The organism is Nocardiopsis flavescens (assembly GCF_900141985.1).
Taxonomy (GTDB): domain Bacteria; phylum Actinomycetota; class Actinomycetes; order Streptosporangiales; family Streptosporangiaceae; genus Nocardiopsis; species Nocardiopsis flavescens.
On sequence record NZ_FQZK01000021.1, the window covers coordinates 1 to 95,988 of the forward strand.

80 protein-coding genes are annotated in these 95,988 nt (G+C 74.9%); 50 read left to right on the top strand and 30 right to left on the bottom strand.

All coding sequences use genetic code 11. The features are described 5' to 3' along the window. Both BUE45_RS24930 and BUE45_RS24935 read right to left on the bottom strand, forming a co-directional pair. On the bottom strand, nt 1-1,524 hold a 1,524-nt coding region (locus BUE45_RS24930), incomplete at its 3' end, for an FtsX-like permease family protein (protein WP_143173470.1). A 4-nt stretch (nt 1,525-1,528) separates the two neighbouring features. Beyond that, entirely contained in the window at nt 1,529-2,296 is a 768-nt protein-coding gene (locus tag BUE45_RS24935) for an ABC transporter ATP-binding protein (RefSeq protein ID WP_073382448.1), read from the bottom strand. A 360-nt stretch (nt 2,297-2,656) separates the two neighbouring features. Here BUE45_RS24935 and BUE45_RS24940 point away from each other — a divergent pair, with 360 nt between their 5' ends. The 5 genes from BUE45_RS24940 (at nt 2,657) to BUE45_RS24960 (ending at nt 7,166) form a co-directional block, all read left to right on the top strand. Then, nucleotides 2,657-3,937: a sensor histidine kinase gene (locus BUE45_RS24940; RefSeq protein ID WP_073382451.1), complete on the top strand. Its 1,281-nt coding sequence runs from the start codon at nt 2,657-2,659 to the stop codon at nt 3,935-3,937. Next, nucleotides 3,934-4,593, top strand: coding sequence for a response regulator (locus BUE45_RS24945; RefSeq protein ID WP_073382453.1), 660 nt, complete (start codon nt 3,934-3,936; stop codon nt 4,591-4,593). Before BUE45_RS24940 ends, BUE45_RS24945 begins: the two co-directional genes overlap by 4 nt. Before the next feature lie 206 nt (nt 4,594-4,799). Continuing rightward, the gene (locus BUE45_RS24950; protein WP_073382456.1) at nt 4,800-5,504 is read left to right on the top strand and encodes a beta-ketoacyl-ACP reductase; all 705 of its coding nucleotides are present in this window, start codon (nt 4,800-4,802) and stop codon (nt 5,502-5,504) included. Between the two features lie 59 nt (nt 5,505-5,563). Then, nucleotides 5,564-6,328, top strand: a complete 765-nt coding sequence (fabI, locus tag BUE45_RS24955) for an enoyl-ACP reductase FabI (protein ID WP_073382459.1) — start codon at nt 5,564-5,566, stop codon at nt 6,326-6,328. Between the two features lie 76 nt (nt 6,329-6,404). Continuing rightward, nucleotides 6,405-7,166: an SDR family NAD(P)-dependent oxidoreductase gene (locus BUE45_RS24960; protein WP_073382461.1), complete on the top strand. Its 762-nt coding sequence runs from the start codon at nt 6,405-6,407 to the stop codon at nt 7,164-7,166. Between the two features lie 9 nt (nt 7,167-7,175). Here the strand turns inward: BUE45_RS24960 and BUE45_RS24965 are convergent, their stop codons facing one another. Next, entirely contained in the window at nt 7,176-8,528 is a 1,353-nt protein-coding gene (locus tag BUE45_RS24965) for a serine hydrolase domain-containing protein (RefSeq protein WP_073382464.1), read from the bottom strand. Nucleotides 8,529-8,590: 62 nt separating this feature from the next. On the opposite strand from BUE45_RS24965, the gene BUE45_RS24970 reads away from it, so the two are divergent. Continuing rightward, entirely contained in the window at nt 8,591-9,214 is a 624-nt protein-coding gene (locus BUE45_RS24970) for a TetR/AcrR family transcriptional regulator (protein WP_073382467.1), read from the top strand. A gap of 6 nt (nt 9,215-9,220) precedes the next feature. Here the strand turns inward: BUE45_RS24970 and BUE45_RS24975 are convergent, their stop codons facing one another. Together BUE45_RS24975 and BUE45_RS24980 are read right to left on the bottom strand one after the other, a co-directional pair. Further along, a complete protein-coding gene (locus tag BUE45_RS24975) occupies nt 9,221-10,201 on the bottom strand; it encodes an aldo/keto reductase (protein ID WP_073382469.1) in 981 nt (326 codons plus the stop codon). After that, the gene (locus tag BUE45_RS24980) at nt 10,179-10,625 is read right to left on the bottom strand and encodes a MerR family transcriptional regulator (RefSeq protein WP_143173471.1); all 447 of its coding nucleotides are present in this window, start codon (nt 10,623-10,625) and stop codon (nt 10,179-10,181) included. The genes BUE45_RS24975 and BUE45_RS24980 overlap by 23 nt, the downstream gene beginning before the upstream one ends. A gap of 717 nt (nt 10,626-11,342) precedes the next feature. On the opposite strand from BUE45_RS24980, the gene BUE45_RS24985 reads away from it, so the two are divergent. Next, the gene (locus BUE45_RS24985) at nt 11,343-11,831 is read left to right on the top strand and encodes a glutathione peroxidase (RefSeq protein WP_073382472.1); all 489 of its coding nucleotides are present in this window, start codon (nt 11,343-11,345) and stop codon (nt 11,829-11,831) included. 147 nt (nt 11,832-11,978) lie between these two features. On the opposite strand, the gene BUE45_RS24990 is transcribed toward BUE45_RS24985, so the two are convergent. Continuing rightward, nucleotides 11,979-13,727, bottom strand: a complete 1,749-nt coding sequence (locus BUE45_RS24990; protein ID WP_073382474.1) for a helix-hairpin-helix domain-containing protein — start codon at nt 13,725-13,727, stop codon at nt 11,979-11,981. Nucleotides 13,728-13,831: 104 nt separating this feature from the next. Next, on the bottom strand, nt 13,832-14,392 hold the full coding sequence (locus tag BUE45_RS24995) for a MarR family winged helix-turn-helix transcriptional regulator (RefSeq protein ID WP_073382477.1): 561 nt from the start codon (nt 14,390-14,392) through the stop codon (nt 13,832-13,834). A 127-nt stretch (nt 14,393-14,519) separates the two neighbouring features. On the opposite strand from BUE45_RS24995, the gene BUE45_RS25000 reads away from it, so the two are divergent. After that, nucleotides 14,520-16,793 (top strand): LLM class flavin-dependent oxidoreductase, encoded by a 2,274-nt coding sequence (locus BUE45_RS25000; RefSeq protein ID WP_073382479.1) that lies wholly within the window; start codon nt 14,520-14,522, stop codon nt 16,791-16,793. A 52-nt stretch (nt 16,794-16,845) separates the two neighbouring features. Here BUE45_RS25000 and BUE45_RS25005 read toward each other — a convergent pair whose 3' ends face one another. Next, a complete protein-coding gene (locus BUE45_RS25005; protein WP_178378647.1) occupies nt 16,846-17,796 on the bottom strand; it encodes an aldo/keto reductase in 951 nt (316 codons plus the stop codon). Nucleotides 17,797-18,033: 237 nt separating this feature from the next. Here BUE45_RS25005 and BUE45_RS25010 point away from each other — a divergent pair, with 237 nt between their 5' ends. The 6 genes from BUE45_RS25010 to BUE45_RS25035 all read left to right on the top strand — a co-directional run bounded on the left by BUE45_RS25010 (nt 18,034) and on the right by BUE45_RS25035 (nt 22,668). Next, nucleotides 18,034-18,873 (top strand): undecaprenyl-diphosphate phosphatase, encoded by an 840-nt coding sequence (locus tag BUE45_RS25010; RefSeq protein WP_073382485.1) that lies wholly within the window; start codon nt 18,034-18,036, stop codon nt 18,871-18,873. A 98-nt stretch (nt 18,874-18,971) separates the two neighbouring features. Next, complete coding sequence (locus BUE45_RS25015; protein WP_073382487.1) at nt 18,972-19,712, top strand: MSMEG_4193 family putative phosphomutase; 741 nt, start codon at nt 18,972-18,974, stop codon at nt 19,710-19,712. Between the two features lie 10 nt (nt 19,713-19,722). Next, nucleotides 19,723-20,301 (top strand): DUF3090 domain-containing protein, encoded by a 579-nt coding sequence (locus BUE45_RS25020; protein ID WP_073382490.1) that lies wholly within the window; start codon nt 19,723-19,725, stop codon nt 20,299-20,301. A 7-nt stretch (nt 20,302-20,308) separates the two neighbouring features. After that, nucleotides 20,309-21,073, top strand: a complete 765-nt coding sequence (locus tag BUE45_RS25025; protein WP_073382493.1) for an SCO1664 family protein — start codon at nt 20,309-20,311, stop codon at nt 21,071-21,073. A gap of 77 nt (nt 21,074-21,150) precedes the next feature. Further along, nucleotides 21,151-21,807: a hypothetical protein gene (locus tag BUE45_RS25030; protein WP_073382496.1), complete on the top strand. Its 657-nt coding sequence runs from the start codon at nt 21,151-21,153 to the stop codon at nt 21,805-21,807. 63 nt (nt 21,808-21,870) lie between these two features. Then, the gene (locus BUE45_RS25035) at nt 21,871-22,668 is read left to right on the top strand and encodes an HAD-IIA family hydrolase (RefSeq protein WP_245833459.1); all 798 of its coding nucleotides are present in this window, start codon (nt 21,871-21,873) and stop codon (nt 22,666-22,668) included. A gap of 67 nt (nt 22,669-22,735) precedes the next feature. Here BUE45_RS25035 and BUE45_RS25040 read toward each other — a convergent pair whose 3' ends face one another. After that, nucleotides 22,736-23,119 (bottom strand): RNA polymerase-binding protein RbpA, encoded by a 384-nt coding sequence (locus BUE45_RS25040; protein WP_073382499.1) that lies wholly within the window; start codon nt 23,117-23,119, stop codon nt 22,736-22,738. 349 nt (nt 23,120-23,468) lie between these two features. Between BUE45_RS25040 and BUE45_RS25045 the strand changes: the two genes are divergently transcribed. The 12 genes from BUE45_RS25045 (at nt 23,469) to BUE45_RS25100 (ending at nt 37,425) form a co-directional block, all read left to right on the top strand. Beyond that, nucleotides 23,469-24,494, top strand: coding sequence for a hypothetical protein (locus BUE45_RS25045; protein ID WP_143173472.1), 1,026 nt, complete (start codon nt 23,469-23,471; stop codon nt 24,492-24,494). Nucleotides 24,495-24,853: 359 nt separating this feature from the next. Continuing rightward, on the top strand, nt 24,854-26,230 hold the full coding sequence (locus tag BUE45_RS25050; RefSeq protein ID WP_084737804.1) for an ATP-binding protein: 1,377 nt from the start codon (nt 24,854-24,856) through the stop codon (nt 26,228-26,230). After that, the gene (locus BUE45_RS25055) at nt 26,230-26,634 is read left to right on the top strand and encodes a roadblock/LC7 domain-containing protein (RefSeq protein WP_073382504.1); all 405 of its coding nucleotides are present in this window, start codon (nt 26,230-26,232) and stop codon (nt 26,632-26,634) included. Before BUE45_RS25050 ends, BUE45_RS25055 begins: the two co-directional genes overlap by 1 nt. Further along, on the top strand, nt 26,631-26,990 hold the full coding sequence (locus tag BUE45_RS25060) for a DUF742 domain-containing protein (RefSeq protein WP_073382506.1): 360 nt from the start codon (nt 26,631-26,633) through the stop codon (nt 26,988-26,990). The genes BUE45_RS25055 and BUE45_RS25060 overlap by 4 nt, the downstream gene beginning before the upstream one ends. After that, nucleotides 26,971-27,582, top strand: a complete 612-nt coding sequence (locus tag BUE45_RS25065) for a GTP-binding protein (RefSeq protein WP_073382509.1) — start codon at nt 26,971-26,973, stop codon at nt 27,580-27,582. Before BUE45_RS25060 ends, BUE45_RS25065 begins: the two co-directional genes overlap by 20 nt. Beyond that, the gene (locus BUE45_RS25070; protein ID WP_073382511.1) at nt 27,579-28,796 is read left to right on the top strand and encodes a cytochrome P450; all 1,218 of its coding nucleotides are present in this window, start codon (nt 27,579-27,581) and stop codon (nt 28,794-28,796) included. Before BUE45_RS25065 ends, BUE45_RS25070 begins: the two co-directional genes overlap by 4 nt. A gap of 64 nt (nt 28,797-28,860) precedes the next feature. Then, nucleotides 28,861-30,105: a cytochrome P450 family protein gene (locus BUE45_RS25075; protein ID WP_073382514.1), complete on the top strand. Its 1,245-nt coding sequence runs from the start codon at nt 28,861-28,863 to the stop codon at nt 30,103-30,105. A gap of 89 nt (nt 30,106-30,194) precedes the next feature. Then, on the top strand, nt 30,195-31,415 hold the full coding sequence (locus BUE45_RS25080) for a cytochrome P450 (protein ID WP_073382517.1): 1,221 nt from the start codon (nt 30,195-30,197) through the stop codon (nt 31,413-31,415). Beyond that, nucleotides 31,415-32,656, top strand: coding sequence for a cytochrome P450 family protein (locus tag BUE45_RS25085; protein WP_073382520.1), 1,242 nt, complete (start codon nt 31,415-31,417; stop codon nt 32,654-32,656). The genes BUE45_RS25080 and BUE45_RS25085 overlap by 1 nt, the downstream gene beginning before the upstream one ends. Before the next feature lie 121 nt (nt 32,657-32,777). Continuing rightward, nucleotides 32,778-33,680: a hypothetical protein gene (locus tag BUE45_RS25090; protein WP_178378649.1), complete on the top strand. Its 903-nt coding sequence runs from the start codon at nt 32,778-32,780 to the stop codon at nt 33,678-33,680. A 266-nt stretch (nt 33,681-33,946) separates the two neighbouring features. Continuing rightward, the gene (locus BUE45_RS25095; RefSeq protein WP_073382523.1) at nt 33,947-35,749 is read left to right on the top strand and encodes a PASTA domain-containing protein; all 1,803 of its coding nucleotides are present in this window, start codon (nt 33,947-33,949) and stop codon (nt 35,747-35,749) included. A 314-nt stretch (nt 35,750-36,063) separates the two neighbouring features. Further along, a complete protein-coding gene (locus tag BUE45_RS25100; protein ID WP_073382525.1) occupies nt 36,064-37,425 on the top strand; it encodes a choice-of-anchor A family protein in 1,362 nt (453 codons plus the stop codon). 69 nt (nt 37,426-37,494) lie between these two features. Here the strand turns inward: BUE45_RS25100 and BUE45_RS25105 are convergent, their stop codons facing one another. Beyond that, the gene (locus BUE45_RS25105; RefSeq protein ID WP_073382528.1) at nt 37,495-39,180 is read right to left on the bottom strand and encodes an ATP-binding cassette domain-containing protein; all 1,686 of its coding nucleotides are present in this window, start codon (nt 39,178-39,180) and stop codon (nt 37,495-37,497) included. A gap of 414 nt (nt 39,181-39,594) precedes the next feature. On the opposite strand from BUE45_RS25105, the gene BUE45_RS25110 reads away from it, so the two are divergent. From BUE45_RS25110 to BUE45_RS32025, 7 genes are all read left to right on the top strand, one after another. Next, nucleotides 39,595-41,130 carry a TIGR02677 family protein gene (locus BUE45_RS25110; protein WP_073382531.1) on the top strand — a complete coding sequence of 512 codons (1,536 nt, stop codon included), beginning with the start codon at nt 39,595-39,597 and terminating at the stop codon, nt 41,128-41,130. A 175-nt stretch (nt 41,131-41,305) separates the two neighbouring features. Continuing rightward, nucleotides 41,306-42,673, top strand: a complete 1,368-nt coding sequence (locus BUE45_RS25115) for a DUF2398 family protein (RefSeq protein ID WP_073382533.1) — start codon at nt 41,306-41,308, stop codon at nt 42,671-42,673. Further along, nucleotides 42,673-47,109 (top strand): SbcC/MukB-like Walker B domain-containing protein, encoded by a 4,437-nt coding sequence (locus BUE45_RS33925; protein WP_073382536.1) that lies wholly within the window; start codon nt 42,673-42,675, stop codon nt 47,107-47,109. The genes BUE45_RS25115 and BUE45_RS33925 overlap by 1 nt, the downstream gene beginning before the upstream one ends. Before the next feature lie 13 nt (nt 47,110-47,122). Further along, nucleotides 47,123-48,397, top strand: a complete 1,275-nt coding sequence (locus BUE45_RS25125) for a TIGR02679 family protein (RefSeq protein WP_073382538.1) — start codon at nt 47,123-47,125, stop codon at nt 48,395-48,397. Nucleotides 48,398-48,428: 31 nt separating this feature from the next. After that, on the top strand, nt 48,429-49,007 hold the full coding sequence (locus BUE45_RS31450) for a hypothetical protein (protein WP_143173474.1): 579 nt from the start codon (nt 48,429-48,431) through the stop codon (nt 49,005-49,007). A 103-nt stretch (nt 49,008-49,110) separates the two neighbouring features. Further along, complete coding sequence (locus BUE45_RS25135) at nt 49,111-50,061, top strand: bile acid:sodium symporter family protein (protein WP_073382541.1); 951 nt, start codon at nt 49,111-49,113, stop codon at nt 50,059-50,061. A 117-nt stretch (nt 50,062-50,178) separates the two neighbouring features. Then, nucleotides 50,179-50,364: a hypothetical protein gene (locus BUE45_RS32025; RefSeq protein WP_143173475.1), complete on the top strand. Its 186-nt coding sequence runs from the start codon at nt 50,179-50,181 to the stop codon at nt 50,362-50,364. Here the strand turns inward: BUE45_RS32025 and BUE45_RS25145 are convergent. Then, complete coding sequence (locus BUE45_RS25145) at nt 50,352-50,960, bottom strand: hypothetical protein (RefSeq protein ID WP_084737811.1); 609 nt, start codon at nt 50,958-50,960, stop codon at nt 50,352-50,354. The two genes, BUE45_RS32025 and BUE45_RS25145, sit on opposite strands and share 13 nt — an antisense overlap. 844 nt (nt 50,961-51,804) lie before the next feature. Between BUE45_RS25145 and BUE45_RS25150 the strand changes: the two genes are divergently transcribed. Both BUE45_RS25150 and fxlM read left to right on the top strand, forming a co-directional pair. Then, entirely contained in the window at nt 51,805-52,890 is a 1,086-nt protein-coding gene (locus BUE45_RS25150; protein ID WP_073382547.1) for a type I restriction endonuclease, read from the top strand. 420 nt (nt 52,891-53,310) lie between these two features. Beyond that, the gene (gene fxlM / locus BUE45_RS25155; protein ID WP_073382550.1) at nt 53,311-54,576 is read left to right on the top strand and encodes a methyltransferase, FxLD system; all 1,266 of its coding nucleotides are present in this window, start codon (nt 53,311-53,313) and stop codon (nt 54,574-54,576) included. 121 nt (nt 54,577-54,697) lie between these two features. On the opposite strand, the gene thpD is transcribed toward fxlM, so the two are convergent. Next, nucleotides 54,698-55,606, bottom strand: coding sequence for an ectoine hydroxylase (gene thpD, locus BUE45_RS25160; protein ID WP_178378651.1), 909 nt, complete (start codon nt 55,604-55,606; stop codon nt 54,698-54,700). A gap of 603 nt (nt 55,607-56,209) precedes the next feature. On the opposite strand from thpD, the gene BUE45_RS25165 reads away from it, so the two are divergent. Further along, the gene (locus tag BUE45_RS25165; RefSeq protein ID WP_073382555.1) at nt 56,210-56,569 is read left to right on the top strand and encodes an MmcQ/YjbR family DNA-binding protein; all 360 of its coding nucleotides are present in this window, start codon (nt 56,210-56,212) and stop codon (nt 56,567-56,569) included. A 31-nt stretch (nt 56,570-56,600) separates the two neighbouring features. Here BUE45_RS25165 and BUE45_RS25170 read toward each other — a convergent pair whose 3' ends face one another. Both BUE45_RS25170 and BUE45_RS25175 read right to left on the bottom strand, forming a co-directional pair. Next, nucleotides 56,601-57,698, bottom strand: a complete 1,098-nt coding sequence (locus tag BUE45_RS25170; RefSeq protein ID WP_073382557.1) for a helix-turn-helix domain-containing protein — start codon at nt 57,696-57,698, stop codon at nt 56,601-56,603. A gap of 55 nt (nt 57,699-57,753) precedes the next feature. Continuing rightward, nucleotides 57,754-58,425 (bottom strand): hypothetical protein, encoded by a 672-nt coding sequence (locus tag BUE45_RS25175; RefSeq protein ID WP_245833460.1) that lies wholly within the window; start codon nt 58,423-58,425, stop codon nt 57,754-57,756. A gap of 182 nt (nt 58,426-58,607) precedes the next feature. Here BUE45_RS25175 and BUE45_RS31460 point away from each other — a divergent pair, with 182 nt between their 5' ends. Next, nucleotides 58,608-58,961: a DUF2399 domain-containing protein gene (locus tag BUE45_RS31460; protein ID WP_245833463.1), complete on the top strand. Its 354-nt coding sequence runs from the start codon at nt 58,608-58,610 to the stop codon at nt 58,959-58,961. A gap of 79 nt (nt 58,962-59,040) precedes the next feature. Next, nucleotides 59,041-60,030 carry a hypothetical protein gene (locus BUE45_RS25185; protein WP_143173476.1) on the top strand — a complete coding sequence of 330 codons (990 nt, stop codon included), beginning with the start codon at nt 59,041-59,043 and terminating at the stop codon, nt 60,028-60,030. 426 nt (nt 60,031-60,456) lie between these two features. Here BUE45_RS25185 and BUE45_RS25190 read toward each other — a convergent pair whose 3' ends face one another. The 4 genes from BUE45_RS25190 to BUE45_RS25205 all read right to left on the bottom strand — a co-directional run bounded on the left by BUE45_RS25190 (nt 60,457) and on the right by BUE45_RS25205 (nt 65,242). Beyond that, entirely contained in the window at nt 60,457-61,107 is a 651-nt protein-coding gene (locus BUE45_RS25190; RefSeq protein ID WP_073382565.1) for a class II aldolase/adducin family protein, read from the bottom strand. Next, nucleotides 61,104-62,342 (bottom strand): 3-oxo-tetronate kinase, encoded by a 1,239-nt coding sequence (gene otnK / locus BUE45_RS25195; RefSeq protein ID WP_073382568.1) that lies wholly within the window; start codon nt 62,340-62,342, stop codon nt 61,104-61,106. Before otnK ends, BUE45_RS25190 begins: the two co-directional genes overlap by 4 nt. Before the next feature lie 97 nt (nt 62,343-62,439). Further along, nucleotides 62,440-63,855, bottom strand: coding sequence for a GntP family permease (locus BUE45_RS25200; protein ID WP_073382571.1), 1,416 nt, complete (start codon nt 63,853-63,855; stop codon nt 62,440-62,442). A 1-nt stretch (nt 63,856) separates the two neighbouring features. Further along, entirely contained in the window at nt 63,857-65,242 is a 1,386-nt protein-coding gene (locus BUE45_RS25205) for a hypothetical protein (RefSeq protein ID WP_073382573.1), read from the bottom strand. Between the two features lie 564 nt (nt 65,243-65,806). Between BUE45_RS25205 and BUE45_RS25210 the strand changes: the two genes are divergently transcribed. Next, a complete protein-coding gene (locus BUE45_RS25210; protein ID WP_073382576.1) occupies nt 65,807-66,664 on the top strand; it encodes a DeoR family transcriptional regulator in 858 nt (285 codons plus the stop codon). A gap of 195 nt (nt 66,665-66,859) precedes the next feature. On the opposite strand, the gene BUE45_RS25215 is transcribed toward BUE45_RS25210, so the two are convergent. The 4 genes from BUE45_RS25215 to BUE45_RS25230 form a co-directional block, all read right to left on the bottom strand. Next, complete coding sequence (locus BUE45_RS25215) at nt 66,860-67,294, bottom strand: hypothetical protein (protein WP_073382578.1); 435 nt, start codon at nt 67,292-67,294, stop codon at nt 66,860-66,862. A 168-nt stretch (nt 67,295-67,462) separates the two neighbouring features. Beyond that, entirely contained in the window at nt 67,463-68,194 is a 732-nt protein-coding gene (locus tag BUE45_RS25220; protein WP_073382581.1) for a class I SAM-dependent methyltransferase, read from the bottom strand. 821 nt (nt 68,195-69,015) lie between these two features. After that, nucleotides 69,016-69,219, bottom strand: a complete 204-nt coding sequence (locus tag BUE45_RS25225; RefSeq protein WP_143173477.1) for a hypothetical protein — start codon at nt 69,217-69,219, stop codon at nt 69,016-69,018. Nucleotides 69,220-69,304: 85 nt separating this feature from the next. Continuing rightward, a complete protein-coding gene (locus tag BUE45_RS25230) occupies nt 69,305-69,790 on the bottom strand; it encodes a hypothetical protein (RefSeq protein WP_073382586.1) in 486 nt (161 codons plus the stop codon). A gap of 129 nt (nt 69,791-69,919) precedes the next feature. Between BUE45_RS25230 and BUE45_RS25235 the strand changes: the two genes are divergently transcribed. Beyond that, nucleotides 69,920-70,345, top strand: a complete 426-nt coding sequence (locus BUE45_RS25235) for a YchJ family protein (RefSeq protein ID WP_073382589.1) — start codon at nt 69,920-69,922, stop codon at nt 70,343-70,345. A gap of 1 nt (nt 70,346) precedes the next feature. Here the strand turns inward: BUE45_RS25235 and BUE45_RS25240 are convergent, their stop codons facing one another. Then, a complete protein-coding gene (locus tag BUE45_RS25240) occupies nt 70,347-71,741 on the bottom strand; it encodes a hypothetical protein (RefSeq protein ID WP_084737816.1) in 1,395 nt (464 codons plus the stop codon). 186 nt (nt 71,742-71,927) lie between these two features. Continuing rightward, complete coding sequence (locus BUE45_RS25245; protein ID WP_073382590.1) at nt 71,928-74,018, bottom strand: N-6 DNA methylase; 2,091 nt, start codon at nt 74,016-74,018, stop codon at nt 71,928-71,930. A gap of 187 nt (nt 74,019-74,205) precedes the next feature. Here BUE45_RS25245 and BUE45_RS32710 point away from each other — a divergent pair, with 187 nt between their 5' ends. Beyond that, nucleotides 74,206-74,829, top strand: a complete 624-nt coding sequence (locus BUE45_RS32710) for a tetratricopeptide repeat protein (protein WP_073382592.1) — start codon at nt 74,206-74,208, stop codon at nt 74,827-74,829. A 164-nt stretch (nt 74,830-74,993) separates the two neighbouring features. Beyond that, nucleotides 74,994-77,039, top strand: a complete 2,046-nt coding sequence (locus BUE45_RS25255; protein WP_073382596.1) for a hypothetical protein — start codon at nt 74,994-74,996, stop codon at nt 77,037-77,039. 337 nt (nt 77,040-77,376) lie between these two features. Here BUE45_RS25255 and BUE45_RS25260 read toward each other — a convergent pair whose 3' ends face one another. After that, on the bottom strand, nt 77,377-78,330 hold the full coding sequence (locus tag BUE45_RS25260) for a GNAT family N-acetyltransferase (protein WP_073382597.1): 954 nt from the start codon (nt 78,328-78,330) through the stop codon (nt 77,377-77,379). A 198-nt stretch (nt 78,331-78,528) separates the two neighbouring features. Here BUE45_RS25260 and BUE45_RS25265 point away from each other — a divergent pair, with 198 nt between their 5' ends. Beyond that, nucleotides 78,529-79,125, top strand: coding sequence for a histidine phosphatase family protein (locus tag BUE45_RS25265; RefSeq protein WP_073382600.1), 597 nt, complete (start codon nt 78,529-78,531; stop codon nt 79,123-79,125). 628 nt (nt 79,126-79,753) lie between these two features. On the opposite strand, the gene BUE45_RS25270 is transcribed toward BUE45_RS25265, so the two are convergent. Together BUE45_RS25270 and BUE45_RS32035 are read right to left on the bottom strand one after the other, a co-directional pair. Further along, a complete protein-coding gene (locus BUE45_RS25270; protein ID WP_073382602.1) occupies nt 79,754-80,899 on the bottom strand; it encodes a hypothetical protein in 1,146 nt (381 codons plus the stop codon). Nucleotides 80,900-81,053: 154 nt separating this feature from the next. Continuing rightward, complete coding sequence (locus BUE45_RS32035) at nt 81,054-83,609, bottom strand: PD-(D/E)XK nuclease family protein (RefSeq protein WP_073382605.1); 2,556 nt, start codon at nt 83,607-83,609, stop codon at nt 81,054-81,056. A 254-nt stretch (nt 83,610-83,863) separates the two neighbouring features. Here BUE45_RS32035 and BUE45_RS25280 point away from each other — a divergent pair, with 254 nt between their 5' ends. The 3 genes from BUE45_RS25280 to BUE45_RS25290 all read left to right on the top strand — a co-directional run bounded on the left by BUE45_RS25280 (nt 83,864) and on the right by BUE45_RS25290 (nt 85,976). Further along, nucleotides 83,864-84,694 carry a hypothetical protein gene (locus tag BUE45_RS25280; protein WP_073382607.1) on the top strand — a complete coding sequence of 277 codons (831 nt, stop codon included), beginning with the start codon at nt 83,864-83,866 and terminating at the stop codon, nt 84,692-84,694. Then, nucleotides 84,691-85,404: a hypothetical protein gene (locus BUE45_RS25285; RefSeq protein WP_073382610.1), complete on the top strand. Its 714-nt coding sequence runs from the start codon at nt 84,691-84,693 to the stop codon at nt 85,402-85,404. Before BUE45_RS25280 ends, BUE45_RS25285 begins: the two co-directional genes overlap by 4 nt. Nucleotides 85,405-85,520: 116 nt before the next feature. Then, nucleotides 85,521-85,976 carry a GNAT family N-acetyltransferase gene (locus tag BUE45_RS25290; protein ID WP_073382613.1) on the top strand — a complete coding sequence of 152 codons (456 nt, stop codon included), beginning with the start codon at nt 85,521-85,523 and terminating at the stop codon, nt 85,974-85,976. 49 nt (nt 85,977-86,025) lie between these two features. Here BUE45_RS25290 and BUE45_RS25295 read toward each other — a convergent pair whose 3' ends face one another. Beyond that, nucleotides 86,026-87,615: a hypothetical protein gene (locus BUE45_RS25295; protein ID WP_073382615.1), complete on the bottom strand. Its 1,590-nt coding sequence runs from the start codon at nt 87,613-87,615 to the stop codon at nt 86,026-86,028. A 432-nt stretch (nt 87,616-88,047) separates the two neighbouring features. Here BUE45_RS25295 and fxsA point away from each other — a divergent pair, with 432 nt between their 5' ends. Continuing rightward, the gene (gene fxsA / locus BUE45_RS25300; protein WP_073382618.1) at nt 88,048-88,236 is read left to right on the top strand and encodes an FxSxx-COOH cyclophane-containing RiPP peptide; all 189 of its coding nucleotides are present in this window, start codon (nt 88,048-88,050) and stop codon (nt 88,234-88,236) included. A gap of 28 nt (nt 88,237-88,264) precedes the next feature. On the opposite strand, the gene fxsT (BUE45_RS25305) is transcribed toward fxsA, so the two are convergent. Continuing rightward, a complete protein-coding gene (gene fxsT, locus BUE45_RS25305) occupies nt 88,265-90,808 on the bottom strand; it encodes an FxSxx-COOH system tetratricopeptide repeat protein (protein WP_342746048.1) in 2,544 nt (847 codons plus the stop codon). Nucleotides 90,809-90,976: 168 nt separating this feature from the next. On the opposite strand from fxsT (BUE45_RS25305), the gene BUE45_RS25310 reads away from it, so the two are divergent. From BUE45_RS25310 to BUE45_RS25320, 3 genes are all read left to right on the top strand, one after another. Next, complete coding sequence (locus BUE45_RS25310; RefSeq protein ID WP_073382624.1) at nt 90,977-91,231, top strand: hypothetical protein; 255 nt, start codon at nt 90,977-90,979, stop codon at nt 91,229-91,231. A gap of 150 nt (nt 91,232-91,381) precedes the next feature. Next, nucleotides 91,382-92,608: an FxsB family cyclophane-forming radical SAM/SPASM peptide maturase gene (locus BUE45_RS25315; protein WP_245833465.1), complete on the top strand. Its 1,227-nt coding sequence runs from the start codon at nt 91,382-91,384 to the stop codon at nt 92,606-92,608. Next, the gene (locus tag BUE45_RS25320) at nt 92,609-93,970 is read left to right on the top strand and encodes an HEXXH motif domain-containing protein (RefSeq protein ID WP_073382626.1); all 1,362 of its coding nucleotides are present in this window, start codon (nt 92,609-92,611) and stop codon (nt 93,968-93,970) included. A gap of 18 nt (nt 93,971-93,988) precedes the next feature. Here the strand turns inward: BUE45_RS25320 and fxsT (BUE45_RS25325) are convergent. After that, nucleotides 93,989-95,988 (bottom strand): FxSxx-COOH system tetratricopeptide repeat protein (fxsT, locus tag BUE45_RS25325; RefSeq protein ID WP_073382629.1); only part of this gene is annotated, 2,000 nt, incomplete at its 5' end.

The window sequence follows — 95,988 nt, forward strand, 5'->3', positions numbered from 1 at the left end:
CACCGAGTACCCGGTGATGAGCGTGGCGCCCACGGTCAGGGCGATCATCGCGGTGGCCGCCCGGCGCGGGCTGCGCACGGAGTTGTCCACGGCGAGCATGCTCGGCACGCCCACCCGGCGCAGCGGCAGGCCCACCGCGCCCACGATCCCGCGCACCAGCAGCGGGCCCAGGACCACCACGCCCAGGAACGCGACCAGCGCGGCGCCGGTGACGATCACCGGCCCCGTCGTGCCGGTGCCGGAGAACCGGCTGACCGCCACCAGGGCGGCGGACACGGCGAAGGCGAGCAGGCCCAGGACCACGCGCACCCACCCGGTGCCCTTCTCCAGCCCCGCGGCGGTGGCGCTGGTGCGCAGCGCCGCAAGGGGGGACACCCGGGTCGCCCGGGTGGCGGGGACCAGCGCGGAGAACACGGTCACGACGGTGCCCAGCACCAGGCCGGTGGCCACGGCCGCGGGGGTGACGGCCAGGTCGGCGGCGCCCATGCCCAGCGCCGGGCCGCCCAGGGCCGCCCCCGCCATGCCGATGCCGATGCCCGCCAGCACGCCCAGGACGGACGAGACCACGCCCACCACCAGGGACTCGGCCAGCATCGACCGGAACACCTGGGAGCGCTTGGCGCCCACGCACCGCAGCAGGGCCAGTTCGCGCTGGCGCTGGGCGATGAGGATGGCGAAGGTGTTGTAGATGACGATCCCGGCCACGAACATCGCGATGAACGCGAACAGCAGCAGCACGACCCGCAGCATCTCGGTGTCGGCGCCGGAGCCCTCGGCCATGTCCAGGCCGAACCGCTCGCCGGTCCGGACCTCGAACCCGGACCCGACCGCCTCGGAGACGGCGTCGGCGACCTGCTCGTCGGTGTACCCCTGGGCGGCGAGCGCGTCGATCTCGGCGTAGCCCCGGACCCCGGTCATCTCGCGCAGGGTGGCGGGGTCGAACACGATCGCCCCGGCCTGGCTGTAGATCGGCTCCGCCCCGAAGTCCACCAGGCCGGTGAGCGTGAACTCGCGCTTCTCCTGGTCGCGGTCCAGGACGGTCACCCGGTCGCCGACGGCGAAGCCGAGCTGTTCGGCGGTCGAGGTGGCCAGCGCGATCTCACCGCCGTCGGCGGGCAGGGAGCCCTCCGCGGCGGAGAACCGGCTGTGCTCGCCGAAGGACAGGGCCTTGGGCGGGAAGAAGCCGAAGGCGCGCCCGTCGCCGTCCAGCAGGACGGCCTCGCCGCGGGCCATGCCGTCGGCGGCGGACACCTGCGGCAGCGCCCGGACCTGCTCCAGGTGCTCGTCGGTCAGCGGGACCGTCTCCCAGGGGTCCCCGGGGTCCTCGGGCTCGCGCTCGCCCTCGACGGCGACGGCGTCGACCGAGGTGGCGGCGCCCATGACGGTCTTCTCGTACCCGGCCTTGAGGGTGTCGGCGAAGACCATGGTGCCGGTGGTGAACATGACGCCGAGCATGATCGCCAGCACGGTCGTGACGTACCGGGACTTGTGCAGGCGCAGCCCGGCCAGTGTGGTGCGCAGCATCGGATCAGGCCTCTTCCAGCTTGAGCAGCCGCTGGGAGACCAGCTCGGCGGTGGGCTCCGTCACCTCGTCCACCAGTCGGCCGTCGCGCAGGAACACCACGCGGTCGGCGTAGGAGGCGGCGACCGGGTCGTGGGTGACCATCACGATGGTCTGGTGCAGCTCCTTGGCGGAGGAACGCAGGAACTCCAGCACCTCGGTGCCCGAGCGGGAGTCCAGGTTGCCGGTGGGCTCGTCGGCGTAGACCACCTCGGGCGCGTTGAGCAGGGCGCGCGCGACGGCCACGCGCTGCTGCTGGCCGCCGGAGAGCTTGGCGGGCAGGTGGCGCAGCCGCTCGCGCAGGCCGACCACGTCGATGATGCGGTCGAACCGCTCCTTGTCCACCCGGCGCTTGGCGATCTGGGAGGGCAGCAGGATGTTCTGCTCGGCGGTGAGCATCGGCAGCAGGTTGAACGACTGGAAGATGAACCCGATGCGGTCGCGGCGCAGCAGGGTCAGCTCGGCGTCGCGCAGGCCGGTGATCTGCGTGCGGCCCAGGTGGACGCTCCCGGACGTGGGCACGTCCAGCCCGGCCAGGCAGTGCATGAGGGTCGACTTGCCCGAGCCGGAGGGGCCCATGATCGCGGTGAACGCACCGCGGTGGAACTCCACGTCCACTCCGTCGAGGGCGTGGACCCTGGTCTCCCCGGTGTCGTAGACCTTGGTCAGGTCGCGGGCCACCACCACCGGGGGCGGGGCGACCGGGGAGTGGGGGTCGACAGCGGATGCGTTCACGGGAGACGGCTCCAGACGATGGTGCGGGGACGATGGCGCCGGTGCCGCGGTCCGGGACCCGTTCCGTCCCACCGCGCCACCGGTGCCCTCAACGCTAGGTCCGGGGAACGCCCCGGTCCTCGGCCTGGAGGACGGTTCGCGACCTCGTCCAAAGGAAGGAGGCGCGGGGGCCCGGCGACTCCTTCGTCAGGACGCCCCCTCGACTTTCGTCGGGGGTCGGCCGGCGGCGGCGGGCGCCCGAGGCCCCCTCGCACCCGCTCCGACCTGCGAGGGCAACGAAAGGTACAGGGGCGGGGCGAACCGGGCGCCGTGTCGCCGCCCCCGCCGGGCCCGCGGCCGCCCCGCCGTAGACTCCGCACCATGTGGACCTGGGTGAAGGAGTCGGGGAGGGCGCTGGGCTCCCTGGGGCGGCGCAACGGCCGGTGGTGGTGGGAGCGCAGGCTCGACTTCGCCGACTGGTTCTACGCCCTGGGGCCGCTGCCCTTCAGCGGCATGCTCCAGATCTCCGCCGGCGCCTCGGCGGGCGTCGGACTGCTGGGGCCGGTGCCCGTACTGGGCGTGAGCGCGATGGCCTCGGTGAACGCCTTCGCGGCCGTCCTCGCCGCGTTCGTGATCTACGCCGCCCCCGCGCTGTGGGCCGCCGCCGTGGTCCTGCTGCGCCGCACCGACCCCCGGTGGCTGCTGGCCACCGCGCTCGTCCTGCTGCTGCTGTTCGGCAACTTCGTCCCGGCGGCCGTCGCCCTGTACTCCTACGCGGTGTACTTCTCCGACCGGCGCGTCCTGACCGCGTGGCTGGTGGCGCTGAGCCTGGGCATGGCCGCGGCCTACGACATGCCCTTCCTGGGCCACTTCTTCCTGATCATCGGCTTCCTCATCACCCCCACGGTCATGGGGCTGTGGGTCGGCACCCGCCGCCAGCTCATCGACCGCCTCCACGAGCGCGCCGAGCGCCTCGAACGCGAACAGCACCTGCTCGCCGACAACGCCATCACCGCCGAGCGCACCCGCATCGCCCGGGAGATGCACGACGTGGTCGCCCACCGGGTCAGCCTCATGGTCCTGCACGCCGGGGGCCTGGAGGTCTCCTCCGAGGACTCGCGCACCATCGAGACCGCCGGGCTCATCCGCACCACCGGACGCGAGGCCCTGGCGGAGCTGCGCGGCATCCTCGGCGTGCTCCGCGAGGAGGGCGAGGCCGCGCCCACCGCCCCCCAGCCGGTGCTGTCCGACCTGGACCGCCTGGTCCGGGAGTGGCGCACCGCCGGGATGGAGATCGAGCGCACCGACACCGGGGGAGCCGGCCCCGTGCCCGGGCCCGTGCAGCGCACCGTGTACCGCATCGTCCAGGAGGGCCTCACCAACGCCGCCAAGCACGCCCAGGGGGCCCGCGTGAGCGTGCTGCTGCACCACGCGCCGGGGCGCCTGGAGGTGGAGGTCGCCAACGGCCCCGCCCCCGCCCCCGCCGGGGCCGCGGCCCCGGCGCCGGCGCCGCGCAGCGGGTTCGGCCTCACCGGCCTGCGCGAACGCGTCGTCCTGGCGGGCGGGGACCTCAGCGCCGGTGTGTGCCCGGACGGGGGGTGGCGGCTGCGCGCTAGGGTGCCGACCGACACACCCGCCGGCGACGAGGAGGCCGCCCCGTGATCCGTACCGTCCTGATCGACGACGAACAACTGGTCCGGTCGGGGCTGCGGATGATCCTGGACTCCGCACCCGACATCGAGGTGGTGGGGGAGGGCGGCGACGGCGCCGAGGCGGTCCGCCTCGCCGAGGAGCTCGCCCCCGACGTGGTCCTGCTCGACATCCGCATGCCCGGCGTGGACGGCCTGACCGCCGCCGGCCGCCTGGCCGCCCTGCCCCACGCGCCGCGCGTGGTGCTGCTGACCACCTTCGACCTGGACGAGTACGTGCACGGCGCGCTGCGCGCCGGGGCCGTGGGCTTCCTGCTCAAGGACACCCCGCCGCGCGACCTCATCGCCGCGGTGCGCACCGTCCACGAGGGCAACGCCATGCTCTCGCCCAGCGTCACCAAGCGCATGCTGGAGCGCTTCGCCGCCCCGGCGCCGGCCGACTCCGCCGAGGGCCGGGCCGCCGCGGAACGGCGCCTGGAGGCGCTCAGCGAGCGCGAGCGCGCGGTCCTGGTGGCCGTCGCGCAGGGCATGTCCAACGCCGAGGCGGGCCGCGCCCTGGGCATGCGCGAGGCCACCGTCAAGGCGCACGTCAGCCGGATCCTCGCCAAGCTCGGCATGTCCAACCGGGTGCAGGCCGCCATCCTCGCCCACGACGCCGGCTGGGCCTGAGGCGCGGGGGCGGACCGCCTCCGGGTGACCCCGCTCACCCGTGCGGCTCCGCGCATGTCGGAACCCCACAGGAAGCCGGGGAGGAGTCCTGTACCCGGCCGCATTGCGGCGCCCCCCCGCGGTCTCGGTACGCTGCATTGCGATCCCCGAACCCGTCACGTGCCGTGGCCGCCCATGGACGGCCGCGGGTAGAACAGGAGCCTTCTATGTCCCGCTCGGTACTGGTCACCGGCGGCAACCGCGGTATCGGCCTGGCCATCGCCCGTGAACTGGCCGCCGGCGGTGACAGCGTGGCCGTGGCCCACCGGTCCGGCGAGACCCCGGAGGGCTTCCTCGGGGTGCGTTGCGACATCACGGACTCCGCCCAGGTCGACGCCGCCTTCAAGGAGGTCGAGGAGGCGCAGGGACCGGTCGAGGTCCTCGTCGCCAACGCCGGGATCACCAAGGACCAGCTGCTCGCCCTCATGAGCGAGGACGACTTCTCGTCGGTGCTCGACACCAACCTCACCGGCGCCTTCCGCGTCGCCAAGCGGGCCGTGCGCGGCATGATGCGCAAGCGCTCGGGCCGCATCGTCCTCATCTCCTCGGTGGTCGGCCTGCTCGGCTCCGGCGGCCAGGCCAACTACGCCGCCTCCAAGGCCGGGCTGGTCGGCTTCGGCCGCTCCCTCGCCCGCGAGCTGGGATCGCGCAACATCACGGTCAACGTGGTCGCCCCCGGGTTCATCGAGACCGACATGACGGCCGCGCTGACCGAGGACCGCCAGGCCGAGATCAAGAAGAACATCCCCCTGGGCCGCTACGGCACCACGGAGGACATCGCCCGCACGGTGGCCTTCCTCGCCGGCCCCGGCGGCGCCTACATCAGCGGCGCCGTCATCCCCGTCGACGGCGGCATGGGCATGGGCCACTGAGCCGACCCGGCCCACCGCACACCAGAGCAGAGCAGACACAGGACGGACAACCCGACACCATGGGACTTCTCGAAGGTAAGCGCATCCTCGTCACCGGGGTGCTCACCGACTCCTCCATCGCCTTCCACGTCGCCCGCCTGGCACAGGAGCAGGGCGCCACGGTCGTCCTCACCGGCTACGGCCGCCTGAGCTTGGTGGAGCGCATCGCCAAGCGCCTGCCCGAGCCGCCCCCGGTCCTGGAGCTGGACGTCACCGACGACGAGCAGCTGGGCACCCTGGCGGCGCGCGTGGGGGAGCACGTCGACGGCCTGGACGGCATCGTCCACTCCATCGGGTTCACCCCGCAGGACGCCCTGGGCGGCAACTTCCTCAACACGCAGTGGTCGGACGTGGCCACCGCCATGCACACCTCGACGTTCTCGCTGAAGTCGCTGACCACCTCGCTGACCCCGCTCATGAAGAACGGCGGCTCGGTGGTGGCGCTGGACTTCGACAACAGCGTCTCCTACCCGATCTACGACTGGATGGGCGTGGCCAAGTCCGCGCTCACCTCCACCGCCCGCTACCTGGCCCGCTACGTCGGCGACCAGGGCATCCGGGTGAACCTGGTCTCGGCCGGCCCGCTGAGCACCATGGCCGCCCGGAGCATCCCCGGCTTCGGGGAGCTGGCCAAGCACTGGCCCGAGCGCGCCCCGCTGGGCTGGGACGTCAGCGACCCCGAGCCCGCGGCCAAGGCCGTCGTGGCCCTGCTGTCGGACTGGTTCCCGGCCACCACCGGCGAGGTCGTCCACGTCGACGGCGGGTTCCACTCCACCGGCGCCTGAGGGCCCTGCTAGGTTGACGCGGTCGGTCCCCGTCCCGGGGGCCGGCCGCACTCGTTGCAGCGGGAGGGACGCGGGCATGGATCTGGGACTGTCGGGCGCCAGGGTCTTGGTGACGGGGGCCAGCCGGGGGATCGGCCGGGCCATCGCCGGGGTGTTCGCGCAGGAGGGCGCCGGCCTGGCGCTGTGCGCCCGCGACGGGGTCGCCCTGGCCGAGGCGGCGGGTGAGCTGAGCGCCGGGGGCGCCCGGGTGTTCGCCCGCCCGCTGGACGTCCGCGACCACGAGGCGCTGCCCGGCTTCGTGGCGGACGCCGTCGCCGCCCTGGGCGGCCTGGACGTCCTGGTCTCCAACGTCTCCGGCGGCGGCGCGCCCACCCCGGACCAGTGGGAGCGCGCCGTCGACACCGACCTGGTGCCGTTCCTGCGCCTCACCGAGGCGGCCGAACCCCACCTGGAGGCCTCCTCCCGGGGCGGGGCCGCGGTGCTGATCTCCACCACCTCCGCGCTGCACGTCACCCCGCCCGCCGGCGCCCGCGCCTACGGGGCGGTCAAGGCGGCGCTCAACCACCACGCCTCCTCCCTGGCGCACGCCTGGGCGCCGAGGGGGATCCGGGTCAACACCGTCTCGCCGGGGCCGACCGAGTTCCCCGGCGGCGGCTGGGCCCGGCGCCGGGAGAACGACCCCGAGTTCTACGAGGGCATCCGGGCCCGCATCCCCTTCGGGCGGCTGGGCCGCCCCGAGGAGGTGGCCCGGGCCGTCGCCTTCCTGGCCTCACCGGCGGCGTCCTTCGTCACCGGCCAGAACCTCGTGGTGGACGGCGGCTTCCTCGACCGCGTCTGAGCCCCTCCCTCACCGGCCGCGGCGCCGGACGAGGGGCGCCAGGCCGCGTACGGCCAGGACCGCGCCGAGCAGCCCGGCGGCCACCGCCGCCGCGGCGAGGTCGGGGAACCACAGCAGCGTGCTGCGCGGCCCGGCGTAGGCGAGCAGTCCCGCGGCCGCGACGGCGGTGATCCCCCCGGCCGCTCCGAGGACGGTCCGGCCCCGGCCCGGGCGCAGCGCCGCCGCGCCCAGCCCCGCGGCCAGGGCCGTCGCGCCCCATGCCGCGGCCGGGGGGATCCAGGCGGGGGAGGGCTCCGGGACGGCGCCCCCCGCCGACATCCGGGCCAGGTCGAAGGCGACCCCCTGGATCCCGTCGTCGGCGGCGACCGCGTAGGCGTTCTGGAGGACCACCACGGCGCGCTCGCGCCCGGGCAGCAGCACCAGCATCGCGGCGTGCCCGGGGGTGGCGCCGCCGTGGAACACCACGGGCTCGCCCGTGCCGGACAGGGTGGTCCGCCGCCAGCTCAGGCCGTACCTCTGCGGGGAGCCGGGCACCGGGACGGCGCCCTCCCGCATCCCGGCCAGGGCCTCGGCGTCCAGCAGCGGCGGGTCGGGGTCCAGTTGCAGGCGGGCGAAGGCGGCGAGGTCGTTCAGGGTCCCGCCGAGGTAGCCGTAGGCGGCGCCCCCGTCGTCCACCCCGTCGGCGTCGGCGACGGGGAACCCCCACAGGTACCGGTGCCCGGGGGTGAGCCCGGCGGCACGGGCCCCCTCGGCCCCGGTGAACGCGTCGTCCATCCCGGCGGGCTCCAGGACGGCCGTGCGCAGGTGGCCCTCCAGGTCCCCGGTGACCTCCTCGACCACCGCCCCCAGCAGCACGTGGTTGGCGCTGGAGTACTCGTGCCCGCCGGGCTCGGCGGCCCGGACGCCGGCCAGGTGCCGCACCCGCGCGTCGAGGTCCGGCGCGTCGGGCCCGTACCGGTCGGTCACGGCGAACGCGGCGCGCTCGGGGATGCCGGAGGTGTGCGTCATCAGGTCGCGCACGGTCACGTCGCGCCCGGAGAACGCGGGCAGGTGGTCGCCCACCGGTGCGTCGAGGTCGAGCCGCCCCTGCCGTGCCAGGACGACGGCGGCGGTGGCGGCGACCGGCTTGGCCACCGATCCCCACAGGAAGGCGGTGTCGGCGTCCACCGGCTCCCCGGCACCGTCCACCCCGGTGCGGAAGGCGTGCTCGACGCCGTCGGGGCCGACCACGGCGTAGGCCAGTCCGGGGACGCCGACCGCCGCCGCGTGCGCCGCGGCATGGGCGTCCATGGCACCGGTGTCCGGGGCCTCGGCGGGCGGGGCCGGGGACAGGGCGAGAAGCAGGGCGAGGGGGAGGCGCATCGGGGTCCTTTCGATAACCGTATGCGCATATTGTTATAACCATATGCTGATACGGTCAACCCGTGCCACGAACCGCAGACCACGACCGGCGCCGCGCCCAGATCGCCGACGCCGTGTACGACCTCATCGCCGCGGACGGCCTGGCCGCGGTCACCGTCGCCCGCACCGCCGACCGCGCGGGCATGTCCGTCGGCCTCGTCCAGCACTACTTCCCGGCCAAGGACGACATGCTCCTGCACGCCTTCGAGCGCGTCGGCGCCGCCGTCGCCGCCCGCGTCGCCGGACTCGTCGACGAGGGCGCCCGCCACGAGCGGTCCATCGCCGCCATCCTCGGCGCCGCCCTGGCCGAGCACCTGCCCCTGGACGCGCGCCGCCGCGCCGAGTTCCGCGTCACGCGCACCTTCGCCGGGCGGGCCCTGGAGAACCCCCGGCTGGCCGGGGTGGACGCCCGGGCCTCCGCCGCGCTGCGGGACGAGGTCGCCCGCGCGGTCGCCAACGGGTTCGAGTGCGGGGAGGTCGACCCCGCCACCGACCCCGCCCTGGCCGCCGTCCGCCTGGCCGCCGCCACCGAGGGCCTGGCCACGGCCCTGTACCGCGACCCCGAAGAGCGGGACCGCGCCCTGGAGGTCCTGCGCGCCGAGGTCGGCGCGGTCTTCACCGGCGCGTGCGGCCAGTACCGCCGCTGACGGGTGTCAGCGGTCGGTGCCCGCCGGGACCTCTGGCTCTCCGCGGCCCCCGCTGACCTCCGCGGCCGGGACCGCCTCGGCCAGCCGCCGCACGTCCTGCGCCGACAGCACCAGGTCCGCGGCCGCCGCGTTCTCGTCCAGCCGGGAGGCCCGCCGGGTCCCCGGGATGGGCACCGCCCCGTGCGCCGCCACCCATGCCAGCGCCACCTGGGCGAGCGTGGCCCCCTTCTCGCGGGCGATCTCCTCCACCCGCTCCGCCAGGCGCCGGTTGGCGGCGAACGCGTCCGGCCGGAACCGGGGCAGCCCGCGCCGCGCGTCGTCCGGCGCCAGGTCGTCCAGGCTGCGCACCCCGTCGGTCAGCGTGCCCCGCCCCAGCGGGGAGAACGCCACGAACCCGATCTCCAACTCGTCCGTCACCGCCTTCTCCCCGTTGTGCAGCACGTCCGGGGCGAACAGCGAGAACTCCGACTGCACCGCGGCCAGCGGATGCACCGCGTGCGCCCGCCGGATCGTGTCGGCCGCCGCCTCCGACAGCCCGATGTGCAGCACCTTGCCCTCGCGCACCAGCTCCGCCATGGCCCCGACCGACTCCTCGATCGGCACCTTCGGGTCGACCCGGTGGAGGTAGTACAGGTCGATCACGTCGGTGCCCAGGTGCCGCAGCGACCGCTCGCATGCGCGCCGGATGTAGGCGGGCGTGCCGTTGCGGCCGTGCACGGTGCCGTCGTCGTCGGTCTCCGCGGAGGCCTTGGTGGCCAGCACGACCTCCGACCGGCGGTGCCCCAGGGCGCGGGCGATCAGCTTCTCGTTCTCGAAGGGCCCGTAGGCCTCGGCGGTGTCGATGAACGTGACGCCGATGTCCACCGCGTGCCGCAGCGTCGCGACGGACTCCTTCTCGTCGCCCGGCCCGTAGAACGCGCTCATCCCCATGGCGCCCAGCCCGAGGGCCGACACCTTCAGCCCGTCACCCAGCTCCGTCGTCCTCATGGTCCCCCCTGTGCGCCACGACCTCCCGGTACGCGGCGATCTTGTGGTCGATGGCCCGGAGGTGGCGCCTGGTGCGCTCCATCTCCTCGATGACGTGCTCCCGGTGCCGCTCCAGCAGCTCCAACCGCTCGGCCTCGGTGCCCGCGCGGCGGCTCAGCTCCGCCATCACGCGGATCCGCGCGATCGGCATCCCGGTCTGGCGCAGCATCAGCAGCCCCGCGATCCAGGTCAGGTCCGAGCGGCGGTACCGCCGCCGGTGCCCGGAGTCGCGCGGGGCCGGATCCAGGAGCAGGCCCTCGTCCTCGTAGTAGCGCAGTGTCCGGACGCCGATCCCGAAGATCTCGGCGGCGCGCCCGATGGGCACCCCCTCGGGAGGGATCTCCGCGTCGACGTCCGGGAGCAGGATCTCCGTCATGCCGTCCATCCTGCGACCTCCAGTGCGCTGGAGGTCAAATGACGCGCGCCGGGACTCCTCTCACCCGATTCCGACTCGGGCCCGCATCCCCCTCTCCCACCGGGGCGGGCGCCGCCGTTCCCAGCGGACTCCCAGGGAACTCCCGGGAAGGTCCCCGGCCCGTCGTGTTCCGTTCTGCGAGTCGTCGCCGAATCTGGTGAGAGGGGGCACCGACCGTGCCGACCGACACGAGCCCGGCGGCCGACCGCCTCCGGGCTCCGAGCAGGCTGCACGCCTTCGACCGCTACGAGCTCGAATACCTGGTGCCGCGCTCCCGGCCGGCCGACGTGCGCGCCGAACCGGGTGCGCGCATGGGCCGCGACCCCTGCGCCGGGGACGGCGGCCACGCCGTCCGGAGCCTGTACTACGACACCGACCGCCTGCTCCACCACCGTCCCACCCCCGGCCCGGGATCCGGGTCTCGGCCGGTAGGTACCGCAGCGGGGCGAACCCGGTGGGGGAGGGGTCGACACGCCTCGCGGCCCACCCCGCGGGCGTCCTCGTCCGGCTCCAGGCCGCCGTAGTTCGGCGCGGCCCGCCCGGACGGGTACGCCGTCGACCGCTCCTGTCATGCCCGTCGCCGTGCGGCACGCTACGCCGTCCGGGTGAGAGACCGGTGAGAGCACGCCGCGCGGGGTCTGGCACTCTGGAGTCCGGTGTACGGGCACGGTGGCGAGGAGTGGCGGCATGACGGAGCTGGACGCGATCCCGGTGAAGCTGATCGACGGGCGCGAGACGACGTTCGGGGAGTGGTCGGGCAGGGTCCGCCTGGTGGTGAACGTGGCGTCCCGCTGCGGGCTCACCCCCCAGTACGAGGCGCTGGAGGCGTTGCAGAAGACCTACGGGGACCGCGGGTTCACGGTATTGGGCTTCCCCAGCAACCAGTTCCTCCAGGAGTTCGGCGGAGACGACAAGATCGCCGAGTACTGCTCGATGACCTGGGGCGTCACGTTCCCGATGATGAGCAAGGCCAAGGTCAACGGCCGCAGCAGGCACCCGCTCTACACGGAGCTGACCCGTACCCCGGACGCCGAGGGCAACGCGGGCAACGTCAAGTGGAACTTCGAGAAGTTCCTGGTCCTGCCGGACGGCGGGGTGCACCGCTTCCGGCCCGCGACCGTGCCCGACGACCCGGCGATCGTCTCCCTCATCGAGGAGCACCTCCCCCGGGGCTGACCCGGGAGGGACGGCGGGATACGCGGGGAGCGGCGGCCGTGGGGGCGAGCCGCTCCCCGGCGACGCCCCCGCGCGGCCGACGACCGGTGCGGCCCCCGCGCGGCGGAGCGCAGGACGGAGGTCCGGCGTACCGGCGCCGACGCCCCCTCAGCCCTCGCGCAGCAGGGCGACGAGCCGGGTGACGCGGTCGGGGGCCAGGGTCTCGCGCACCCCGGTCTCCAGGCCGCCGCCGGTGGCGTCCACCAGGGACACGTGCCGGGTGGCGCGGGTCAGCACGGTGTAGGCCCGCGGCCGGGACACCGGGACGTCGGGCGGGAACACGCCCACCACGGCGGGCCAGCGACCGCCGTGCGCGGCGCCCACGGTGAGCGCCCATCCCCGGCGCAGCGCCGACGGGTCGGCGACGGTGACCCTCGCCCCGCCGGCCAGCTCCACCTCCGCGCCGCCCTCGACGGGGCCGCGCAGCACGCCGGTGTCGCCCGGGCCGTACCCGTCCCCGGCGGCGACCAGCAGCACCGCGTCACCGGGGTCGAACCCGCCCAGGGCGCCCGGACCGGGGTTGAGCCGCTCCTTGCAGGCGGCGTTGAGCGCGCGGGCCCCGGCGGGACCGTCCTCGCGGGCGGCGACCACGCGCACGTCCCCGGCGGGGATGCCCAGCGCGCGCGGGATGGAGTCGGTCACCAGCTGCACGACGCGGTGGGCCGCCTCCTCGGCCGAGGAGGCCGGGACGCGCACCACCTCGCGGCCCGGGGCGTCCACCTCGGGGACTTCTCCCTCGGACACGGCCAGCGCCAGGACGGCGAGCGGGTCCGCGGCCCCGCCCTCCTGTTCGGGGGAGGCGATCTCGGCGGTGTGGGCGGTGCGGGAGCGGACGATGTCCTCGGCGACCCGGCCGGGCGTGGCCGAGGGGGCCTGCCGGGGGTCGGCCAGCAGCACCAGGTGCGCCCCGTCGGCGCAGGCGGCGGCCAGGGCGGCGGCGTCGGCCGTGCCCACCGCCATCGACTCGCACAGCACCACCAGGCCCGAGGGGATCGGCCCCTCCCGCAGCGCGGCGGCCAGGGAGAGCGCGCGCACCCCGGGGTCGCCCCCGACCGCCGCGGCGAGGTCGGCGGTGACGGCGGCGGCCGTCTGCGCGGTGGGCGCCACCACGGTGAGCCCCACGTCGCTGTCCTCGCCGATCGCGGCCAGGCACAGCAGGGCGCGCGCGGTCTCCGCGGCGTCGCCGGGGCCGTGCCAGAGCACCGTCACCGGGCGCAGGGCGACCGTGACCAGGGCCGCCCGGGTGTGCTCCGAGACGGTGAACCCGCCCCTGTCGCAGGCGGCGTCGACGGTCTCGGAGGCGGTGGCCGAGTCCATGACCGGGTCGTTGGCGGAGATGAGCCGCACCAGGTGCCCGCCCAGCCGCTGCTCGGCCTCGCCGAGGTCGGGCAGGGCGTGGAACCGCTCGGGGTCGGGCAGGTCCGGGACCCCGCCCTCCTCGAAGTCGAAGTCGTCGTCGGAGTCGTCGGTGCTCTCGAACACGGCGGAGGCCCCCGCGGCCACGGCCGCCTCCAGGGCGCGGGCCGGGGCCTGCACGCCCATCCGGCCCACCAGCGAGGCCAGCCTCTTCTCCTCCACCGCGGTGTGCCCGCGCGCGGCGGCGGTGCGCAGCACGTGCGCGGTCAGCGCCGCCAGGCGGCGCGGGTCCTCGGGGTGCGCGCCCTCGCCCAGGGCGCGGCGGGCGCAGTGGTCGGCCTGCTCCACGGTGACCTGCGGCAGGCGCAGCAGCAGCCACGGGTCGGCGGCCAGCCCGGCCGCGGCACCGGGCCCCAGCGCGGCCACGAGCCGCGGTGCCAGGGCGGGCGGTGCCTCCATGCCCTGTAGGACGGCGCTGACCTGTTCGACTGCCTCGGACACCTGGGCCGGTCCCCCTCGATCTCGTGCTCTCGCGGTTCCCCAGGAGCCTATCGAGAGGTGACGACGCCCGGGGCGGCCCCGCGGCGCCCGGGGACGGGGAGCGGTCAGGAGCGGGCGCGGGGGCGGCGGCGCGGGGTCCGGCGCGCGGCCGGGGCCTCGCCGACCACGGTGCGCACCGCGACGCAGGGGTCCAGCTCGGGCGAGGCCTCCTGGATGGCGACCGCGGCGGTGCGGGCGGCGTCGGAGAACAGGGCGCGGGCGCCCTCGTCCAGCCCGGCCAGGACCCGCTCCTCCACGTGGGCCACCCGCGCGGAGAGGTCGGCCAGGACCTCGCGGCCGTGGCCGGTGACGCACACCCGCCGCACCCGGCGGTCGCCCTCGTCCACCCGGCGGCGCACCAGGTCGGCGGCCTCCAGGTCGTCGAGCAGGTAGGTCATCACGCTGCGGTCGATGAGCAGGCGCTCGGCGAGCGCGGCCTGGGTGGGGGCCTCGGCGTCGGCGCAGGCGACGAGCACGTGGTAGCCGCGGCTGCCGTGCGGGACGTCGGACAGCAGCTCCTCCACCCGCTCGTGCCAGCGCTGGAGCACCACCGCCAGCGACCAGCCCAGGTCGGGCGCCGGACCGTCGGCACGCCCCCGCGCGCCCTCGGAACTCGGTGTCGTCATACCCCCGAGGCTACCAGGAATAGGTTTGCCGTACGATGAGTTGCTGAGAACATCGTTTGCTGCACAAACTACTTCACGGATGTCCGGGCCGCGGACCTCCGGCGTCCCTCCGAGGAGACCCAGCACCATGTCCGACTACGGGCACCCGCTCCGGTTCGGCACCTTCATCACGCCCACGGCCGGCGACCCCGAGCGCGCCGTCGCCCTGGCCGAGCTCACCGAGGCCGCGGGGCTGGACCTGGCCACCTACCAGGACCACCCCTACAACCCGGGCTTCCTCGACACCTGGACCCTGCTGACCTGGGTCGCCGCCCGGACCAGCCGCATCTCGGTCTCCGGCAACGTCCTCAACCTGCCGCTGCGCGGACCGGCCATGATCGCCCGCCAGGCGGCCTCGCTGGACCTGCTCTCGAACGGGCGCTTCGAACTCGGCCTGGGCGCCGGCGCCTTCTGGGACGGCATCGCCGCCATGGGCGGGCCCCGGCTGACCCCCGGCCAGAGCGTGGACGCCCTCTCCGAGGCCCTCGACATCATCCGCGCGGTCTGGGACACCGACGCACGCGGAGGAGTCCGCCTCGACGGCGTGCACCACGCCGTCTCGGGCATGAAGCGCGGACCCGCGCCCGCCCACGACATCTCCATCGACCTGGGCGCCTACAAGCCCCGCATGCTCCGCCTCACCGGCGCCAAGGCCGACGGCTGGCTGCCCAGCCTCGGCTACCTCGACGTCGCGGACATGCCCGCCGCCAACCGCGTCATCGACGAGGCCGCGCGGGAGGCCGGCCGCGACCCGCGCCAGGTCCGCCGCATGCTCAACCTGACGGGCGGCGCCCTGCTCCCCGCGGGGCGCGGCTTCCTCCAGGGCCCCGCCGAGCAGTGGGTCGACGACCTGCTGCCGCTGGTCCTGGAGCACGGGTTCAGCACGTTCGTCCTCGCCGCGGACGACCCGCGCACGATCCAGGGGTTCGGCGCCGAGGTCGCCCCGGCCCTGCGCGAGGCCGTCGAGAAGGAGCGCGCCTCGGCGGGGACCGACACCGGACCGGGCCGGCCCGCCGCCGCGCTGGCCGCCCGGCGCCCGGACATCGACTACGACGCCGTCCCGGAGAACCTGCGCGACCGCGCCGTCGAACCCGGCGACCGCTCCTACACGCGGTTCCGCCACGGATACATGCAGAACGGCAGGCCCGGCCTCGTACTGCGCCCGGAGAACGCCGAGCAGGTCGCCGAGGCCCTGGGATACGCCCTCGACCAGGACGTCCCGCTCAACGTGCGCAGCGGCGGCCACGGCATCAGCGGCCGCTCCACCAACGACGGCGGCGTCGTCGTGGACCTGTCCCGGATGAACCGGGTGGAGGTCACCGACCCCGCCGCCCGCCGGGTGCGTCTGGGCGCCGGGGCCCGCTGGGGCGAGGTCGCCACCGTGCTCAACCGCCACGGGCTGGCCGTCAGCTCGGGCGACTACGGCGGCGTCGGCGTGGGCGGCATCGCCACCACCGGGGGCATCGGCTACCTGGGCCGCGCCCACGGCCTGGCCATCGACCACGTCACCGCGATGGAGGTCGTCACCGCCGACGGCCGCGTCCTGCGGGCCGCCGCCGACGAGAACCCCGACCTGTTCTGGGCCGTGCGCGGCGCCGGGGCCAACTTCGGGGTGCTCACGTCGGTGGAGGCCGTCGCGGCCCCGGTCGGCGACGTCGTCGTCGCGCAGTTCGCCTACGACGCCACCAACGCCGCCGCGTTCCTGCGGACGTGGGGCGAGATCACCGAGGCCGCGCCCCGCGAGGTCACGGCGTTCCTGCTCACCGGGCCCGGCCGGGGCGACTCCGGTCCCGTCGCCCGGGCGACGGTGGTCTACGCCGGCGACGACACCGACGCGGCCGTCACCGCGCTGGAGCCCTTCCTCAAGGCGGGGCCCGTCCTGGACCAGAGCGCGCAGCTGGCGCCCTACCCGGCGATCCTGCCGCACGACGACGCGCCCCACCGGGGCGCCGGCGTCCCGGCGAGCCGCTCCGGGCTGGTCACCGGGATCTCGGAGGACACCGCGCGGACGCTGGCGGGCATGCTCGCCTCCGGGGCGACCTACTTCATGCAGCTGCGCCAGGTGGGCGGGGCCGTCAACGACGTCCCCGCGGACGCCACCGCCTACGCGCACCGCCACCAGACCCAGTCCGTGGCGGCGCTGGCCTCCCCGCGCACCGCCGCCCGCCTCGACGAGCACTGGGCGGGGCTCGGGGACGCGATCGACGGCATGTACCTGAGCTTCGACACCCGTACCGGGCCCGAGGTGCTGTCCCTGGCGTTCCCCGAGCCCACCCTGTCCCGGCTGCGCCGGATCAAGGCGGAGTACGACCCGCACCGGGTGTTCGACCAGAACTTCCCGATCGAGCCGGCCGGGGGCTGACCGGCCCGGGTCCGGTCCCCGCGCACGGGCGCCCGTGCGCGGGGACCGGACCCTAGCGCCGCGGCGCCGTCGCGTCGTCCAGCGCGTCGCGGATCTCCGGGGGCAGCTCCACGCCCTCCACGCCCAAAAGCTCCTCCAGCTGCGCCGGGGTGCGCGGTCCCACGACGGCCGCCGCCACCCCCTGCTGGTCGCGGGCCCAGCTCAGCGCCACCGCGAGCGGCGGCACCCCCAGCCCCTCCGCCGCGGTGCACACCGACTCCACCACCCGGCGGCTGCGGTCGTCCAGGTACGGCTCCACGTACGAGGCCATGTGCGGGAACGCCGCACGCGAGTTCGCCGGGATCCCCGTCCGGTACTTGGCGCTGAGCACGCCCCGGCCCAGCGGCGCCCACGCCAGCAGGTGCGCCTGCGCGGCCCCGGCCGCGGGCAGCAGGTCGCGGTCCGCGCCCCGGTTGAGAAGCGAGTACTCGGCCCCCGCGCTCACCAGCGGCACCCGGCCCGGAGACGCCCGCTGCCAGGTCGCCAGCGTCGCGAACTGCCAGGCGTCCAGGTCGCCGGTCCCCACGTAGCGGGCCTTGCCCGCCGCCACCGCCGCCTCCATCGCCGCCAGCGTCTCCTCCGGCGGCGTCGCCGGGTCGAACACGTGCAGCTGCCACAGGTCCACGTAGTCGGTCTGCAGGCGCCGCAGGGAGGAGTCCAGCGATGCCAGCAGGTGGCGGCGCGAGGCGTCCACCGGCCGGTAGCCCTCCGGGGTGTGCCCGCTCTTGGTGGCCACCACCACGTCCTCGCGGCGCACCGCGGAGCCCAGCAGACGGCCCAGGATCCGCTCGCTCTGCCCGCCGGTGTAGATGTCCGCGGTGTCCACGAGGGTGCCCCCCGCGTCCACGAACGCGGTGAGCTGCTGCCCGGCCTCCTCCTCGGAGGTGTCCTTGCCCCAGGTCATCGTGCCGAGGGCGGTGCGGGACACCCAGAGTCCCGATCTGCCCACCTGTCGCTGTTCCATGCGGCGGAGAGTACCGTGTTCATTCGAAGTCGGCCCGCTGTACATCCTCACGGCGTATCCTCGTCGAAGCCCTGACCGGGGACGTTCACCGCGCCGTCCGCGCGGGCCGGAGCGGTTCCGCCCGCTCCCGCCGCCACCCCTCCACGAGGCCCCGGCCCCCGGTTCTCAGGTGGAAAAGCCCCTAGCAGTGCTCCGGTGCCCCCTCGCGCCGGACCGTCATGGAAAGTCCGAAACCGAGTGTCCATCTTCGAGGCGGTCGTCCTCGGCCTCATCCAGGGACTCACCGAGTTCCTGCCCGTGTCCTCCAGCGCCCACCTGCGTGTGTTCGCGGCCTTCTTCCAGTGGCCCGACCCCGGTGCGGCCTTCACCGCCGTCACCCAGATCGGCACCGAACTCGCGGTGGTGGTCTACTTCCGCAAGCGGATCTGGGCCGTCATCTCCACCTGGCTGCGCTCCCTGGTCGACCGCGACCTGCGCGGTGACGTCAACGCCCGCATCGGCTGGTACGTCATCCTGGCCACCATCCCCATCGGCGTTCTGGGCCTGCTCCTGGAAGACCAGATCGACAGCGTCTTCCGCGACCTGCGCCTGATCGCGCTCACCCTCATCGTCTTCGGCCTCATCCTGGGCGCCGTCGACCACTTCGCCCGCCGCGAGCACGAGATGGAGGACCTCACCCTGGGCCGGGGCATCACGTTCGGCCTCTTCCAGACCCTGGCCCTGATCCCGGGCGTCTCCCGCTCGGGCGCCACCATCACCGGCGGCCGCCTGCTGGGCTTCAACCGCCCGGCCGCCGCGGAGTTCGCGTTCCTCATCGCGCTGCCCGCGGTGTTCGCGTCCGGCCTCTACAAGATGCTGGACATCGGCGGCGGCGAGTACGCGGGCTGGGGCGCCACCCTCGTCGGCACCCTCGTGGCGTTCGTGATCGGCTACATCGTCATCGCCTGGCTGATGAAGTTCATCTCCACGCACAGCTTCATGCCGTTCGTGTACTACCGCATCGCGCTCGGCATCCTCATCCTCGTGCTCGTCTTCACCGGCGTGCTCGACCCGGCGGGCGGAGCCGGGGTCGGCTGACCCCCTCCTCCCCGCGCCGCGGGCCCGGACCCCGACGGGGTCCGGGCCCGCCCGTGTCCCCCGTCACCCCGGTGCCCGCGCGGATCTAGAGTGAGGGCATGGCGACACCATCCCAGGACACCCTCCCGCAGGCGGTCACGCTCATCCTCGTCCGGCACGGGATGACCGACGCCACCGGACCCCGGCTGGCCGGCCGCGCACCCGGAATCCACCTCAACGACACCGGCCGGGAGCAGGCCGCGGACCTGGCCCGCAGGCTGGCCGGGCTGCGCCCCGCCGTCCTCCTCTCCAGCCCCCTGGAGCGCTGCCGCGAGACCTCCGACGCGGTCTCGGCGGCCCTGGACGTGCCCGTCACCACCGAGGACCGCCTCATCGAGTGCGACTACGGCTCCTGGACCGGCCGCGAGCTGAAGGACCTGGCCGACGAGCCGCTGTGGCGGGTCGTGCAGGACCACCCCTCCGCCGCCCGCTTCCCCGGCGGCGAGGCCCTGGCCGCCTCCTCCGCCCGCGCCGCCGAGGCCGTCCGCGACTGGAACTCCCGGCTGCTGCTCACCCCCGCCGACACGCCCCCGGTCTACCTGGCGTGCACCCACGGCGACATCATCAAGGCCGTCGTCGCCGACGCGCTGGGCCTGCACCTGGACCTCTTCCAGCGGTTGCGGGTGGACCCCTGCTCGGTCACCTCCATCACCTACACGCGCACCCGCCCCTTCCTCAACGTCCTCAACGACACCGGTCAGGGCGGCGGCCCCGTGCTGCCCACCCCGGCCGAGGCGTCCGGGGACGCCGCCGTGGGCGGCGGCGCGGGCGCCGGGCACAGCGCCTCCGAGATCCTTTAAGGTTCTAGGCATGCCCGTCTTTCAGTTCAATCCGCCGGAGCGCTTCATCGCCGGGACCGTGGGCCAGCCGGGGGAGCGCACCTTCTTCCTCCAAGCGGTGGGGGAGGGCCGCATCACCAGCGTCGCCCTGGAGAAGGCGCAGGTCGAGGCGTTGGCCACCCGTATCGAGGAACTGCTGGAAGAAGTGCACCGGCGCTTCGGCGCTCCTCCGGACGACAGCGCCGTCGCCGAGGACGAGGGCCCGCTGGAGCAGCCCATCGAGCAGGACTTCCGGGTCGGCACCCTGGCCCTGGCCTGGGACGCGGAGGCGTCCCGCGTCATCGTCGAGGCCCAGGAGATCGACGACACCTCGGGGGAGGAGTTCGTCGAGGAGGAGGACGAGCTGGAGGTGTTCGCCGAGGACGGCCCGCCGCACCGCGACGTCCTGCGCGTCTACCTCACCCCCGGCGAGGCCCGCGCCTTCGCCGGCCGCGCGCTGAAGGTGGTCGCCGCGGGGCGGCCGGACTGCCCGCTGTGCGGGCGGCCGCTGGACCCCGCCGGGCACATCTGCGTGCGCCAGAACGGCTACCGGCCCGACCGCCTGGTCTGATCCCGCCTTGACGCACGACGACACCGCGGTCGAGGGCCCCTTCGGCGGCCTCACCCCCGCCGAGGGCCTCGACCTGCTGCGGACCGGCGAGATCACCGTCGAGGGCAGGCTCGCCTCCGCCTCCAACGCCACCCTGTACTGCACCGTCTCCGACGGGGCCCGCTCCGCCACGTGCGTCTACAAGCCGGTGGCGGGGGAGCGGCCGCTGTGGGACTTCCCCGACGGCACCCTGGCCGGGCGCGAGGTCGGGGCGCACGCCGTCTCCGACGCGCTGGGCTGGGAGGTCGTCCCGCCCACGGTCCACCGCGACGGCCCCTTCGGCGAGGGCATGGCCCAGCTGTGGGTGAACGGCGACGCCACCGTGGACCTGGTCGCCCTGTCCCGGGAGGCCGACAACGCCGCCCTGCGCCGCATGGCCGTGTTCGACGCCGTCATCAACAACTCCGACCGCAAGATCGGCCACCTGCTGCCCACCCCGCAGGGGCACCTGTACGGCTGCGACCACGGGGTCGCCTTCGCCGAGGACTACAAGCTCCGCACGGTGCTGTGGCAGTGGCAGGGGCTGCCGCTGCCCGGGGAGGCGCTGGCCGCGCTGGAGCGCCTGCGCGCCCGGCTGGCCGACCCCGGCGACGCCCTGTCCCGGGAGCTGGAGCGGCACCTCACCGGCCCCGAGGTCTACGCGGTGCGGGCCCGCACCGACCTGCTCCTGGAGCACCGCATCCACCCCTACCCGGCCCCGGACTGGCCCGCGGTGCCCTGGCCCCCGGTCTGAGGGGGCCGCCCCCTTCCCGGCCGCCCCGGAACCGTCGATCATCACCGGTGACACGGCGGGACGGGAGGCGGGGGCGCGTGGAGGAGGGCATCCGGGTCCGGGTGGACCCCGGCGGCCGGGCGGTGCTGCGGCTGGGCCGGTGGGGCTACGCGCTGCGCGCCCCGGCGCCCGCCGCCCGGACGGAGCGGGTGTCCGCCGTGCTCGGGACCGTGTCCCTGGCCCTGTTCGTGCTGGGCTGGATCCCCGTCGTCTGGCTCCAGGCCACCGGCGGCCAGGTCACCGGCCCCTACCTGGCGCCCGTCGGCGCCGGACTGGCCGGCCTGCTGCTCACCGGCCTCCTGCTGGGATGGCGGGAGATCGCCGGGGAACTCCTGGGGTACCTGGCGGTGTTCCTGCTCGTCGTCCTGTTCCCGCTCTACTTCCCGCTGCTGGCCGTCCCGGCGGTGCGCCGCCGGCTGGGCGGCGTACCGCCCTCCGGCGGCGACGGCGGGGGAGCCGGGCGCCCGCGGCGGCGCGCCCCCGCGGAGCGGGAGGCGACGTACCTGTACGAGCGCCTGGCCGGCGCCCGGCTGACCGGCACCGGCCGCCGCGCCATCCTGGAGCTGGAGCACCGCGACGGGAGCACGCTCACCTGCACGGCCACCGGGGCCGCCGCCGCGGCACTGCGCGAGGCCGCCCTCGACCGCCTGGAGGGGCTGCTCCCGCCGGGGTCCGGCGCGCCCCCGCGGGTGTGAGGAGTATCGAATACCCGGGAGTAGGAATGGCGTGTCAGGTGTCGCTACCGGCACAATGAACCCGTGAGCAACGACTGGAACTACCTCTTCGACATGGACGGCGTGCTGGTCCGCGAGGAACACCTCGTCCCCGGCGCCGACGCACTCATCGCCGAACTCCGCGAGCGCGGCGTCCCGTTCATGGTGTTGACCAACAACTCCATCTACACCCCGCGCGACCTGCGGGCCCGGTTGCTCAACACGGGACTGGACATCCCGGAGGAGTCCATCTGGACCTCGGCCCTGGCGACCGCGCAGTTCCTCCAGACGCAGCGCCCCAACGGCTCGGCGTACGTGGTCGGCGAGTCCGGCCTGACCACCGCCCTGCACAACGTGGGCTACGTCATGACCGAGCGCGACCCCGACTACGTGGTGCTGGGGGAGACCCGCACCTACAGCTTCGAGGCCATAACCCGGGCGATCCGCCTGGTCCGGCGCGGTGCCCGGTTCATCGCCACCAACCCCGACGAGACCGGCCCCAGCGCCGAGGGGCCGCTGCCCGCCACCGGCGCGGTCGCCGCGCTCATCGAGAAGGCCACCGGCCGCAGCCCCTACTTCGTGGGCAAGCCCAACCCGCTGATGATGCGCTCGGCGCTGCGCCGGATCGGTGCCCACTCCGAGAACACGCTGATGGTCGGCGACCGCATGGACACCGACGTGCTCAGCGGCCTGGAGGCGGGGCTCCAGACGATCCTGGTGCTGTCGGGCATCTCCGACCGGGACACCGCCGACCAGTTCCCCTACCGCCCCACCCGCGTCATCGAGTCGGTCAAGGACCTGGTCGGCGCCACCGCCGACCCGTTCGGCCGGGACGGGGGGTAGGACCCCGGACACGACGGAGGGGCGGCGGACACGGTGTGTCCGCCGCCCCTCGCCGGTGCGCGGTGCGTCAGGCGCTCTGCCGCTGCTTGGCGATCTCCTCGACCTTGGCGGCCTCTTCGCGGCGGCGGGCGCGGAGCACCTCCAGGCGCTCGGCGAGGACCTCTTCCAGGTCCTCCATGCTCCGCCGCTCCAGCAGCATGTCCCAGTGGGTGCGTGTGGGCTTGGCCGCCTTGGGCTCCTCCCCGGAGCCGTCGCGGCGCAGGGCGCGGTCGCCGCAGAACCGGCACTCCCACTCGGCGGGGATCTCGGCCTCGGTCGCGAAGGTGACCGAGAAGCGGTGGCCCCGGGTGCAGTCGTAGGTGACCTCCTGGCGCGGGGCCAGGTCGGTGTTGCGGTCGTTCTCGTAGCTCGTCGCCCCGAGTCGGGTGCCGCGCAGTGCTCGCTCGGCCATCGTGTGGGTGCCTCCCAGGCGCTTGTGCGGTCTCGCGGGGTTGTAACACGCAGGTCCGCGTCAAGATTCCCCGCCCTCCCGGGGGCGAACCGCGCGCGGCCGGGCCCCGCGGGGCTGCCCGGACCGGTGTGACACCGTGCGTGTGACCTGTGGCACTCCTTCCCGCTCTTTTCCGGGCGCACACCCCGGCGCCGGTACGGACTGCGGAAAACCCGGCGGTCACGTTCCGTGGCCGGACGACGCGGCCGGTGCTTTTCTCTTCGCGAGGGGTCTTCCCCGTGTTTCACCATCGATACCGAAAAAAAGAAGAACCGGGCTAAATGTCCGATATAAGTACTTCGTGGTTCTGATGAAGCTCCTTGAGAAGAGCGTTGACAAAATCCAGGAACGCCGTGTCCGGAAGGCGGGTATCGCCTTCGGTGACATCTGGCGCGACCCTGATCTGGCCGCGGGGCTCCCCGCCGTCCGCGCGGGCGATATCGCCGCGGCCCGCGAACTCCTGACCGTCGCCGACCCCCGGCGCGCGGACCTGCGCCTGCACGTGCTCTCCGACGCCTGCGTCCCCCACCTGCCCGCACTGGAGGAGCGCTACGGCGACGACGACCCCCTGCTGCTGCTCCTGGGCGGCACCACCCGTGTCAAGACCGCGTGGGAGGCCAGGGGCGGCGGCTGGGCCTCCGGCGTGGGGAAGGAGCGCTTCCGGCGCTTCTTCGGACTCCTGGAACCGGCGGCCCGCCCCCTGGCGCGCGCCGCCGAACTCGCCCCCGAGGACCCCCGCCCCTGGAACAGCCTCCAGTGGTACGGCCTGGGCATGCAGCTGGGCCGGGAGGCCCTCGACCGCATCTGGCTGGAGCTGTGCGCGCGGGACTCCTGGCACCACGGCGGGCGCTCCTCCCGCCTGCAGGTGCTGTGCCACAAGTGGCAGGGCTCCCACGAGGAGATGTTCGCCTTCGCCCGGGAGAACGCCGCCCGGTCCGCGCCGGGGGACGCCTGCCTGGGCCTGCTGCCCGAGGCCCACAAGGAGCACCTCATGATCCTCATCCGCGACAGCGGCGAGATCGAGACCTACGGGGACGTCAAGGAACTCGTCCGCGGCTACTTCGCCGACCCCGGCATCCACGGCGAACTGGCCGACGCCGCCGACCGGTGGCTGTCCGGGGACACGGCCTCCGACCCCGAGTCCGCGGGCGTCGCCCACGCCTTCGGCGCCGCCTTCCACCACGGGGGAGACCTGGACAGGGCCACGCGCGTCCTGGCCCGCGCCGGGCGCACGATCCCCCCGGGCGCCCTGTGGGAGCACGTGTCGCCCTCTCCCGGGTCCGACCTCCTCGCCGCCCTGGGCCGCTGCGGCCTGCTCCACCGCCCCTCCGGCTGACCCCCGCCCGCCCCGCGGCGCTCCGACCGGCTCCCGCCGCCGGTCGGCCCCGCCCCGGCGGCGCGTCCCGCACGGAACGTCGTCATCGCAGTTCACCAGCGCTTTTCCGGCATTGGGCAATGGCTCCTCCGTCCTCTGTGCGGCGTTCGATCGCCAAGGCGTTCATTCGCCTGTTCGCGGTGGTCCAATACCGTTTGTGTGAATCTAGTGATACGTTGACTCGCTGTGCGCTGAAAAGTGCGTGTTGTGGAATGACATCCCCTTCTCGTATTCGCTGTGCACCCCGATCCCACCCCCTTCGGTCCCTCTCCGGCCGCCGCCGGTGTGACCAGGGGAAATGTCGCAGTCGGACGTGAGACATGACAACCACCACCCCCCGGGGCGCGGTCTCCCCGCCGCGCTCCGCCCCCCGCTGGTCGTACCTCCCGCCGGTGCTGCTCCTGCTGTGGGCCGGCTGCCTCCTGGCCTTCCCCGGGGCCCGCGAGCCCTGGGCGCTGGGCGCGGCGATCGCCGGTCTCGTCCTGCTCGCCCCGTCGGCCCTGCTGCTGGACCGGCGCGACCGCGACGCCCGCGCCCTGCGCGCCGAGCTGGACGAGCTGCACGCCAGCACCGAGTCCCTGGCCCGGGACCACCTCCCGCGCCTGGTCGAGTGGCTGCGCGAGGGGGACTCGGCCGAGACCGCGCTGCACCGCATCCCCCTGCCCCGCGACAGCGCCCGTGTGACCGTCGTGCGCGCCGTGGCCTCCGAGATCGCCTCCGCCGAGCGCCGCCGCTCCGCCGCCATGGCCGCCTGCGCCACCGCCGCGGGCCGGATGCAGGCGCTCACCACCGCCATGCTGGCCGACCTGCGCCGCATGCAGGAGCGCTACGGCGACGGGGACGCCGACTCCGGCATCCTCGGCGACCTCATGCACCTGGACCACAGCACGGCCCGGTCCGGCCGCATCGCCGACAGCATCGCCATCCTCACCGGGGCCCGCTCCGGCCGCCGGTGGAGCCGCGCCATCGGGATCGAGAGCATCCTGCGCGGCGCCATGGCCCGCATCGGCGCCTACCGCCGGGTGCGCCTGCACAACGTGCCGCGCCAGGCCATCGCCGGGTTCGCCGCCGAGGGCGTCATCCACGCCCTGGCCGAGCTGCTCGACAACGCGGCCAAGTTCTCCCCGCCCACCTCCGAGGTCCACGTCCACGTGGAGGAGGTCCAGGCCGGGATCGCCGTCATGATCGAGGACAGCGGCCTGGTGATGGGGGAGGAGGCGCTGCGCCGCGCCCGCGAGGCCGTCTCCGGCGACGCCGACATCACGACCATCTCCGGGAGCCGCCTCGGCCTGTCCGTCGTCGGCCGCATCGCCCGCCGCTACGACCTGTCCGTGTCCTTCCGGTCCTCCTCCCGCGGCGGCACCGCCGCGGTCCTGCTGCTCCCGAACAAGATCGTCAAACCCCTGCCCGCGGCGCCCGCTCCCGCCGCGGGAGGGGGACCGGCGGCCGGCGCCGTCCCCGCACCGGCGGCACCCGCACCGGCCGGGCCCGAGCCGACCCTCCCGCAGGACGGCGCCGCCGACACCGGCGGCCTGCCCCAGCGCCGCCGGGGCAAGACCCTCGCGGCCGTACAGCAGCAGACCGCCGCCCCCGAGCCCGCCGGGGGGAGCGGCCCGGCCACCTCGCCCCGTGGCTTCGGCGCGTTCCGCGCGGCGGTGCGCGGCCAGGACCAGAACGGAACCCCGAAGGACGCATGATGGACCTCGAACACTCGACCTGGCTCCTCGAAGGCCTCCTGGAGCGCACGCCCGGAACCCGGCACGCCCTCGTGCTCTCCCGCGACGGCCTCAAGCTGTGCCACACCCCCGGACTCAAGGCCGACAGCGCCGACCACCTCGCCGCGATCGCCGCCGGGGTGCAGAGCCTGGCCCACAGCGCCTCCATCGAGTTCGGCGACGGCGCGGGGGGCGTCCGCCAGGCCATGGCCGAGTTCTACGGCGGACTGCTGTTCATCGTCGAGGCCGGCGCCGGCGCCCACCTGGCGGTCATCACCTCGCCCGAGGCCGACCCGGGACTGGTCGGTCACAACATGAACGAGCTGGTCGAACAGCTGGGCGAGCACCTGTCCACGCCGCCCCGGGCCGCCACCGGCACCGCATGAGCCGCTCGCACCGCGACGAGAGCCCCGACCGCCTCTACGTCATCACCTCCGGGCGCAGCGGCGGGGCCGACGAGGCCCTGGACGCGGTGGCACTCGTCGTCGCCGAGAGCGACCCCGCCCCCGGCATGCAGTCCGAGCACGCCGCCATCCTGCGGCTGTGCCGGGGCCCCATGGCGGTGGTGGAGGTCTCGGCCCACCTGGGCCTGCCCCTGGCGGTCACCCGCATCCTGCTCACCGACCTCCTGGACGGCGGCAGGATCACGGCGCGCCACCCCCGGCCCGCCCCCTCGCCCGCCCACCCCCTCGCCTCCCCGGACGTGTTGGAGAAGGTCCTCGTTGCACTCCACAACCTCTGAAACCCCCACGGCGGACCCGCCCCCGTCCCTGCCCCCCACCGTGGACCAGGCCCTGAAGATCGCCGTCGTCGGCGGTTTCGGGGTCGGCAAGACCACCCTGGTGCGCGCGGTCAGCGAGATCCGCCCCCTCAACACCGAGGAGACGATGACCCGGGCCGGGACCGACGTCGACGACCTGAACGGGGTCGAGGACAAGAACACCACCACCGTCGCCTTCGACTTCGGCCGCATCACCCTGGACTCCACCTCGGTCCTGTACCTGTTCGGCGCCCCCGGCCAGCAGCGCTTCTGGTTCCTGTGGGACCGCCTGTTCAGCGGCTCCCTGGGCGCGGTCGTCCTGGTCGACACCCGCCGCCTGGGCGACTCCTTCTTCGCCATCGACCGGCTGGAGGCCCAGGGCACCCCCTTCGTCGTCGCCCACAACGACTTCGGCGCGGCCGAGCACAGCCTGGACGACATCCGCGCGGCCCTGGACCTGGACCCGGCGGTCCCCCTGGTGCGCTGCGACGCCCGCGACCGGGACTCGGCCAAGGGGGTCCTCATCGCCCTGATCGAACACATCCGAACCCTGATCGCCGAGGCCCGCAGATGAGCACCGAACCGGTCCCCCTCCACGGACCCCACGCGGGTTCGGGCGGCGCGGAGTTCTACGACCGCATGCGGGCCGAGCGCGGCCCCGTCTTCCCGGTAGTCCTGGAGGGCGGCGTCCCCGCCTGGCTGGTCATCGGCTACCGCGAACTCCAGGAGGCGCTCACCCGCCCCGACGTGTTCGCCCGCGACTCCCGCCGCTGGAACCGCTGGGACCTCATTCCCCCGGACTGGCCCCTGCTGCCCCTGGTGATGCCGATGCCCACGGTGCTCAACACCGAGGGGGAGGAGCACCGACGCCACTCCGCGGCGATCACCGAGGCCCTGTCCGCCGTCGACCTGCACGAGCTGCGCACCGTCACCGCCCGCTTCGCCGACCGCCTCATCGACGGGTTCTGCGCCTCGGGCTCGGCCGACCTGCGCGCCCTCTTCGCGTTCCGCCTGCCCGCCCTGGTCCTGGCCTGGGCGTACGGGCTGGAGGAGGAGCACGGGGACACCCTGGCCACCGTCATGACCACCATGCTCGACGGCGGGCCGGACTCCATGGCCGCCCAGGGCACCCTCCTGGCGGAGATGACCGCCCTGGTGGCCGCGCGCCGCGCCGCCCCGGGGCCGGACGTGATCTCCCGCCTGATCGCCCACCCGGCGGCCTTCACCGACGAGGAGCTGGTCCCCGAGCTCATCGTGGTGCTGGGCGGCGGCCACCAGCCGACCGGCGAGTGGATCGGCAACGCCCTGCGGCTGATGCTCACCGACGACCGCTTCGGCGCGTCCCTGGCCGGCTCGCGCCTGAGCGTCTCCGAGGCCCTCAACGAGGTGCTGTGGGAGGACACCCCCACCCAGATCTACGCGGGCCGGTACGCCGCCCACGACGTGGAGCTGGGCGGACACCGGATCGCCACCGGGGACCTGGTCCTGCTCGGCCTGGCCGGGGCCAACCGCGACCCGGCCCTGCACCGCGCCTCCGCCGGGGGCCACGCCAACCGCGCCCACCTGTCGTTCTCCCACGGCGACCACCGCTGCCCCCACGCGGCCCAGGAGATGGCCGAGGTCATCGCCGTCACCGCCGTCGAGGTCCTCCTGGACCGCCTGCCCGACCTCGAACTCGCCGTCCCCGCCGAGGAGCTGCGCTGGCGCCCCTCGCCGTGGATGCGCGGCGTCACGTCCCTGCCCGTCGTCTTCTCCTCCGTCCCCCCGCTCCGATCCCCCTTCCCCTGAGCCGGAGCACCCTTCCCGCTGTCACGGTGCCCCGCCCCGTCCGCACGTTGAGAAGGAGCCCCCCATGCCCTGCCCCGTGTCCCACGGCACCCCCGCGACCGTGGTCCTGGACCCCTACGTCACCGACCTGCGCGCCGAGCGCGAGACCCTCTACGCCGCGGGCCCCCTGACCCGGGTCGAGCTGCCCGGCGGGGTGACCGCCTGGGCGGTCACCCACCACGCCGAGGCCCGAGCCCTGCTCACCGACCCCCGCCTGGTCAAGGACATCGCCCACTGGGCGGACTACCAGGAGGGCCGCATCCCCGCGACCTGGCCCCTGCTGAGCACCATCCCCCCGACCCCCACCAACCTCCTGGGCACCGACGGCGACGAGCACAGGCGGCTGCGCCTGCTCACCGCCAAGGCGTTCTCCGCCCGGCGCGTCGAGCGCCTGCGCCCGCGCGTGGAGGAGATCACCGCCGGACTCCTGGACGCCCTGGAGCCCCGCGCCGGTGAGCCGCTCGACCTCAAGAACGAGTTCGCGTTCAAGCTCCCCATGAACGTCATCGGCGAGCTGTACGGCGTCCCGGACGCCGAGCACGGGCTGCTGCGCGACCTCTACGTGAAGTTCTTCAGCTCGGTCACCGGCCCCGAGGAGTTCCTGGAGACCTACGCGACGCTGGAGAAGTACTACGACGACCTGCTCGCCGCCAAGCGGGCCGCACCGGGGGACGACCTCACCACCGAGCTGCTCGCCGTCGACGACAACGGCGACTCCCTCAGCGACCTGGAGGTGCGCGGCACCCTCCAGGTGGTCGTCGCCGCCGGGCACGAGACCACCGTCAACCTGCTGTGCAACGCGGTGCGCGCCCTGCTCGCCCACCCCGACCGGTTCGCGTCGGTCAGGAAGGGCGAGGTCGACTGGGACGCCGTGGTGGAGGAGGTGCTGCGCTTCGACCCGCCCACCTCCAATTTCCTCTTCCGGTTCGCCACCGAGGACGTCGAGGTCGGCGGCGCGACCGTGGGGAGGGGCGAGGCCCTCATGGTCTCCTACGGGGCGATCAGCCGCGACCGCGCCGAGCACGGCGAGGAGCCGCACCCCGACACCTTCGATCCCGCCCGGACCCGGGGCCGCCACATCTCCTTCGGGTACGGGCCGCACGTGTGCCCCGGCGCTCCGCTGGCCCGCATGGAGGCCCGGATCGCGCTGCCGATGCTCTTCGAGCGGTTCCCCGACCTGCGCCTGGCCGTCCCCGACGGGGAGCTGGGCAACCACCCCTCGGTGGTCGTGAACAGCCTCAGGGAACTCCCCGTGCTGCTGCGCCCCTGAGCACCGGGGCGGGCCGCCTCCCCGGGGCCCGCCCGGCGCCTCCCCACCCCCCCCCAAAAAAAACACGACATGTACATAAGAGGTGTCCGGTGGACACGACGACCCCGGTCCGGCTCTACGATCCCGAGTTCAACACCGACCCCCGAGGCTTCTACCGCAGGATGCGTGCCGGGCACGGGCCCGTGGTGCCCGTCCTCATGGACGGCGACGTCCCCGCCTGGCTGGTGATCGGCTACCGCGAACTGCACGGGGTGCTCAGCGACTCCGACACGTTCGCCCGCCACCCCGGCCGGTGGAACGCCTGGGACAGGGTGCCCGAGAACTGGCCCCTGCTCCCCATGCTCGCCCCGCTGCCCAACGTCCTGTGCTCGGAGGGCGACGAGCACCGGCGGCGCACCCGCGCCATCAACGACGCCGTCAACGGCGCCGACCCCCATGAGCTGCGCACCCTCGTCACCCGCGTCGCCGACCGGCTCATCGACGGGTTCTGCGGCCGGGGCGCGGCCGACCTGCGCGCCGAGTACGCCGAACGCGTCCCCGCGCTGGTGCTGTGCCGGATGTTCGGCCTGGACGACACGACCGGCGCCGCCGTCACCTCCGACATGAACGCGCTGTTCAACGCCGGTCCCGACGCCATCGACGCGCACCGGCGCATGGTCGGGGTCTTCACGCGGCTCATCACCTCCCGGCGGGCCGCCCCCGGCCCCGACATCGTGTCGCGGATGATCTCCCACGCGGCGGGCTACACCGACGACGACCTCAACGCCGACCTCATCGCGGTCCTGGCCGGGGGCCACCAGACCACCGGCGAGTGGGTGGGCAACGCGCTGCGGCTGATGCTCACCGACGAGCGGTTCGGATCGTCGCTGTTCGGCGCCCGCAGCAGCGCCCGCGAGGCCCTGGTCGAGGTGCTGTGGGAGGACTCGCCGTCCCAGATGAACGCGGGCCGGTTCGCCTCCCGCGACGTCGAGCTGGGCGGCCGGATGATCCGCCAGGGCGACCTGCTGCTCCTGGGCTACGCCGCCGCCAACCAGGACCCCGGGCTGCGGTCGCAGGACGAGGGACCCGGCCGGGCCGCCAACCACGCCCACCTCTCCTTCTCCCACGGCGAGCACAGCTGCCCGCACGCCGCCCGGGGGCTCGCCGAGACGATGGCGGTCACCGCGATCGAGGTCCTCCTCGACCGGCTGCCCGACATCGAGCTCTCCGTCCCCGCCGACGAGGTCCGCTGGCGGCCCTCCCCCTGGGTCCGGGGCGTGATCGCGCTCCCGGTCTCCTTCACCCCCGCGACCCCGCAAGGAGACCTCTGATGTCCTGCCCCTTCCACGCGTCCGACGGGGTCCCCCTCGTCCACGCGGTGCCCGACGACGTCCAGGCCGACCGCGAGCGCCTGTACCGGGAGGGCCCGGTCACCCGGGTGGAGCTGCCCGGCGGCGTGCGCGCCTGGGCGACCACCCACCACGAGGTGAGCAAGGAGACCCTCAACGACCCCCGGTTCGTCAAGAGCGTCGACCACTGGGCCGACTACCAGGAGGGGCGGGTCCCCCGGGGCTGGCCGCTCCTGGGCACCGTCCCCCTCGACAACACCAACATGCTCGCCCTGGACGGCGCCCCCCACCGGCGGCTGCGCCGGCTCACCGCCGGCCCCTTCTCCGCGCGCCGGGTGGAGCGGCTGCGGCCGCGCATCGAGCGCATCACCGAGCGGGCGCTGGACCGGTTGGAAGCTAGGGCGTCCGAACCGCTGGACCTGAAGGCGGAGTTCGCGTTCCGGGTGCCGATGGCCGTCATCGGCGAGCTGTACGGGGTGTCCGAGGCCGAGTACGAGCACCTGGGCGAGCTGTACGCCGACCTGTTCTCCGGGACCACGGAGGAGGGCGAGCACCTCCGGATCTACCACACCCTGTTCCAGTACTTCGGAGAGCTGGTCGCCCGCAAGCGGGCCACCATCGACGAGCACGACGACTTCACCGCCGACCTCATCCGCGCGGGCGAGGGCGGGGACGGCCTCGGGGACGCGGAGATCACCCTCACCCTGCTGACCGTGGTCGCCGCGGGCCACGAGACCACCGTCAACCTGCTCGTCAACGCGGTGCGGGCGCTGCTGCGCCACCCCGTGCAGCGGGAGCGGCTGCGCAGGGGCGAGGTCTCCTGGGACGCGGTGGTGGAGGAGACCCTGCGCTACGACCCGCCCAACAACCTCATGATGTTCCGGTTCGCCACCGAGGACGTCGAGGTCGGGGGTCGGACCATCGCCAGGGGCGAGGCACTGCTCACCCACTACGGTGCCGCCTCGCGCGACCGTGCCGAGTTCGGCGGGGACCCGGAGGTGTTCGACCCCGACCGCGGGCGGGGGCGGCACATCACCTTCGGGTACGGCCCGCACATCTGCCCGGGCGCCCCGCTGTCGCGGCTGGAGGCACAGGTCGTCCTGCCGATGCTGTTCGAGCGCTTCCCCGACCTGAGGGCGGCGGTGCCGGACGAGGAGCTGGTCGTGGCCTCGGCCCTGTCGGTCAACAGCCTCAGGGAGTTCCCGGTGGTCCTGCGCCCGTAGCGGCTCTGCCCGGGGGCCGGTGACGCGTCGGCCCCCGGGGAAACCCTTGCCTGGACAAAAGCCACTTTTTGCGACAAACGGCCATACGATCCCCGCAGGTCACCGGTGGGGAGGGGCGGGCATGGTCGTGACGAGGTGCTGCGCGCTCGCGCTGGCCGCCGTCCTCGCGGGCTGCGGCGGTTCGGAGACCGCCGTCCCGGCCGGGGACCGCGTGCCGCGGGCCACCGATGCCCCGGCCGCCCCGCCCAGCCCGGCACCGAGCCCGCCGCCCACCCCCGCGCCGAGCCCGCCGCCCGCGCCCCCGGAGCGGTCCTCCCCGGACGACCCGCCCCCGCGGACCGCCGAACCCACCGGGGAGCCCGGGGGCGGGCCCGACCGGGAGACGGTCACCGGCTACCTGGAGGCCCTGGCCGCCACCGACGACCCCGACCGCATGCGCGAGGGCCTCACCCTGGCGGCGGACGGTTCCGCCGCCCACGGCCTGCTGCTGCACGCCTCCTCCGTGGCCCAGGCACGCAAGGACGGCGACGAGGTCCCCGCGGTCGTGGGGCTCACCCCGACCGGCGACGGCGCCGAGCTGTGCCCGGCGGCGGGCAACGACCCCGACTGCGGTGAGTACACCGGCTTCACCGGCCGGGACGGGCTCGTGTCGGGCCTGCACGTCGACGGCTCCGACCCCGGGCCCTCCCTCATCGTCGGCGACGGCGTCACCGCGGACTCCGAGGGGGCCGGCGCGACCCTGGTCACCGCCTACCGCTCCGTGGTCGACCACACCCTGGTGGTGACGGTGGAGTTCAGCGCCGTCGACGACGTCTCCCTGGACCTGGACGGCGCGGTCTACCGTGGCGCCGACGGGGCCGAACAGCCCGCCGAGGACACCGCGGGCCGCCGGGAGGTCACCGCCGGGACGGCCGGCCACGCCGTCTTCCACTTCCCCGGCGCGCTGCCGGGCGGCGAACTCGCGGTGGGCGGCTGCCTCGCCGAGTGCTCGGCCCTGGTCGACCTCGCGCTCCCCGTCGGCTGAGCGGCCTCCGGGGCGCCTGGCCCGGGCGCACGCCCCCGGCCAGGTACGGCCCGGCGGGGGCGGGCGCCCCGCACGCGGTGCCGCCCGCGGAGGACCCGGACCGCGCCGCCGCCCCGGCGGGCCGATCCGGACCTGCGTTCCCGAGCGGATACCGAGGGTGATGAGCCGTTCCCGGGGGCGTGGCGGTGGTCACACCGGGGGGCTCGGGCCTGGTCTCCCTTGCGGGGAGGGACACCGCGTCTCCGCGGCATGCTTAGAATCCGGCCATGGAGACCCCCGCCCCCCTCACTTCCCCCGCCTCCGTGCTCACCGAGCGTCACCGGATCGGTGACGGCGTGAGCCTGGGAGACGGGGTCCTGCTCTACCGGGCGTCCGACCCCGCCTCGCGGGCGGAGGTCCTGATCGAGGTCGAGGCGGTCCCCCGCCACCTGGAGGGGGCCCGGACCGAGCGCGCGGACCTGATCGCCGACATCGACCACCCGGCCCTGGTCGAGCGCCTCGGCCTCACCGTGGAGGACGGCCGCGCGTTCACGGTGACCGGTCCGGTGGACGCGGACCCCCTGGCGCACATCCTCGGCGAGCGCTTCCGCGAGCGGGTGTCCAAACGCGAGGCACTGGACATCGCCGACACCCTCCTGTCCGCGCTGGAGGAGTACCACGAGCGCGGCCTCGTCCACGGGGCGGTGGGGCCGGACACGGTCCTGCTGGCCGACGACGGGTCCGTCCTGCTGGTCCCCGTCACCGCCGAGCCCGGTCCCGGGGCCGACCCCCGCGACGACGTACGGGCGGTGGGATCGCTGCTCCACCGGATGATCACGGGGATGGCGAACGGTTCCGACGGCGGGGACCCGGCGGACCTGGACGGTGAGTTCGCGCTGCTGGTCGCCCAGGGCACCGCCGCCGACCCGGCGCACCGCCCGCGCAACGCCTCGCACTACCGGGTCCTGGTCACCAGGGCCAGGGACCGGCTGCCGGCCCCCGCGCCCCGGCACGCCGCCTCCGAGCCCGCGGCCTCCCGGGCCGGGGCCCCGGAGCGGCGGGAGGAGCCGGACGGACCCGGGCGCGGGGGCGTGCGCCGCCCCCTGCTGTGGGGCGCGCTCTGCGCCGCCCTGCTGCTCGCGGCCCTGGCCGCGTGGGCCCTCCTCGCCGGCGGCGGGGAGGAGGCGGGCGGGTCCGCCGGGGCCACCATGCCCGACCTGGTGGGCCTGACACCGGAGGAGGCCACCGGACGGCTCGACGCCCTGGAGGTATCCCTGGAGATCTCCTACGACCAGGTCCGGGACGACGACGTGGAGCCGGGCCTGGTCGCCGCCACCGACCCCGCGCCCGGCTCCGGCCTGGGCGGCGGCGACGCGGTGACCCTCTCGGTCTCCACCGGGCCCTCCGACCTCGTGGTGCCCGACCTGGTGGGCGAACCCGAGGCACAGGCCAGGCGGACCCTGCTGGACCTGGGGTTCACGGAGGTCGCCACGGTCCAGGAGCCCTCCGAGGAGCACTCCTCGGGCACGGTCCTGTCCACCGACCCCGGAGCGGGGGAGTCGGTGCCCCACGACACGCCGCTGACGCTCACCGTCAGCGAGGGGGTCGCCCTCCCCGACCTCGTCGGCATGGCGGAGGAGGAGGCCCTCGCGGCCCTGGCCGACCTGGGCCTGCTCGCGGAGACGGCCCGGGAGGATTCGCGCCGCCCCGCGGGGGAGGTGCTCGCCCAGGACCCGGCGGCGGGCGCCGTCGTGGAGCCCGCGAGCACCGTGCTGGTGACCGTGTCCTCCGGGCAGGACGAGGAGCCCGAGGCGCAGGCCCCGCCGGAGGAGGGCCCGCGGTCCGACGGCGGGCGCGGGGAGGACCCCCGGGAGGAGAGGCCCCCCGGCCCCGGGGACGACGCCTCGGCGCCGGGAACGGGGGAGCCCGAGCCCTGCGCGGGCGGCGCCTGGTCGGAGGGGACCGCCTACCCGGAGGGATCGCGCGTGGTCCACAACGGCCGCGAGTACGAGGCGGTGTGGTGGAACAGCGACATCTCCCCGGAGGAGACCGCGGAGTGGGGCCCCTGGCGCGACGTCGGCGGCTGCTGAACGCCGCGCGGCGAACGTGAACATGGTCATGTGAACCGAAAGGCGGCCCGGGTGTCCCCCGCCCCGGGCCGCCCGGGCCCGCCGCCGGGAGGTCCGTGACCAGCGCTTGCGCGGAACTCCCTCCGCCGGGAGTTCCGCGCAAGCGCTGGGAGCGCCGGGACTCCGGTGTTGAAATGTCCGATTCCGTGGTCTTGAATGGTGCCTCATCCGGTGGGTCCCGAGCCGCGCACCCGGCGACGACCATCCGCCGCGCGCTGCCGGACCCCTCTCCGCGGACCCGCGCACCACAGCGGTCCCAGCCCAAGGAATCATCGATGCCGGCTCCCCTGCCCCCGCCGCCCTCCCCTGCCCTGAAGGGCGCCTCCGCCAGCGCGGCCGCCCTGCTGGCCCTCGCCCTCTGCGCCCCCGGAACCGCCGCCGCCGACACCACGACCGACCCCCTGGAGGGGAACCGCGGCTTCCTGGTCGTGGTGGAGGGCGACGCCACCCTCGCCGGCAACGAGTCGGAGGGGCCCGTCGCCGTCGGAGGCGACCTGTCCTTCGGGGCCTACAACGTGGCCGCCCACACCCCCGGCTCCTACGTCGCCCCGGGCGACGAGCACCCCTCCGCGCTGGTCGTCAACGGATCCGTCGACCTCGGCTCCAGCTCCGGCGACCTCAAGGTCCTCCAGAGCGGCCTGGTCAAGGTCGGAGAGCCCGGGGGGAGCGAGATCAGCACCACGGACGCCAACGGCGCTGAGGTCGCCACGGTCATCGCCGCCCCCGGCGCCCGGGAGGCCGCCCCCAGGATCTCCCTGACCACGCGCCAGAGCCGGGACTCGGTCGTCGCCGAGGCCTTCGACGTGGCCGCGCTGTTCCCCGCCCACCGGCAGCGCTCCGCAGGCATGGCCGCCTGCGACACCACCGTGGAACCGCTGCGCACCGGCGGCGGGGGAGCGGCCGTACCGCCCTTCGGCAGCGGGGCGAACGTGACCCTGCCCCTGGAGGAGGGCGCCAACGTCTGGAACGTCGACGCCCGCGACCTGGCCGACCTGGAGGTCATCACCTTCGAGGACGCCCCCTCCGCGCAGGCCCCCCTGCTGGTCAACGTGGACACCTCCGGCGTCGACGGCGACTTCGCCTGGCGCACCCCCAACATGGCGGGTATCGGCCTGGCCCAGGCGCGCCACATCCTCTTCAACTTCCCGGGCGCCTCGGCGGTCACCTTCACCGAGGACAGCCGCACCCTGGAGGGGACGGTCTACGCCCCCGACGCCCGCGTGCGCTGGCTCTCCCCCTCCAACATCGAGGGCGCCGTCGTCGCCGCGTCCTTCGAGCACGGCTCCCCGGAGGAGGGGATCACCGGCAACGGCGAACTCCACAACGGCGACTTCCGCGGCGAGCTGCCGCTCTGCGGTGGCGGCGGCGAGGAGCCCGGGACCCCGGAGGGCCCCGAGCCGACCCCCGGCACGGAGGAGCCCGGTGAGCCGGAGCAGGAGCCGACCCCGGGCGGGAAGCCCGAGGAGGAGGCCCCCGCCTCCGGGGCCCCCGACGCGGAGTCCCCGGCCCCCGTCGACGCCTCCGAGGGAGCGCTGCCGGTGACCGGTGCCAACGTCGCCCTGCTGGTCGCCGGGGCCCTCGCCGCCGTCGCGGCCGGTACCGCCGCGGTCGTCGCGGCCCGGCGCCGCAGGGCCTGAGCACCCGAGGGGTCCCCGGGTCATCCACGGACGGCCCGGGGACCGCACGGCGCGGCCGGGTGCGCCGCCCTACCGGGCGCGCCGCACCCGGCCCTCGTCCCACACCGGCTCGTCGGACTCGTAGACGTCTCCGCCCGCGCCGAACACCAGGAACCGGTCGAAGCCCCGGGCGAACCAGCGGTCGTGCGTGACCGCGAGGATCGTCCCCTCGTAGGCGTCCAGCGCCGCCTCCAGCGCCTCCGCCGACACCACGTCCAGGTTGTCGGTCGGCTCGTCCAGCAGCAGCATCGTCGTCCCCGACAGCTCCAGCAGCAGGATCTGGAACCGCGCCTGCTGCCCGCCCGACAGCGTGTCGAACGTCTGCTCCGCCGCCCGCGCCAGCTCGTAGCGGTCCAGCGCCCGGCCCGCCTCGTCGCGCGGCAGTCCCCGCCGGGCGCCCTCGCCCCGGTGCAGGACGTCCAGCAGCGTCCGCCCGGCGAACTCCGGGTGCTCGTGCGTCTGAGCGAACCACCCCGGCAGCACCCGGGCCCCCAGCCGCGCCCGCCCGCCGTGCGGCACCGGCGGGACCCTGCCCCGCTCCTCCGCGGACAGCGGTGTCCCCTCCGGATCCGAGCCGCCCCCGGCGAGCAGCCGCAGGAAGTGCGACTTGCCCGACCCGTTGGACCCCAGCACCGCGACCCGCTCCCCGTAGTGGACCTCCAGGTCGAACGGGCGCATCAGCCCGGTCAGCTCCAGGCCGGTGCAGACCAGGGCGCGCTTGCCGGTGCGCCCCCCGCGCAGCCGCATCCGCAGGCTCTGGTCGCGGGGCAGCTTCTCCGGCGGCCCCGCGTCCTCGAACCGGCGCAGCCGGGTCTGCGCCGACTGGTACCGCGACGCCATGTCGGAGTTGTACGCGGCCTTCTGCTTGTACATCGACACCAGCGCCTTGAGCTTGGCGTGCTCGTCGTCCCAGCGCCTGCGCAGCTCGTCCAGCCGGGCGAACCGCTCCCGCCGCGCCTCGTGGTAGGTGCCGAACGCGCCGGTGTGCGTCCACGCCGTGTTCCCGGCCGCCCCCAGCTCCAGGGTGACGATCCGGTCGGGGACCCGGCTCAGCAGCTCCCGGTCGTGGGAGACCAGCAGCACCGTCTTGGGGGTCGCCAGCAGCGCCTCCTCCAGCCACCGCTTGCCGGGCACGTCCAGGTAGTTGTCGGGCTCGTCCAGCAACAGGAGCGGGGCCGGGCCCCGCAGCAGGGCCTCCAGCACCAGCCGCTTCTGCTCGCCGCCCGACAGGGTGCGCACCTCGCGCCACCGGCACCGCTCGTAGGGGACGCCCAGCGCCGCCGTGCAGCACCGGTCCCACACCACCTCGGCCTCGTAGCCCCCGGCGTCCCCGTAGCGGGAGATGGCCCCGGCGTAGCGCATCTGCGTCTTCTCGCCGTCGTCGACCATCATCGCGGCCTCGGCCGCCTCCAGGTCCGCGTGCGCTTCGCGCACCGCGGACGGTGACACCGACACCAGGAGTTCGTGCACGGTGGTCTCGTCGCGCACGTGCCCGACGAACTGGTCCATCACGGCCAGGGCGCCGTCCAGGGTGACCGCGCCCGACCCGGGGCGCGTCAGCCCGCGGATGATCCGCAGCAGCGTGCTCTTGCCCGCGCCGTTCGCGCCGATGAGGGCCGTGGTGGAGCCGTCACCGACCCGGAAGGACACCTCGTCCAGCAGCACCCGGCCGTCCGGCAGGGTGAGGGCGACCCGGTTGACGTCGATGTGGGCCACGGCCGCACTCCACCCGGGGATCGGCGACAGGGCCCGGCGCACGGCCCGGACCGCGCACCTTCCCGCAGGCTGCCACGGCCCCGAACGGCCGGGCAAACGGTTTTCGGCCCCGCCCGGGGCCTTGTCCACAGGCTCCGGGCGCGTGGCCCGTCCGGGGCCCGGGAGTGCTGTCCGCGAGCTCCGCCCGCCGGGCGCGGAGCGTGTCCGGCTGCGTCGAATCCGCAGGCGGCCCCGGGGCGGGGGCCGTTGTCCACAGGCTCCGCCCGCCGGGCGCGGAGCGGCCCCGGCCGCTGCCATAATTGCCAGAGCCCGCGGGCCGGACGGGGGAGACGCACGGCCGCGCGGGCCGGTCCGCCGTGCGCACGCTGCGGCGCACCGTCGGCACAGGCGACACACGGGAACGGGGAACCACGGGTGGCCGAGCGCAGCGCTCTCGACCTGGACGCGCTCACGATCAGCGATCGCTTCCAGCTCTTCAACTTCACCCGCCGCGACGACCACGTCACCTACCTGTGGATCCTGCGCGCCCTGGAGCGGCTGCGCGAGGTCCACCGGGTCCAGGCGGGCGCCGAGGACCTGGCCGCCACCCTGCGCGAACTCGCCGCCGCCCACGACGGTGTGCCCGCCCTGGACGCCGCCGACCTGCGCTACCGCCTCGACGAGCTGTACGCCGACCGGGTCGTCCACCGCTTCGACGACGCCTCCCGCGCCGGCAACCTCGCCCGCTACCGCAACCGCCAGTCCGTCTACCAGTTCAGCGAACTCGGCTACCGGGCCTACCGCGCGGTCGAGGGCGTCCTCAGCGCCCGCAGCGAGGACGTCAACCTGTCCCGCCTGGTCTTCTCCGACGTCCTGGAGGACCTGCGGGCCCTGGCCGACGCCAACCGCGCCGGCCGCGCCGAGCACGTCTACCGGCGGCTGTCGCGCCTGGACTCGGTGATGGAGGACATGGGCCGCCGCTCCGCCCAGTTCCACGTGACCCTCGGCGAGATCCTGCGCTCCACCGACGCCTCCCCGGACACCTTCCTCAAGTACAAGAACGCCCTCCTGGTCCACATGACCGAGTTCATGGCCGAACTCGACCGCTACCAGCCCCGCCTGGAGCGTGCCGTGCGCGAGGTGGAGGAGACCGGCCTGACCACGCTGCTGGCCCGCGCCGCCGACACCGACGAGCGCCTCTTCATGGACCGGGACGAGCGCCTCGACGACTGGCGGCGCCGCTGGTCGGCGCTGCGCGGCTGGTTCACCACCGAGGGCGGCGCCCCCGCCCGCGCCGCCGAACTCCACGCCGCCACCCGCTCGGCGACCTCCGGGGTCATCGCGCTGCTGCGCCAGCTCACCGAGGCCAGGCGCGGCGGGGTCAACCGCTCCACGCAGCTGCGCCACCTGGCGCAGTGGGTGTTCGACACCCCCCACGACGGCGCCGCGCACGCCCTCATGGGGGCCGCCTTCAACGTCCGCTCCGCGCGCCACCTGGGCGTCGCCCACGAGGACGACGAGCAGATCTCCCCGAACGCCACCTGGTGGGACGCCCCCGGAGTGGAGGTGTCGGTGACGCTGTTCCGCAGCGGCAAGGCGCCCACCGCCGGGGTGCCCAAACCGGTGCGCCGCAACCCGAACGCCCGCGCCGAGATACGCCGCCGCCAGGTGGCCGACCGCGCCGCCGACCGCCAGGCCGCCGCCCGCTTGGCTGAGGAGGGCGCCCACGACCGGGTCCTCGACGAGGTCGACACCCGCGTGCTGCTGCGCCTGATCACCCGCGCCCTGGAGTCGCGCGCCGTCGTCGCCGGGCTGCTGTCCTCGGCCACCGGCACCGACGAGGGCACCCTGGTCCGCCTGGTCCCCAGCGACACCGGAAGCACCGTCCGCACCACCCGCGGCCTGCTCCACCTGCCCGGAATGCGGCTGGAGCTCGCCCCCCGCGCCCGCCTCCGTGGAGCCGCCCGATGAACCGCGCGCCCTCGCGTCCCCGCCACCCCGGCACCCCGGTCGTTCCCGGCGGGGCGCCACGGGTGCCCGCCCGCGCCGTGCCGACGCCCGTGCGGCGGCCGTGTGCCGCCCGAGGTGCGGCCGTCCGCCCCGGCACACCGCCCCTCCGCGTCCCGGCACACCCGGGGGAGGGGCCGTGAGCCGACGACGCCGTCCCGCGCAGCGGATCGACCCCGCCGACCTCGGCTCCTACCAGCAGGCGATGCGCCGGGTCCTCACCTGCGACCTCATCACCCGGTCCCGTCCCCGCCCCGGTGTGCTCGCCCACGTCCTGCGCTGGGCCGACGAACTCTCCGAGGACCTGCGCGACCTGTTCGGCCACACCCTCATCGCCACCACCGAACACGTCCGCCTGGTCCGCGCCCCCGACCTCCTGGACCCCACCCAGCGCCAGGTCTTCGCCCGCGGCGGCCGACCCTTCGACCGCCGCCGCCTGGCCTACCTGTGCCTGCTGCTCGCCTCCTTCCAGCGCTCCCAGGTCGAGGTGAGCCTCGCCGACCTCATCCGCCACTTCGCCCCCTCCGCCAACTCCATCGACGGCCTGGGGTACGACCCCACCGACGGCACCCACAAGGCCGCCCTCGTGGACGTCTGCTCCTGGCTCGTCGAGCACGGCGCCCTGCACGTCTCCGACGGCTCCCTGGAGGCGTGGGCCGGCGGCACCGGCCAGGCGGACGCCCTCTTCGACATCGACCACGAGGTGTGCGAGGTGCTGTTCCGCCCCGCCCGCCCCGTCCAGCACGTCACCGGCGTCACCGGCCTGCTCGTCCACCACCCCGCCGAGCCCACCCGCGAACAGACCGCCCGCCGCGCCCGCCGCCTCCTCGCCGAGCACCCCGTCGTCCACTACGCCGACGTCACCCCCGACGTCGCCGACGCCCTGCGCACCCCCGGCGTCGCCGAGGAGGTCGCCCACCTCACCGGCCTGACCGTCGAGCGCCGGGCCGAGGGCGTCCTGCTCGCCGACTCCGGCGGCCTGTTCACCGACCGCCCCTTCCCCGGCCGCGGCAGCGCCGTCAACCGCACCGCCGGGCTCCTGCTGGCCAAGATCGCCGACCGCATGGAGACCGCCCGGGCGGCCCTCACCCACCTGCCGCTGCCCCCGGCCCCGGACGCCCATGCCGACCTCGTCGCCGGCATCGACTCCGCCCTGCCCCGCGAGGGCGTCGTCGACGCCCTGGCCTGGACCGTCCCCGCCGACGCCGCCGCGGCCCCCGAACCCGCCACCGCGCCCCTCATCGAGCAGGGCCGGCTGGAGGCCATGGTCGACGACCTGTTCGCCGAGTTCGGCGCCGCCTCCTTCACCGCCGCCTGGCAGCGCGACCCCCGCGGGCTGCTCGACGCCGCCCTCGAACTTCTCACGGACCTGCTCCTGCTGCGCCCCGTCCCCGGCGGCGTCCTCGTCCTGCCCGCCGCCCTGCGCTACCGCAACATCCAGGGCGCGCTGCCCCAGCGCCCCGACACCGGCATGCTGCCCCTGGGCCTCGAACCGGAAGGAACCTGATGTCCCACGACCGCTTCAAGCCCACCCGGGCCGGGGTGATCAACCTCTGGGACTACCGCGACGAGGAGTTCACCTTCGCCGACGGCCGCCTCGTCCTGCGCGGCCACAACGGCTCCGGCAAGACCAAGGCGCTGGAGGTGCTGTTCCCGTTCATCCTGGACGGCCACACCGACCCGCGCCGCCTGGACCCCTTCAGCGGCCAGAACCGCACCATGAAGTCCAACCTGCTCTACCAGGGACAGGACGCCGAGTACGGGTTCGTGTGGACGGAGTTCGCCCGACCGGGCGAGGGTCCGCGTCCCGAGACCGTCACCCTCGTCATCGGCCTGCGCGCCCAGCAGCACCGGGACGGTGTCGCCACCTCCTTCTTCGTCACCGACAAGCGCCTGGGCGTCGACTTCGGCCTGCTGGCCACCGACAACCGGCCCCTCACCGAGCGCCAGCTCAAGGCCGCGCTGGGCGAGGGCTCCCACCACGCCTCCGCCACCGACTACCGGGCGGCCGTCGACGCCCGCCTGTTCGGCCTGGGCGGGCGCTACGTCCAGCTCCTCGACCTGCTGCTGGCCCTGCGCCGCCCGCTGCTGGCCAAGGACCTGGACCCCGAGAAGGTCTCCGACACCCTCACCGCCGGGCTCAGCCCCGTCGACGAGGGGCTCATCGACCAGGCCGCCCGCGACTTCGCCAACCTCTCCGCCGTCCAGCGCCGCTTCGACGACGCCACCGCCTCCCACACCGCGGTGGAGGACTTCACCACCTCCTACACCTCCTACCTCACCGCGCACGCCCGCCACCGCTCCTCCGGCGTCGCGGCCTCCCTGGCCCGCGCCGAGGAGTACATCTCCGCCCTCGCCGGGCACGCCGCCGCGCTGGCCGAGGCCACCGCCGAGGGGGAGCGCCTGGCCGCCGAGGTCGGCCGGGTCGGCAAGGAGGCCGACGAACTGGAGGCGGTCCGCCGGGGCCTGTCCGAGAGCGAGGCGCTGCGCGACGCCCGGGCCCTGGAGGTCGAGCTGCGGCACAGCGACGACCGGGACCGCGAACTCGCCGAGACCGCGCGCCGCCTGGACCGCCAGAAGGAGGAGGCCACCCGCCTGGGGGAGGAGGCCGACGGGGTCGCCCGGCACCTGGAACAGCGCCGCTCCGTCATCGCGGACCTGCTCGCCGAACTGGAGGAGTCCGCCGACCTCGCCGGGGTCACCGGAGACGGCGAGGGCCCCGCCGACAGCGACCCCGAGACCGCCCGCGCGCGGGCCGCCGCCCGTACCGCCGACCTCGACGAGGTCCGCGCGCACCTGTCCGACCTGCACCGGGTCGAGGCCGAACGCGGCCGCGCCGAGGCCGAGGCCGCCCGCGCCCTGACCTCCCTGACCGGGGCCGAGGAGGCGTGCGCCGGCGCCGAGTCCGAGCTGGACTCCGCCCGCACCGGCGTCGCCGAGGCGCTCGCGGACTGGTCCCGGCGCTGGGCACAGGGCCCGGGAGCGGTCTGCGACCGGGTGTCCCCGCCCGCGCTCGACACCGCCCTGGACACCTGCGGCCAGCCCGGCGCGCCCACACTCGCGGAGGTCTTCACCGACCTCACCGACCCGGCGCGCACCGACGCCATCCGCCACGAGCACCGCCTGGCCGGCGACCGCGAGCGGATCACCGGCGACCTGGCGGCCGTGCGCGCCGAACGCGCCGAGATCGCCGCCGAACGCGACGACGCCCCGCCCGCCGACCGGGCCCGCACCGCCTCCCGCGAGGGACGGCCCGGCGCCCCGCTGTGGCGTCTGGTCCGGTTCGCCGACGGCCTGGACCCGGCCCGCGCCGCCGGGATCGAGGGCGCCCTGGACGCCGCCGGCCTGCTCACCGCCTGGGTCCACCCGGACGCCGGGGCGGCCGGAGCCGCGCTCGCCGCCGGGGACGCCGACGCCTACTTGGCCCCCGCCCCGCGCGGGAGCGCCCCCGCCGGGCCGACCCTGGCCGACGTCCTGGTCGCCGAGGAGCAGGACCACGTCCCCGCGGAGGTGATCGACCGCCTCCTCGCCTCGATCGCCCTGGCCGACGCCCCGGGCCCGGTCGACACCGTCCGGGCCGTCCCGGAGACCGCGAACACCGCCCGGGAGGTCCCGGCCGCCTATCCCTCCGTTCTTTCCGTCCACGGCGGCGCGCCTGCGTACGGCGGGGCGCCGACCACCGCCGACGGAGTTCCCGCCGTCCCGGCCGACCCCGGCACCGGTGCCGGGGTCGCCGCCCCGGGTGCGCCCCTCGCCCCCGGAGCCGCGTCCTCCCCGCCCGCCACGCGGATCACCACCGGCGGGCACTTCTCCCTCGGTGTACTGGTGGGGGCCGGACCCAAGCCCGCCCCCGAGTTCATCGGCGCCACCAACCGCGCCGCCCGCCGCCGCGAGCGCCTCGCCGACCTCGACGCCCGCATCGCGGCGTGCACCACCGAGCTCGCCGACCTGGAGGAGCGCCTCGCCGCCGCGGCCGACCGGGTCAAGGCGTTCGCGCTGGCCCGCACCGACCTGCCCGACACCGCGCCCGTCGCCCGCGCCCTCAAGACGGTCGAGCACCACGCCACGCTCGTGGCCGGGGCCCGCACCGCCCGTGAGCACGCCCGCCTGCGCCTGGACTCCGCCACCGCCGACGTCGACGCCCACCGCACCCGGCTGCGCGCGGCCGCCGCCGAGCGCTCCCTGCCCACCGCCCCGGCCGACCTCGACGCGGTGGCCGCGGCCCTGGACGCGTTCCGCGCGGCCCACCGCGCCCTGCTCCAGACCCGCACCGACGTCGAGCGCGCCGAACACGACCTCGCCGAGCGCACCGCCACCATCGAGCGCCTCACCCTGGCCCACGCCGCCGACACCCGGGCCCACGAGGAGCGCGCCGCCGAGCACGCCGAGACCGTGAAGCGGCTCCAGGTCCGCCAGGAGAGCGTCGACGCACCCGCCCGGGAGACCATCGACCGGCTGCGGCGCACCGAGGGGGACCTCGCCCACGCCCGCTCCGTCCTCGCCGACCTGCGCCAACGCGCCACCGCCGCCCGCGACGGCGTCGTCCGTGCCGAATCGGGGATCGAGAACGGCCGCTCCTCCCTCCTCCTCTCCCTGGAGGGCGTGTTCGAGCACTGCGCGGGCCTGGCCCCGCTCACCCGACCCGGCACCCGCACCCTGCTGGGCGTCGACGGCGACCGCGCCTGGCCCGCCCCGGCCCTGTGGCCCGGCGCCGAGGAGGCCGCCGACCGGGTGACCGCGGCGGTCACCGGCGGCACCGCCCCCGCGAAGGCCCTGCGCTCGGTCCTGCCGCCGGGCGCCGCCGACACCCTGGACGCCTTCACCGCCGCCGTCGGCACCGCACCCGTCACCGAGTCCGCCCTCAAGACCGCGGGCACCCGCATGTCCGAGGCCCTGCGCGTGTTCACCGACGCGCTCGCCGCCACCGCCGACGGCCACCAGGTGGACCACGAGGCCGACCCGAGCGGCCTCGTGGTCGTCCACGTCAACGACGAGGCCGGGCGCAACCCCCTCCCGGCCTTCGCGCGCCTGGTCGCCGAACGCGTCGAGGAACAGGACGCCCTGCTCCGCCGCGAGGAGCGCGGCGTCCTGGAGGACGAACTCCTCTCCGCCCTCGCCCAGCAGATCCACGAGCGCGTCCGCACCGCCCGGGACCTGGTCCGCAGCATGGACTCCGACACCCGCTCGCGCCCGATGACCTCCGGCACCCGGATCGGCATCCGCTGGACCCGCGCCGACCACCTCACCGACCGCCGCCGCACCGTCGCCGACCTGCTGCGCCGCGACTCCGTCGGCCTGGGTCAGGGCGGCCTGTCCGAACTGCGCGGCCTGCTGCGCGAACTGATCCGCGAGTACCACGCCGCCCATCCCCGCGCCACCTACAAGCAGGTCCTGGCCGCGGTCCTGGACTACCGCGAGTGGTACCGGTTCGAGCTGCGCAAGGCCGTCCCCGGCCAGGACGAGGTCCGCCTCACCAAGGCCAAGCACGAGGAGATGTCCGGCGGCGAGAAGTCCGCCGCCATCCACCTGCCCCTGTTCGCCGCCGCCAACGCCCTGTACTCCTCCGCCCGCGCCACCTGCCCGCGCCTGATCGCCCTGGACGAGGCGTTCGCCGGCATCGACGACCGCTACAAGCCCGAGCTGATGGGCCTCACCGTCACCTTCGACCTCGACGTGTTCATGACCGGGCACGACCTGTGGGTGCACTACGACAGCGTCCCCATGGCCTCCCACTACGACATGCACCACGACAAGGCGTCCCACACCGTCTCCGCCATGTTCATGCTGTGGGACGGCGCCCAGGTCGTCGACGCCGACGCCGGGTTCTCCGGCAACGACGCCCTGTCCTCCCACCTGCTCGGCATCACGCCCAGCCGGTTCGTCCCGCTGGCCACCGAGGGGACCCTCCCGGTCGACCTCGCCGATACCGCCGAAGCCGACTGACCCGGGAGGCCCCGTGCCCGAGCATCCGCTGAACCGTCCCGCCTACGCCCGCCTGCTGGCCTCCGCCCGGCGGGTCGTGGAACTCCATAACGGCGAGGTCGAGGGCGGCGCCAGTGTGCCCGGCCCCACCGAGGCCGAGCGCAACGCGATCCAGGGCCTGCTCGGCACCGCCTACTCCCCGGGCGCGCGCACCCTCCGCGTACCCCTGGCGAAACTCGACGCCGCCCTGCGCCGCTCCCGCAACGAAGGGCTCGTGGACGTGCTGGAGGCCGTTGGGCCGCCCCTGCGCCGACGCCGCGACGAGGAGCGGGAGAGGGAGAGGCTCCGCGAGGAGGTCCTCGCCCCCGCCCTGAACAGCCCGCTGACCGCCCACGACTGGTACCGCGACTGGCTGGGGCGGACCGCCAAGGGCACCGTCACGTGGCTCACCAACGAAAAGAAGACCCAACGCCTGGCCCGGGCCGTGCGCATCCTGGAACACGTCACCGCCGACGACCCACCGCGCCTGACCCGCCAGGACCTGGCAGCCCGGACCGCCGGGGACACCAAGGCCCTGGAGCCCCGGACCCCGCTCGCCACCCTCGTCCTGGGGGCGCTGGCCGAACGCACCGGCCTGCCCCGGTCCGACAGTGCCGAGGCCGCCCGCGCCCTCTGGGAGGCCCACGGCGTCATCAACGACGACCTGTCCAGCCGGGTCCTGGTCCTGGGCCTGCCCGCCGCCGGGGCCGGACTGGGGGAGTGGCTCACCGGCGCCGCCGCGCTCGGTGTCCCGTTCCAGGTCACTCTCCACCAGCTCGTCACCTTGCCGATCACGGTGACCGCCCCGGTCGTGTCCGTCTGCGAGAACCCCGCGGTCCTGCGCACCGCCGCCGAACGGCTCGGCGCGGCCTGCCCCCCGCTGCTGTGCACCGAGGGCTGGCCCGCCGCGGCCTTCCACCGCCTGGCCTCCGCGATCCGTGCGAACGGGGGGCGGCTCCGCTACCACGGCGACTTCGACGCCGCCGGGGTGGCGATGACGCGGTACGCGATCGCCCGCCACGCGGCCGAACCCTGGCGCATGACCGCCGCCGACTACACGTCCCGCGTCGACGATTCCTTCCCGGAGCTGTCCGGGGCCGCCGCCCTCGGACCCACCCCCTGGGACCCCGGACTCGCCGAGGCCATGGCCCGGCACGGGCGCGCCGTCCACGAGGAGTCCGTGATCGACGACCTGCTGCGAGACCTGGCGGGCGGCCCGGTCCCGGTTTTGCCCGGTCCGGAGGATGCGCGGCCGTCCGGCCGGGCATGACTCCCTGAGCGCGAAGCACAGGGAGGGCGGCATGGACGGCAACCCACCTCCGCAGGAGGACTCCGGGCGCGGGCCCCGCTGGGCACCGCCTCCGCCCGTGCCGCCCTCGGCCCCCGGCCCGGGCTGGAGCATCCCGCCCCAGGGCGGCCCCCGCGTCCCGCCGCGGCCGGCGGGGTCCGCCCCGGCACCGGACCCGTACCGGCGGCCCGCCCGGGGCGTCTCCCCGTGGCTCACCCTCGCCGTCGGCCTGTTGGCCGGAGCCCTCCTGGGAGCGGTCGCCACCCTGCTGCTCACCTCGGTCGACCTGCGCGGGCGCCCCTTCGACACCGCCCTGGAGACCTGCGGCCTCACCGACCACCCCTCGGCCGAGGTCGGCGACGAGGGCCGCTCGGTGTTCCTCCAGCACCGGGGGGCCACCGACACCGCGGGTCTGGGCGACGACGAGCTCGACTGCGTCCTCCGGGAACTCGGCGCCCCCGACAGCCTGTTCGTCGAGATGGGCCAGACCCGTGCCCTGGACGGACGCCGGAGCCTGGAATGGGACGGCATCGAGGCGACCTGGAGCTTCCACCCCGACGACGGAATCGACACCCAGCTGGTCGCCCGTTGAGGCACGGGGTCTACCCTGGCCGGGCGGTGTCGACCCCGCGGGGCGGCAACCGCCCGGGCCGGACGTCCCGCCCGCCCCGGGGAACTCCACGGGAAAGCCACGCATGAACCTCATCAAGAACATCGCCGACTTCACGGGCCGGTGGTTCGCGGTCCTGGTGCTGGGCGGAGCCGTGCTCGGGCTCGCGCTGCCCGCGGCCACGGCGCACATCACCCCGTACATCTCGCTGCTGCTCGCCGTGATCATGTTCGGCATGGGCCTCACCATGCGCCCGGCCGACTTCGCGATCGTCGCCCGCCACCCCAAGGCGGTCCTGCTGGGCGTGCTGGCGCAGTACACGGTCATGCCCCTGCTGGGCTGGGGCATCGCCCACCTGCTCGGCCTGCCGCCGCTGCTCACCGTCGGCATGATCCTGGTCGGCGCCTCGCCCGGCGGCACGGCCTCCAACGTGATCGTCTACCTGGCCCGCGGGGACGTCGCCCTGTCGGTGGCGATGACCTCCATCTCCACCGTGCTCGCCCCGCTCCTGACGCCCCTCCTCGTGCTGGGCCTGGCCGGGTCCACCCTGCCGGTGGCCGCGGGCGACCTGTTCCTGTCGATCCTGCAGATCGTCCTGGGCCCCGTCGTGGCGGGCCTGCTCCTGCGCATGGCCGCCCCCGCGCTGGTCGAACGCCTGCTGCCCGCGATGCCGCTGGTCTCGGTGACCGGCATCGTCATCGTGGTCGCCGGGATCGTCGGAGCCAACGCCGGCGCCGTCCTGGGCACCGGCCTGCTGGTGGCGCTCGCCGTGGTCCTGCACAACGGCCTGGGCCTGGGCCTGGGCTACCTGGTCGGCACCCTGGGCCGCCTGCCCGACAGCGCCCGCCGCGCCGTCAGCGTGGAGGTGGGGATGCAGAACTCCGGCCTGGCGGTCGCCCTGGCCACCGCCCACTTCTCCCCGCTCGCCGCCCTGCCGGGCGCCCTGTTCTCGGTCTGGCACAACCTGTCCGGCTCGGCGCTGGCCACCTACTGGGCCCGCCGCGCCCCGAAGGACGAGCCCGCCCCGACACCCTGACCGAAAACGAGTACCCGGGCACGACCGAACCCACACCCGTAGCGGCGGTCCACAAACGGACACCTCCGTGAGGGTGATCGGCCCGCGCCGGAGAGCGATGCTTGGCAGGCTGTGACCATGGCTCGCATCATCTCCGGCCTCCTCGCCCTGTCCCTGACCACGACCGGCGCCCACCTCCCTCCCGTCCCGCCCCCGCCGCCCGCCCCGGCGGTCCCGGCGGCCCCCTCCGTCCTCGTTCCGGCCCTGCGCGCGCACGGCCGCCGCCGCAGGCGCGTCCCCCGCCCCCGCTGTCACTTCGACTGACGCCGGACCGCCCGGAGCAGCGCCTCCCAGGCCAGGCCGCCGCCCACGGCGACCGCGCCCACCGCGAAAAGCCCGCCCAAGCCGAAGCAGAACAGGCCCATGAACACCAGCAGGAGCAGCGAGGTCCCGGCCCCGCTGCCGAACCCGGCGTCCTCGTAGACGCGGTCGGCCGTGGTCGTCGTCAGCCAGGTGTCCTCCCCGGGCACCCACCGCACGTCGGCGACCCGGCCCGGCTCGCACCCCCGCGAGGACCGCACCTGCACCCCCTCCCGCACGGCCCCGCCGTCGGACTCGAAGGTCCCGAAACAGATCCTGGTGGTGCTCCGGGAGTGGCGCACCTCCTCATGGGTCACCGTCACCCGCCCGGCCTCCCCGGACCACCCGTAGGCGGCCCCGAGCGCCCGCAGCTCGTGCCCGGCCAGCTGCACCCCGACCGCCAGGAAGAAGTACGCCACCGCGGCGGCGACCGCGGCCATCACCAGCCGCCACACCGGATACTCGATCCCCGTGGCCCGCCCCCCGGCGCCCTCCGCCGGCTCCGGCCGCCCGGACGCCGCCGCGCGCCGCCGCGTGCCCCACCGCTTCCACCCGCCCATGCGGTCACCTCCGCCGTACTCCGATCCCCGCGCCGCGGCCCCGGTTCCGGTCCGGGCCCCGCCCCTCCGACGAAGACGACGCCCCCTCCCGCGGGCGGGCAGGGCGGGCCGACCGCGGTCGGGACCGGCGGGCCGGATGGAAAGGCCGCTCACCCGCCACCGGGCAGGCGGCTTTCCGGAGGGGCCCGTTCCGCTGTGTCGGCAGGGGTGGGCGGATCGGCTCCGGTGAGCTTTGAAGAAGTACCCCAGAAGGACCGACGGCCGGTGGGAATCGGCTCGGTTCGACCCTCCCTGTCGGTTTGGACGCAACATCTCGGTGGACACCGGCCGCCTTACGGGGAGGCCGTGACCGGCTCGCCGTTTCCCTGTGTGACGCACCTTCCGGAGCGTCCTTGTGCACCTGACCTCGGAGCCGGGCTCGGGAGCGGCCTCCGGAGCGGAAGGGGAACCCGGGAAGCGGCGTCCTGGCCCCAGGCGAACCGCCGAGTCGGATCGTTCATGAAGAAACTGGATTGTTAACCCGATTCACAGGGTTCTGTGTATTCTGGTTTCAGTTGAGAACGCCAAGTCTCCCACTTACAGGGACGGCGATCGCCTGCCCCGGGTTTACCCGGACGGAGGTCCGCCGTGTGCAGAAACCCGTTCCTGTGCGTGAGGTGCTCGACTCCGAGTCGCTATTCGCCGTTCGGTCCGGTGAATACCCGACACGGGTGACGGCGGTGTGACGGGCCGTACCCGCAACCCTCAGGGCCGCGGTCCGTGATGAGAGAACCGCCGGAAGAAGTGCGGGGAGCGCCCTCGGGCAGGCGGGCTCCCCGCCCAGGGAATCGAGGAGGACATCGGTATGGAATTCGCGGAGAAGGTCGCGGCACTCAGCTCCAAGGCACAGAAGCAGCGTGACCTGACCCAGACCGAGGAGGCTGCGAAGAACGCCTTCGTGATGCCTTTCATCGCCACGGTCCTGGGCTACGACATCTTCGACCCGCGCGAGGTCGTTCCCGAGTTCACCGCGGACATCGGGGTGAAGAAGGGAGAGAAGGTCGACTACGCGATCATGCGCGACAGCGAAGTGCAGATGCTCATCGAGTGCAAGAAGGCCAACGGCGCGCTGAAGGTCGAACACGCGTCCCAGCTCTTCCGGTACTTCGCCGTGACCAACGCGCGGATCGCCATCCTCACCAATGGTGTGGAATACCAGTTCTACACCGACCTCGAAGCCCCCAACCTGATGGATTCCAAGCCCTTCATGGTGCTCGACCTCGGGGATGTCGACGAGAGCCTGCTGCCCGAACTGCACAAGCTGACCAAGTCGTCCTTCAACCTCGACTCCGTCATCAGCGCCGCGGAGAAGCTCAAATACCTCGGCGCCATCAAGCGCGTACTCGCCGAGCAGTTCAGCGAGCCCGACGAGGCGTGGGTCAAGTCGCTCGCCGGCCGCGTGTACGACGGCACCTTCACCAAACGGGCGCGGGACCAGTTCACCCCGCTCGTACGCGAGGCCGCCTCGGCGTTCCTCGACGACCAGGCCAACATCCGGCTGAAGAAGGCCCTGGAGGCCCCCCGGCCCCCGGCGGAGGCGGACACCGCGGCCGACGACGGGGAGGCGCCCCAGGAGGGCGAGGAACGCGGTACCGGAATCGAGACTACGCTGGAGGAGCTGGAGGGGTACCAGGTCGTCAAGGCCATCGCGTGCAGCGAGGTCAAGCCCCAGCGGATCACGCACCGCGATTCCAAGAGCTACTTCGCGATCCTGCTCGACGACAACAACCGCAGGCCGATCGCGCGCCTGCACTTCAACGCCCGGTCCAAGAAGTACCTGGGCACCTTCGACGCGGACAAGAACGAGACCCGCCACCTCCTGGGGTCGATGGACGAGATCTACCTCCACGCCGACGCGATCCGGGCGGCGGTGCGGAGCCACATGGGCTGAACTGGCGCGGCCCGGTCGGCGGGTCCGCGGGCTCCGGATCCTTCCCCTTCACCCTTGCTTCCACGGCTGCGCCCGGAACTTCCGCCGGGCGCGGCCGGTTTCCTTCATCCGGGAGATCGAGCGGGCCGGTGCTTTTCGCGGTACCGGCGGGGCGCGGTGCCCCTGGCCGGGCGAGGACCGACAGCGCTGGAGCCGAACGGTTCACCGGTGCGCTGAAGCCCGTGACGCCACGGCCTGGAGGGGGAGCCCTCCCTTCCCGAGTCGGCCCCGTGAAAACCCTCGGGGGCGAAACCGCCGGGGACTCCACCGGGAGACCGCGGAGCGGCCGTCGGTTCGCCTCCCGCGCCCGTTGGCGGACCGGAGCCGACGGATGCGCGTGAAACCGCCCGCACCCCGGCCGCGGGCGGTTAACCTGCCCGGGTGACGACCTCTGAGACCGCGGACACCGCTCCGGACCACGACCCGGCCGTGATCGAGGCACTGCTCGAAGCGGCCGTCACGCGGTTGAGAACCGTCGGCGCCCTGCGCTCGGAGGAGGTCGAACGCGCGGTACGGGCGGTGCCCCGCCACGCGTTCGCCCCGGAGTTCCCGCTGGAGGAGGTCTACGACCCCAGGGCCGTGCTGATCACCCGGCGGGCCGAGGGCGGCGGCGCCACCAGTTCGGTCTCGGCGATCTGGGTGCAGACCCTCATGCTGGAGCGCGCCCGCCTGGAGCCCGGCATGCGCGTGCTGGAAGTGGGCGGTGGCGGGTACAACGCCGCCCTCATCGCCGAGGTCGTCGGGCCCACCGGGACGGTCGTCTCCATGGACATCGACCCCGTGGTCACCGAACGCGCCCGCGGCTTCCTGGCCCGGACCGGCCACTCCGACCGGGTGGAAGCCGTTGTCGGCGATGCCGAGCACGGCCACCCGGCGGGCGCCCCGTTCGACCGGATCATCGTGACGGTCGCCGCCACCGACCTGCCCCCGGCCTGGACGGGGCAGCTCGTCGACGGCGGCCGCCTCGTGCTGCCGCTGGGGGTGCGCGGCCACCAGCGGATCACCGTGTTCACCAAACAGGGCGGCGATCTGCTGGTGGGGGAGACCGGCAACCACGCCGGGTTCGTGCCCATGCAGGGCGCGGGTGCTCCCGCGCCCCGCATGGTTCCGGTCACCGGGGCGGTGGAGCTGGTCACCGACGCCGACCCGGTGCCCGCTCCCAAGGCACTGCCCGGGGTGTTCGCGCTCTCTGCCCACCAGGTGCGGTCGGGGGTGCGCATCGGCGGGATGGAGCCGTTCAGCACTCTCCAGATGTGGATGACCGGGCTGTCCGGGTTCGGCCTGCTGACCGGGACCGCCGAGGACTTCGTCCACCGCCCCATGGTCCCGAACGCCATCCCGGCGGTGTGGGACGGCGCCACCCTGGCCTACCTGCTGCTCCCGAAGGTCCCGGACCCCGCCGAGGCGTACGAGTACGTGGCGTGCGGGCACGGCCCCCGGGCCGAGGAGACGGCCGCCGCCCTGGCCGAGCACGTTCGTGTCTGGGACCGTGAGCACCGCAACGGCCCCGGGCCGCGGTTCCTGGCCCATCCCGACCTGCCCGGGGCCGACGGGGTGATCCGTACCCGCCACACGCGCCTGCTCGCCCTGTGGGACCGGACCGAACACGACCACGCTCTGGACTGGAAGGCCGACACCCGGGAGTGAGCGAGGTGTTGGTGCCGGTGCCACTGGGCGGGGCGCGCTATAGGTCCCGAACTTGCAGTCGTCGACGGGCGTCCTCGTGGGCCCGGCCGGGAGGCTCCGCGCCCGGCCGGGCCCGGCGGGGTCAGCGGCCGACGGGGGTGAAGTCCCGGGAGGAGAGGAACTCCGGGCGCGGGGACGGCGCGCTGAACGGCTCCGCGCAGGCGTTCTCCACGCTGTTGAACACGATGAACACGTTCGAGCGCGGGAACGGGGTGATGTTGCCGCCCGACCCGTGCATGCAGTTGGAGTCGAACACGGTCACCCCTCCGGCCCCGCCCGTGAGCACGTCGATGCCGTGCCGGTCGGCCAGGAGCGACAGCGACCCGCCGTCGGGCGTGCCCACCTGCTGGCTCTTCAGCGAGGAGCGGTAGTGGCCCTCGGGGGTCTCTCCCACGCACGACACGAACGTCTTGTGCGATCCGGGCATGATCATCAGGGCGCCGTTGTGGGAGAAGTTCTCGGTCAGGGCGATCGAGAAGCTGCACGCCCGCATGCGCGGCATGCCGTCCTCGGCGTGCCAGGTCTCGAAGTCGGAGTGCCAGTAGAAGGCGCCGCCGCCGAAGCCCGGCTTGTAGTTGACGCGGCTCTGGTGCACGTACACCTCGGAGCCGAGGACCTGGCGGGCACGTTCCACCAGGCGCGGGTCGTTCACCAGGTCGGAGAACACGGGGCTGATCCTGTGCACGTCGAAGACCGAGCGCACCTCCTCCGAGGTCGGCTCGACCACCAGGCGCTCGTCGCCCCGCAGCGCGGGATCGGCGGCCAGGCGGTCGAGTTCGTCCCGGTAGGTCGCGACCTCGGCGCCGGTGACGAACGCCTCGACCTGTGTGTAGCCGCGGCGGTCGTAGCCTTCGAGCACCTCCCGGGTGAAGGGGCCCTCACCCGTGCCCCAGAGGACGGGGTCCTTGCGGTCGAGCAGGGCCGGTTCGGGGGCCTTGCGGGTGGGGTACTCGTCGGCGGTCGATGCGGGAACATCCATCTGCAGAGTCATGGCCGAATCCCCTTGCGGGGCCTCATCCTCTCCGTGGTCGACGGTTTTTCCTGCCGATACGGGAACTTAACAAATGCGGGGGGTGGGGAGGCGGCGACCTTTCGGGTGCGGGGTTTGGCGGTTTATCTGCTGGGTAGGGCTCGATTACTATATGGGCCGGGATCCTTCCGTCCGTCTTTTTTGCGGGCTCGGACGGGGGATTTCCGCCGTGTCCGATCGGCTCACCTGCGAAGGGGGCCCGGGGTGCATCTCCCTTCACTCTTCGGAGTAATACCAGTTCGTCGCCTTGTGAACCCCTGAAGGCGGATCCGATCGCTCCGTTGCACACTTGTGCTATGCGCTAGCTCACATGAATCCGGTGCAGAGGTCGGTGCATAAATGCCAGGCGGCTGACATTGGGGCGTTCCAGGGCGTGTGCATTCAGGTGTGAAAAGCGAATGCAGGGTCGCGGGTATCGGATGGTGGATTTGTTGAATGCGGTGATGCAGATGGCAAGGGGAGTGGCGTGATCTGCGGCGGTGGAATGGCCGTGCATTTCGCCGTGCGGGTGCACGGGACCGCGGGCGCGCACCCGCTGTCGGTGGGCTGTGGTTGGCTCGTTCCATGGGTGTCGAGATCGAACGTTTCCTGCGGTTGGTGAAGGCGCTGCCCGAGGGCGAGCGGCAGCAGGGTGAGAAGTACACGACCTTCCGGGTGCGCGGAAGGCCGTTCGGCTACCTGTGGCCGCGCACCGCCACGGTCGGCCTCAAACAGACCCTGCTGGAGCAGAAGGCCCTGGTGGCCGAGCGCCCCGAGGTGTTCGAGGTGCAGTTCACCGCCGGCGGGTACGGGTGGGTGGTCGTCCACCTCGACGGGATCGAGCTGGACGAGCTCAGCGAACTCCTCCTGGAGGCCTGGTTCCACACCGCGCCCGAGGAGCTGCACCCCGTCCAGCCCACGCCCGAGGAGCTGGTCGGCGCCTGAACGGTGCGGGGCGGCCGGTCGGCCGCCCCCGTCACCGCGGCGCGGGGACCACGCGCAGCACGGGGCGCTCGCTCCGGCGCCCCGGGGCGGTGCCCCGGCCGGGATGCGAGGTGAGGGACAGCCCGAACATGAGGGAGTCGAGCTCCGAGAGCGGGATGTTCAGCTCCCGGGCCACCCCGCTCGGCGTGGTTCCCCGGGAGCGCAGCAGCGCGAAGACCTTGGGCAGGATCTGCGAGGTCTCGCGGGCGATCCCGTCCGGTTCGGCGGTGCGGTACCCCATCTCGGCCAACCGGCGGCAGGTGGAGCGGTACTGCCAGTCGGTGAGCAGCTCCAGGTCGTGCAGCCGGTGGGTCAGGGCCATGGCCGAGACCCGCCAGATGGACTTGGCCTTGAGAATCTGGTCGACCTGGGCGCCCGAGGGCATGCGCGCCACCACGTCGGCCCGGGGCATGAGGAAGGCGCTGGCGAACCGGTTGGCCTCGCGCTCCGCCTCCGGTCCGCTGAGCGGCCGCTCGTCCCCGTGCATGACCAGGTGGCCGAGTTCGTGGGCGCAGTCGAACCGCCCGCGCTCGCCGCTCTTGGCGGTGTTGAGGAAGACGTAGGGCACCGAGTCGCGCCAGAACCCGAACGCGTCGACCTCGTGGTGCTCGCTGTCCAGCGAGAACACGCGCAGGCCCTGCGCCTCCAGCAGGTGCACCGTGTTCGGCGCCGCGGTGTCGCCCAGCTCCCACAGGGCGCGCACCGTCTCGGCGCAGTCCTCGGGGGAGGGCCTGCCGTAGGTGGGGACGTTGGGCTCGGGCAGGGAGAACCGCTCGGTGAGCCAGTCGTTGAACTCGACCGCCAGGGCCGCCTGGGAGCGGACGGCCCGCTGCTTGCGCAGGGAGGTCCGGGTCCGCGCGCGGAACGCCACCGCCTCGGAGGCCACCTCCTCTACCTCGTCCGCGGTGAAGAACCCCGCCGGGAAGCCCAGCGCCCCGGCGATCCTGCCCAGGGCCTCCCCGGTGGGGGAGGTGCGGGCGTTCTCGTAGTCGGACAGCCGCTGCTGCGGTATCCCCGTCAGGGCCGACAGCCGCGCCATGGTGAGCGCCCTGCGCTCCCGTGCGAGTCGGATGCGGGACGGCGTGACCATGGTGTGCGCTGCCTGTCGATTGCGGGCCCGGCGGCGTCCCCGGGCGTGGCGGTCGTCAACGGAAGCCGACGGGGATGTCGATCGGCTCCATCCCCTCACCGTCCTCGGGGAAGACCACGCTTCCGATCTCCAGTGCGGGGAAGAGGATGCGCTCGTGCCAGGAGGTGAGGTACCCCTGCTCGTCGGGCGGGCCGGGGCGGGACAGTTCACTATGCCACTTCACGGGACCGCTGTCGGTCTCGGGCTTTCGGTAGGTGAGGAGGACCCACACCCGGATCCCGTCGAGGTCGGACGGCTCCACGGGGCGGGGGAGGAACTCCTCGGGCAGCCCGGGCAGGGAGAGCTGCTCGAACGCGCTCTCGTCGGTGAGCAGGTGGCGCCCGTTGGGGCCCCGGGGGTGCTGGCTGCGCGGGACGGCCTCGGGGTTCCCGGTGTTGGAGTCCCCGCTCAGCGTCTGGATGCCGACGGTGTGCGCGGGGTCGACGGTGAGGTCGATCTGGAGGTGGCTGACGTTCTCCCAGCCGTACCGGACCTTCTGCTCGGACCGCAGGGCGGCGAGCCGCTCGTGGTAGGCGTACTGGCCGGAGGCGGTCCGGCCGTGGCTCGCGGTCACCCGGCGCAGACCCGCCTCGCTCATGCGCAGGGCCTTCTCCATGACCGGCCAGGAGGTGCCCAGGGCGGCGAGGCGGTCGTCCCGCCGGGTGCGGTCGTGTGCGGCGATCAGCAAAGGACACCTCTCGGGGTCGGTGCGCCCGAAGAGGACCTACCGCGACCGTGGTCGGACTTCTTCGAGACGAGGGCGGGTTGGGGGTGTCGGTGCCGTCCATGGTGCCCGGCGCCTCGGACATTTCGCGGGCGGTCGGCGCGGGCGGGCGAACCGCTGGACGCCCCGGGGCGTCCCGTCCTCTCGTGGCCAGAGCCGTTGCGGCCGGCGCCCCGCTGGGCGGCGCGGCCGCCCTGCCGTTCGCCCCGGGGTGTGATCCCGCATCGGCACCGGAGGTGTCCGCATGCGGCCACGGGAACCATCGTGGCTGGTCACCGACCACCGTCGCCGGCCGGGTCCCGTGGGAGCCGTGGCGGTTCACCGCCGCCGACTACGAGGCCGCCGTGGTCTCGGGGCCCGGGCGCCCCCTGGGCGGTGCTCCGGGTCCGACGCCCTGGGACCCGCCCCTGGCGGAGGTGATGACCCGTCGCGGGGTCCGGGTGGAGGAGGAGAACGTCCTGCCCGGCCTGCTCGACGACCTGGGGTCCGGGGAACCGTGACCGGCCGCTTCCGGAACCGGGCCCCGCGGGCGGGGAAAAGGGATGGCGGGCCGGGGCGGGGGCGGGCAGGGTGGCGGCCATGGAAGCGACGCGCGAGCACACGGCGGGGGAGACGCAACGGCGGCTGCGGCGGATCAGGGCCAAGTACGGGTGGCTGCGCGGGCGCGGTGCGCGGGACCTGCCGCTGTTCCCGCCCGCCCCGGTGCAGGCCGTGGCGGCCCGGGAGGAGGCGGACGGGATCGCCCTGCCCGAGGGCTACCGGGCGTTCGTGACCGCCGTGGCCGACGGCGGCGTGGTGTACGACCGGCCGGTGGGCGCCTACGGCGGCGGGGACGGCCGGTCGCCCGGGGCCCGGATGGACTCCGGGGAGTGGGCCGACGGGGCGCCCTTCCCACTCGTCCCCGCCCGTGAGGACGCGGACGGCACCCGTGCCCGGCACGGCCGTGTGGACGACCTCGCCCCGTGGCCGCGGGTGTTCGAGTACGGGCCGGACTGGGCTGAGGAGGTCGTCGGCTGGACCGACGACACCTGGGGCGAGTACCCCGGGCTGCTGCGGCTGGGCGAGCTGGGCTGCGGGTACGCGGTCCAGCTGGTGGTCCGCGGGCGGGCCCGCGGCCGGGTGGTCGCCACCTGGAACGACGAGCGCCCGCCCACGTTCCCGCCCGGGGTGGACTTCCCCGCCTGGTACGAGACCTGGCTGGACATGTACGCCTGCGGGCTGCACTTTCCAGGGGACCCTTCGACGCGCGAGCTCCGGCACGACTACGGGCACGTCCTGCTGGCCGCTCCGGGGAACCTGGCGGAGTGGGTGGTGGAGCGGCACGGCACGGCGCTGGAGGCGCTGCGCCGGGCGGTCGCCGCCGGGCCGGACGGCGGCGAGGCGGGGCTGGACGCGGACACCGCCCGCGGGCTCGCCGCTACGGCGCTGTCCGTCGGCCGGGAGGAGGACGCGGTGGCGGTGGTGTGCGCGCTGTCCCGCGGCGCCGGCCATCCGGAGCTGCTGCGCGGGTTCGCCGAACGGGGCGAGGGCCCCGCGGCGGCGCTGGCGGCCGTGCTGCTGCGGGCGTGACCGCTGCGGCCTCCGGTGGAGCGCCCGCCGGGGGCCGCGGGTCCTGCGCGGCCGTCCGGGGGGCCTGCACCGCCGTTCGCGGACGGGTGCCGGTCTCCGCGGGTCCTGCGTCGACATCCGCGGGCCGCAGGGTCTCCTGCGTTGACATCCGCCGTCCAGGGGAGCTGCACCGCCGTTCGCGGGCCCGGCGCCGGCTCCGGGGAGAGGCGGCGCGGCGCCGGGGTGCCGGGCGGGGCCCCGGGGTGTGCGCGGGAGCGCCGTCCCCCTGTCCGGGGCCTGTGCCCCTTCCCCGGGAGCGCGGTGTCGGGGGAGCGGGCCGGGCCCCGGAGACCCCCGGGCCCCGGCCCGCCCCTGCGTCCCCGGGGCGCCGCGCGCCCTGCCCCCGGTACCGCCGAGTCGCCGGGCCGCGATCCCGCCGTGCGGCGGTCACACGTCCCAGGTGGTCCCGTACCGCTCGGTGAGCTCCTTCACGTCCTCGGGCGCCAGCACGGAGTACTCCCGGCCGTGGAGGGACACGACGATCCGGGAGGCCTCCTCCAGCTCGACGGCGCCCTCCAGGGCAGCGGCCGGCGAGCCGGCCGCCATGAGGGAGCCGTGGTTGGCGAGCAGCGCCGCCCGGAACCGGCCCGGCAGGGCGGTCAGGTTGTCGGCCAGGCCGGCGCTCCCCGGCGCCGAGTACGGCACCAGCGGCGCCCGGCCGACCCGCATCACCAGGTAGGGCGTGATCGGGGGCAGGGCGGAGCCGGCCGACCAGGGCGGCAGGCACGAGGCCGCCGTGGCGTGCGGCGAGTGCAGGTGCACCACCGCCGCGGCCTCGGGCAGCCGTTCGTACATCGACCGGTGGAGCGGCAGCTCCTTGGAGGGCGGCGGACCGGAGACCAGGCCCCCGTCCCGGTCCACGACGGACAGGCCCCCGGGCTCCAGGCCGTCCAGGGGGACGCCGGTGGGGCTCATCAGGGTGAGGCCGTCCACGCGCGCGGACACGTTGCCGGAGGCGCCCGGGCTCATGCCCAGCCCCACGGCGCGGCGCCCGGCCGCGCACAGCTGCTCGGCGGCCTCTCGCAGTGCGGGGTTCACGCCACCCCCTCCCACGCGCGGACGAACAGGTCCTCGCGGCCGAAGTTGCCGGACTTGAGCATCAGGTGCAGGTCTCCGCCGTCCCCGGCGCGGCCCAGCATCCAGGCCACCCCGGGGTCGACCTCGGTGCCCACCGCGAGCGGGCCCACGCCCAGCCGGCCCACGACGGCGCCGCTGGTCTCCCCGCCCGCGACCAGCAGGGCGCGCACCCCGGACCGGACGAGCCGCACGGCGATCTCGGCCAGGGCCTCCTCCAGCAGCGGGGCGTCCCCGGTGTCCACGACGTGGTCGGGCGCCGCGGTCGCGTACACGACGAAGGGGGCCGTCCCGGCGCGCAGGGCGGCGTCGACCGCTCCCGCCACGGAGCCCTCGAAGTCTGCGCGCAGGGCCGCGGGCGCCAGGTGGAGCCCGGAGCCGGCGGCCAGGGCGTGGCGCACCTGGCCCTGGGTGGCCCGGGAGGCGCTGCCGGAGAGCACCACCCGCGGTCCGCCGGGCAGCACCGTCTCCCGGTGGCCGGTGGGGTGCGGGCCGGGCAGCCCTTGGGCGAGGGCGCTGCCGCCGGTGAGCAGGCGCAGGTCCCCGGTGGCCGCGGCCAGCACGCGCAGGTCCTCGTCGGAGACGGCGTCGACGACGACGAACCGGGCCCCGTCCTCGCGGGCCCGCGCAACGGCCTCCCGCACCGCCCCGGCTCCGCGGGAGACGACCGGCCAGGGCACCAGGGCGATGTCGTCGGCGCCGCGCGACACCTGCGGTTCCAGCAGCCTCGACAGGCTGGAGTCCGTCATCGGGGTGAGCGGGTGGTGGCGCATGGGCGACTCGTCGAGGGGGTCGTCCCCGACGAAGAGGTGCCCGCGGTAGACGGTGCGCCCGTTGGCCGGGAAAGCCGGGGCGATCACCGTGACCCGTTCCTCCAGCGCCTCCAGCACCGCTTCGCAGACCGGGCCGATGTTGCCCTCGGGGGTGGAGTCGAACGTGGAGCAGTACTTGACGTAGAACCGCTCGCATCCGGCGCCGCGCAGCCGCTCCAGGGCCTCCAGGGAGGCCGCGACGGCCTCCCCGACCGGAGCGGTGCGCGACTTCAGTGCCACGACGACGGCGTCCGCGTCGGCGGCGGCGTCCCCGATCGGGACGCCCTCCCCGAGGACGACGGCGGTCCGGTGGCCGGCGGAGGTGAGGGCGATCGCGATGTCGGTGGCGCCGGTGAGATCGTCGGCGATCACGCCGAGGGTCGCCATGGTGTCCTCCTGTGCTGGGTTCTCTCGTTCGGCGGGCCGGCCCGCGCCCCCGCCGTGCGGCGGGGGCGCGGGCCGCCCGTTCGGGGGTGCCGCCGGGTCAGACGATGCCGACGGCGATCATGGCGTAGAGCACCGCGAACCCCACGACGCCGGAGATCGCCGAGGCGATGCCGATGGAGCGGATGCCCTGGCCCACGGTCATGTTGGACAGGGTGGTGGTCACCCAGAAGCCCGACGAGTTCGCGTGCTTCATGATCTGGGCGCCGGTGGCGCACGCCAGGTAGACCACGAGCGGCGAGAGGTCGAGCGCGGGCAGCAGCGGCTGCATGATGGCGGCCGAGGTCATCACGCCGAGGATGTTCGACCCGGTGATGGTGCACACGGCGGCCGCGACGAGGAACGGGATGATCACCGGTGACAGGCCGGTGCTCTCGATGCTCCCGGCCACGCTCTCGGCCACTCCGGTCTCCCGGATGATGGTGGCGAGCGCGCCGCCGACCCCTGTGAGCGCCAGCGGCATCGCGGCGATGCGCAGACCGGACTCGAAGAGGTCGTTGAGGGTCTCCTTGTCGCGCCAGCGGCCGCGGAACAGCGGCAGCGCCAGCAGGCAGGCGAGGAAGAGCGCAAGGGTGGGCTCGCCGACGAACAGGACCGTGGAGGTGATCCAGGAGCCCTCGGGCAGCACGGGGGCGGCCAGCGACGCGAACACGATGAGGACGATGGGAGCCAGGATCGGCACCAGGGCGCCGAGCAGGCTCACGCGCGGGGCGTCCGCCGCGTCCTCGCCGCCGTCCGTCCCGCCGGTGGAGCCCGCGCCGTCACCGCCGGAGCCCGCGGTGGACCCGTCGCCGGAGCCGGAGCCGGCGCTCACCAGGTGCTCGACGAACTCGGGCTTGGGGGCGACGTAGGTCTTGATGGTGGTCAGGTAGACCGTCGCGGCGAGCACGCCGGGCAGGCCCACCATCAGGCCGTAGAGGATGGCCTCGCCCATCGACACGTCCAGCAGCGACGCCGACGCCAGCGGGCCGGGGCCCGGGGGGATGACCGAGGTCATCACGTAGGCGCCGATGTACAGGATCGGGCCGAGCTTCATCATCGAGATGCCCGTGCGGTACGCCAGGGCGGACACGATCGGGATGAGCATGACGACCGCGGTGTCGGCGATCAGCGGGATGCCCAGGACGACGGAGGCCAGGGCGATCGCCCACGGGACGCGCTTCTCGGCGAACATCTTGAGCGCGGTCTCGGTGATCTTGAGCGCCGCGCCGCTGAGTTCGAGCATCTTGCCGAGCACACAGCCGAAGACGATCAGCAGGCCGACGTTGGCGAGGGTGTTGCCGAAGCCGGACTTGACGAGTTCGATGGTGCCCTCGCCGCCCATGCCCAGGATCAGGCCCAGGGTGACGACCACGATGAAGAGGGTCGCCACCGGGTGGACCTTGAACCGGGCGATCAGCAGGACGAGGACGACGATGGCGGCGAGGAACGCGCCCAGGGTGTAGAGGTCGGACATGTCACCGGTTCCGATCGTTCGTGAAGCCGGCCCGGGCGTGGCTCCAGGCGTCGAGGAGGTCGCCGTCGGCGTCGGCGAGGTCGTCCAGGCGCAGCAGGGCGCCGGCGGGGACGTCGCGGGCCAGGGTCGCGTGGGCCGCGAGGTACAGCGGCGCGACGTCCCCGGGGGCCTGCGCGGTGTCCAGCAGGACCGGGGCCACCCCGGTCACGTCGTGGTGGTGCCCGCCCATGTCGAGCCGGGTGCCCGCGGCCAGCGGCCCGCGGGCGCGGCCGGCGAGGACGGCGTGCGGAGCGGGGCGGCGCAGTCCCGCGGCGCGCCCGTGGTCGGCCGCGTCGAGGATGCTCAGGGGGGTCTCGACGCCCATGAAGTGGTAGGGCAGGTACAGGCACGCGTAGCGGCCCGAGCGGGAGACCACGTGGCCCTTCTGGGCGAGCATCTCCCAGGTGACGGGGTCGCCGGTGCGCACGACGGCGAAGACGCCGCCGGCGAAGGAGGCCTCCTCGGGCAGGCGCAGGACGCTGAAGACGTCCACGGCCCCCGGGCGGGAGAGCACGCCGCCGTCCTCGGCGAGCGCGTAGACGTCGGCGAGTTCGGCGGCCCGGGCCACGGGGTAGTGCAGTGACTCCGTGTCCGGGACCAGGCCGGTGTGGTTGGCGACGACGCCCATCTCGCAGTAGTCGGCGGCGGCGGACCGGCTGAGGCCGGAGACCGCCTCGGCGCGGGCGCGCAGGGTGGCCGGCACGTCCTCGCCGAGGGTGAGCAGGCCGGCGAGGCCGGGGGCGTCGATCTCCTGGTCGAGCTGGCGCACGCGCCCGGTGGCCGGGTCGAAGACGAGGTCGTACTCGCCGGACTTGCCGACGGCGACGACGTCCAGGCCCAGGCGGCGGGTGCGCTCGTACCACTCGATGAGGTTGGCGGGCTGGTCGCCGATGCCCGGCGTGTAGACGACGCCGCGCTCGTGGGCGAGGTCGGCCAGCGCGATCCCGGAGACGGAGTCGACCTCCTTGGAGACCATCACGACGTGGTGTCCCGTGGTGATGGCGGTGCGCGCGGCCAGGGTCCCGGCGCGGGGGCTGCCGGTGGCCTCGACGAGCACGTCGTAGGCGGCGTGTTCGAGGAGGGCGGCGTCGGCGATCACGGCGATGCGGTCGTCCCCTCCCGCCGCGAGTTCGGCGGCGTCGGTGCACACCCGCAGGTCGGCCGGGTCGTAGCCGAGCTCGGTGCACAGGGCGACGGTGCCCTCCGGGTCGAGGTCGCACAGGACCGCCGGTCGCAGGCGTTCGATGTGCCTCGTCTGGGCGAGCAGGGTGCGCGCGAATCCGCCGCGCGCTCCGGTGAGCGCGTACCGCACGGGGGAGGGCGGGACGGTGGCGTCGGTGTCTGGCATGGGTTCTCCTTCTCTCGCCTGGCGGAGAGCGCGCGTCGTGGCGACTCGCAGCGGCGATGACCCAAGTCTTAACATTGCATGCACATGCGAGTCAACAATCATCACATCTGAGATCATCTGGTTACCATCCGGGAACATGATGCTCGGATGTCCCTCGGGGGGCACCCGGGAGTGGTGCATGTGCTCGGACTCGTGGCGGTGTCGGGGCGGTGTCTGGGCTGTGGCCTTGCTCCGGGACGCCCGTGCGGTGCGCGGCGCACGGGGTTTTCGCGGGCTGTGCAGGAAGTCCGGCGGAAGGTCGGCCCCGGAGTCGGGTTCGCGGGGTCGTATGCGCGGGCCCTGACCCAGTATCGGGGCAGGTCACCAGTGGTTTTTGCGGGTGTGCGCCCGAGGGCTGTGTGCCGGGCCCCGACGGCGGTTCCCGGCGGCGTTGCGCATGCCGGTCGCGCCCCGGTGGTCCCCACGGCGGTAGGGCACGCGCGGGGCAGGACCGCTTCTTCACATCTGGGATCATCTGGTAACCCTCGATTACCATGTCCGGTGAGACGGACCCGAAGGAGGACGATGATCCCGGCGCAACGGCGTGAACTGCTACTGCGGGAGCTGCGCGGCACGGGGGTGCTCAGCGTGAGGGAACTCTGCGACATCCTCGGCGTATCCCACATGACCGTGCGCCGCGACATCATGACGCTGGAGGGCGAGGGGCGCGTCCGCTCGGTCCCCGGTGGTGTCGAACTGGTCTCCCAGGTGCGCGCGGAGCCCTCCTACCTGGACAAGTCGCGGGTGGACATCGAGGAGAAGCGGGCGATGGCCCGCATCGCGGCGGCCCTGGTGGGTGACGGCCAGACCCTCTACCTCGACGCCGGGACCACGCTGGGCCACCTGGTGCCGCTGCTGTGGAACGTCGTCGGACTCACGGTCATCACCAACGACATCACCACCGCGGCCTCCCTCAGCGACCACCCCGACGTCACCCTGTTCCTCGTCGGCGGGCTGATCGACCGCGAGAACCGCTCCTCGGTGGGGGACATCGCGGCCGCCACCGTCGCCGAGTTCAACATCGACACCGCGTTCGTCTCCACCAGCTCCTGGGACCTCAACCGCGGCTCGACCACGCCCTCGCGTGAGAAGGTCGCGGTCAAGCGGGCGGCGATGGCCGCGGCCTCCACGTCCGTGCTCGTGGCGGGTGCGGACAAGTACGGGGCCTTCGGCACCTTCAAGGTGGCGGCGCTGAGCCGGTTCTCGACGATCATCACCGACGACCGCCTCGCGGAGTCCGCGGCGCGCGCCGTACATGACCTGGGCGTCTCCCTGGAGGTCGCGGTGCCGCGGCGCCCCGGTGAGGCGGAGGGGGCCGGGGAACCGGGGGAGGACGGGGAGCCTGGGGAGGACGGGCCCCGGGCCTCCACGCTGCCGGCCTGAGACCTGCGGGGGTGGGTGTGGTGGTGTCGCTGCCGGTGGGTGCGGTGCCGGTGGGTGTGGAAGGGGCAGCGGTCGGCGCGGACGCGGTGCCTGTTGGTGTGGAGGCGGAGGCGGAGGCCGCTGGCGCGGACGCGGTGGGCGTGGCGGGTGCGGGTGTGAACGCGGTGGGCGCGGTGGTGGCGCCGCGGCGCGGGCTCACGGGGTGTGGAAGGCGGAGAGGTCGACGGCCGGGGCGGGTGCGAACTCCACCCCCCGCTCGGGCGGGACGGGTTCGCCCGATGCGGCGTCGGTGCAGTGGGCGTCGAACATCTCGGCCTCGTCCAGGGGTGTGAGGGTGTGGTCGGCGGCCCGCCAGCCGCGGACGACCTTGACGGGCACCTCCGTCCCGTCCGTGAGGGTGTGGGAGATCCGCGTGGTGAAGCTGCGCAGGACCACCGCGCCGCTCCGGCCGGTGGACAGGACGGTGGACAGCCGCTCCACCACCGGCGGGTGCTCGATGTCCCAGCCGCCGGTGTGCAGGACGACCGAGGTGGAGACCGGGTGTCCGGTGTGCAGGGTGAGGATGTGGTGCCGGTCGGGGAGGTCCCTCAGGAGAGCGGACAGCAGGATGCGGGCGCGTGAAGTCAGCATGGTCCGAGTATGTGCGCTCCGACCTGTCTGAATCGGGTTGTCCACAGGCCGTTTTGGTGGGGGCGGTGGGCGGGACGGATCAGGTGGGTGGGTGAGGTGTGGAGGGGTGGGTCGTTCGGGGCCGGACCGGTCCGGCGGAGCGCGTGACCGGCCGGCCCGGGTCCGCGGTCAGGCGGGCTTGCGCAGGACGGTGATGCTGTCGCGGTACTTGGCGACGGTGTGCTGGCCCCGGTCTCCCCAGGAGCCTCGCTGCTCGACGACCTCCAGGCCGTTCGCTTCGGCCCAGCGGGCGAAGGCCTCGGGGGAGACGTCGGAGCGGTTGCCGTCGTCGCGCCAGCGGCGCTGGCTGATCCACCGCTGGGCGATACGGCCGGGGCGTCCCGTGCGGCGGGTGAGCGGGGACAGACGCAGTGTCCAGTCGGGTTTGCCCGCGTGGTGGATGACGGCGCCCGCGCCCGGTGCCATGACCCGAGACATCTCCGCCAGGTAGCCGGTGACGACGTCCGGGTCGAGGTGGACGAAGACGTCGAAGGACCACACGAACGCGATGGAGGCGTCGGGGACGGGGTCCATGCCGCAGTCGGCGGTGTGGTGGACGCGCAGGCCGGGGCGGTCGGCGAACCGCTCACGGCAGTGGTCGAGGCAGTTCTCGTTGACGTCCACGATCCACACGCCGGGTGAGTGCTCCAGCAGGTGCTCGGTCCAGCGTCCGTGGCCGGGGCCGATCTCCAGGGACGGGCCGCGGGAGGCTCCGGGGACGAGCAGGGTCTCGACGAGCGAGGCCTTCCATTTCCCGTAGGGCTGGCCGCAGTGGGAGGCCATGAAGGACCACTCGTCGCCCTGCTGGTCCCATGAGTGCGTTTTGCCCCACGCCTTGCGGTTCCATTCGACTGTAGGCATTTTTTATTTTCCTCCTGTTGGTTTCTGGTGTGGGGTTTTTGTGGGGTTGTTTTGGAGGGGGGAAGGGCTTCTTGGAATACTACTCCGGGGTGTGGTCGGGGAATTTGGTTTTTCTTTTCGGGTGGTTTGGGTGTGGAATGTTGGGTGGGGGTTTGGGGGTTTCCGTCCCGGCCGGTGGTCCCGCGCTTTGATGGCTCGGGAGGGTCGCGTCGGGTGCGGGTGGGTGCTTCGGTGCGGGTTACTGCGTCTGTGGTCGGTGTTCCAAGCGAGGTCGGGAGCGACCGTGCGCTCCTGGTCGGACCCTTCCTCCGTTTCCACGTGGTGGGGCGGGGCAGGCCTCGCCCGGACCCGCCCCCGGACAGCACGCCCCCACCACTTCGGATGTGAGCCCCACGCGCCTGCCCGGCGGTCTGCCGCCCGTTGCATCGTGGGGGCGGATCCGGCTCCGCCGGTCTGTACCTTCCCAAGCGGTGACCGTCTTGGAGACCAAAGGTCCTGGTCGGGCGCGACCACAGACCGCCGTTTCCATGGGGTGATCCTTTTGGAGACCTCGGAGTTCGTCTCACCCCCTGGAGCGGAGGAGGCGGGAGCGTGTCCCGACACCCCCTGCGGCGGGCCGGGCGGATACCCGCGGCCTCACCCCGCGCGGCCTGGGGTGAGAGCGATGCCCTCCGGCTGTGGTCGGGGGCTCCGAGAGGGTGGACAATCCCCCGGGGCGGAGGATGTGGGAGCGTGCCCCGACAGCCCCTGTGGGTGGGCCGGGTGGGATTTGGGGGTTTTGCTTTAAATGTGTGATCTACCTTATAAAGGTGGCGAATTGGTCAGCGTGTGCTCATCCATGCGGTCAGTCGGTCCAGGAATGAGCAGATCTCGTCCTGTGCGTAGTGTTCCGGGTCCCAGCCCGCGAACAATGATGCCTCCAGCGCCCCCGTTGTCGCGCGGATCCCTGCCGAGTGCAGGCCGAACGCAGGCGGGCCCGACACCACGCACACCCCCTGTCCGGCCGCGGCCAGGGCCTGCGCCATCACCGGGGTGTCGAGGTGGGGGCGACGGTGGTGGGGGGACGGGTGGCCCACGACGCGGGCGCGGTCCGTGCGGTGTGAGGGCGGGTCAGTCCGTGTCCAGGCGGGCCGCGGTGCCGGGGTCGAGGTCGTGCAGGGCGGCGAGGGAGGCGGTGTAGCCGGCGGCGCCCTCCGGTCCCAGTGCCTCGGCGTAGGCCCCGGCGGACAGGGCGGGCACCTCCTGGCCGTTGGCCTGGGCGGTCAGCAGCCAGCGGGCCACCTCGTCCGGGCCGAGTCCGGAGCGGGCGCAGGCGAGGGCGTGCAGCGGGACGAGGGCGGCGGCCTCCGCCGCCGGGGCGCCGGGGTCCGCGAGCAGGGGGACGGTGCGGTCGATCAGGACGATGGCGCGGCGGGCCAGTGCCTCGGCGGAGGCCCATTCCTCCAGGCCGGACAGCGCCTCCACCTCGCGCACCAGGTCGCGGACGGCGGCGGTGTACTCCTCGGCGCGGTCGGGGACCACGCCGGGGTCGGCCAGCAGGGCCAGCGGGTCGGCGTCGGGGAGGAGGTCGTCGGGCAGGTCCGGTGAGGAGGTCATGGGACCAGTGTCGCGCCTGCGGCCGGGGCGCGGGACCGAACGGGTCGTCGGCGGAGGCGGCGGGCGGGCGCGGCCTCTCCGGGGCGGGGCCGGGGGCTCCGGGGCGCCGGAGGGGCCCACAATGGGAGGATGTCGCAGCGCAGAGCACGCCACAGCACCGTTCCGGCCCGGCCCCTGGACACCGGCCCCTGCCCCTGCGGGGGCGGAGGGTACGGCTCCTGCTGCGGGCCGGCCCACCGCGGCGAGCGGGCGGCGCCCACCGCGGAGGCGCTCATGCGCTCGCGTTACAGCGCCTTCGCCGTGGGCGACCGCGCCTACCTGGAGCGCACGTGGCACCCCGACACCCGGCCGGCCCGGGTGGAGGCGGACCCGGGCACCGAGTGGACCGGCCTGGAGATCCTGGAGACCGGCGGCGGCACCCCCTTCCACAGCGACGGCACGGTGCGCTTCCGGGCCCGCTACCGGGAGGGCGCCCGGGTGGGCGAGATGGTGGAGCACAGCCGCTTCGTCCGCCTCGACGGTGCCTGGGTGTACCTGGACGCCCTGCCCGCCTGAGTCACCCCGCCTGGTCCGGGCGGCGCAGGGAGCGGACCAGGGAGGCGGCGGTGCGGGCCCTGGCGGCCCGCGCCGGGTCGGGGTGGACGCGGCCCAGCGCCTCCAGGACCCCGACGGTGTCGGGGTGCCCGGCGCGGCGCAGCCGGTCGGTGTCGTCCAGGAGCAGGGCCTCCAGCCCGCCGGTGGCCGGGGAGGCCAGGAAGTCCGCCAGGCCCTCCTCGCCGGCGGAGAGCGCGCAAGCGAGCATGTCCACGATCACCCAGGGGCCGCGGCCCGCCATGATCCGGTCGATCTCGTCCTGGCGGAGCATGCGCGAACCCAGCAGCACGATCGCCGCCAGGTGGGCCCGGGCGGGCCGGTCGCAGAACAGCAGGCCGCGCAGCTGCGGTCCCAGGTAGGAGCTGGTCAGGTCCAGTACGGCGGCCCCGTCCCAGCGGCGCAGTTCCACCCCCGGGCGGTCGACGGCCTCGCACACCTCCCGCAGGGCGCGCGCCGGGGTGCGGGCCGCCAGCCAGGAGTCGATCGCGATGAGCCGGCCGTCGGAGGAGTAGGAGCGCAGCGAGTCGAGGAACTCGGCGGCCCCCGTGGGCCCGATGTCGTCGATGAGGGGGGCGGGCACGCCCACCGAGAGCAGGATCTGGCGTACCCCGTAGCGGCCCAGCGGGGTGAGCCGCACCAGGCACGGGCCGCCGCCGGGGCGGCGGTGGTCGAGGTGGACGGCGCCCGTCTCGGCCAGCTGCCACAGCATGTGCAGGAGGAGGTCGGGCAGGCGGCGGCGGACCCGCGCCGACACGGGCACCGCGCCGGGGTCGGCGAGCAGGTCGGCGACCAGGTCGGTGAGGGGGACGCGGGAGCGGTCGGGTGCCTCGTACAGGGAGCGCAGGACCAGGGGGAGCAGGTCGGGGCCGGTGGTGCCCGGCTCGGTGGTGGTCAGGTCGCCGCGGGCGCTCTCGACGGTGGTCTCGAACATGTCGTTCCACCACAGGAGGATCTGCCGGGGGTCGCGGGCCCGCTCCTCCAGGTCCGGTGCGGGACGGGCCTGTCCGGCGGCGAGTTCGACCATGCCGAGCCGGACGGCCTCCCACCACGGCAGCGCGAACGCGGGGGTGGGCGGGTCGGCCCCGCCGCCGTCGGCGGCCCGCCCGAGAGGGGGAGCCGTGTGGTCGGCGGGCCACAGCGAGAGGGTGCGCACGGCCTCGTGGATCAGCGTGGTGTCGGGGAATCCGCGTGCGGTGACGGGGACGGTGGGGCCGGCCCAGCGGGCGAGGGCCAGGGCGTTGGCGTACAGGGGGCAGTGCGAGGCGGCGAAGGCCAGCTGCGTCCGCGGATGCAGGCGCACGGGACGGGCCGAGACCCGGGGCGGGTCCGAAGGCGGTTGGTGCAGGGGCGTGTCCACTCCCGGATTCTCCTTACGAGGGGGACCGACGTCACCTTCTCTATCGCTCCGGAGGCGGGTCGCGGGTGGGTTTCCGCGACATTGGTGCGGAAATCCCGGGGGACGGGGGCGGCGAACGGCGCGTTCGTCGGGAAAAGGGGCGGTGCGGCGGGCCCGGTGGCGGCCCGCGGGCCGCCACCGGCCGGATCAGGGGGCGGCGTGGCCCGGGGTCCAGCGGCCGGCGATGAGGTCCACGCCCCGGTCGGCCAGGCCCTGGCCCAGGGCGTCCAGTTCGTGCAGGGCCTCGCGGAACCGGGCGACCTGGCGGAACATCTCCCCGTGGCGCTGCTGCTCCTGCACCGGCAGGACGGGAAGGCGCATCCGGGCGGGGTCCACGCGCAGGCCGCCGCGCATGCTGCTGCCGGCCCGGGCGGTGGTGCGGCTCTCGGCGGTGCTGGTGACGAACCCGGCCAGGAACCAGGGGTCGACCGCGCCGGGGTTGGTCCGCACCACGTACAGGCCGGGCCCCGGGTAGGCCCCGGCGTCGGTCTCGGCGGCGACCCTGGCCACCGGGCGGGCGGCCACGGCGGGGATGAGCACGTCGCCCTCCTGGACCGGGGGGTTGCGCATGGGGTCGGCGTCGACCTCCTCCCGGCCCGACGCGGGGCGGCCCAGGGCGACATCCTCGCCGGAGATCACCCGGGCCTCGATCCGGGGGCCGCCGGTGCCGCGGCCCTGGTCGCCGCGGCGGGCGGCGGGGCGGCGGATGGTCACCGATCCGGCCCTGGCGAGTTCCGCGAGGGTCACCATCCGGGTGGGTTCGGGGAGCGCCTCCTCCTCGGGTGGCCGGGGGACCAGGGCGCGCAGTGCGCGCAGGGAGGCCTCCACCCGGCGGCGGTCGCGGGCGAACGACTCCAGGTCCACGTCGGCGGCGCGGGGGACGGGCAGGCGCGGGCGGGGGGTGAGGTCGACGTCCTCGTCGAGCAGGTCCAGCACGTCCACCGCGCGGGAGACGCCGGGCTCGGCCGCCGCGGCGGGGTCGTCGAGGAAGCCCTTCCACAGCCGGTCGACGAGGGCGGACACGGAGGCCTCGTCCGCGGGGTCGCCCGGGGCGTGGGGGGAGGTGTCGGCGAGCAGGACCGGGGCGGGGGCCCGGCCGGGCTCGGGGCGGCGCAGCACCCACAGCTGCAGGGGTACGGCGTAGTGGGCGGCCAGGCCCGGGGGCAGGGAGATGACGGCGCGGAACACGCCCGCGCGCAGCATCTCGCGGCGGATGCGGCGCCCGGAGGGGCGGGCGGCGGCGCCGGGGGGCATCACCATCACGACGGCGCCGCCGGGGCGGGCCAGGGACAGGCAGTGCTGGGCCCAGGCCAGGTCCGATTCCAGGCGGGGCGGGACACCGTACACCCACCGCTCGTCCTCGACGAGTTCTTCGGCGCCCCAGTTGCGCTCGCCGAAGGGCGGTGCGCACAGGACGGCGTCTGCGCCGTCCGGCGTAGGCGCGGGGGAGCGCAGGGCGTCGCCGACGTTCAGGGTCAGGCGCCGGTCCAGCAGGCCGGCGAACCCGGCGCGCAGGGCGGTCAGCCGGGCGGAGGGCGCGTCGCGGTCCTGTCCGTGCAGGGGTGAGCGCCCGGCCCGGCCCGCGGCGAGCAGGAGCTCGCCGCGCCCGCAGGCGGGGTCGGCGAGGGCGCCGTCGCCGACCGCGGGCCCGGCCAGGCGGACCATGAGGTCGGCCAGGGCGGGGGGCAGGGTGTGGGAGCCGGAGGGGGCGCGCTGGTCCAGGCGCTCCAGCAGGCGTTCGAAGGCCTGGGCCGGGCTGCTTCCGGCGGCAGCGCGCACGGCCGCGTCGGCCAGGGCGGGCAGGTGGGTTCCGGGCGGGGCGTCGGGTCCGGCCAGGTGTTCCAGGCCCGCGGCGGCCAGGGAGGCGGTGAACCCGGTGCGGGCGGCCTCGAACAGCGCCCGCGGGTCGGTGTTCCGGGCGGCGGGCGGCGCGTGGTGGCGGTGCAGGTGCAGCAGCAGGGTGCCGACCCAGGCCAGGGCGGATTCGGCGGGCGCGGTCGAGCGCAGGGAGTCGACCGCCTGCCAGAGCCGCTGGTCGGGGTCGATGGTGGGGGCGCCCCGGTGGGCGGACAGCCAGTGCTCCACCTGGGCGAGGTCGAAGCGGGGGCTGCGGTCGGTGCCGCCGACGGGCCGCGGGAAGTCGTCGTGGCGCCGTCGCCAGTTGCTGACGGCGGTGGGCTTCACCCCGGCGATCCTGGCGATGTCGGCCGAGGTCACCTCCACGTCACCGGTGTCCATGAACCGTCCCATCCACGCTGGCGAACGAACAGGTGACGAGTGTACACATGTGCGTGCGGACGCCGGTCGGGGTGTGGCCGGAAGAGTGGTTGATCAGATTCACATACGGAGGTCGGCGTGTGGGGACGTGGTCCCGATTCGGACGAACGCCCCGCACGGCGGCCCCGCGCGGTCTAGCTTCTTTTCCATGGCCGATGACACGATCGGGGCGTCCTACCCCGCGACGGTTCCCGACGCGCTGGCGGAGACCCTGGAGAGACTCGATCTGCGCGAGGGGCTGCTCCGGGAGTTGCAGTGCTACCCGGAGGAGGCCGGGGCGATTCTGGTGGAGACCGCCGAGCACCTGTTGCACGAGGGCGAGCGCGACCGGGGGCTGCGGCTGCTGGAGGCGCTGCGTGACCACCCGCCGACCCCCGAGGACTCCCAGTACGCCCTCATCGAGATCGCCCGCGACCTGCGTGAGCAGGGGCGGGGCGCGGAGTCGGAGCGGATGGTGGAGGGCCTGCTGCGGGCCGGGGGCCTGCATCCGGGGCCGGCCGGGCTGCTGGCCGACCTGTTCGAGGGCGACGGGGACCCGGTGCGGGCGCTGCACTGCTACAACGTGGCGGCCCGGGAGCTGCTGGAGCGCCCCGGCGGTTCCCTGGCCGGTGCGTGTGTGTTCGACCTGGGCCCGCTGGTGGGGCGGGCCCGGCTGCGCGGCGAGGCGGGCCTGGAGCCGGACCTCCACGACCTGGCGGCGCTGGAGGCGGCCCGGCGGTTCTGGAGCGAGCGCCAGGGTGAGGGGTGGCCGCCCCAGGGGGGCGGTGCCTGACCGCCGTGCCCGGGGTCGGGCGCCCCGGGGCGGCGGGGCACCCGAGCGGTGGCCGGATCGGGCCCCGGGGGATCCGCCGGAGCCCGCCCGCGCCGCCCGCCCGTGGCCTACGATGCTGTCCTCCGGGTGCGCGCGGGTGCTCGGAGGTTCTCTTTGGAGGGTCCGTGGCCGTCGCACCGGGTTCGGGTGAGGGACTCGTCCGCATCGTCCCCGGGTCGCCGCCGGACGCCGCGCTGCCGCGGGAGGGCGGCCGGGGCCGCCTCGCGGTGCGCGACGGAGTCGAGGGCGTCCTGCACTGCGCCCTGGTGATGGAGGACGTCCGGCTCACCGCCTCCGAGCGCGTCGGCCTGGGCTGGCTGCTGCGCGAGCACCAGGAGTTCGCGGCCGCCGCCTTCGTGCCGGGGGACGGTCCCGGGTTCGCCGAGCTGTGCGCCGGGCTGCGGGAGGGCGGCCCCGGCTGCGGTGTGGTCCTGGGGTCGCCGGGCGAGGGCCGCACCGGTACCGCCGTGGCGGCTCTGGCCCGGGCCGGGCTGCTGGTGCGGCCGCTGATGGTGGACGTGGAGGAGGACGACCCCTTCCAGGGGGTCTGGCCCGACGAGGGGCGCGGCTACCTCGTGGACGTGTCCGGGGCGGGTCCGCTGACCGATGCCTTCCTGGGGGCGCTGGGCGGTTTCGCCGCGGCGGCCGCCCATGCCGGGGCGGCGCTGGTGGCGGTGGCCGAGCCCGGCCAGTGGGATGTGGCGCCGATCCCGGGCGCGGTGCACCTGCGGGCCCGGCCGCCCGAGCGCCGCGAGGTGCTGGCGGCGCACCTGGGGTGCCTGCTGGGCGACCGCCGCCGGGCCGCGCGCTGGGCGCGCGAGCTGGACGGGTGCGGGCTGCTGCGCGGGGCGACCCCGGCGGAGGCCGCCGCGCTGGCCCGTACCGCGCACGGCGTGCTCGCCGGCCGCGAGGGCGGGGCGGGAGGGTACGAGCTGACCGCTCTGATCCGGGAGCGCCACCGGGGCGGCGGGGACGTCGCCGACTGGTTCGCCGGCGCCACCGGGTCCCAGGGGGTGTGGAACCGGGTGGTGGTCGCGGCGCTGGCCGTCCTGGAGGGCGAGCCGGTGGAGGCGGCACTGGCGGGCGCCCGCGCCCTGGCCGGGGAGCTGGGGGTGCGGGCCCGCGAGACCGACGGCATCGCCGGGGCCGGCATCGGACCGACCCTGGAGCGGGTGGGGGCGCGGCGCACCGCCGCGGGGGACGTGCTCTTCGAGCGGGAGGACCGCGCAGACCGGGTGCTGGAGCACCTGTGGTCCGAGCATCCGGGCGTGCGCGGCGGCCTGGCGGGCTGGGCGGCGGCGGAGGCGGTGCGCCGGGGCGGGGAGACCGCGCACCGGATCGGCGCCCGGCTGTTCTCCCTGTTCGACCGGTGTGCCGACCCGGGTGCCCTGGTGGACCTGTTCGACGCCTGGGTGGGGGAGCCCGACCTGGCGGACGCGGTGGTGGCGCTGTCCTCGGCGGCGCTGGTGCACCCCCGGTTCGCGCGGGCGCTGCGCGAGCGCCTGTACGCGGAGGCCCGCGATCCGGCCTCGGTGGTGACGGCGCGGGTGGTGGCGCGGGTGTGCGCCGAGTACGGCAAGGCCGATCCGGTGGGCGCGCTGACCCGGTTGAAGTGGCTGCTGGAGGTGGACGAGGACGCCGAGAAGGCGCTGTGGGAGCTGGCCCGGTACGAGGGCCTGCACCCGGCGCTGGTGCGGGCGGCGCTGGAGTGGATCGGCGGGGCGCTGCCCTGGAACACCGGAGCGACGTCTGCGGTGCGGGCCGACGCGGGGGTGCGGCTGCTGGAGGGCCTGCTGGCGGCGGAGGCCGACGGGGTCCCGGTGCTGCTCGCCCGGTACCTGCGCGAACCGGGCGAGGAGGGGGAGCGGCTGCTGGGCTCGGCGTGGTACGCGCTGCTGGAGTTCGGGGCGCACGAGCGGGTGCGCGCGGCCCTGCGGCCGTGGCTGCGGGCCGCGCTGGCCGACGGCGCCGGGTTCGACGAGGTGGTGTACGCCCTGGGGTGCGCGGTGGCCGGGCTGGCCGGGGCCGAACCGGACGCGGTGGCCCGCCGGTCTGAGCGCCTGGACCGGGCGCTGGCCGAGGCGTGCGACCGGGAGGGGTTGGAGGAGTCGGAGGGCTCGCGGCTGCGGGAGGCCCTGGGGCTGGCCCCGGCCCGGGACCGCACCGCCTGAGGCGCCCCGACCGAACGCGGGGAGGGCGCGGCGGCAGGGGCGCCCCGGGGCCGCGGCGGGTCTGCACCCCGTCCGGGAGCGGGCCCGGCCGCGCACCCGCCGGCGCGAGGCCGGCTCGGCTCCCCGTCCGGGAGCGGAGGTCACGTCCGCCGGTGCGGTGCGGCCTTCGCACGGCCGTGTCCTCGCGGGTTCTCGCGATGGCCGGCCGGAGCCCGCGATGCGTATCGGCCGGGAGGGGCGCGAGGGCCGCGCCGCCCGGTGGACCCCTGCGGAGCGGCCCCGTCGCGGGGGCGGCGTGCGCGGTGGCCGGAAGGCGGAGCGGTGCCCGGGCCCGGGGTCAGTCCGGGAGCGGGGTCCCGGCCGTGGCGGGCGGTGCGGGCTCGGCCCACGGCGGCGGCGCCTCCGCGGCGACCTCGCGCATCCGCCGGTAGGCGGCGTCGTCGGAGGGGCGCGGAGCCCCGTCCTCGGCCAGCAGGTGGGTCAGCGGCGGGGCCGTCCCGCCGTCGTCCAGCACCACCGTCTTCTGCCGGGCCCCGTCGCGCAGGGTCAGCCGGACCTCGGTGATGCTGTCCGCGCCGCGCAGGTGGAACAGCCCCGCCAGGTCCACCCGGCGGGCCAGGATCTGCTCGGTCAGGGGCGCGGGCAGGTGGCGCTGGCCCGGGGGAGGGGTCAGGACGTGCCGGAAGGTCCCCATCGGCCGGGGGTCCTCCAGGTTGAACAGGTCGGCGCCGCGGGTGACCTCCACGACCTCCACCTTCACGGCGTGGGCGCCCTCCAGGAACCGGCGGTAGGCGGCCGAGTCCGACAGCGGCGCGCAGCGCAGCGACAGCCGCCCGCCCAGCCGGGCGTCCGCCCAGCGCTTGATGTGGTCCAGCAGGATCGTCCCCGCGCCCCGGCCCTGGTGGCGCTCGGTCATCGCCAGGGCGTGCGCTCCGCCCCGGGGCACCACCAGCAGGGCGCGCAGGTGGGTGGTGGCCGCCTCCTGCGCCCCGTAGTGGTAAGGGTCCCGGTCCTCGTCGACGCTGCGGATGGTGCCCGGGGTGCCGAACCTGCCGTAGTCCAGCCGGACCTCGATCTCGCGGTCGCCGGTTCGGCGGTGGGCGCCCACGGACAGGTGGGAGCGGCGCTCGGGGTCGGTCACCGGGTGCTCCTCCAGTGCCCCCACCGCGTCGTGGAGGAGGTCGAGCAGGTCGGTCCCCTCCTCGTCGAGGCGGTCCACCGGGGGGTGGTCGTCCGGGCGGCCGGGCGGGGCCGCCCACAGCCGGTAGGCGGCGAAACCGTGTGTGGCCACGCGTGTCCGTTCGGGTCGTCGGTCCTGGTCGGGTGCGCCGCCCCGGGCGGACGGCACGGGACACCAGGGTAGTGGGGCGGAGGCCGCGGCGCGCGGTGCGCGGGGCGGGTCCCGGTCGCCCGGCGCGGCGGTGCGCGGGGCACCGCGGCTCCGGGGCGGTCGGAGTGCCGCGGCCCGGGACCGGGCACAACACCGAGCATGGGCGAACTGGTGCTGGTCAGGCACGGGCAGACCGAGTGGAGCAGGGGGAGGCGCCACACCGGCCGGACGGACGTGCCGCTGACGGAGGAGGGGGAGCGGCAGGCCGCGGCGCTGCGCCCGCTGCTCGCCGGGCGCACGGTCGGCGCGGTGGTCACCAGCCCGCTGCGGCGGGCGGTGCGCACGGCCGAGCTCGCGGGGCTGGCCGCCACGCGGACCGACCCCGACCTCCGGGAGTGGGACTACGGCGGCTACGAGGGGGTGACCACCGTGCAGATCCGGCGGGAGCGGCCCGGCTGGGACCTGTGGCGCGACGGGGTGGTCCCGGGGGACGCGGCGCATCCGGGGGAGCGGGTGGAGGACGTGGCCGCCCGGGTCGACCGGGTGCTGGAGCCGCTGGCCGCGCAGGTGGGCGATCCGGGGTCCGCGGACACGGTGCTGGTGGCGCACGGCCACGTCCTGCGGGTGCTCACCGCACGGTGGCTGGGGCTGGACGGCGGGGCCGGCGCGCTGTTCTCCCTGGGGACAGGGGCGGTGTGCACGCTGGGCCGGGAACACGACCGGCCGGTGGTGTCCTCCTGGAACCTGGTGCCGTGACGGCCCGGGGCCGGGGATCGGGGCGTGCGGGAACGGGTGGGCCCGAGGACCGGAGCGGGGGAGGGACGGATCTCCCACCGACGGTCAGGACCGGACGGACGAGGCACCCGATACGGCCGTCGGCCGGGTGCCGCTTCCCCGGTGAAGGGGCGGTCCTGTCAGGGGTGAGCAGGGGAAACTCGGGGCTCGACGGACCGGAATCGACGCCCGCCCTCGGGGCGGGATCGCTCGTTTGTTCTGACGTGAGGTCTGCGCCACCGGTTCCTCAGGGGCCACATGAGGCCACTATGGAACCTTTTCGCCTCCTCGACCCGCGCGAGACGGGGACGGCCGGGTCCTCACATGAACAGGGGACATGACAAAGGACCCGACCGTCGATGCCCCTTCTCCAGATGAGAGGGGCCGTGGGCGCCGACGGTTCCCGCGGGAGCCGTCGGGCGATCGACGGGAGGCGGGGGCGGTACGCGGTCACCGCGTGTGCGCCTGTGGTGGCGGGGCCTTCCGTGAACGGGGGGAGCACGGTGGACCCCGCCACCTCGGCCCGCCCTCCGAGCGGGGGCTGCCGGAGGGCGGGACCGACGGCGGCGACGGCACCGGAGGTGCGGGGTGCCGCCGCTAGGGGAGTGGTCTAGGCGGCGTCCTCGCGAGAGAGCGCCGCACCCGGTCTGAGGCCGAAGGGGACACCGAAGCCGGTGAGCACGCCCCGGCGTCCCAGGCGCTCGAAGATCTCCTGGGTGACGTCGTGGTCGGGGGCCGAGCGGGGCGGCCACCCGAAGTGCTCGGCCACCGTCGACCAGCTCGGCCCGTGGCCGTGGTCGGAGCGGTACCCGTCCACCCAGCGGCCGACCTCGGCGGCCCGGTCGCCGAGCAGCGCGTCGGCGCGCTCGCCCACCGGTGCCTGTAGCGGTGTCGTCGCGGGGGAGGTCCGGGGCGGGGTCGGCGGCGGCGGGGCCACGGGCGCCAGCCAGGCGGTGGTCTCGCCCAGCTCCGCCTCGATGACCGCGCCGTCGTCGCGCACCGGGGTGATCCACTCGATGCGCTCCAGCCAGGCGAGCAGTTCGGTGAGCTCGTCGGGCCCCGACAGCGCGCATGCCACGGTGACCTCCACCCGGGGGACCCGGATGCGGCCGCCGGGTTCGGCGCGCGAGGCCAGGTAGGCGCCCGTGAGCCGGAGCCGGTTGGGCTTCTTGCGCATCTTCTTGTGCGCCATCGCCCGGCCCACCCAGCCGGAGGCGCGCGAGCGCACCCCCTGGCCGATGTCCCAGGGGTTGTCCTCGATGTCGGGCAGGTCGCACAGGGCCGGGTCGGAGGGGTGGGACTCGATCACCCGCTCGGGGGTGGTGACCAGCCAGCCGGAGGAGATGAGGTCGCCGAGCGCGGCGTGCGGGTCCTCCAGGCGCAGGATCCGCATGTCCTGGCCGAGCAGGTACACCTTGCCGCGGATGGCGCCGCGCAGCGCGCAGACCAGGGCCAGGTAGCGGGCGTCGGGGTCCGAGCCCACCTGCTTGGAGGCGACGTAGGCCCACACCTCGCGCAGGAACTCCATCTTGTGCAGGGTGAGGGGCAGGTCCCGGTTGGGGTGCGGGGTGGGCGGCGGCGGGCCCTCCCGGCGTTCGGGCGGCTTGGGCGGCCACCCGGGCGGATTGAACACGCCGTTTTCGTGGCAGCGGACGCATTCCATCGCCGCGGCCAGGTCCGGATCGGGCCTGTGGAACCGCGGCTGTCGGATCTGACCGGGAGGCGGCGCCTCCCCGGTCGGGCTGTGCTGCGTCATGGCATGGAGACTAGCGGTATTCGTGGTGCCGGGGGCTGGTGTCGACGGGAATCCGGGGAGTCACCCGTATTCCGAATAACCGTTCCGGTAGGCCGGTGTATCCGGTATAGGCGCCTCGGCGGCGCCGGGCGGCCCGGTGGCGCGCGGGTGCGGTTCACGGGGGTGCGTCCTCCCCCCGCGGGCACCACGCCCGGTAGGGGCAGGTGCGGCAGGCCGGCCCGGGGACGGGCGCGTGCTCCAGGTCCCGGTGCCAGGGTGCGGCCAGGTCGCGCACGGTGCGCTCGGCCGCGGCCAGGACCGAGGGCGAGGCGGGGTCCAGGACGTGGACCCGGGCGCCGCCGGGGGTGAGGACCTCCACCTCCACCGCGGGCTCGGGCCCGGCGGCGATCACCCCGGAGGAGAAGAGGAGGACGCCCAGGGCGGCCCGCGGCTCCTGGGCGAACAGCGCGGCCGGAGCCGTCCCGGGCGGGCCGTCCTCCGGGATGAGGACGCTGCGGTGGACCCAGGAGCCGCGCCGGTGGTGCAGGACGTCGGCGCGGTGCACCAGCAGCACGTCGGCGTCGGTGTCGTCGGCGGTGAGGGCCGAGCCGGAGCGCACGTGGTCGCCCGCCGGAAGGTCGCGCAGCGGGCACACGGGCAGGTGCGCGGCGAGCAGGGCGGCGGCCCGCCGGGCCCGCTCGCCGAAGAGCCGCCGCCCGCCGCAGGCCCACCGTGCGGGGTCGGGCGGCAGGTCCGCGGGCTCGCAGGCACGCCGGGGCGGCCGTCCGTGCGCGCGCTCCAGCCAGGCCCGCACCGCTCCGGCCACCACCCCGTCCCCGGCGCGGAGGGGGTCGGCGGTGCGCGGGGGAGGCGACGGTGCTGGCGCTGGCGCTGGCGCTGGCCCGGTCCCCGGCCCGCCGGGTGCGGCGGTCGACGTGCGGGGGCCGCGTGTCCCGGCGCCGGTCGCCCTTGTGCCGGTGCCCAGGGGGGACGTTCGTTCCGGTCCTGCCGCTTGTACACGGGGTTCGGACACCGCTGTGCCGGGGCCGGTGCCCGGGTGGGGCATCGGTGCGGGCCGGTCGCCGTGTCCGCGGGACGCGGTCGTTGTGCCGGGGGCGGATGACCGGGCGCCGGTCGTGTTCGTGCCGGTGCCCGTGTGCGGGTTTCGCCCTGGACCCGCCGCGTGCGGGCGGGGCGCGGTGATCTCGGGGCCGGTGGTCCTCGCTGCGTCCGTCGGGGGCGGGGTGGGTTCCGCCCCCGTCGTGTGTGCGTGGCGGGCGGCGGCCGTTGCGCCGAGACCGGATGCCGTCGTGTCGGCCGCCTGCGGGGCGGCGGGCGGCTGTGGGCTCCGCTCCCACGCGGCCGTGCGCGCGTACGGCGCGTGGGTCGTCCTCGCGGCGGTCCCCGGGGGCGGTGCCTGCTCCGGCCCCGCCGTGGGGGCGCGGGGCGTGGCGGTCGATGCGTCGGAACCGGGTGCCCTCGTGCCGGCCGGAGCCGTGCGCGCGTCGGCGGGCGGTGCGTGCCTCGGCCGTGGCGCGGGTTCGCGGGGCGGTGCGGACGTGTGCCGTGGTGCGGGTCCGTCCCGCCCTGCCCGGGCGGCCGGGCCGAGCGGTGCTCCGTCCGTCGCCGGCGCACCGCCGGGCGGCGCCGGTGCGCCGGGGGCGGACACGAAGGTCCCCGCCCCGGCGGGGACGGTGGGTGGACACGGCGCGTGGGGACCGAGGGCGCGGGGCCCGTCCGGGGGCGGTTGCACCGTGTGGCGCACGGGCACGCGGTGGACGGCGGGCAGGCCCAGGGCGCGGAAGTGGGCGCGGGCCGGGCACAGGGCGTGCTCGCGCGCCCCGTCCGGAGACCAGGCGCGCCGTTCCGGGGCCCGCGCCAGCCCCAGCAGGCCGGGGGCGCGCGGCAGTCGCCCACAGCCGCTGCGGATCCCGCAGGTCAGGCAGTCCGGTCCCGGTACGCGGGCTCCGCCGACCAGGGCGGAGCGCAACCCCTCGCGGCCCCGCTCCGCGAACAGCGCCACCGCCTCCTCGGCGGTGCCGTCGAACCGGGTCTGCGCGGCCCCGTCCAGGCAGGACACGCGGACCACCCGCACCCGTTCCGGGGGGCCGTCGCCCCGGAGCATCGGATAGGGGGCGCCGCCGTGGTAGCGGGCCGGGTCGGCGGCGTAGGCCCGGCGGTCCACCGGCGACCCCGTGGCCAGCACATAGGCGGCGACCGCGACCCCGGCGTCGGCCGGGGACCGCCGCAGCCCGCCCGGCACCGGCACCCACAGCTCCCGGGCCGTGTCGCGGGTGTAGCAGCGCCCGGCGGCGCGCACCTCGTACGGGCGGCGGTGGCGGGAGTCGCGTTCGGGCATGTACTGGCGGACCCAGAAGTCGGGCACGGGCGTGCGGCCGGCGACCGCCGCCAGGTGGGCGCCGGCGGCGTGGTGCACCCACCGGCGCACCCCCTCGTGCACCGGCGGTACCCGGTCGCCCAGCACCGTGACCGGCGGCCGGCCCGGCGGCGGCGGGTGGGCGCAGGCCCGCTCCAGCGACCAGCCACGGTGCTCGACCAGGTCCAGGACGGCGTGAAGGACGGCCGCCGGCACCTCGCCCGGCCGGTGCCGTTCGGGGCCGGCGGAGCGGTCCGCGCGCACCCTGCGGTACGCCGGGCACCCGCCGCGCGGCAGGACCGCGGCGTCGCTGAGCAGGCGGACGACGGGGGGACAACCGGTGTCGGTGATCATGCGCGGCACCTTCCGGAGGGCTTTTCGAAAAGGGTGGCACGATCGGCGGGATCGTGCCGAAGGGCTGTGGATAACCTTTTCGGTCCCGCTCTCTATCGAATCTCGGGACGGCCCGGATCGAAAACCCGAAATCCAGGTTCTGTATTTCTGGATGCGCCCTCACCTGCGACGATGCGGCCCGAGAGTGTCGTGCGGGCTCCGCACTTGCGGGAAAGCACTCCGGTGGGAGGCACCCCCCGCTCACACTGGGGCGCATGCTCCAACAGCACATCGTCGAGGGTTTCTGGTTCCACGGCCGTCTGTACGTATGGGCGATGGACACCGCCCTGCCCGCCGTCTCCGGTTCGCGCCGCCGCGTACCGCCCTACCCCTGTGCCCTGCCCCCGTCCGACCTGGGGCGGTGCGTGGGAGGGCTGGGCTCCGACGATCCCCGCGTCGCGGTACTGCACCTGCCCGGCCGGTCCCGGCGCCCGAGCGCCCCGCCCGGACCGGCGGCCCCCGCCTCCGGCGCCCCCTCCGCGCCGGAGCCGCCGCCCCTGCGCCCGTGGACGGTGCCGGTGCGCGAACTCGACCCGGCCGCGGCGCTGCGGCTGCTGGCCGGGGAGCCCGGCGACGGGACCGGGCCGGGCCTGCTCCACCTGGCCGCGCTCGCCCGCGCCGCGCACGGGCACGCCCGGGCCGGGTGCGTGGTCCCCGCCGTCCACCACGAGGACAGGATCGGGGTCCGCTGGCGCCCCGTCCTGGCGCCCGCCGGCCTGGACTGGCTGCGGTCGGCGGCCGCCACCGCCCCTCCCGCGCTGCGCGCCCACCGCGTGCCGGGTCCGGACCCCGCCGGTGAGGGGGCCGCCGTCCTCGCCGACCTGCTGGAATGCCTGTGCTCTCTCACCGACGCGGCGGTCCGGGAGCGGTTGGCGGACCGGTTCCCCGACACGGACGCCGACCTCCCCGCCGCCGCCTCCGCCACCCGGGAGTGGTTCGTCCGCGCCCAGCGCGCCGCCGCGGGACGGGGGCCGGCGGCCGTCCGCCGGGTCCCGGGGCCGCAGGGCGGCAGAGCGTCCCTGGTGGAGCCGGACGGCCGGCGATGACCTGGGGGTGCGCGCGGACGGTGGCGTCGTGGGGGCCGGTCGAGCCCGCCTCCGTCGGGTGGCTGGACGTGCGCCCCGGGCTGGCGGCGGCCCGGGTGAGCCGTGACCGGCGCCACCACTGGGTGACCGTGCGCAGACCACCGCTGCCCCGGCCGGTGCGGGACCTGGTCGTCGCCGAGGTGTCCGCCGACCCGGCCCTGTGCGAGCAGGTGCTGCTGGGCCGTGCGCCCGCCGCCCTGGCCGCCGTGTTCCGCAGCCGCCGCGCCGAACTGTTCCCCTCCGGACCCGCCGGGTTCGACCTGTCCTGCTCGTGCCCGGAGCCGGAGTGCGCGCACGGCATGCAGGTGGTGGCGGCGATGGCCCGTGCCTTCGACGCCGACCCCTACCTGCTGCTGGCCTGGCGGGGGCTGGAGCGGTGGGAGCTGCTGCTGCCGCTGTCCCGCGGGGCACCGCAGGTCCGGGTCGGGCCTGCGGCGGCGTCATCGTTCTGGGAACGGCCGGACCCGCTCCCGCCGTGCCCGGTCTGGACGGGGGACCCCGGGGGCCACCGGCCGCCGGGCGCGGGCACCGACCCCTGGGCGGCCGCCCAGGCGTACCTGTGCTCCCCGGGGACGGACGCGCTGCGTGACGGCCGGGGTTCGCTGGAGGGCGCGGATGGCCCGTCCGACGTGGCGGAACGCGTGAGCGGAACGGGGGATGAAACTACGTAAAAAGTAACTCACGGTGACGTTTTAGACGTCTTGGGAGGCGCGGCGGACCCGGACGACGCCCCCTCCCATCATGTTGAATGTCGACCATGATCGTGCGTCGAGTACTTCCCGATGAGATGAGCGCCGTCAGCGAGCTGCGGGTGATCGCCTATACGGCCGACGGACTGTTGGAGGCCGACCCGGCCTACGTCGAGGCGCTGCGGCTGCTGGGCGCCGACGGCCACGGCGAGGTCCTGGTCGCCGAGGACGGTGACCGGCTGCTGGGGACGATCATGTTCGAGCCCTGGTCCGAGCGCAGCGAGATCGCCCGGGGGGCGGACGAGGCGGAGGTGCGGGCGTTCGCCGTTGCCCCCCACGGCCGGGGCCGGGGCGTGGGCCGCGCGCTGGTCAACGCGCTGGTGGAACTGGCCCGGGAGGAGGGCGTCTCCCGGCTGCTGCTGTCCACCCAGGAGCAGATGCTCTCGGCCCAGTACGTCTACCGGGCCCGGGGGTTCGTCCGGGTGCCCGAGCGCGACCGGTCCCCGCTGCCCGGCGTCACGCTGGAGACGTACGAGCTGGTGCTCAAGGAGTGAGCGCGCCGGGGCCGCTCCCGTGCGACCGGGCGCGGCCCCCGGAACCGGGTCAGTCGGCCCGCTCCCGGCGGGCCGCCCGCGCCAGGTCCAGCCCCAGCTCCCCGTCGGTCAGCCGGTCCAGGACGCCGTCCGCGGCCGGGTGGCCGCAGGAGCGCACCGACCGCACGAAGCGGGCCGCGTGCGGGACGAGCCGGTCCCGGTCCCCGGCGGGCAGCGGGATCCCCGCCTCCATCAACAGGGCGTAGTCGTCCAGCAGCGCCCACGCGGTGACCGGCGAGGTCGGCGGCTCCTGGGGTCCCGACCGCAGCCGCCGCACCCACCCGCCGAGCACGGGGTGGTGCAGGTGGGCGCGCAGGAGGGCCTCCGGGTCCGCGCCCCGCGCGACCAGCAGCGCGAAGACCCGCCTGCGGCGGTGCCACGCGCCGGGCTCGGCGCAGGCCTCCAGCAGGTCTCCCGCGACGGTGTCGATGTCCCGGCCGCGGGCCCACCGCTCCAACAGGCCGTCGGTGTCCACCGGGCGGCCCTCCTCCAGCAGGGCCAGCACCTCGCCGACGGACATGTCGGCGACGGCGCCGGTGACCCGCACGTCGGCTCCCGCGCCTTGGAGCCGGCGCACCATGAAGTGGTCGCCCAGCCGCGAGATGCGGAACCTCCCGCGGCCGCTGTGCACCGCGTTCAGGTCGGACAGCAGCTTCAGGGCCGCGCCCACCGCGTCGGGACCGGGCCCGCCCCGGCCGGAGCAGGAGGCCGCGACCTCCCCGGGGGTGCGCTCGCGGCCCGACAGGAAGAGGTCGGTGAGCACCAGCAGCGCGGTGGTGCCGTGCCCGGCGGCCATCGCGGGCAGCGCGTCGGCCCAGGCGTCGGAGACCGCACCCGGCACCCCGGACGACCAGGCGCGGGCGGCGTCCCCGGTGAGCACGCGGGTGTAGGTGGTGCGCAGCAGGCGGCCCGCGCGGGCCACGCAGAACAGGTGGGCGATGTCGGCCGGGGAGGTCTCCAGGTGCGCGGCGGCCGCCAGCACGTCCTCGGCGCACAGCGCGTCGCGGCCCTCGGGGTCGGGGCGCAGCACCCTGCCCCGGTCGATCCACACGGTCAGGCGCGCGGCGTCGGCCAGCGTGCGGCAGCGGCGCGCGGCCTCGTCGAGGTCGGCGGGTTCGGCCGGCGCGACCGGGCGCGGCCCCTCCCGCTCGAACCGCTCCGCCAGCAGCGGGGCGGCGACCGGGACCTCGGCGGGGCGGGCCCCCGGCCCCGGGGCCAGGTCGGCCTCCTCCACGGCGGCCCGCAGCCGCCGGGGGCTCTCGTCCGAGAGCAGCCCGCCCCGGTCGACGAGGTGGTCGCACCAGGCCAGCCAGGTCGACCGCAGGAGCTCGCCGTCCCCGCCGGGCCGGTCCGCGCCGTGCAGGCCGTCCGGGGTGCGGGGCCGCGCGCGCACCTCGCGGGCCACCTCCCGCACGTCGTCGACGGTCCAGTCGCCGGGATCGGGCGCGCCGAGTTCCCGGTGGACGGTGAGCAGCAGGGCCAGTGCCGCGGGATCCGGGGCGGGTCCGGTGCCGGCGTCCCCGGACCACTCCAGGCAGGACCGCACCGCGGAGGCGATGCCCTGGGTCGTCGACGCCTCACCGAAGGTGGTGGTACTCACGGGCTCAGATTAGCCGTGCGCGGGCCGCGCGGGGCCGGGAACGCCGAAATCGCACCGGTTCCCGCGGACCTGCCCCGCACCGGCCGACCGGTGCACGGGCGTCGGGGCCGGGGGTGCGGACCGGGACGGGCCCCTCCCGCCACGCGAACAAAAGCAGGGATGGGCCGCCGACGGCACCATCCTCATCGAAAACGGGAGAAGCCGGTGACGTGCGAAGGCCCTTTCGGGAAAAGAGGAAAGTGAACGTTCTCTTTTCGTGTTCCCCGCCCGTGCGGAGCGGCCCCGACCCCGGCCGACCGGCTCTAGGATGCTGTGATCGGAAGTCCCCGCGCACCGCGCGGGGAGCACGTCCGTTCCCGACGGCACGGCAACCCGCGAGAGATCACCCGAGCGGCCGCTCACCGGTCGGTCGGTGCGGAGGATGAGGGGTTCATGGAGGAGCGACCGCCGACCACCGGCATCGGCCTGGTGGAGGTTTCCGGGCTGTCCCTGCGCGATCTGGGGACGGCGGAGGGCACGGTGCTCGCCCGGGTCCTGGGCGAGGTCCTCGCCGGGGGCCCCGAGGGCGGCGAGGGCGTCGCCGCCTTCGCCAACGATCCCGACTACGCAGGGCTGTCGTAGCCGCCGCGCAGGGCGCCTTCGCGGCCGTTCACAGCAGGGGCGGATCGAGGTCGGACGTCATGCGCTCACCCGCCGTCGCCGCCCTGGTGAGGACGTGGACCGGCCCCAGCACCCGGGCGTAGGAGGCCGCGGTGCTCTCCGCCAGGTCCCGGGCCCGGTCCTCCTCGCCCGCGGCGGCCAGGTCCGATGCCAGGTTCGCGGTGGCCGCCAGTGTCATGGGGTGTTCGTCGCCGACGAGCGCCCGCAGCCGCCGCACCGTGTCCCGGCCCGATTCCACGGCCGCGGCGGTCTCCCCCATCGCCGCCAGGTCGCCGGCCAGGTTGTTGGCCACCGCGAGGGAGAAGTGGTGGTCGCGCCCCAGGAGGGCGTCCAGGTGCTCCAGGGTCGCGGTGTTCAGCAGGTGGGCCCGGCCCGGGTCTCCGCGCAGCCGGTGGATGAGGGCCGTGTCGGCCGCGCACACCTGGTGGTACGGGTGGTCGGAGCCGTAGACCCGGGCGTACCGTTCCGAGGTGTCCAGGGCGACGGACAGCGCCCGGTCCAGTTCGCCTTCCACCCGCATGAGGTTCACCAGGCACAGGGCGGCGGCCAGGGTCTCGGGGTGGTCGACGTCGTACAGGCGCAGGTAGCGGGTGTGCGCGTCCCGGGCCAGGGTGCGCGCCCGGTCCGGGTTCCCCGACAGCCGGTGGGCGACGGACAGGTCCAGCTGGATGCGCAGGGTGCGCGGGTGCTCTCGGCCCAGCTGCCCCCGGCCGTAGGCGAGCGCCTCCTCGCCCAGGTCGCACGCCTCGGCATAGTTCCCGCTCAGGCGCACCGACTGCGCCAGGCTGTTCCAGAACGCCGCCAGGTTGGGCGAGCCGGCGGCCGGGGCCTGGCGCTTGTAGAGCATGTAGGCCTCCTCGTGGCGCTTGCGCGCGCCCTCGAAGTCGCTCGACAGCGCGTGGTCGATGCCCAGGTTGTGCAGGGCGCGCAACGTGGCGCTGTGGTCGGCGCCCAGGGCCCGCACGTGCGCGCGGTGGGTCTGCGTGTCGTGCCGCAGGGCCTCGCGGAACCTGCCCTGGGAGCGCAGGTCGGCGCCGATCCCCGAGAGCAGCGACAGCGTGTCGGGGTGCTCGGGGCCCAGCACCTCCCTGAGGCGGGGCAGCATGGCGATGTTCGACCGGTAGGCCTCCTCGTAGCGGCCCAGGTCCCGCAGCCTGTTGCCGTAGCTCTGCCTCGCCTTGAGCAGGTAGGGGTCGTCCTCGCCGAAAGCCGTCGTCCAGCGGGAGATGAGGTCGCGCGCGTGCCTCTCCGCGGTGGCGTAGTTGCCCGACAGGTACAGGAAGGACAGGACGTGCAGGGAGAGCCTGCGCGCCTCGGGCAGTTCGCTCAGCGGGACGCCCGCGGGCTCCAGGTGGGGCAGGAGGTCCAGGTAGCGGGCCTGGGCCTGCGGGCTCAGCAGGTCGTCGGGCGCCGCCGCGGCGAGCAGGGCGCACACCTCGGTGCGCACGGCCCGCGACCGCTCCTCGTCCAGCTGCCAGCGGATGAGTTTCTGGACGAGTGAGTGGACCTGGACGGTGCGGTTGGCGTTGTCGATCTTGACCAGGGCGTAGCGCCCCAGCTGTCCGAAGGCCCTGCTCAGCCCGATCGGGTCGTTCAGCAGGGCGGCGGTCTCCGGGCGCACGTGCGGGCTCCGCGTGGCGAAGAAGACGTCGCGGGGGATGGGTTCGGGACCGAAGACGGAGCAGGTCCGCAGCAGGTCGACGGCGGCGGGGGTGTGGGCGCCCAGCTCGGTCAGCGAGATCTGCAGCGAGGCGCTCAAGGACGTGTGGTAGCCGGGAGGATGTCCCTGGCTCAGCAGGTCTCCCGGTCTTCGCTCCAGGAGCCGCAGGTACTCCCGGGAGGACATCCCGGTCTCGGTGAGCAGGGCGCCCGCCTGCTCCAGGGCCAGGGGCAGGTGCCCGAGCGCTCCGGCCAGGTCGGCCGCCGACGCCTCGTCCAGCCCCTGGGGCACGCGCCTGCGCAGGAATTCCACGCTCTCCCGCGGGAGGAAGACGTCGACCGGGACACTGGAGGTCCGTCCCGCCCAGCGGTGGTTGCGGGAGGTGATGAGGACGTGGCCGGTGCCCTCGGGGATGAGTTCGTAGAGGTCCTCGGGTTCGTCGGCGCCGTCGAACACGAGCAGCCAGCGCCGGTGGGGGTCGCCCCTGCGGAGGGCGTCGAGGACCCCGCCGGCGGCGTCCTCGATGCCGGTGACGCCCGGACCGGGCAGCCCGAGGTGCGGGGCGAGGTGGGCCATGCTCGAACGCACCAGGCCCGGCTGCCCGGCGGATATCCACCAGACCAGGTCGTACTCCTGCTTGGACCGGTGGACGTGCTCCACGGCGGTGAGCGTCTTGCCGACCCCGTAGTGCCCGTGCAGGACCACGGTCGCCGGGCCGCGCCGCAGTTCGCGGCGGAGGCCGTCCAGGGGCTCCGCGCGGCCGATGAAGTTCATGGAACGCGGGGGCACCCGTCCCCAGACCGCGGGGATCCGTTCTCCGGGAGCCCCCTCGCCGCGGTGCGCGCGTTCCCTTTGCGGATTCACTCGAACCACTCGGGCAACGGCGTCATCATTTTCCGTTATGTCGCCCCCCGCGGTGCAGCGATCGTGAATTTCCTTGTGAAGATCAGGGTAAATGACGGTCACAGCGACCGGAAGTGCGGTTTCCGATGAGGGGCGCTACCGTTTTCCCGGTCGACGGAGCGGTGGAGGTGAAAGACGATGATCGAACTGCGGGAGACACGTGAGGCCGCCATGGTGGACGTCGGCGGGATGTCCCTCGAAGACCTCGCGGAGGTCCACCCGTCCGTGGTCGTCCGTGTCCTGCGCGGCGTTCTGGAGCCGGCGTGCAGAGACCTCGAAGCGGTGTCGGGTTTCGCCAACGATGGCGAGCGGCCCGAAACCGACCTGCCTCCGGAAAAGCCCGGAACTCCCGGACGCGAGGGAGGGGGCCCCTCCACCGCGGACCGGGGGTGACCCCTCCCGCCGTTCGGTGCCGGCGGCGGGGCGGTGCGTGCCGGGCCGTCCGAGATCAATGTTCGAAACGACTCCCCTATGGAATGCGGGGGAAGAGGGGAATCACCTCGGCCCCCTTTTCTCCGTGCCTTCCCCCCAGGAGGACACCGCGTGACCGACGACTCCGCCACGACGGCCCGCCCCCGGCAGCAGGAATGGCCCGCCGGGCTGGACGTGCGGGACCTGCTCGCCCAGGGGTGGCGGCCCACGCCGTTCCTCCAGTTCATCCTCAAGGTCCACAGCCGCTGCAACCTCGCCTGCGACTACTGCTACATGTACGAGATGGCCGACCAGGGGTGGCGCCGCCAGCCGCGGAGGATGGCCCGGCCCGTCGTCGACCGCGTCGCCGAGCGGATCGCGGAGCACGCCCGGGCCCACGGCCGCTCGCGGGTGGACGTCATCCTGCACGGCGGGGAACCCCTGCTGGCCGGAGTGGACCACCTCCGCTACGTCGCCGATGCCCTGCACAAGACCTGCGATCCGGACGTGCACGTGGCCCTGCGCCTACAGACCAACGGCGTCCTCATCGACGACGCCTTCCTCGACCTGTTCGAGGAGCGGGGTATCCGCGTCGGCGTCAGCGTCGACGGCGCGCGGGAGGACCACGACCGGCACCGCCGCCGTGCCAACGGGAGGGGCACCCACGACGAGGTCAGGGCCGGGCTGGAGCGCCTCACCCGCCGCCACCGCCACCTGCTCTCCGGGCTGCTCGCCGCCGTGGACCTGGAGTCCGACCCCGTCACCACCTACGAGGCGCTGCTGGAGTTCGACCCGCCCGGTATCGACCTCCTGCTGCCCCACGGCACCTGGGACGCGCCGCCGCCGGGGCTGACCGGGGAGGGCACCCCCTACGGGGACTGGCTGGTCGCCGTCTTCGACCGCTGGTACGGGGCTCCCGTGCGGGAGACCGACATCCGCATGTTCACCGAGATCATCCGCCTCGTCCTGGGCGCCCACTCGCGCACGGAGACCATCGGCCTGTCCCCGGCCGCCATGGTGGTGGTCGAGACCGACGGGTCGGTCGAGCAGGTGGACACCCTCAAGGCCGTGGCCGAGGGGGCCGCCGCCACCCCCTTCCACACCCTCACCCACCCCTTCACCGAAGCCCTGTACGCGCCGGGCATCGTCGCCAGGCAGATCGGCCTGCGCGCGCTCGGTGAGACCTGCACGGCCTGTCCGCTGGTGCGGGTGTGCGGAGGGGGCCTGTACACGCACCGCTACCGGAGCGGCACCGGTTTTCGCAATCCGTCCGTGTACTGCGCGGACCTGGCACGGCTCATCACCCATGTCCACCGCACCGTGGCCGCCGACGTGGCCCGGATGAAGGAAGAAAACTGAATGCCCGCCACCCGCTCCGCCGTTCCCGACGAGGTGTTCGACGCCTTGGCCGCCGGAGGGGGCGGCCGGCCGGCCGCCGCCCACCTGCGCGCCGCCCAGTACGGCAAGCACCTGCTGCTGGTGCGGCGGGTGCTGGACGCGGCCCGGGAGGAGGGCCACCCGGACGCGGACCACGCCGGGCAGGCCTGGCGGGCCCTGGTCGCCGCGCAGGAGGCCGACCCCGGGGCGGTGGCCGCCACCCTGGGCCACCCCACGGTCGGGGTGTGGGCCCGGCGCACCGTGCTGGCCCTGGACGGGCGCCGGAGCGAGGAGCCCCGTGTCTCGGTCCTGGCGTCCGTGGCGGCCGCGGCCGCGCTGCGCGCGGGGACCGCGCTGCGGATCGAGGTGCCCCTGGACGGACCCACCGCCCCGCTGCTCTCCCTGGGGCGGGCGGCGGTCGGCGGCAAGGGCGGGGCGGTCGCCGAGGTGGCCGCGGGACGGGCGGTCCTGGGGACCCCGGACGGCGAGGTGGCGGTGCCCGAGGACCCGCACGAGGACGGACCGGGCTGGCATGCCCTGCGCCGTATGGAGGCCGAGCACGCGGGGCACCGCCTGGCCCTGCTCCTGGACGACCAGGAACCCGACCGCATGCCGGGGGCGGACATCGTGCCCGGGCGCCTGGGCGCCCGGGAGGCGGAGCACTGGCGCTCCTGCCTGCGGCGGGCCTGGGAGATCCTGGTCGAGGACCACTGGACGATCGCCCAGGAGACGGCCGAGTCGGTCTTCACCCTCACCCCCACCCGGGCCCGGGACGGGGCGCACACCAGCGCGACCGCCCGGCATGCCTACGGCAACCTGGGGCTGTCCACACCGCCCGACCCGGTGGCGCTCGCGCTCACCCTCGCCCACGAGGTCCAGCACGCCAAACTGACCGCGCTGTGGGACCTGGTCCCGCTCACCCTGCCCGACGGCGGCAGCCGCTACTACGCGCCCTGGCGCCCGGACCCGCGTCCCGCGGCGGGACTGTTCCAGGGGGTGTACGCCCACCTGGGGGTGGCCGGGTTCTGGCGCCGCCACCGGGACACGGTGACCGGGGCGGAGCAGGAGCGCGCCCACGCGCGGTTCGCCCACTGGCGGCGCTCCACCCTGGACGCCGCCCGGGTACTGGCCGGATCGGGGCGCCTCACCCCGGCGGGGGAGCGGTTCCTGGCCGTCACCACCCGCACCCTGGAGGCGTGGCAGGACGAGCCGGTCCCCGCGGCGGCGGCGCGGGCCGCGGACCGTTCGGCCCGGGAGCACCTGGCCCGCTGGCTGGAGCGCAACGGTGGTTCCGCGGGCGCCGCGGGCGCCGCGGGCGCGGTCCGGGGCGGCCCGCGCGGCTGAGGCCGCCCCGGACCGGTGTCAGAGCTGGCGCGGGTCGAAGTCGAAGTTCATCCGCTGCCCTGCCAGGAAGGCCTGGGTGAACTGGTGCTCGCGGCCGTGGACACGGGTGTAGAGCGGCTTCACCTGGTCGAAGAGCCGCTCGGCCTCCTCGGCCTCGTCCACGGCCCGCAGGTCCAGGATGAGGTTGGCCGAGCAGGTCAGCACCATGGGGTGTTCGTCGCCGAGGAGGGAGCGAAGGCGTCGCAGGCTGCCCCGGCCCAGCCGGGCGGCGTTCTTCGTGTCGTTCAGCGCGGCCAGGTCGCTGGCCAGGTTGATGGTGATGCCCAGCGCGTAGTGGTGGTCGCGGCCCAGCTTCTCCTCCAGGCCGGTCAACGAGACCTCGTTGAGCTGCCGGGCCCGGGTCGGGTCGCCCAGCATCCGGTACAGCAGGGCCACGTTGCTGGTGCAGCCGTGGTTGTAGGGGTGGTCGGAGCCGTAGATCTGGTCGTAGCGCAGGTCGGTGTCCTCCGCCAGTTGCAGCGCTTCGGCCAGTTCGCCGGTCATCCGCCAGGTGTTGGCCAGGCACATGGCGGCGGCGAGCGTCTCGGGGTGGTCCATGCCGTACTCGCGCAGGTGCCGGGAGTGGGCGTCCCGGGCCAGTTCCAGGGCCTCCTCCAGGTCGCCGTTCATCCGCAGGGAGGTGGCGAGGTCGACCTGCGTCCGCAGGGTCCGGGGGTGGTCGGCGCCCAACTGCTCGCGGCCGTAGGCCAGGGCGTCGTCGCCCAGGTCGCAGGCCTCGGTGTAGTCGCCCACCAGGCGCACCGCCAGGGCCAGGCCGTGCAGGTACATGAGCAGGTGCTGGGGGGCCTGGGCGGTCCCGTGCCGCTTGTGCAGCATGTAGATCTGCTCGTGCAGGTCGCGGGCGGCGGTGAAGTCGCTGGTCAGGGTGAGGTCGATGGCCAGGTTGTACATGGCCCGCAGCGTCGCCGGGTCGGTCGGGCCCAGCGCCTCCCGGTGCAGCCGCAGGGTCTCCTCGTCGTGGGTGAGGGCCCCGCGGAAGTCGCCCCGGGCCCGGAGGTCGGCGCCGATGCCCGAGCGGGCGGCCAGGGTCAGCTCGTCGTCGGGCCCCAGGACGCGTTCGGTCTGCTCCAGGAGGGTCTTGTCCAGGTCGTACGTCTCCTGGTAGCGGCCCTGTTCGCGGAGGCGGTTGGCGTACTTGAGCTGTGCTTCCAGCACGTGCCGGTCGTCGGGCCCCGAGGCCTCGGTCCACAGTTCGACGAACTCTCGGGCGTACCGCTCGGCCATGGCGTAGTTGCCGGAGGTGTACAGGAAGGACAGGATCTTGAGGGCGAACCCCCGGGGCCGGGGACCGGCGCTCTCGGCGATGCCGGAGGGGCGCACGTGGGGCAGGAGTTCGAGGTAGCGCCCCTGGGAGGCGGGGTCGTTCGCCGTTGGAGGGGCCGCCGCCGACAGGAGCTCCCACACCTCTTCGCGGACCGTCCGCTGCTCCCCGGTGCTCAGCTCCGCCCGGATCAGCGTCTGGATCAGCCGGTGCACCTGGATGGTCCGGCTGGAGCTGTCCAGCCGGATGAGCGCGTACCGGGCCAGCTGTCCGATGGCCTTGCTCAGCCGGATGGGGTTGGAGAGCAGCTCCAGGACCTCCGGGCGGACGGAGCCCTCGACGGTGGGGAAGAAGACGTCCCGGGGGATCGGTTCGGGGCCGAAGAAGGCGCAGCAGCGCAGCAGGTCCATGGCCTCGGGCAGGTCCTCCCGCAGCTTGGTCACGGACAGCTGCCAGGCCGCGGTCATGGGAGCCGGGTACTCGCTCGGCTTGCCCTCCCGCAGCAGGGACGCGGGCTGCTCGGCCAGCAGCGCCAGGTACTCGCGGTTGGACATGCCGGTCTCGGAGCGCAGGGCCCCCGCCTGCTCCAGGGCCAGGGGAAGGTGGCCCAGGGCCTCGGCCAGTTCCTCCGCCTCCGCCCGGCTGATGCCCCGCGGGATGCGCTTCTTGAGGAACTCGACGCTCTCGGTGTCGGGGA

Excerpts from the sequence above, each read along its gene's own strand:
- BUE45_RS25000 (WP_073382479.1), top strand. The coding sequence starts at position 14,520 with ATGTCCGACTACGGGCACCCGCTCCGGTTCGGCACCTTCATCACGCCC.
- BUE45_RS25135 (WP_073382541.1), top strand. The coding sequence starts at position 49,111 with ATGAACCTCATCAAGAACATCGCCGACTTCACGGGCCGGTGGTTCGCG.
- BUE45_RS25310 (WP_073382624.1), top strand. The coding sequence starts at position 90,977 with ATGATCGAACTGCGGGAGACACGTGAGGCCGCCATGGTGGACGTCGGC.
- BUE45_RS25085 (WP_073382520.1), top strand. The coding sequence starts at position 31,415 with ATGTCCTGCCCCTTCCACGCGTCCGACGGGGTCCCCCTCGTCCACGCG.
- BUE45_RS25055 (WP_073382504.1), top strand. The coding sequence starts at position 26,230 with ATGGACCTCGAACACTCGACCTGGCTCCTCGAAGGCCTCCTGGAGCGC.
- BUE45_RS25145 (WP_084737811.1), bottom strand. The coding sequence starts at position 50,960 with ATGGGCGGGTGGAAGCGGTGGGGCACGCGGCGGCGCGCGGCGGCGTCC.
- BUE45_RS25040 (WP_073382499.1), bottom strand. The coding sequence starts at position 23,119 with ATGGCCGAGCGAGCACTGCGCGGCACCCGACTCGGGGCGACGAGCTAC.
- BUE45_RS25100 (WP_073382525.1), top strand. The coding sequence starts at position 36,064 with ATGCCGGCTCCCCTGCCCCCGCCGCCCTCCCCTGCCCTGAAGGGCGCC.
- BUE45_RS24960 (WP_073382461.1), top strand. The coding sequence starts at position 6,405 with ATGGATCTGGGACTGTCGGGCGCCAGGGTCTTGGTGACGGGGGCCAGC.
- BUE45_RS25075 (WP_073382514.1), top strand. The coding sequence starts at position 28,861 with ATGCCCTGCCCCGTGTCCCACGGCACCCCCGCGACCGTGGTCCTGGAC.
- BUE45_RS25205 (WP_073382573.1), bottom strand. The coding sequence starts at position 65,242 with ATGCCAGACACCGACGCCACCGTCCCGCCCTCCCCCGTGCGGTACGCG.
- otnK (WP_073382568.1), bottom strand. The coding sequence starts at position 62,342 with ATGGCGACCCTCGGCGTGATCGCCGACGATCTCACCGGCGCCACCGAC.
- BUE45_RS25220 (WP_073382581.1), bottom strand. The coding sequence starts at position 68,194 with ATGCCTACAGTCGAATGGAACCGCAAGGCGTGGGGCAAAACGCACTCA.
- BUE45_RS25265 (WP_073382600.1), top strand. The coding sequence starts at position 78,529 with ATGGGCGAACTGGTGCTGGTCAGGCACGGGCAGACCGAGTGGAGCAGG.
- BUE45_RS24980 (WP_143173471.1), bottom strand. The coding sequence starts at position 10,625 with ATGGACGGCATGACGGAGATCCTGCTCCCGGACGTCGACGCGGAGATC.
- BUE45_RS24995 (WP_073382477.1), bottom strand. The coding sequence starts at position 14,392 with ATGACGACACCGAGTTCCGAGGGCGCGCGGGGGCGTGCCGACGGTCCG.
- BUE45_RS25200 (WP_073382571.1), bottom strand. The coding sequence starts at position 63,855 with ATGTCCGACCTCTACACCCTGGGCGCGTTCCTCGCCGCCATCGTCGTC.
- BUE45_RS24940 (WP_073382451.1), top strand. The coding sequence starts at position 2,657 with ATGTGGACCTGGGTGAAGGAGTCGGGGAGGGCGCTGGGCTCCCTGGGG.
- BUE45_RS25045 (WP_143173472.1), top strand. The coding sequence starts at position 23,469 with ATGAAGCTCCTTGAGAAGAGCGTTGACAAAATCCAGGAACGCCGTGTC.
- BUE45_RS25070 (WP_073382511.1), top strand. The coding sequence starts at position 27,579 with ATGAGCACCGAACCGGTCCCCCTCCACGGACCCCACGCGGGTTCGGGC.
- BUE45_RS25215 (WP_073382578.1), bottom strand. The coding sequence starts at position 67,294 with ATGCTGACTTCACGCGCCCGCATCCTGCTGTCCGCTCTCCTGAGGGAC.
- BUE45_RS25230 (WP_073382586.1), bottom strand. The coding sequence starts at position 69,790 with ATGACCTCCTCACCGGACCTGCCCGACGACCTCCTCCCCGACGCCGAC.
- thpD (WP_178378651.1), bottom strand. The coding sequence starts at position 55,606 with ATGACTCTGCAGATGGATGTTCCCGCATCGACCGCCGACGAGTACCCC.
- BUE45_RS25245 (WP_073382590.1), bottom strand. The coding sequence starts at position 74,018 with ATGGACACCGGTGACGTGGAGGTGACCTCGGCCGACATCGCCAGGATC.
- BUE45_RS25060 (WP_073382506.1), top strand. The coding sequence starts at position 26,631 with ATGAGCCGCTCGCACCGCGACGAGAGCCCCGACCGCCTCTACGTCATC.
- BUE45_RS33925 (WP_073382536.1), top strand. The coding sequence starts at position 42,673 with ATGTCCCACGACCGCTTCAAGCCCACCCGGGCCGGGGTGATCAACCTC.
- BUE45_RS32710 (WP_073382592.1), top strand. The coding sequence starts at position 74,206 with ATGGCCGATGACACGATCGGGGCGTCCTACCCCGCGACGGTTCCCGAC.
- BUE45_RS25015 (WP_073382487.1), top strand. The coding sequence starts at position 18,972 with ATGGCGACACCATCCCAGGACACCCTCCCGCAGGCGGTCACGCTCATC.
- BUE45_RS25095 (WP_073382523.1), top strand. The coding sequence starts at position 33,947 with ATGGAGACCCCCGCCCCCCTCACTTCCCCCGCCTCCGTGCTCACCGAG.
- BUE45_RS25270 (WP_073382602.1), bottom strand. The coding sequence starts at position 80,899 with ATGACGCAGCACAGCCCGACCGGGGAGGCGCCGCCTCCCGGTCAGATC.
- BUE45_RS25210 (WP_073382576.1), top strand. The coding sequence starts at position 65,807 with ATGATCCCGGCGCAACGGCGTGAACTGCTACTGCGGGAGCTGCGCGGC.
- BUE45_RS25290 (WP_073382613.1), top strand. The coding sequence starts at position 85,521 with ATGAGCGCCGTCAGCGAGCTGCGGGTGATCGCCTATACGGCCGACGGA.
- BUE45_RS25150 (WP_073382547.1), top strand. The coding sequence starts at position 51,805 with ATGGAATTCGCGGAGAAGGTCGCGGCACTCAGCTCCAAGGCACAGAAG.
- BUE45_RS25005 (WP_178378647.1), bottom strand. The coding sequence starts at position 17,796 with ATGGAACAGCGACAGGTGGGCAGATCGGGACTCTGGGTGTCCCGCACC.
- BUE45_RS25320 (WP_073382626.1), top strand. The coding sequence starts at position 92,609 with ATGCCCGCCACCCGCTCCGCCGTTCCCGACGAGGTGTTCGACGCCTTG.
- BUE45_RS25165 (WP_073382555.1), top strand. The coding sequence starts at position 56,210 with ATGGGTGTCGAGATCGAACGTTTCCTGCGGTTGGTGAAGGCGCTGCCC.
- BUE45_RS25020 (WP_073382490.1), top strand. The coding sequence starts at position 19,723 with ATGCCCGTCTTTCAGTTCAATCCGCCGGAGCGCTTCATCGCCGGGACC.
- BUE45_RS32035 (WP_073382605.1), bottom strand. The coding sequence starts at position 83,609 with ATGATCACCGACACCGGTTGTCCCCCCGTCGTCCGCCTGCTCAGCGAC.
- BUE45_RS24965 (WP_073382464.1), bottom strand. The coding sequence starts at position 8,528 with ATGCGCCTCCCCCTCGCCCTGCTTCTCGCCCTGTCCCCGGCCCCGCCC.
- BUE45_RS24975 (WP_073382469.1), bottom strand. The coding sequence starts at position 10,201 with ATGAGGACGACGGAGCTGGGTGACGGGCTGAAGGTGTCGGCCCTCGGG.
- BUE45_RS25050 (WP_084737804.1), top strand. The coding sequence starts at position 24,854 with ATGACAACCACCACCCCCCGGGGCGCGGTCTCCCCGCCGCGCTCCGCC.
- BUE45_RS25235 (WP_073382589.1), top strand. The coding sequence starts at position 69,920 with ATGTCGCAGCGCAGAGCACGCCACAGCACCGTTCCGGCCCGGCCCCTG.
- BUE45_RS32025 (WP_143173475.1), top strand. The coding sequence starts at position 50,179 with ATGGCTCGCATCATCTCCGGCCTCCTCGCCCTGTCCCTGACCACGACC.
- BUE45_RS25285 (WP_073382610.1), top strand. The coding sequence starts at position 84,691 with ATGACCTGGGGGTGCGCGCGGACGGTGGCGTCGTGGGGGCCGGTCGAG.
- fxsA (WP_073382618.1), top strand. The coding sequence starts at position 88,048 with ATGGAGGAGCGACCGCCGACCACCGGCATCGGCCTGGTGGAGGTTTCC.
- BUE45_RS24950 (WP_073382456.1), top strand. The coding sequence starts at position 4,800 with ATGTCCCGCTCGGTACTGGTCACCGGCGGCAACCGCGGTATCGGCCTG.
- BUE45_RS25090 (WP_178378649.1), top strand. The coding sequence starts at position 32,778 with ATGGTCGTGACGAGGTGCTGCGCGCTCGCGCTGGCCGCCGTCCTCGCG.
- BUE45_RS25280 (WP_073382607.1), top strand. The coding sequence starts at position 83,864 with ATGCTCCAACAGCACATCGTCGAGGGTTTCTGGTTCCACGGCCGTCTG.
- fabI (WP_073382459.1), top strand. The coding sequence starts at position 5,564 with ATGGGACTTCTCGAAGGTAAGCGCATCCTCGTCACCGGGGTGCTCACC.
- BUE45_RS25225 (WP_143173477.1), bottom strand. The coding sequence starts at position 69,219 with ATGGCGCAGGCCCTGGCCGCGGCCGGACAGGGGGTGTGCGTGGTGTCG.
- BUE45_RS31450 (WP_143173474.1), top strand. The coding sequence starts at position 48,429 with ATGGACGGCAACCCACCTCCGCAGGAGGACTCCGGGCGCGGGCCCCGC.
- BUE45_RS25185 (WP_143173476.1), top strand. The coding sequence starts at position 59,041 with ATGGAAGCGACGCGCGAGCACACGGCGGGGGAGACGCAACGGCGGCTG.
- BUE45_RS24985 (WP_073382472.1), top strand. The coding sequence starts at position 11,343 with ATGACGGAGCTGGACGCGATCCCGGTGAAGCTGATCGACGGGCGCGAG.
- BUE45_RS25170 (WP_073382557.1), bottom strand. The coding sequence starts at position 57,698 with ATGGTCACGCCGTCCCGCATCCGACTCGCACGGGAGCGCAGGGCGCTC.